This is a genomic window from Stenotrophomonas sp. Steno-Z4, assembly GCF_056393145.1.
Genome location: NZ_JBWJPC010000010.1, coordinates 1 through 86,630 on the forward strand (window position 1 = coordinate 1; position 86,630 = coordinate 86,630).

An 86,630-nucleotide genomic window follows, 5' to 3' on the forward strand; every position below is an offset into this window, starting at 1 on the left:
CTTGCGAAACATCCATGTTTCGCAAAGCCCCCGTACCCCCGCACCCGCCGACCCTCAGACAGGTGGCTGGTGCGCAACGGAGATCAACGGCAACGGCAACGGCAACGCCGATTGTTTTCATGCGTCATCGAACGTGGTGGCGTTCCGTGCGGTCGTTTGGGAACCGACCCTACCCCGCCCCCGCGAAATCAGCGCGACCGCGTAGAGCCACGCCATGCGTGGCTGCTTCTCCCATCCGCCGGCGACCACCTGTCTGGGGCGGCCGGCGGGCAGCCCCCGTAGGGACTGTCAAAAACATGGATGTTTTTGCCAAGCCCCCATGGGTGAAGGCGCACTGCTTGCGAGGCACTGCCTCGCGTGCGACTGAACGCACAGCCGCTGGCGGCTGGGCCGGGGCCCGGAGGGCGGTTTACGGCGTGTCCCGTAGGGGGCTGCCCGACGGCCGCCCCGCTCTCAGAGATGGAAACGCTGCTGTTGGCTGTTTGCTGTTGGCTGTTAGCGCTTAACCACCGCCACCACCACCACCGGCATGAATGCCGCCAGCCGTCAGCGCCGCCGGATCCAGCAACCGCCGCAGTTCGGCTTCGGACAAACCACTGTCTTCCTTGGCCACGTCCAAGACCGGGCGCTGCTCCTTGTAGGCACGCTTGGCGATGGCGGCTGCTTTTTCGTACCCGATGATCGGGTTCAGCGCCGTCACCAGGATCGGGTTGCGGCCCAGCGCCTCGCGTACGCGGTCTTCGCGCACTTTCAGCCCGGCGATGGCCGTGTCGGCCAGCAGCCGCGAGATGTTGGAGAGCAGGCCGATGCCATCCAGCAGGTTCGCCGCGATCAGCGGCAGCGTCACGTTCAACTGGAAGTTGCCCGTCTGCCCCGCCACCGTGATCGCCGTGTGGTGCCCGATCACCTGCGCGCACACCATCACCGTCGCCTCCGGAATCACCGGATTGACCTTGCCCGGCATGATCGAGCTGCCCGGCTGCAGCGCCGGCAGCTCGATCTCGCCCAGGCCCGCCAGCGGACCGGCATTCATCCAGCGCAGGTCGTTGGCGATCTTGATCAGCGCCACCGCCAGCGCATTGAGCTGGCCCGACAGCTCCACCGCATCGTCCTGCGCCGCCAGGCCCTCGAACTTGTTTTCCGCGCTGTCAAAGCGCACCCCGGTCTGTTGCTTCAGGCGCTTGGCCACCCGCTCGCCGAAGCGCGGGTCCGCATTGATGCCCGTGCCGATCGCCGTGCCACCCAGCGGCAGCCGGCGCAGCCGCTTCAGGCTGTCTTCCAGGCGCTCCTGCGCCGACGACAGCTGCGCCGACCAGGCACCGAATTCCTGTTCAAACGTCAGCGGCATCGCATCCATCAGGTGCGTGCGACCGGTCTTGACCACCTTGCGCAGCGCGCGGCCCCGCTTGTCGATGGTCTTGCGCAGGTGCACCAGCGCCGGCAGCAGCTGCTCCTGTACGCCCAGCAGCGCCGATACCCGCAACGCCGTCGGGATCACATCGTTCGAGCTCTGGCCCTGGTTGACGTGGTCGTTCGGATGCACCGTGGTCTTGCCCGCCTTGCCCGCGCGGTTGGCCAGCGTGGCAATGACCTCGTTGGCATTCATGTTCGACGAGGTGCCCGACCCGGTCTGGTAGATGTCGATCGGGAAGTGCGCATCGTGGCGGCCCTCGGCCACTTCGTCGGCCGCGCTTTCAATGGCCTTGCCGATGTTCTTCGGCAGGTGGCCCAGCTCGGCGTTGACCGCCGCTGCGGCGCCCTTCACCAGGCCCAGCGCGCGGATGAAACCGCGCGGCATGCGTTGGCCCGAGACCGGGAAGTTGTCCACCGCGCGCTGCGTCTGCGCGCCCCACAGCGCATCTGCAGGCACCTGCAGTTCGCCCATGCTGTCGTGCTCGGTCCTGAAACCCTTGCTCATTGCATCACTCCGCGATTCTTTCAGTTGGGAAAGGGAACGGCGGCTGGCAACGGGCCTTCATTCCCTGGCTGGCGGCTGCGGTCACGATACTCCCAAGCGGGAATGAATCCCAACCGCAGTCCGCATCGGCTAGACTCGGAATTCGTGTTCATTCAGACAGTATCCCGCTTCCCATGGGCGACGACCCCCACTGTAGTGCGTGCCACGACCAACGGTCGTGGCCTACCTGTTTCTTCCCCGCCGTCACCTGCTGCGCGCTGCGCCGGGGTCGGCCATGATCGTCGGCAACCTGCTGCTCCTGTTGCTCGCCCTGTTCCTCGTAGTGCTCAACGGCTTCTTCGTGGCCGCCGAGTTCGCCCTGGTCAAACTGCGCCACACCCAGGCCGTCGGCCTGGCTGCCAGGCACGGCTGGCGCGGCCGCCTGCTGCTCAACGTGCATTCGCACCTGGATGCCTACCTCTCGGCCTGCCAGCTCGGCATCACCCTGTCCTCGCTGGGCCTGGGCTGGGTCGGTGAGCCCGCGTTCGCGCACCTGCTGCAGCCGCTGTTCGATGCGCTCGGCATGGGGCCGGAAGGCGCACGCCTGACCGCCTTCATCATCGCCTTCAGCCTGATCTCGTTCCTGCACATCGTGCTGGGCGAACTGGCGCCGAAGTCCATGGCCATCCGCCGTCCCGAAGCCATGTCGCTGTGGACCGCCGCGCCGCTGTACCTGTTCTACTGGGCCATGTTCCCGGCCATCTGGCTGCTCAACCACAGCGCCAACGCGCTGCTGCGGCTGGCCGGCTGGGGCGATGTCGAGCACACCTCGCACCGCTACTCCCGCGAAGAGCTCAAGCTCATCGTCGCCCGCCAGCAGCCCGGCGCCGGCGCACCGGACCAGGACCTGACCCTGATGAGCCACGCGCTGGAGCTGCCCGAACTGGTGGCCGGCGACCTGATGCGCCCGCGCGAACACATGCGCGTGTTCCGCCAGGGCATGGACCTGGCCGGGGTGATGGCCGAATTCGCCGAAAGCCGCTACAGCCGCTACCCGTGGTTCGACAGCGATGGCGAGGAAGTGCTGGGCATCCTGCACATGAAGGACCTGCTGGTGGAGATCGCCCGCGGCCAGCCCACCGACGACCTGCGCGCCCTGCTGCGCCCGGCCAACCTGATCGCGTTGGAAACCCCGGTCACCGCCGTGCTTGAGCGCTTCCGCACCGGCACCACGCACATGGCCCTGTGCGTGGAGGAACACGGACGCATCCTGGGCTACTTCACCTTGGAAGACCTGCTGGAAGTGGTGGTCGGCGATATCGAGGACGAGCACCCGCACGTGGTCAAGGATGCCCCCACCCGCGGCGCCGACGGCACCCTGCTGGTGGCCGGCTCCACCTCCATCTTCCGCCTGGAACGCCTGCTGGGCCGCGACCTGGCCGCGCCCGAACACCTCAATTCGGTCGGCGGGCTGATCGCGCACCAGCTGCAGCGCCTGCCCCAAGAAGGCGAGGAAGTGCGCATCGACGGCCAGCTGTTCACCGTCAAGCGCATGGCCGGCCACAGGATCCAGGCCGTCACCGTACGGCTGGCGCCCGAAGAGGCCGACGAGGACCCCGGGGCAGCGTAGAATGACGGCCCCCGCCGTCATTGCCTGCGCCCGCCATGTCCGAATTCGCCCTGCTCGCCCTGTCCCCGCTTGATGGCCGCTATGCCGGCAAGGTCGACGCCCTGCGCCCGATCTTCTCCGAATACGGCCTGATCAAGGCCCGCGTGAAGGTCGAAGTGGAGTGGCTGCTGGCCCTGGCCAACGAACCGGGCATCGCCGAGCTGGCACCGTTCCCGGCCGCCGCCGCCGCGCGCCTGCGCGCCCTGGCCGACGGGTTCGCCCCGGCCCACGCCGCACGGGTGAAGGAAATCGAGCGCACCACCAACCACGACGTCAAGGCCGTGGAGTACTTCATCAAGGAACAGCTCAAGGATGACGCCGAGCTGGCCCCGGCCCTGGAGTTCGTGCATTTCGCCTGCACCAGCGAAGACATCAACAACCTCAGCTACGGCCTGATGCTGGAAGAAGCCCGCCGCACCGTGCTGCTGCCGTCGCTGGACGACATCGCCGCCCGCCTGCGCGCCCTGGCCCATGCCCAGGCCGAACAGCCGATGCTGTCGCGCACCCACGGCCAGACCGCCTCGCCCACCACCCTGGGCAAGGAAGTGGCCAACGTGGTCGCCCGCCTGGAGCGCCAGCGCCGCCAGATCGCCGCGGTCGAGCTGACCGGCAAGATCAATGGCGCGGTGGGCAACTACAACGCCCACGCCATCGCCTACCCGGACGTGGACTGGCCGGCCTTCGCCAAGCGCTTCGTCGAAAGCCTGGGCCTGGTGTTCAACCCCTACACCACCCAGATCGAGCCGCACGACAACATCGCGGAGATCGGCGACGCCGCCCGCCGCGCCAACATCATCCTGATCGACCTGGCCCGCGACATCTGGGGGTACATCTCGCTGGGCTACTTCAAGCAGAAGCTCAAGGAAGGCGAAGTCGGCTCGTCGACCATGCCGCACAAGGTCAACCCGATCGACTTCGAAAACGCCGAAGGCAACTTCGGCATCGCCAACGCCCTGTTCGAGCATTTCAGCGCCAAGCTGCCGATCAGCCGCTGGCAGCGCGACCTCACCGATTCCACCGTGCTGCGCGCGGTGGGCACCGCCTTCGGCCACAGCCAGGTCGCCCTGGACTCGCTGGCCAAGGGCCTGGGCAAGTTGACCGTGAACCCCGAACGCCTCAACGCCGACCTGGATGCCGCGTGGGAAGTGCTGGCCGAAGCCGTGCAGACGGTGATGCGCCGCCATGGCCTGCCCAACCCCTACGAACAGCTCAAGGCCCTGACCCGTGGCCAGGGCATCACCGCCGAATCAATGAAGGCGTTCGTGGAATCGCTGGACCTGCCGGAAGACGCCAAGCAGGGCCTGCGCGAGCTGACCCCGGGTGGGTATATCGGCCTGGCCGCCGATCTGGCCAAGGCGATCTGATCGCGTTGATCAGGTAGTGACCCCGGACGGGGCGCCGGAATTTCCGGTGCCCCGTTTTCATTTGGCGCCGCGTGGGCCGACCAACGGTCGGCGCTACCGGGACACGCGCGACAGTGCGGCGCAGGTGCAGATCCTGTTCAACCAGCGGACAATGGCGGGACGAGCGCGCGCTTCGTCTGCTGCGCCAATCGCATTCCGTCTACACGCTTCAAGGATTCCCCCATGGCCGTCCGCAAGACCAAAACCCCCGTCATCGAAGTCCAGGCCCGCCCCGGCCTGCCGCTGGGCATGCCCGCCGCGACGTTCCTGCGCGACTACTGGCAGAAGCGCCCGCTGCTGATCCGCGGCGCCTTCCCCGATTTTGAAACCCCGCTCCAGCCCGAAGACCTGGCGGGCCTGGCCTGCGAGGAGACCGCCCTCGCCCGCCTGATCAGCCACGACCGCGCCACCGACGGCTGGTCCGTGCGCACCGGCCCGTTCCAGGAAGAAGAATTCCCCGGCATGCCCGACCACGACTGGACCCTGCTGGTCCAGGACGTGGACAAATGGGACCCGGATGTCCGCGCCCTGATCAGCCACTTCGACTTCCTGCCGCGCTGGCGCATGGACGATGTGATGATCAGCTTCGCCGCCACCGGCGGCTCGGTCGGCGCCCACGTCGACCAGTACGACGTGTTCCTGCTGCAGGCCCATGGCCACCGCCGCTGGCAGATCGACGCCAGCGAATCCACCAAGGGCAAGCGCCCCCCGCTGGAGTTCCGCACCGACGTCGAACTCAAGCTGCTGCGCCGCTTCAAGCCCACCCACGACTGGGTGCTCGAGCCCGGCGACATGCTGTACCTGCCGCCCAACGTCCCCCACAACGGCGTGGCCGAAGACCCCTGCCTGACCTTCTCCTTCGGCATGCGCGCGCCCGCCTCCGCCGAGCTCATCAGCGACTACCTGGACACCCTGATCATGGATGCCGACGAGGCCATCCGTTACCAGGACCCGGACCTGAAGGTGCCCGAAGACCCCAACGAAATCGACGCCGTGGCCATGGGCCGCGTGGTCCAGGCCCTCAACGCCATCCGCATGAACGACCCCGACCGCCTCGGCGACTGGTTCGGCCGCTTCATCACCACCTACCGCGCCGCCGGTGACGTGGTCGCCTCCGGCGAACCGCTGCCGCGCGAAGACATCGAGGCCGCCTTGGCCGCAGGCATCGAGCTCGGCCGCCACCCGTGGGCCCGCCTGGCCTGGCGCCGGGCCAAGCGGGGTGCCAGCCTGTACTGCAGCGGCCTTGAATTCGCCCTGCCGGTGAAGGATGCCCAAGCCCTGGCCGCCGCCGAACAGATCGGTGGTGCCCTGTACCAGAAGCTCTCGGCCAAGGGCCGCGACGCCCTGCACGCGCTGGTGGCCGGTGGCTACTACCAGCTGCTCGACGGCGACGCGTTCGACGACGAAGACGAGTACGAAGAGGACGCGGTGGGCGAATACGAAATCATCGACGCCACCGAAACCGTCGAGGTCCTCGAGGATGAAGACGTCGAAGCCAACGTGCACGAAGTGACCATCCACGACGATGGCGTCGAAGTGATCGTCGATTTCGACGACACCGACGACAGCGACGACGACCAGGCCGTCGGCACCCCCGACGGCGGCGCCGGCTCCTGACATGAGCGGGCCCGGCAGCGCCGACCCGCACCTGCGCCGCCTGCCGGGCGGCGCGGTCGCCATCGACAACGCCGACGAGGCGGTGGCCATCACCACCGCCGTGGTCGAGCGCGCCCGCCGCCAGCTGTGGCTGCACAGCCGCGTGCTCGACCCCGGCCTGCTCGATGCACCGCCGGTGCTGGAGGCCCTGCGCCGCTTCGCCACCGCCCGCCACGACAAGCAGGTCCGGCTGATCGTCCACGACGCGGCCGCCATCGCCCAGGCCGGCTCACCCCTGCTGGGCCTGGTCCAGCGCCTGCCCACCGTGTTCCGGGTGCGCCAGGTGACCGACCCGATCGACCGCGCCCTCGCCTCCGCCTGCCTGCTCAACGATGCCGGCGACTACTACTTTCGTCTGAGTGGGCTCCGTTACGACGGTGAAGCCGGGCTCGCCATGCCCGCACGTTCGCGGCCGTTGCAGGACGGTTTGCAGCGCGTATGGGAACGTTCGCGCGATTGCAGCGAGCTGCGCGCGCTCGGCTTCTAGTCCCGTTCCGGGTCCTGAACCTGTCTGGGAATGACACCACGGCCCCGCCACAGGCCGTTCCGGTGCCCCTTCCTGTCTCGATGGGGGTACAATTTGGACCGTTAGATACCGCCCGTGCAGGGCTATTCATTTTCCCTGCCGGATCATCGAAGCCTTACCCCACAAGCGAATCCGACCCTCCATCGTGGACAATCTACTGAAGCAGTTTGCGCAGTCTTCGCAGCTCGCCGGCGGCAACGCCTCCTATATCGAGGATCTGTACGAGCAGTACCTCGTTTCTCCGGACAGTGTCGATCCCAAATGGAAGACCTACTTCGACGGCTTCAAGGGCCGCGAAGCCGGTGACATTCCGCATTCGGCCGTCATCGCCCATATCGCCGATGCCGCCAAAAACGCCGTCAAGGGCGGCGGCAACTCCGGTGCCAGCGACGAGCGCGAGCGCAATGTCGGTCGCCTGATCACGGCGTACCGGTCGCGCGGCCACCTGGACGCCCGCCTGGACCCGCTGGGCCTGGCCCAGGCCGTCAACTCGCCGGACCTTGGCCTGCCGTTCCACAGCCTGTCCGAGGGTGACCTCAACGCCGAGTTCAGCACCGGCGGCGTCGGTGGCCAACCGCGCATGAAGCTGCGCGACCTGCTGGAGCGCCTGAAGAAGACCTACACCGGCTCGATCGGTGCGGAATTCATGCACATCTCCGAGGTCGAGCAGCGCCAGTGGATCTACCAGCGCCTGGAACTGGCCGGTGGCAACTACAGCCTGGACGCTGACACCCAGCGCCGCACGCTGGAGCGCCTGACCGCTGCCGAAGGCCTGGAACGCTACCTGCACACCAAATACGTCGGCCAGAAGCGCTTCTCGCTGGAAGGCGGCGATTCGCTGATCCCGATGATGGACACCATCATCCGTGACGCCGGCAAGGATGGCGTCAAGGACGTGGTGATCGGCATGGCCCACCGCGGCCGCCTCAACGTGCTGGTCAACACCCTGGGCAAGAACCCGCGCAAGCTGTTCGACGAGTTCGAAGGCAAGTTCGAGCACGACGAGCACGCCTCGGCCGGCGACGTGAAGTACCACATGGGCTTCTCGGCCGACGTGGCCACCGACGGTGGCCCGGTCCACCTGGCGCTGGCGTTCAACCCGTCGCACCTGGAAATCGCCGACCCGGTCGTGGCCGGTTCCGTGCGTTCGCGCCAGGAGCGCCGCAAGGACACCGCCCGCAAGCAGGTCATGCCGATCCTGATCCACGGCGACGCGGCCTTCTCCGGCCAGGGCGTGGTGATGGAACTGTTCCAGATGTCGCAGGCCCGCGGCTTTGCCGTCGGTGGCACCGTGCACATCGTGGTGAACAACCAGGTTGGCTTCACCACGTCGAACCCGGAAGACACCCGCTCGACCCGTTACGCCACCGACGTGGCCAAGATGATCGCCGCCCCGGTGCTGCACGTGAACGGTGACGATCCGGAAGCGGTGGTGTTCGCCGCCAGGCTGGCCTTCGAGTTCCGCCAGAAGTTCGCCAAGGACGTGGTCATCGACCTGATGTGCTACCGCCGTTGGGGCCACAACGAGGCCGACGAACCGGCGATCACCCAGCCGCTGATGTACCAGGTGATCCGCAAGCACCAGACCACCCGCGAGCTCTACGCCGCGCAGCTGGAACAGGCGGGCGTGATCGCCGCCGGTGCCGGCAAGGCGATGGTCGATGCCTACCGCGAGAAGCTGGACGCCGGCGAAGTCACCACCGAACTGGCCAAGGTCGAAAAGACCCCGCCGAGCAGCGCGCTGTTCGTGGATTGGCCCAAGCTGCTGGAAGGCAAGCTGTCCGACCCGGTCTCCACCAAGGTGGACCCGGCGAAGCTGAAGCAACTGGCCGACCTGATCAACACCGTGCCGGCCGAAGTGGAACTGCACTCGCGCGTGGCCAAGGTGTACGACGACCGCCGCAAGATGGCCACCGGCGAGATCCCGGGCGACTGGGGCTTTGCCGAGAACCTGGCCTACGCCACCCTGCTCGACGAAGGCCATGCATTGCGCCTGGTCGGCCAGGACGTGGGCCGCGGTACGTTCACCCACCGCCACGCGATCCTGCACGACCAGAAGACCGACAACTACTACCTGCCGCTGCGGCAGCTGGTGGATTCGCCGGAGAAGGCCAGCATCATCGATTCGCTGCTAAGCGAAGAAGCGGTGATGGCCTACGAGTACGGGTTCTCGACCACCGATCCCAACACCCTGTGCATCTGGGAAGGCCAGTTCGGCGATTTCGCCAACGGCGCCCAGGTGGTGATCGACCAGTTCATCGCTGCCGGCGAAGCCAAGTGGGGCCGTATCACCGGCCTGACCCTGCTGCTGCCGCACGGTTATGAAGGGCAAGGCCCGGAACACAGCTCGGCGCGCCTGGAGCGCTTCCTGCAGCTGTGCGCGCTGGAAAACATGCTGGTGGTGGTGCCGTCGACGCCGGCGCAGGCGTTCCACATGCTGCGCCGCCAGATGCACCTGACCACCCGCAAGCCGCTGGTGGTGATGTCGCCCAAGTCGCTGCTGCGCCACAAGCTGGCCGTGTCGACCCTGGACGAGCTGGCCAACGGCGAGTTCCAGCACCTGATCGGCGATGCCAGCGCAGAAGCCAAGAAGGTCAAGCGCGTGGTGCTGTGTTCGGGCAAGGTCTACTACGACCTGCTGGAAGACCAGACCAAGCGTGGCCAGGACGACGTTGCCATCATCCGCGTGGAACAGCTGTACCCGTTCCCGCGCGCGCTGCTGGCGGCCGAACTGAAGAAGTACGGCAAGGCCACCGACGTGGTGTGGACGCAGGAAGAACCGCAGAACCAGGGCGCGTGGTACCAGATCCGCCACCACCTGCAGTTCTGCCTGGCCGATGGCCAGAGCCTGCACTACGCCGGTCGCGCCCGTTCGGCCTCCCCGGCTGCCGGTCACATGGCCGACCACATCATCGAACAGCAGAAGCTGGTCGCCGATGCCTTGGTCAACCCGTTCAACGACGCGGTCGCTGAATAACTTTCCCCTCATTCCAGAAAAGACAAACCAGGAAGCCCCCGCATGGCCACCGAAGTCAAAGCCCCGGTACTGCCCGAATCCGTCGCCGACGGCACCATCGCCACCTGGCACAAGAAGGTCGGCGACGCCGTCAAGCGTGACGAAAACCTGCTCGACCTGGAAACCGACAAGGTCGTGCTGGAAGTGCCGTCGCCGGTTGATGGCGTGCTGAAGGAAATCAAGTTCGAGGTGGGTGCCACCGTGACCTCCAGCCAGGTCGTGGCGGTCATCGAGGAAGGTGCCGCGGCGGCTGCCCCGGCTCCGGCTGCTGCTGAAGCCAAGCCGGCCGCTGCTGCGCCGGCCGCTGCCGCTGCTCCGGCCGCTGCTGCCGCGCCGGCCCCGGCGTCGAAGTCCGCTGCCGATGCCCTGCCCCCGGGCGCGCGCTTCAGCGCGATCACCGAAGGCGTCAACCCGGCCGATGTGGACGGCACCGGCCGTCGCGGTGCGGTGACCAAGGAAGACATCGTCAACTTCGCCCGCAACGGCGGCGCCGGCAAGGCCGGTGGCGCACGTCCGGAAGAACGCGTGCCGATGACCCGCATCCGCAAGCGCATCGCCGAACGCCTGATGGAGTCCAAGAACTCCACCGCCATGCTGACCACCTTCAACGAAGTCGACCTGTCCAAGGTGTCGGCCGCGCGCAAGGACCTGCAGGACGAATTCGTCAAGGCGCACGGCATCAAGCTGGGCTTCATGAGCTTCTTCGTGAAGGCCGCCGCCAACGCGCTGCAGCGCTTCCCGCTGGTCAACGCCTCGATCGACGGCGACGACATCATCTACCACGGCTACTCGGACATCTCCATCGCGGTCTCGACCGAGAAGGGCCTGGTCACGCCGGTGCTGCGCAACGTCGAGCGCATGTCGTTCGCCGACATCGAAAAGACCATTGCCGACTATGCCAAGAAGGCCCGTGACGGCAAGCTCAGCCTGGAAGAACTGCAGGGCGGCACCTTCACCGTGACCAACGGCGGCACCTTCGGTTCGCTGCTGTCCACCCCGATCATCAACCCGCCGCAGAGCGCCATCCTGGGCATGCACGCCATCAAGGAGCGTCCGATCGCCCAGAACGGCCAGGTCGTGATCGCGCCGATGATGTACCTGGCGATGTCGTACGACCACCGCATCATCGACGGCAAGGATTCGGTGCAGTTCCTGGTGGACATCAAGAACCAGCTGGAAAACCCGGGCCGCATGCTGTTCGGCCTGTAAGACCTCCCGCCCCTCCGCGCCTGCGCGGAGGGGTTCTGGTAAAGCATCAAGGAATTTTCAATGGCTGAACAATTCGACGTTGTCGTGATCGGTGCCGGTCCGGCCGGCTACCACGCCGCCATCCGCGCCGCGCAGCTGGGTCTGAAGACCGCCTGCATCGACGCTGCACTGGGCAAGGATGGCAAGCCGGCGCTGGGCGGTACCTGCCTGCGCGTGGGCTGCATCCCGTCCAAGGCGCTGCTGGACTCCTCGCGCCAGTTCTGGAACATGGGCCACATCTTTGGCGACCATGGCATCAGCTTCAAGGATGCCAAGATGGACGTCGAAGCGATGGTTGGCCGCAAGGACAAGATCGTCAAGCAGTTCACCGGCGGCATCGCCATGCTGTTCAAGGCCAACAAGGTCACCGCCTACTACGGTTTCGGTGAGCTGCAGCCGGGCAATGTGGTCAAGGTCACCCAGCACGACGGCGAAGTTATCGAGCTCAAGGGCACCAACGTGATCATCGCCGCCGGTTCGGATTCGATCGAACTGCCGTTCGCCAAGTTCGACGGCGAGACCATCGTCGACAACGTCGGCGGCCTGGATTTCACCGAAGTGCCGGCGCGCCTTGCCGTGATCGGCGCCGGTGTGATCGGCCTGGAACTGGGCAGCGTGTGGAAGCGCCTCGGCGCCGAAGTGACCATCCTGGAAGCGCTGCCGACCTTCCTGGCCGCGGCCGATGCCGAAGTGGGCAAGGTGGCCGCCAAGGAATTCAAGAAGCAGGGCCTGGACATCCGCCTGGGTGCCAAGGTTTCCAAGGCGGAAGTGACCGGCAAGGGCAAGAAGAAGGAAGTCGCCCTGACCTACACCGACGCCGAAGGCGAAAAGAGCCTGGTGGTGGACAAGCTGCTGGTGGCCGTCGGCCGCCGCGCCGCGACCAAGGGCCTGCTGGCCGAAGGTACCGGCGTGAAGGTCAACGAGCGTGGCCAGATCGAAGTGGACGACCATTGCCACACCGGCGTTGATGGCGTGTGGGCGGTCGGCGACTGCGTGCGCGGCCCGATGCTCGCGCACAAGGGCTTCGAGGAAGGCATCGCAGTGGCCGAGCTGATCGCGGGCCTGCCGGGCCACGTCAACATGGACACCATTCCGTGGGTCATCTACACCGAGCCGGAACTGGCCTGGGTAGGCAAGACCGAAGAGCAGCTGAAGGCCGAAGGCATTCCGTACAAGGCCGGCAGCTTTCCGTTCGCCGCCAACGGCCGTGCCGTGGCCATGATCGAGCCGGCTGGCTTCGTCAAGGTCCTGGCCCACGCCGAGACCGACCGCATCCTGGGCATGCACCTGGTCGGCGCGAACGTGTCCGAGCTGGTCCACGAAGGCGTGCTGACCATGGAGTTCAGTGGTTCGGCCGACGACCTGGCCCGCATCTGCCACGCCCACCCGTCCCTGTCGGAAGTCGTCCACGACGCCGCCATGGCCGTGAGCAAGCGCGCGATCCACAAGGCCAACTGACCGGCCCCGTGGTGATGCAACGAAAAACCCCGCCTCGGCGGGGTTTTTTGTGGGCGTACGCCGTCCACTCGACGCATTGCCTAAGGTAGAGCCGACTGTCAGTCGGCTGCCGTAGGCGCGATCCCGGAACATCGCGCTGCGCGCGATAGCCGACTGACAGTCGGCTCTACCGTGCTATGGCCGACTGACAGTCGGCTCTACCGTGCTATGGCCGACTGACAGTCGGCTCTACCGTGCTATGGCCGACTGACAGTCGGCTCTACCGTGCTGTCGCCATGCGGCCGCCACCCAGCAGGCGTGCGGGCAGCATGAGCAGTGCACCCAGGAATGCGAACAGCGCCGAGAAAGTGACGCCGACCAGCCGGAACGGCAGGCTCAGCAACCATACGAACGGCCAGGCCAGCAGGGCCAGGATCGCCAGCGGCCAGCACAGCACGAACAGCAGGCACCATACGCCGAGCGCGAACAGGGTCTTCATGACGGGTCTCCAGGGCGGCACCTTGCCGCGGCAGGACCACGTTGCCGCCCTGCCCGCCCGGGTTCAATCGGTTTGCGACGAAACCCCGGATCCGCCGACGAAACGCGTACCGACCAACGGTCGGTACCTACCGGGTCCGTCCGGCACACCCGGTCGGGCATGGGTCCGTCCGGCACCACCCCGGTAGCGCACGACCGTTGGTCGTGCGCCCGTCATCATTCGAACGACCCCACCGAATCGTGCGAGAGGTTGTCGAAGCGGGTGTATTCACCGAAGAACTTGAGCTTGCACGAGCCGGTCGGGCCGCCTCGGTGCTTGCCGATGATGATCTCGGCCAACCCCTTGTCCGGGGAATTCTCCTTGTTGTAGTAATCGTCGCGGTAGATGAACACGATCATGTCCGCGTCCTGCTCGATTGCGCCGGATTCGCGAAGGTCGGCCATCACCGGGCGTTTGTCGGTTCGGGTTTCCAGCGAGCGGTTGAGCTGCGACAGCGCGATCACCGGCACGTTCAGTTCCTTGGCCAGGCCCTTGAGCGAACGCGAGATTTCCGAGATTTCGGTGGCGCGGTTTTCGCTGTTGCCCGGCACGCTCATCAACTGCAGGTAGTCGATCACGATCAACCCCAGGTCATGCTCGCGCTTGAGGCGGCGGCACTTGGAGCGCAGGATCTCCGGCGACACGCCCGGCGTGTCGTCGATGAAGATCTTGGTTTCCTTCAGCATGCGGATGGCGCCGGTGACCCGGCTCCAGTCCTCGTCTTCCAGCTGGCCGGTACGCAGGCGCTGGGCGTTGATGCGGCCGTTGGATGAGATCAGGCGCATAGCCAGCTGCGACGCCGACATTTCCATCGAGAACACCGCCACGCCCTTCTTGGACTTGATGGCGGCGTACTCGGCGATGTTCAGCGCGAAGGTGGTCTTGCCCATGGCCGGTCGCGCGGCCAGGATGATCAGGTCGGTCGGCTGCAGGCCGGCGGTCATCGCGTCGAAGTCGGCGTAGCCGGTGGGCAGGCCGGTGATGTTGCCGCCGTTCTCGAAGCGGTTGCGCAGCTCTTCGAAGGCGTCCTTCAGCGCGCCGGGCATCGCCACGAAATCGGTGCGGCCACGCGCGCCCTGCTCGGCGATGGCGAACACGGATTTTTCCGCCGCCGACAGCAGTTCGCTGCTCTCGCGGCCTTCCGGCTGGAAACCATCGTTGACGATGTCGGTGCCGACCTGGATCAGCTGCCGCAGCACCGCCTTGTCGCGCACGATCTCGGCATAGGCCGAGATGTTGGCCGCCGACGGCGTGGTGCTGGCCAGTTCAATCAGGTAGGCGCCATCGCCGACCAGTTCCATCTTGCCCTGCGATTCGAACCACTCGCCCAGGGTCACCGCATCGAACGGGCGGTCGCGCTCGGACAGCTCGCGGATCGCCCGGTAGATGGTCTGGTGGTCGCGCCGGTAGAAGTCGGTTTCGGTCAGCTGGTCGTTGATCCGGTCGTAGCTTTCCGGGGCCAGCATCAAGCCGCCCAGCACCGCCTGTTCGGCCTCGATCGAATGCGGAGGCACGCGCAGCGCGTCGATGCGCATCTCGTCGCGATCAAAGCGGTCACCGCGGTCTTTGCGGTCGGAACGGAAGCCGGAGCGGGCGGACATGAGGGGGTGTTCTTCCTGCAGAGTGGAGCGAGGGACATGGTAGGCACGGAGCGGCCGCCACAGCCATGCACAACCCTGTGGATAAGCGGTGGATAGCCGTGCGTACCGGGCGCAGACGGCACGACCAATGGTCGTGCCCTACCGGTTGCAGGTCGGCGTGACCGGCCGGATGCCAACCCTGTCGGGTAGCGCACGACCGTGGGTCGTGCGCCTTGCCGCGCATTATCGCAGAACCACCGGGTTCAATGCTGACCGCCGTGGGTGGCGATCCAGGCCAGGAACTTGTCCACGAAGCCCTGCAGGAAGTCGCGGGTGCCCTCGTTGCTGATGGTTCCCTGCCCGTCGATCAGCCCTTCCTTGAAATGAATGAACGCCTCGGGCTGGCCCAGCACCGGCATGTCCAGGTAGGCCAGGATGTTGCGCAGGTGCTGCTGGGCCAGCGCGGTGCCGATGGCGCCGATGGAGGCGCCGATGACAGCCGCCGGCTTGCCGGCGAAGGCGCTGTGGCCGTACGGCCGCGAGCCGATGTCGATGGCGTTCTTGAGCACGCCCGGCACCGAGCGGTTGTATTCGGGGGTAACGAACAGCACCGCATCGGCCTTCTTGATCTGCTCCTTCAGGCGCAGGCCTTCGGCCGGGTAATCCTTGTCGAAGTCCTGGTTGTAGAGCGGCAGGTCGCCGATCTGCACGTACTCGAAACTGGCCTTGCCGGCGGCCAGCTTCTCCAGCGCATGGGCCAGGGCCTGGTTGTGCGAGCCGGTGCGCAGGCTGCCGACCAGCACGGCGATGGTGGGGGTTGCCATGAAGGAGCTCCGTTCGGGGGGGAACGACCAGCGTAGGCATGACAGGTGTTGCGCACGGTGAAGGCGTCCGTGGGACACGCATGGCGTGTCGCTACGCTGCCATCCCCGGGCGTAGGGACACGCCATGCGTGTCCGGCGCGGTGCCGGTCACGCTCGCGGAACCGCCGCCCTCGCCTCTTTCCAATGCGCCTGCCAGGCCTGGAACATCAGCACGTTCCACAGATGGGTATGCCACTTGCGCTCGCCCTGCTGGAACTGCTTCCACAAGGGAACAATGGCATCCACATGGAACACGCCTTCGGCCGCCAACCGCGCCGGATCCAGCAGTTCATCGGCCCAGCCGCGCAGGTCGCCCTTCAGCCATGCGCTGACCGGCGCACCAAAACCGCGCTTGGGCCGGTGCACCATGTCCTGCGGCACGTAACGGCCCAGCACCCGCTTCAGCATGTACTTGCTCACCCCATCGCGCTGCTTCATCGACAGCGGCAGCGACCAGGCGAACTCGGCCACGCGCCAGTCCAGCAGCGGCGCCCGCGCCTCCAGGCTGACCGCCATGCTGGTGCGGTCCACCTTGCACAGCAGGTCGTCGGGCAGATACGTACTGAAATCGGCCAGCATCATCGCGTCGGCCGGCGAGCCGGCGCCGTGCAGCGGGTCGGCCAGGTCATAGAAGCTGCCCGCGCCGCGCGCGCCGATCACCGCGGACACCGGGTCACGCCAGCGCGAAATGCGGTTGCGGTACACATCGCCGATGCCGCGCGCACCGGTTTCGGCCAGCAGCGCAGCCAGGCCGCCGGTGCGCGAGGCTTCGCCCTGGGTCTGCGAATGGGCGGCCATCCAGCGTCGCAGCGGCGCCGGCAGCCGGCCCAGCAGCGTCCAGTTGCGCAGCGCGCGCTGGTAGCGGCTGTAGCCGAAGAACAGCTCATCGCCGCCGTCGCCGGACAGCGCCACGGTCACCGCGCTGCGCGCCAGCCGTGCCACCAGCGCGGTCGGCACCTGCGAGGCATCGGCGAACGGCTCGTCGAACATCGCCGGCAGCGTCGGCACCACCGCCAGCGCATCGGCGCCGCTGACATACAGCTCGGTGTGGTCGGTGCCCAGGTGGGTGGCCAGGGCCTTGGCCAGCGGCGCCTCATCGTGGTCCGAGCCCTGGAACCCGATGCTGAAACTGTGGATCGGCGTGGACGACTGCGACTGCATCAGTGCCGCCACCACCGACGAATCGGTACCGCCAGAGAGGAACACGCCCACTGGCACGTCGGCCACCATGCGCAGCCCGACCGCATCGCGCAGCAGGGCATCGAGCTGGTTCTCGGCATCCTCGTCGCTGCCCACGAACGGCGAGGCCAGCGCCTGCTGCATGCGCTCCCGCGCATTCCAGAACGGCAGCTGCTGCTGGTCGGGGCGGTGCGCGGCCGCACCGGCGGCCACCGCGGCGGCATCCAGGCGCAGCACCCGGCCCGGCATCAGCTTGAAGCAGCGTTCGTGAATGCAGTGCGGGGCGGGAATGTAGTCCAACCGCATCAGCAGGGTCAGCGCGTCGCGGTCGATATCGTTGTCGAACGCGGGGTGCTGCCACAGCGCCTTCAGTTCCGAGCCGAACACCAACGTGTCGCCGGCCCAGCCGTAGTACAGCGGCTTCTTGCCGACCCGGTCGCGGGCCAGCCACAGGCACTGCTCGGCGCGGTCCCACAGGGCGATGGCGAACATGCCGTTGGCACGCTGCAGGGTCTCGTCCAGACCCCAGGCCACGAACGCGGCCAGCAGCACTTCGGTGTCGGAATGCCCACGGAAGGCGTGGCCGCGCTCCTCCAGCTCCAGCCGCAGCGCGGCGAAGTTGTAGACCTCGCCGTTGTAGGCCAGCACATAGCGGCCATCGTCGGACGCCATCGGCTGGTGGCCCAGCGGCGACAGGTCCAGGATGCTCAGCCGGCGGTGCGCCAGCGCGATGCCACTGGCCGCGTCGGCCCACACCCCGCTGTCATCGGGACCACGGTGCACCAGCGCATCGCCCATGCGGCGCGCCTGCTGTTCCAACGCGGCCTGCTCCCGTACCGGGGCGGCCAGCAACATTCCTGCCAGTCCACACATGCGTCAATGGTCCTGCGCCAACACCCGCGCGGCGCTTGTTACCGCATTGTCGCTTGGAAGCACGCACATTGCTGCCCCCGCGAGCGGTGTGTAGGTATCGGCCCCGCACACCCGCTGCAGCGGCAGGTGGCCGAAGCCGGCCTCGACCAGCGCGGTGATCACGCCCTCGCCCACCCCCGCGCTGTGCCGGCCCTCGTCCACCACCAGCACCCGCTGGGCATCGGCAGCCTGCCCGGCAATGAAGCCGGCGTTGAGCGGCACCAGCCAGCGCAGGTCGACCACCCGCACCTGCCAGCCCAGTTCGGCTTCAATGGTGCGCGCCGCACGCAGGCTCATCGGCACCCCGTTGCCGTAGGTGAAAATCACCAGGTCGTTGGCCTCGGCTGCGTATACCCGCCCCTCGCCCAGCACCAGCGCCTGGTCCGGCGCGGGGTATGGGAACAGCCACTGGCCATCACCGGGTGCGTGCAGATCCTTGGTCATGTACAGCGCGATGGGCTCCAGGAACACCGCCACCCGCCCATCGACCTGGGCCAGCGCCGCCAGCGTGCGCAGCATCATTGCCGCGTCATCACCGCGCGAGGCGCAGCCCACCACCAGCCCGGGGATGTCGCGCAGCGCGGCGATCGAGTTGTCGTTGTGGAAGTGGCCGCCGAAGCCCTTCTGGTAGCCCAGCCCGGCAATGCGCACCAGCATCGGGTTGCGGTACTGGTCGTTGGAAAAGAACTGCAGCGAACAGGCCTCGCCGCGCAGCTGGTCGGCGGCGTTGTGCAGGTAGGCCAGGTACTGGATTTCCGGGATCGGCAGCATGCCAAGGTTGGCCAGGCCCTGGGCCATGCCCAGGATCATGGTTTCATCCAGCAGCGTGTTGAACACCCGGCGCGGGCCAAAGGCTTTCAGCAGCCCCTTGCTGACCGTGTACACCCCGCCCTTCTGTGCGACGTCCTCGCCGAACAGCAGTGACGAGGGGTACTTGCACAGCAGGTCGTGCAGGGCCTGGTTGATCTGGATCGCCAGGTGCCGCGGTGGCTGCCGTTCCGGCAACTGCGCCGCGCCGCCGAACACCGCCTCGCGCGCCTCCGCCGCCGGCACCCGGCGGGCTTCGGCGTGCACGGCAGCGGGGGTGTAAGGCGCCAGCGGCGCCATGATCTCGGCCAGCTCGCCCAGTTTGGGCCGCTGGTCGGCCGCGTCGGCGGCAGCGAAGCAGCGCGCGCGCATCGCCTCGTAACGCGCCAGCACCTGGGCGGGCGTCATCCAACCGGACTCCAACGCGATCTGCGCCGAGCGCAGCAGGGGATCGGCCGCCTCTGCCGCGCACAGCTCCGGCAGCGGCCGCCATTCGATCTCGAAATCCGTCCCCGCGTGGCCCATCAACCGCGTGGTGCGCAGGTGCAGGAACGTCGGGCGCCGGGTGCGGCGGCAATGCTCCAGCGCGCGTTTCACCTGCGCGTGGCCGCTGGCCAGGTCCAGGCCATCGGCGAAGAAGTAGTCCAGGCCGGGCCGGTGACTGAAGCTGTCGGCAATCCACCCGTCCGGCGTTTTCACCGAAATGCCGATGCCGTTGTCCTCGCACACGAACAGCACCGGTGCCGGCAGGCGCTGGTAAGCGGCCCAGGCGGCGGTGTTGAACGCGGTCTGCGCGGTGGCGTGGTTGGCCGAGGCATCGCCGAACGAGCAGATCACCACGCTGTCGTCCGGAATCGGCAGGCCATGGCCGATGCGGCGCGCGGTTTCAATGGCCAGCGCAGTGCCCAACGCCTTGGGCAGGTGCGAGGCGATGGTGGAGGTCTGCGGCAGCACCCACAGCGGTTTGCTGCCCCAGACCTTGTGGCGCCCGCCGCTGGCCGGATCGTCGCGGCTGGCAGCGAAGGACAGCGCCGCGTCCATCACCGGGTCCATGCCCGGCAGCTGGCGGAAGCGCTCGGCCATGAACGCGCCAGAGCGGTAATGCAGGAACGCCGGATCGGTGTGCCGGGCCAGCCGCGCCACCAGCGCATTGCCCTCGTGGCCGGACGAACCGATCGTGTAAAAGACCTTGTTCTGCACGCGCAGCACGCGCGCCATCAGGTCCAGGTGGCGGCTGACCAGCTGCGACTCGAACAGCGCATCGAAGCCCTGCGCATCCAGCGTGCTGCCCGGCAGGATCGGCGCATCGCTGGCGGGGCGTGGGGCGGCGGCGCCATCCCAGTGCTGCACGAATTCGATGAAGTTGGCGTCGCATATCTCGGCCCGGTTCAGGCCTTTCATGCGCGCGGGAATCGGATCGGGAACCACGGCAACCATGCACACCCTCCAGCTGGGCCGAACGGACGACCCCGCCGAGCATCGCCCAAAAAGGGGACGGAGGTGGTTAAGTGGACTTAACCTCCTCCGTCCCCGTTCGACGCCACTGGTGGCGCGACTGCCCCCAGATCTCGATCGGCTTGCCGTCGTGCGGCGGCGGCAGCTCGCCCATGCGCAGCAGCGTGCTGCCCAGCTTGCGCGCGACGGACTTGGAGTTCTCATTGGCCGCATCGATGGTGTGGATCACCTCGTCCCAGCCGAGCGTGTCGAACGCCCAGTCGATGGCGGCAATCGCCGCTTCCGGTGCGTAGCCCTTGCCCCAGCTGGCGTGGCGGATGCTCCAGCCGACTTCGGTCCCGGGCCAGTCCAGCGGTTGCCACGGCCCCATGCGCCCCACCCAGTCGCCGCTGCTTTTCTCGATCACCGAAAACATCGAGAAGCCATACAGGTGCCAACTGCCCGCCAGGCAGCTGAAACTGCGCCAGGCCTGGGACGGCGCCTGCACGCCGCCCAGATGCTGCATCACCTGCGGATCGGCGCAGAACTGCAGGAAGGCGTCGAAGTCCTCCGCGCGCGGCGGGCGCAGGATCAGCCGGTCGGTTTCCAGGCGCAGGTCGAAAATGCTCATGCGGTGCCCCGTTGGTAAGCCGGGTGCCATCTTCGCAGAACGAAAGAGGCCGGCAAGATGCCGGCCTCTTCGTATGTACTGCACAGCGCCCCGATTACTGGCGGGCGGTATCCAGCGCGGCGGTCTGGGTGACCAGCTGGCCGTCGACGACCGGCAGGCGGTCGCTGCTGGGCTTGTTGGCCATCTTGACGGTCTTTTCAACGCCGTCGTAGCGGTAGGTCACGTTGTAGCCGGTGACGTTGCTGGTAGTGCCCATGGCGATGCGGTTGCCCGGCTTGCTGGCCATGCGCATGGTGCCGGTGGTGCCGTCTTCATTGCGGTAGGTCACGTTGTAGCCGGTGACCTTGGTCGATTCGGAGGTGGCCGTCTCGGTGTGGCACTGGCGCTCGGTGCGGTTGACCACGCGGCCACCGACGTGGCGCTTGTCCACCTGGTTGCCGATCACGCCGCCAGCAACGGCGCCGGCGGCGGTGGCAGCCTTGCGGCCATTGCCGCCGCCCACCTGGTTGCCCAGCAGGCCGCCGATGACGGCACCGGCCACGGTGCCGCCGACATTGCCGTCGCGTTCGGGCAGGCGTTCCTGCACCACCACGTCGTTGCAGACCTCGTGCGGGGTCTGGGTGGTGGAGGTCTCACGCACCGGCTCGGTGCCGATCACGGTGGCGTAGGCCTTTTCTTTCTGGGTCAGCGGATCGACCTTGACCACGTCGGCGTATTCCAGCCGGCCGGCCTTGTCCACGGCGAGTTCGTCGGTGCGCGCACCATCGTCGGCCAGCGGCGTGGTGTCCAGGTTCGGGCGGGTCTGCGCGGCGGTAACCGGGTCGGTGGAGCTACCGCTTTTCATGAAGGCGGCGGTGGCGATGCCCCCGACCAGCAGGGCGCCTGCAGCGACCAGGACAGTAGTAGTTGTGCTTTTCATATCCGACTCCCTGCGGGCGATCCGCAACGTTCTTGATGCGGATTCCAGCATGCGAACCCTGAACGGTATCTCCACATGACGCTTACGACCCGCCTCCCCATTCAGGTTCTGTCGTCGCAGGGCTCGTGATAGCGTTTACACCACTTGTCGAGGAGAGTGCGATGCCCGGTCCCCTGCTGCTACCCGTCATGAAATGGGCGCGCGGACTGCGTTACCCCACGCTGTTCAAGATCACCGCCGCGCTGTTCGCCGTAACGCTGTTCATTCCAGACCCGATTCCGTTCGTGGATGAAATCCTGTTCGGGCTGGGCACGCTGCTGTTGGCCAACTGGAAGCGCCGCAGCGATACCCTGCCGCCGCGCCTGGACCGGCGCGACGCGTGAGCCTGATCGACAGCCACTGCCACCTGGACGCGGACGAATTCGACCACGACCGCGCCCAGGTGATTGCGCGCGCGCAGGCGGCAGGTGTTCGAACACAGGTGGTGCCGGCGGTGACCGCCGCCAGCTGGCCCAAGCTGCGTGAGACCTGCCAGCTGGCCGACGGGCTGTATCCGGCATATGGGCTGCACCCCATGTTCCTGGACCAGCATCGCCCGGAGCACCTGGACCAGCTGCGCGAGTGGATCGCCCGCGAGCAGCCGTGTGCGGTGGGCGAATGCGGACTGGATTTCTTCGTGGAAGGCCTGGATGCCGACCGGCAGCAGTTTTACTTCGACGGGCAGTTGCGGATCGCGCGCGAGTTCGACCTGCCGGTGATCGTGCATGCCCGGCGCGCGGTGGATGCGGTGATCGCGGCAATCAAACAGGTCGGCGGATTACGTGGCGTGATCCACAGCTTCCCGGGCAGCCCGGAACAGGCCGCGCAGCTGCACAAACTCGGTTTCCTGGTCGGCTTGGGCGGTCCGCTGACCTATGACCGTGCCCAGCGCCTGCAGCGACTGGTGGCGCAGCTGCCGCTGGAGCAGCTGCTGCTGGAAACCGATGCGCCGGACCAGCCGGACGCCGGCATCCGCGGCGAGCGCAATGAGCCGGCACGATTGACGGTGATTGCGGAAACCGTCGCGAAGTTGCGCGGCGAGCCGGTCGAGGCGATTGCAGAGCAGACCATGGCAAACGCACGCAGGCTGTTCGGCCTAACGTAGCGACACGCCACGAGTGTCCCACGCACTGCGTCATCGTCCGGATGGACACGCATGGCGTGTCCCTACGGCCTTTTCTTCAGCAGCATCTCCAACGCCTTGCCCACCGCCGCGAACGCGAACGCACCGGTGATATGCGTGGCCGCGCCCAGCCCGGCGCCGCAGTCCAGCTTCAACGCGGCATCGGCACCCAGTTGCGGGCGCACGCCGCACACGCTGCCATCGGCCTGCGGGTACTTCACGTTCTCCAGCGAGTACACCGCCGGTACGCCGAAGTAGCGCGAGGCGTTCTTCGGGAAGTTGAAATCGCTGCGCAGCTTCTTGCGGATCAGGGCCAGCATGGCGTCGTGCTCGGTGCGCGAGACGTCACGGATGCGCACCAGGGTCGGGTCGGTACGACCACCGGCCGCGCCCACGGTGAGGATGGGCAGCTTGCGGCGGCGGCACCAGGCAATGGTTTCCACCTTGACCCGGAAGCTGTCGCAGGCGTCGATGACCAGGTCGAAGTCGCGGTCGAGCAGCTCGACCATGTTCGACACGGTCAGGAACGAGGCAACCGCATCAACGCTGATGTCCGGGTTGATCGCCACGCAGCGCTCGGCCATCGCCTCGGCCTTGTTGCGCCCGTACTGCCCGGCCAGCGCCGGCAGCTGGCGGTTGGTGTTGGACACGCAGATGTCGTCGGCGTCGATCAGGGTCAGGTGCCCCACCGCCGTGCGCGCCAGCGCTTCCACCACCCACGAGCCCACCCCGCCCATGCCGACCACCGCCACCCGGCGCTGCGACAGCTGGTCCACGGTGCCCACCCCATACAACCGGTCGATGCCGGCAAAGCGTTCGCGCAATACGTCGTTCATGCCGCCCATTTTAGACGGCCCGGCGCCCGCCACGTACGGTCGTGATGCGGCCAGCGGTAGGATGCAGCGAGCCACCCACAAGGAAGCCACCCGCATGAATGCCCCCGTCCCCACCCGCCGCCCGTCCGCCGCTTACCGCTATCTGTTTGTCGCAGGCCTGGGGCTGGTGATCGGCCTGGTCGCCACGGTGATGGTGTCCCGCGCGATCCAGGCCCGCCAGGACCCGTTCCCCGGCAGCCTGATGCACGTGATGGAGCGCCAGGTGGCGCTGTTGCGCGATGCGCAGGCGCAGAACCGCTGCAGCCTGGCCGACAGCGTGCCGCGCCTGCAGACGCTGCGCTCGCTGTCCAACGACCTGGACCTTGCGTTCCCCGACCTGAAGGACAGTGCGCAGTTCCAGCAGCACGCCAGCGGTCTGCGCGCCACGCTCAACACCGCGCTGGCGGCGCCGCCGACCGACTGCGTGGCCATGTGCCAGCTGGTCGAAAAGATCCAGACCGACTGCAAGGCCTGCCACCAGGATTTCCGCTGATTCATCTGGCAGCCACGAAGCGGTGGCCGGATTGGCACCCTGTTCACGCGGGACAGGACAGGATCTGCGCCATGCGCCCCAGACGCATTCACGACCACCCCTTCTGGCCAGGAGAACCACCATGAAGATCCAACTCATTGCTGCCGCCGCCGTCGCTACCGTCGCGCTGGCCGGCTGTGCCACCACCTCGCCTGGCTACGGCGGCGGCTACAACAACAACGGCTACAACAACGGCTATAACAACAGCGGCAACTACAACACCAACCGCTGCGCCGATTGCGGCATCGTGACCCGCATCAACCAGGTGGCCTCCGGCCGCACCGCCCCCAGCGCCACTGGCGCGATCCTGGGTGGCCTGGTCGGCGCCGTGGCCGGCCATGAGATCTCCGACCACACCGGCGGCAGCAAGGGCAACCAGAACATCGCCGCCGCTGCGGGCGCGGTGGGCGGTGCGCTTGCCGGCAACCAGATCCAGAAGAACGTGACCAGCGATACCTTCGACATCACCGTGCGCATGGACGACGGCCGCACCGTGGTGGTGAACCAGCGTGACCTCGGCGGGATCCGCGAGAACACCTACGTACGCGTGGTCAACGGTCGCGTGGTGCTGCGCTGACCCACTGCACCGCTGCAGCGTGAAAGCAAAGGGCCCGCTTGCGCGGGCCCTTTCCATGTTCCGATCAGACCGGAGCAGTGCGCGCTTAGAGCGGGCGCACCTTGTCGGCCTGCAGGCCCTTCTGGCCCTGGGTCACTTCAAACTCGACCGCTTGGCCTTCCTTGAGGCTCTTGAAGCCTTGGGATTCGATTGCACGGAAGTGTACGAACACGTCCTCACCGCTTTCACGGCTGATGAAACCGAAGCCCTTCGCGTCATTGAACCACTTGACGGTGCCCTTCTCTGCCATCTTCCTTACTCCCTGACTGACTTGTAGTTGGTTACGCCTTGTGGGCGGCTGACAAGCAAGGGGGAAGCGAGGTGCATCGATGGAGCGGATCGGAAGATCTACCATCATCAGGCCACGATCCACGGTGACCTTGCCAAGCTCAGCGTCTGCAACTTAACCCGGGCAAAATGAAAAAGCAACTGGCTTATTTCACGTATGTCAACCCCAAATAGACAACCATACTGGACAGCATGGACCCTTCATTCATCTTTTACCTGATCGCCGTGGTGCTGGTCCTTGTCGGTATCGCCGGCATCATCCTGCCCGCCCTGCCCGGGATCCCGCTGGTCTTCGCCGGTCTGCTGGTGGCGGCCTGGGGCGACGGCTTCGTGCATGTGGGCTGGGTACCGCTGACAGTGCTAGGCCTGCTGACGCTGACCTCCTTCGCCGTGGACGTGTTGGCCACGGTAGTGGGCGCCAAGCGGGTCGGGGCCAGCCGCAAGGCGCTGTGGGGTACGTTCATCGGCAGCATCGTCGGCTTGTTCTTCATGCCGATCGGCCTGTTCGCCGGACCACTGGCCGGCGCACTGCTCGGCGAGTACTGGCATACGCGCGAACTGGGCCGGTCCACCAAGGTGGGGTTGGCCACCTGGCTGGGCATCCTGCTGGGGTTCGCACTCAAGCTGGCGCTGGTGATCGCGATGCTGGGCATCTTCGCGTTCGCCTGGTTCTTCTGAGCCCGGCCAGCTTCACGTTGCGCGCACGGGGGACACCGGCATAAACGCGCTGATCCCGTCAGTGCGTCGCGTTGCGCTGGCGGGAACGTCGGGCAGCCGCCACACTGTCCGCGCTCCCCTCCATTCATCGGCCCGCCTCCATGACCCACCGCCCTCGTTCGGCCCTGTTCTCTGCCTTGGCGCTGGCCAGCGCCAGCCTGCCGCTGGCCGCCCAGGAAGCCGCGCCGACGCCGGCATCGCCTGAAGCCTGCGCGCTGGTAGGCACCGACGTGGCCCGCCTGGCCTGCTACGACAAGCTGTTCCGGCCCACGGTGGAAACCACCCAGGCGGCCGATGCCGCTGCCACCGCCGCCAAGCAGGAGCGTCGCGAAGAGCGCCAGGCGGCGCGTACGCCCGATGCCCCGCCCACCGAACGGGTCAAGCAGCGGCTGGGCGAGGTGTTCAAGAACGATGGCCATGATTCCGCGCTGGCCAATGCCGGCAAGGGTTCGCTGCTGGACAGCCGCTGGGAACTGGCGCAGGACTCCAAGCTGGGGGCGTTCCAGCTGCGCGCCTACAAGCCGGTGTACCTGCTGCCCGCGTTCTGGACCAGCGACAAGAACCAGATGCCGCACTCGCCCAACCCGGACAACACGGTGACCACGCCACAGCAGCTGGACAGCAACGAGCTGAAGTTCCAGCTGAGCTTCAAGACCAAGGTCTGGGAGAACGTGTTCGGCGACAACGGCGACATCTGGGCAGGGTATACCCAGAGCTCGCGCTGGCAGGCCTACAACGCCGACAACTCGCGCCCGTTCCGCGAAACCAATTACGAGCCGGAGATCATGATGGTCTTCCGCAACGGCTATTCCATCGGCGGCTGGCGCGGGCGCATGAGCGGGCTCAGCCTCACCCACATGTCCAACGGCCGCGCCGACCCGCTGTCGCGCAGCTGGAACCGGGTGATCGCCAACATCGGCCTGGACCGCGAAAACTGGGCGCTGGTGCTGCGCCCGTGGTACCGCCTGCCCGAAGACCGCGAAGACGACAACAACCCGGACATCGAGGATTACATGGGCCGCGGCGACGCGACCCTGACCTGGAACCGCAACGGCCACGAAGTTTCGCTGATGGCGCGGCATTCACTGCGCGGTGGCGACCGTTCGCACGGGGCGGTGCAGCTGGATTACGGCTTCCCGATCAGCAACCTGCTGCGCGGGCATGTGCAGATCTTCGATGGGTACGGCGAAAGCATGATCGATTACAACCACAAGGCGACCTACATCGGCCTGGGTGTGTCGTTGCTGGAGTGGTACTGACGCTGCGCCGCAGCCACGCCGGGCGCGGCGCGGCGCTACGCGGTATCACCGCCAGTCGGTGATGCCTTCGCGGCGGTAGGCTTCGGCGAACGCCGGGCGCGCTTTGATGCGCTCTGCGTAGGCCTTCAATTCCGGCCAGGTATCGCTGGGGCGCGGCATGTTGCGTGACCAGCGCATCAGCATCACCAGCATGAAATCGACCACGCTGATGCGTTCGCCCAGCACGTACGGTCCCGCCTGCTGCAGGTGCTCGGCGAACCGTGCCCACCCCGCTTCCAGCTGCTGGCGCGCGCCCTCGCGTACCGCGTCCACGTTGTCCGCACCGGCCACTTCATCGGCATAGAACCACGCGCGATACGCCGGCTGCAGGGTGTTGGCGCACCAGAACATCCACCGGTAGGCCTGCGCACGCTCGGGCGACCCCGGCGCCGGCAGCAGCCCCGCCTGCGGGTGCAGGTCGGCCAGGTGCAGGGCGATCGCCGCCGCTTCGGTCAGGACCTGGCTGCCCATCACCAGCGTGGGCACGCGACCGGCCGGGTTGAGGGCCAGGTAATCGGCCGATTTCTGCTCGCGGGTATCGAAATCGAGCAGCACCAGTTTGTGCTCGATGCCCAGTTCGATCAGCAGCCAATGCACCACCAGCGAGGCGGTGCTGGAGGATCCGTACAACGTGGTGGCCATGCGCGGGACCTGCGGTTGGGAAGGCCCTGATTATGCGCGCGCCGGTAGAACCAACAACGGCGCCCAGAAGCGCCGTTGTTCAAGAAGCATCAGGCCACGACCACCGGGATCCTGCCGATCTTCGCCTGCCATTCGCGCGGGCCGGTGATGTGCACCGATTCACCCGTGGAATCCACCGCCACGGTCACCGGCATGTCCTGCACGGTGAATTCGTAGATCGCTTCCATGCCCAGGTCGGCAAAGCCGACCACCTTGGCCGCCTTGATCGCCTTGGACACCAGGTAGGCAGAACCGCCCACCGCCATCAGGTACGCCGACTTGTTGTCACGGATCGCCTCGATCGCGGCCGGGCCGCGCTCGGCCTTGCCGACCATGCCCAGCAGGCCGGTCTGTTCCAGCACCTGGCGGGTGAACTTGTCCATGCGGGTGGCGGTGGTCGGGCCGGCCGGGCCCACCACTTCCTCGCGCACCGGATCGACCGGACCCACGTAATAGATGAAGCGGCCCTTGAGGTCGACCGGCAGCGGCTCGCCCTTGTTGAGCATGTCCACCATGCGCTTGTGCGCGGCATCGCGGCCGGTGAGCAGCTTGCCGTTGAGCAGCAGGGTCTGGCCCGGCTTCCAGCTGGCCACGTCTTCCGGGGTGATGGTATCCAGGTCGACGCGGGTGCCCTTGGAGGCGTCGTAGGTGATCTGCGGCCAGTCTTCCAGCGACGGCGGGTCCAGCATCACCGGGCCGCTGCCGTCCAGGGTGAAGTGGGCGTGGCGGGTGGCGGCGCAGTTGGGGATCATCGCCACCGGCAGGTTGGCCGCGTGGGTCGGGAAGTCCTTGACCTTGATGTCCAGCACCGTGGTCAGGCCGCCCAGGCCCTGTGCGCCGATGCCCAGTGCGTTGACCTTGTCATACAGCTCCAGGCGCAGTTCTTCGGCGCGGTTGGAGGCGCCACGGGCCTTGAGTTCGTTGATGTCGATCGGCTCCATCAGCGATTCCTTGGCCAGCAGCATCGCCTTTTCAGCAGTGCCACCGATGCCGATGCCGAGCATGCCTGGCGGGCACCAGCCGGCGCCCATGGTCGGCACGGTCTTGAGCACCCAGTCCACGATGGAGTCGGACGGGTTGAGCATGGCGAACTTGCTCTTGGCTTCCGAACCGCCGCCCTTGGCCGCCACGATCACGTCCACGGTGTCGCCCGGCACGATCTTCATGTTGACCACGCCCGGGGTGTTGTCCTTCGTATTGACGCGCTTGCCGGCCGGATCGGCCAGCACCGAGGCGCGCAGCTTGTTGTCCGGGTGGTTGTACGCGCGGCGCACGCCTTCATTGGCCATGTCTTCCAGGCTCATGGTGGCGTCGTCCCAGCGCACGTTCATGCCCACTTCCAGGAACACGGTGACGATGCCGGTGTCCTGGCAGATCGGCCGATGGCCTTCGGCGCACATGCGGGAATTGATCAGGATCTGGGCCATCGCTTCCTTCGCGGCCGGCGACTCTTCGCGCTCGTAGGCGGCGGTGAGGCTCTTGATGTAGTCGACCGGGTGGTAGTACGAGATGTACTGCAGCGCGTCGGCGATGGACTGGATGAGGTCTTCCTGCTTGATCGATGTCACGTAATGCTCGCTTGCTCGGGGCTGGCGGGGGTAAGCCCACCATTTTAGCGCCCCGGCCCGGCGGTGGTGGGAATCACTCCCGACAACTGCGCCGGGCCCTGTCACAGCAGGCAATCCGGGCCCGTCATAGGATGACGCCCCCCTTTGGTAAACAACCGGGCTTCACGGCGATCGCAGGCACAATGGGGCCATGCCCGCCTCCCCCGCCGCCGGCGCTTCCGGCCCGAAGAATCCCAGCCTGCGCGAACGCTTCCAGGCGATGCGCAACCTGCCCCCGTTCCTGCGCCAGGTCTGGCAGACCAGCCCGGCACTGGCCAGCGCCAGCCTGGGGCTGCGCGTCATCCGCGCGTTGCTGCCGGTGGCGATGCTGTACGTGGGCAAGCTCATCATCGATGCGGCGCTGCTGCTGAGCCGGCACGAGGCCGGCTTCCCGCCGTTCGATGAAGCGCTGTACAGCGGCCTGCTCAATCCCCTGCTGGGCCTGCTGGCGCTGGAATTCGGCCTGGCCATCGCCTCGGACCTGCTCGGCCGCATCGTCAGCTACGCCGACACCCTGCTCTCGGAGCTGTTCACCAACGTCACCAGCGTGCGCCTGATGGAACACGCGGCGGAGTTGGACCTGGAGGACTTCGAGGACCCGGACCTGCAGGACAAGCTGGACCGCGCCCGGCGCCAGACCATGGGCCGGATGAACCTGATGAGCCAGTTGTTCGGCCAGGTCCAGGACGCCATCACCGTGGCCAGCCTGGCGGTGGGCCTGCTGGTCTACGCGCCGTGGTTGATCCTGCTGTTGGGCGTGGCACTGGTGCCGGCGTTCATCGGCGAATCGCACTTCAACGCGGCCGGCTACAGCCTCAACTTCCAGTGGACCCCCGAGCGCCGCCAGCTGGACTACCTGCGCCAGATCGGTGCCAGCGTGGAAACCGCCAAGGAGGTGAAGATCTTCAACCTCCACCGGTTCCTGATCGACCGCTACCGGTTCCTGGCCGACAAGTTCTTCCGCGCCAACCGCGCGCTGGCGCGCAAACGCGCGTTCTGGGGCACCCTGCTGGCCGCCCTGGGCACGCTCGGCTACTACACCGCCTATGCCTACATCGCCTGGCGCACGGTGCGCGGCGACTTCTCCATCGGCGACCTGACCTTCCTGGCCGGCAGCTTCCTGCGCCTGCGCCAGCTGCTGGAAGGCCTGCTGATCGGCTTTTCGCAGGTGGCCAGCCAGGCGCTGTACCTGGACGATCTGTTTTCGTTCTTCCAGATCCAGCCGGAAATCCATTCGCGCCCCGACGCGGTGCCGGTGCCGCAGCCGATCACCCAGGGCTTCGTGTTCGAGAACGTGGGCTTCCAGTATCCCGACGCGGAAAGCTGGGCGGTGCGCCATCTGGATTTCGAGCTGCGCGCGGGCGAAGTGCTGGCCCTGGTCGGCGAGAACGGCGCCGGCAAGACCACGCTGGTGAAGCTGCTGGCACGGCTGTACGACCCGGACGAAGGCCGCATCCTGCTCGACGGCCGCGACCTGCGCGACTACGACCTGGACGACCTGCGCGCCAACATGGGGGTGATCTTCCAGGACTTCGTACGCTACAACCTCAGTGCCGGCGAGAACATCGGGGTGGGCCTGGTCGAAGCGATGACCGACGATGCGCGCATCCGCGACGCCGCGCGCCGTGGCATGGCCGAAGATGTGATTGCCGGGCTGCCGCAGGGCTACGAGCAGCTGATCGGGCGCCGCTTCAAGCAGGGCGTGGACCTGTCCGGCGGCCAGTGGCAGAAGATCGCCATCGCCCGCGCCTACATGCGCGATGCGCAGGTGATGATCCTGGACGAACCCACTGCCGCGCTGGATGCGCGCGCCGAATTCGAGGTGTTCCAGCGCTTCAAGGAGCTGTCCGACAACCGCACCGCCGTCCTGATCTCGCACCGGTTCTCCTCGGTGCGCATGGCCGACCGGATCCTGGTGCTGGCCGGTGGGCGGATCGAGGCCAGTGGCACCCACGCCCAGCTGATGGCGCAGGGAGGCCGCTACGCCGAGCTGTTCGAACTGCAGGCGGCGGGATATCGCTGAACGGGGTTCAATGAGAATTTATCTCATTTGAGATAAACTGGGCGGGACAACACAGATCAGACCCCCTCCCCATGTCTTCCGCTTTCGGCGCCGAAACGGTGCTTGAGGTCCGTCACTGGACCGACGCCTACTTCAGCTTCACCACGACCCGCGACAGCGGTTTCCGCTTCGAGAACGGCCAGTTCGTGATGATCGGCCTGGAAACCGAAGCACGGCCGCTGCTGCGCGCGTATTCCATCGCCAGCGCGAACTGGGAAGAGAACCTGGAATTCTTCAGCATCAAGGTCCAGGACGGCCCGCTGACCTCTCGCCTGCAGCACATCAAACCGGGCGACAAGGTGCTGGTCGGCAAGAAGCCCACCGGCACCCTGCTGATCAGCGACCTGCACCCGGGCAAGCACCTGTACCTGCTGGGCACCGGCACCGGCCTGGCGCCGTGGCTGTCGGTGATCAAGGACCCGGAAACCTACGAGCGCTTCGACAAGGTGATCCTGACCCACGGCGTGCGCTACGAAAAGGACCTGGCCTACCGCGAGCTGTTCGAGAAGGAACTGCGCGAGCATGAGTTCCTGGGCGATATGATCGGCGACAAGCTGCTGTACTACCCGGCGGTGACCCGCGAACCGTTCCCGAACCAGGGTCGGCTGACCTCGCTGATGGAAAGCGGCGAGATGCAGCGCACCCTGGGCCTGCCCGAACTGAGCCCGGAAAACGACCGCGCCATGATCTGCGGCAGCCCGCAGATGCTGGCCGACCTGCGCAGCGTGCTGGACGCCCGTGGCTTCCAGACTTCGCCGCGGATCGGTACGCCCGGTCACTACGTCTTCGAGCGCGCGTTCGTCGAAAAGTAACCGCTGCGGCATGCGCCGGACGCATCGCGTGGGACACGCATGGCGTGTCGCTACGCCTGTTCGCCGGTCACGAATCCGTAGGGACACGCCATGCGTGTCCAGCAGTCACCCCAGCGCAGCCTGGATATCGCCGCGCAGATTTTCCGGTTTGTCCGTGGGGGCATAGCGTTCGAGCACCTTGCCATCACGGCTGACCAGGAACTTGCTGAAGTTCCATTTGATCGCGCCGATGCCCAGCAACCCGGACTTCTCGGCCTTGAGCCATTTCCACAGCGGGTGCGCGCCATCCCCGTTGACCTCGATCTTCTCCGAGAGCGGGAAGTCCACCCCATAGGTCAGCGAGCAGAAACTGCGGATCTCGTCCGCGTTGCCGGGTTCCTGACGGCCGAACTGATCGCACGGGAAGCCGATCACCACCAGGCCCTGGTCGCGATACTCCCGCCATACCTCCTCCAGGCCCTCGTACTGGGGCGTGAAGCCGCACTTGCTGGCCACGTTCACCAGCAGCAGCGCCTTGCCACGGTACTGGCCAAGGTCCTGCTGCTGGCCGTCCAGGTCCACGAACGAGAAATCGAAGGCGGTGGTCATGGTCATGCTCCAGGGAGGGGTGTGGCCATTGTATCGATGCGACCACCGCACATGCCTTTCGACACAAGCCCCCACCCCTCACCCCGGGTTAACCTCGGGCACTTGTCTGACCGGAGATTACCCCTTGACCACCCGCCTTGCCCTTGCCGTCGCCGTGACCCTCGGCCTTGCCCTGCCCGCCTATTCCGCCGTTGCCGCCGCGCCTGCGGCCAACGCTGCCCAGCAGGCCAACCCGTTCTTCGCCGACAGCACCCTGCCGCTGCACTACCCGCAGTTCGACAAGATCAAGGACAGCGACTTCGCCCCCGCCTTCGATGCCGGCATGGCCCAGCAGCTGAAGGAAGTGGAAGCCATCGCCAACAACAAGGCCAAGCCGACCTTCGACAACACCCTGATCGCCCTGGAAAAGAGCGGTGACACCCTCGACCGTGCGACCACCGTGTTCTTCAGCCTGGTCGGCGCCGATACCAACGATGCGCGCAAGAAGCTGCAGGCCGACTACTCGGCAAAGTTCGCCGCGCATAGCGATGCGATCGCGCTGAACGGCAAGCTGTTCGCCCGCATCCAGGCCCTGTATGACACCCGCACCCAGCTCGGCCTGGACGCCGAAGGCGTGCGCCTGGTCGAGAAGTACTACGAGAGCTACGTGCGCGCCGGCGCCAAGCTCAATGACGCCGACAAGACCAAGCTCAAGGAAATGAACGCCGAGCTGGCCAACCTGGGCACCAAGTTCAGCCAGAACGTGCAGAACGAAGTGAACGCCTCGGCCGTGATCGTTGACGACGTCAAGCAGCTGGACGGCCTGTCGGCCGAACAGATCGCTGCCGCCTCCGAAGCGGCCAAAGCCCGCAAGCTGGACGGCAAGTACGTCATCGCCCTGCTCAACACCACCGGCCAGCCGCCGCTGACCAACCTGGCCAACCGCGACCTGCGCAAGAAGATCTACGATGCCTCGGTCACCCGTGGCAGCCGCGGTGGCGAGTTCGACAACACCGGGCTGGTCGCGCGCATCATGCAGCTGCGCGCCGACAAGGCCAAGCTGATGGGCTTCGAGAACTTCGCCGCCTACAACCTGACCAACCAGACCGCCAAGACCCCCGAAGCGGTCAACGCCATGCTCGGCCAGCTCGCCCCGGCTGCGGTCGCCAATGCCAAGCGCGAAGCGGCCGACCTGCAGGCGATGATCGACAAGGAACAGAAGGCCGCCGGCAAGAAGAGCTTCCAGCTCGAGGCATGGGACTGGGCCTACTACAGCGAGAAGGTGCGCCAGGCCAAGTACAACTTCGACGAATCCCAGCTCAAGCCGTACTTCGAGCTGAAGAACGTGCTGGAAAACGGCGTGTTCTTCGCCGCCAACCAGGAATACGGCCTGACCTTCAAGCAGCGCACCGACCTGCCGGTCTACCACGACGACGTGACCGTCTACGACGTGTTCGACGCCGATGGCAGCCAGCTGGCGATCTTCATCTTCGACCCGTACGCACGCGCGTCCAAGCGTGGCGGTGCGTGGATGAACTCCTATGTGTCGCAGTCCAAGCTGACCGGCTTCAAGCCGGTGGTGGCCAACCACCTCAACATTCCCAAGCCGCCGGCCGGCCAGCCGACCCTGCTGACCTGGGATGAAGTGACCACCACCTTCCACGAATTCGGCCACGCCCTGCACGGCATGTTCTCGAACGTGAAGTACCCCTACTTCTCGGGCACCTCGGTGCCGCGTGACTTCGTCGAGTTCCCCTCGCAGGTCAACGAGATGTGGTCGGACAACCCGCTCATCCTGAAGAACTACGCCAAGCACTACCAGAACGGCACCGCGATGCCGCAGGCGCTGCTGGACAAGGTGATCGCCGCGGCCAAGTTCAACCAGGGCTTTGCCACCACCGAGTACCTGGGTGCCGCCATGCTGGACCAGCGCTGGCACCAGATCGGCCCGGACCAGGTGCCGGCCGCCAAGGACGTGATGGCCTTCGAGCGCGCGGCGCTGGAGAAGGACGGCATCTACTACGCGCCGGTGCCGCCGCGCTACAAGACCCCGTACTTCAGCCACATCATGGGCGGCTACTCGGCCGGCTATTACGCCTACATCTGGTCGGAAGTGCTGGACGCCAACACCCAGAAGTGGTTCCGCGACAACGGCGGCCTGAGCCGCAAGAACGGCGACCATTTCCGCGCCACCCTGCTCTCCAAGGGCGGCAGCGTGGACGCGATGCAGCTGTTCCGCGATTTCGCCGGCCACGAACCGCAGATCGAGCCGCTGCTGGAAAAGCGTGGGCTGGTTCCGGAAAAGAAGTAACGCGCCTGCAAGTCAGAACCGCCCGGCACATGCCGGGCGGTTTTTTTTCTGCGTCAGGTTCATCGCGGACACGCATGGCGTGCCCCTACGTAGCGACATGCCATGCATGTCCTTGGCCATGCCACACCGTTCGCGTGTGATCACCTCGGTGCGACATACCCGCCCGGAACGCCGTTCGGCGACAGCACCAGCTGCCACAACTGGGCGTGCCGGCAGCGGAAGCTGGCCATCGAGCCGGCCAGGTAGAACCGCCACATGCGCTTGAAGCGTTCGTCGTAGCGTTGCGGGTCCAGCCGTGACCAAGCCGCCTCCACGTTGCTGCGCCAGGCCTGCAGCGTGCGGTCGTAGTCGGCGCCGAAACTGTGCCAGTCCTCCAGCACGAACAGGCCTTCATAGGCGGCAGTGATCTGCGCCGCCGACGGCAGCATCGAGTTGGGGAAGATGTAGCGCGCGATCCACGGATCGGTGCGGTGGCGCGAGAGATTGCTGCCGATGCTGTGCAGCAGGAACAACCCGTCCGCTGCCAGGCAACGCCGCGCCATCTCGAAATAGCTTCGGTAGTTCTTGTCGCCCACGTGCTCGAACATGCCTACCGACAGGATCGCGTCAAAGGTCTCGTCGACATCGTGGTAGTCCTGCAGACGGATCTCGATCGGCAGCCCGGCGCACAGCTCACGTGCGTACTCGGCCTGCTCCTGCGAGATGGTGATGCCCACGCCGGAGACGCCGTAGCGTTCGGCGGCGAACTTCAGGGCCTCGCCCCAGCCGCAGCCGATGTCGAGCACGCGTTGGCCCGGGCGCAGCCGGAGCTTTCGGCAGATCAGGTCGAGTTTGGCTTCCTGCGCGGTGTCCAGATCGTCCGCGCCCGCCCAGTACCCACAGCTGTAAACCAGCCGCTTGCCCAGCATCGCGCCGTAAAGATCGTTGCCCAGATCGTAATGGCGACGGCCCACCTCGAGGTTGCCGCCGCCGGACTGCAGGTTGAACAGCCGCGCCTTGAGCGCGTCACCCAGTTCGCGCCAGCCGTGCACGCGTTCGTCCAGGTGCGCCTGCATCAGGTGCAGCAGGAACCCGTCCAGCGATTCCGCGTCCCATTGCCCGTCCATGTAGCTTTCGCCCAAGCCGAGCGACCCGTGCGCGATCACGCGCGCGTAGAAGTGCGGGTCGTGCACCTGGATGTCGTGCGGACGCTCACCGTCAACGGTGACGTCCGCCTCGTGCAGCAACTCGATGACCCGTCGTTGCAGCCCCACGTCCACGCTCCGCCCCCTTTTAGCCCTTGGCGAAAAGCCCGGCGTAGGCCGGGGCTACGTGCGGTGCCAGCACGGCGGCGGGCACGTCCACGGTCTGGGTGCCATCCGAGTACGGGCCCACCTGGTACGGCGGGAACACGAACCGCACCGCGGTGATCAGCCCATTGGGGTCGGTCATCGGCTGGAACTGGCTGAAATTCTCGGCGCTGGCCCCGGTGCCGTCGGCAATCATGCGGCTGGCGCTGCGCAGCGATTCCTGCAGCTGGCCCGGGTCCATGTCCTCGCTGCTCAGCCGGGTCGCCACGCGCTCCTTGAGCTGGTCGGCGATGTAGTCGCTGACCACGCCCCAGCCCTTGGTATCGGCAATCAGCTTGTCGGCGGTGAGCATGGTCTGCGTTTCCGGCAGCCACACAAAACGCGCCACCAGCGGTTCGCCATGGGCACCGCCGGTATAACGGCTGCCGTCGGCGCTGATCACCACCAGCTGCGGGGTCTCCAGCACCTTTTCGAAACTCAGCGACAGCTCGTAGGGCATGGTCGGCTTGTCGTTGCCCAGGCCGTCCACGGCCTGCTGCAGTTCAGCGCGCGCCGCCGTGGCGTAGTCCGACAGCGCCTTGGCCAGCCCGGGGAAGCGGTTCACGTCCTGCGGGTAGCTGATGCCCACCACCGCCTGCGGGGTGTTTTCAATGACGTCACGCAGCTCCAGCGGCGCCTCGACGGCGGCCTGCGGCGCGGTGGCATCCGGCTGTGCGGTGGTGGTGTCGGTTGCCGGTGCGACAGCGGTATCCGCCTCGCGCTTGCAGCCGGCCAGCAGCACCAGCCCCACGGCCAACGCCAGCGCGCCGGTACGCAGCGCGCGGCGGTTTCCTGCGATGTTCATTGCAATCCCCTTGTTGAAACCCAGCATGATGATCCTTCGTCCGTGAAAAAAACTGTGCCTGCTACGCCAGCAGGTCGTCGTACTCGGTGTGCCGTTGGAAGAACTGCTCGGCGTAGGCACACGCCGGCACCACCTTGTACTTGTTGTCGCGCGCGTAGCGCAGGGCGACCTTGGTCAGCTCCCCGGCGATGCCGCGGCCGGCAATGGCCTCGGGCACCTCGGTATGGGTGATGACCATCCGCTTCCGCTTGATCTGGTAATCCAGCAGCGCCAGGTACCCCTGGATCCGGGCCTGGAACCGGTGGCGGGCCAGATCGTGCTCCACCTCGTACGCCAATCCGGGCGGGGTGACCGAAGCCATGGGCGGTGTCTCCTGCGGCGACTGTCGCGATAGTGCGCAGCGTAGCGCCATGATCGCGTGAAGCCTGAACAGGGGCAACAGGCGACGCATTTGGTCACATAAGGTCCTAAAGTCCGCCCGATTCAAGCCGATATCGGTTTCGGACAGGCCGCAAAAGCTGGCACGCGTTTTGCGACACCTGTCTGCCCCATCCGTGTCCCAAGGAGTGTCACATGGACCATGCACCCGACTTCACCCAGCCCGGCGACGCCGACAGCTCGCTGCTGGAAGGCCTGTTCCAGCTGGCCCTGAATGGTCAGACCCAGGGGTCGGAATTCGACCTGATCGACCACGAGGTCTACGCCCGCCTGCTCAGCACCTACGGTACCGACCAGCGTTTCGCTGCTTGATGGAGCGTCACGACCAACGGTCGTGACCTACCGGGGCAGCACCGGGGTAGGTCACGACCGTTGGTCGTGACCGCTTCCCGCTTCAGCCGCCCAGGCTGAAGCGCGGGTTGCTCAACTCGCGCAGGAAGTGGTCGAAGATCGCCGGGCGCATCGCCAGCATGAAAATCACGCCGAACGCGGCACCGGCCAGGTGCGCGCTGTGGTTGATGCGGTCACCGCCCTTGCGGTCCATCCAGATGCTGTAGCCGACGTAGAACGCGGCATAGATGATCGCCGGCGCCGGGATGAAGAACACGAAGATGATGCTCCACGGGCTGATCAGGATGAAGGCGAACAGCACCGCCGACACCGCGCCCGACGCGCCCAGGCTCATGTAGTTCGGGTTCTTCTGGTTCTTCAGGTAGCTGGGCAGGATCGACACCACCAGCGCACCCAGGTAGAACGCCGGGTACGTGAGGTAACTGCCGGTGAGGTTGACCATCACCGACTCGATCTGGCCGCCGAAGAAGAACAGCGTGATCATGTTGAACGCCAGGTGCGCCAGGTCCGCGTGGATGAACCCGTAGGTCACCAGGCGGTCGTACTGGCGCTTGCGGTCCACCGCCGGCGGCCACAGGATCAGGCGGTCGGCCAGCGCGCGGTTCTTGAACGCCATCCAGGAGACAAGAACGGTGATGGCGATCAGCAGCAGGTTGACGGGGGTCATGGCGGTACTCAGGCAGCGCGGTAGTTGTCGACCATACGATAGCGCTTGGCATACCAACCGAAGGCCAACGCCGCCACGAAGGCGAAGCCAGCGAAGAAGAACATCAGGAACGCGGCCTCGCTGAGCCCGGTACTGGCGATCTGGTGGGTCACCGTGTCGTTGCGCACCGCCGCGTTGGACAGCAGCACCCACAGGTTGCCGATGGTGGTGGTGAGGTTCCAGAAGCTCATCACCACGCCCTTCATCGCCTGCGGCGCCTGGCTGTAGGCGAACTCCAGGCCGGTTGCCGAGACCAGCACCTCACCGAAGGTGAGCAGCGCATACGGCAGCATCTGCCAGAAGATGGACATGACGTTGCCGCCATCCATCATCACCTGGATGCCGCCGACCACGATCCAGGCCAGGCCGCTGAAGGCAATGCCGGCGGTCATCCGGCGCAGCGCGGTCGGCTCGAAGCCGAACCGGCGCAGGGCCGGGTACAGCACCAGGTTGTTGAACGGAATCAGGATCATCACCAGCAGCGGGTTCAGCGCCTGCATCTGCGAGGCGGTGAACCAGGACGGCATGGCCATCTGCTGGCCCTGCAGCACCCAGGTGGACGCTTTCTGGTCGAACAGCGAGAAGAACGGCGTGGTCAGCGCGAATATCACCAGCACGCGCAGTACCGAACGCACGCCCTCCACGGCCTCGGCCGGGTGCACCGCGCGGGCGCGGTCGAGCTGGATCCAGGTGCCGCCGCCCACGCCGGCCAGCAGCAGCACCAGCGCGATGCACAGGCAGATCACGATGCCCAGGCTGCCGACCAGACCCATCGAGGCCACCGCCAGTACCGCGCCCAGGATGGCCAGGGTAAGACCCGGACGGCCCTTGCCGGGCACCTGCGCGGTCAGCGCGGTACGCACCACGTTGCCGAACGAATGCGGGTCCTTGGGCGGCAGCGGCACCAGCACGTAGCGCTTGCGGCCCAGCCAGAACACGAAGGTGGCCACGAACATCAGGATGCCGGGGATGCCGAACGCCCACTGCGGGCCCAGGTTCTTCAGCGCCAGCGGGATCAGCAGCGAGGCGAACAGCGAGCCGAAATTGATGATCCAGTAGAACGCGTCGAAGACGATCTTGGCCAGGTGCTTGTTGCTCTGGTCGAACTGGTCGCCCATGAACGAGGCCACCAGCGGCTTGATGCCGCCGGCACCCAGCGCGATCAGGCCCAGGCCCAGGAAGAAGCCTTCGCGGCTGTTCTCGAACAGCGCCAGGCACGCGTGGCCGGCGCAGTAGATCAGGCTGAACCAGAGGATGGTGTGGTACTTGCCGAAGAACTTGTCGGCCAGCCAGCCGCCCAGCAGCGGGAAGAAGTACACGCCGATCATGAAGCTGTGCATGATGTCCTTGGCCTCGCCGGCCCGGCCATCGGCCGTGATCTCCTGCAGCAGCAGCGAGGTGATCAGGAACTGCACCAGGATGTTGCGCATCCCATAAAAGCTGAACCGCTCGCAGGCCTCATTGCCGATGATGTACGGAATCTGGCGCGGCATGCTTCCCTTGCCAGCGCTGGCGGCTGCGGTCGTGCTCATTCTATGGGGCTGTCCTGCGGGTTCAAAGGGCGCAAGGTTACCGGAAGGGCCACGGCGGCGCACGTTGCGGCCGAACGTGACAACGCCGCCGCGCAATGGCAGGCATCTGAAAACCGTTGACGGAAGTCACGGCACGTCGACGGACCAAGCGTAAACTTATCGTTATGCGCCTCCTCCCCACGGTTGTCGCAGGACGCTGGCACGGCTGGTTCCTGCTCCTGTTGTTGACCACTCCCGCGCTCCCGGCCGCCGCCCGGCAGAGCGAGGCGCCGCCACGCCTGCTCAGGATCGCCACGCTGGAACTGCCGGCGGCCGACGAGGCCCAATGGGAGCAGCGCCGCGACCAGCTGCTGCAGGTGCTGGAAGGCCTGCAGCCGGACGTGATCGCCGTGCAGCGGGTGTTGCAGACCAAGGGCGGCAACCCCGCCTGCTGGCTGGCCACCCGGCTGCGCTACAGCTGCGACTTCGTCACCGCCGACCCGCCCAGCCAGCCGCTGCGCCACGGCAGTGCCATGCTCAGCCGGCTGCCGGTGGCCGAAGACGGGGTCACCCTGCTCCATCCGCCCGGCCGGTTCAGTGCGGCGGGCATGCTGCGGGTGAACCTGCAGGACGAGCAGATCAACATCTATGTCGCACGGCTGCGCCCGGACCCGGACGAAGCGCTGGTGCGAAAGCACCAGACCAGCGACCTGATGACCTGGATCGGTGCCACCTCGGACGGCCTGCCATCGTTGATTGCAGGCGACTTCTCGGCTGACACCGATGAACTGGTGCGCAGCTCGCCCGGCTTCCAGCCGGCGCGCAAGAATCCCGGCGAGCGCGTCGACCCGCCGTCGGCAGCCGGGATCGCGGGCGGCCATGGGCTGGATGTGCTGTTCCAGGTGAGCCACTTCGCCGGGCAAGGCCTGCAACCGCTGAAACTGCCCGCACTGGAAGGCACCGATATCGGCGCCCTGCGCCTGGGCATCATTGCCACCCTGAGGCTGCAGGGCGACGCCCAGGCCCGGTAAACGAAAAGGCCAGGCATTTCTGCCTGGCCTTTCCGGTATCCAGTTCAACGCTGGAATCAGGCGATGGCTTCCTGGTAACGACGCTCGACTTCCTTCCAGTCGACCACGTTGAAGAACGCGCCGATGTATTCCGGGCGACGGTTCTGGTACTTCAGGTAGTACGCGTGTTCCCACACGTCCAGGCCGAGGATCGGCGTGTTGCCTTCCATCAACGGGCTGTCCTGGTTGCCGGTGCTTTCCACTACCAGCTTCTTGTCCGGGGTCACGCTCAGCCACGCCCAGCCGCTGCCGAAACGGGTCAGCGCCGCCTTGGTGAAGGCTTCCTTGAACTTCTCGAAACCGCCCAGCTGGGCGTCGATGGCCTGGCCGACGTCGCCAGTCGGGTTACCGCCAGCGTTGGGCGCCATCACGGTCCAGAACAGGGTGTGGTTGGCGTGCCCGCCACCGTTGTTGCGCACCGGGCCCTGCAGGTTTTCCGGCAGCGACTTGAGCTTCTTGACCAGCTCCTCAACCGGCAGGTCGGCGTATTCGGTGCCTTCCAGTGCCGCGTTGACGTTGTTGATGTAGGTCTGGTGGTGCTTGGTGTGGTGGATTTCCATCGTGGCCGCATCAATGTGCGGCTCAAGCGCGTCGTAGGCGTAGGACAGCTTGGGGAGGGTGTAGGCCATGTGGTTCTCCTGGTAGCTCACTCGCCCGGCGAAGACCGGGCGTTGCGAAGTCGATGATGGGGATGGCCGCCAAGCTTACCAACCCCCACGTAAAGGAAACTTCGTTTGGCTACGCTACATTAACCCCGTCCCCCGCACACTCGATGTTCACATGCGCAAACCTCTACTGCTGCTCGTTGCCATTGTCCTGCTGGTGGGCGGTCTGTTCGCCATCAAGGAAGCCCAGCGCGCGCCCGCGCCCCAATTCGCGCCATCGCTGACCCAGCCAGGTGCCGATGCTGCGCCGATCGACAACGCCCCGGCCAATCCCGGCGCCGCCGCGCAGCGCACTCACGACCCACTGCCTGCCTTCCTGCCTGCAGAAGCGCGCCAGACCATCCTCCTGATCCAGCGCGGCGGTCCCTACCCGCACCGCCAGGACGGCGGCGTTTTCAGCAACCGCGAACAGCGCCTGCCGGATCGCCCGCGCGGTTATTACCGCGAGTACACGGTGGACACGCCGGGTGCCGGCAACCGCGGCGCACGCCGCATCGTGACCGGCGGCACTCCGCCGACCGGTTGGTTCTACACCGACGACCATTACGAAACCTTCCGCAGTTTCGAGGTCCCACCTGCCGGGAGCTGGCAATGAACCACGATGGATTCGAACTGGGTCTGGACGACATCAACAATGCGGGCGTGTATTCGGTCACCAACGCCGACATCGGCCCGCTGTCGGCCGCGATGCGCGATGCCGGCCTGCGCGTGGCCACGATCGACCTGGGCGGCTGCCGCGACAAGCGCACCCTGATCGCACGCGTTGCCGCGCAGCTGGATTTCCCACAGACGTTTGGTGGCAACTGGGACGCGCTGCTGGATTGCCTGCGCGACCTCGGGTGGATGAAGGCCAACGGCTACGCGTTGTTCTTCAGTGATGCGGACGAGTTGCGGGAAAACGCGGAGAAGGACTTCGACACGTTCCTGGATGTACTGGAGGACGCCAGCAAGACGTGGCTCGAACAGGACGTGCCGTTCTGGGCATTCGTCGCGCTGGAAGACGCAGGAAGCGAGGATTCGGAGGCGTAATCCCGCGTAGCGACACGCCATGCGTGTCCCACGGACGGCATGATCCCACGTGGCCCTTGCGGTCAACGGCTGCCGTTGTCGTCCTGTAGTTCCTTCTTGAACGGGATGTCCGGCGGCGGACGGGCCACCGCCGGCTGGTCCTGCATGTTGGGGTCGGACAGGCCGCAGCCGCCGCCGAACTGCAGGATCGAGACCACGCACGATATCTTCGAGCTGGTGCCCGGAATCGGAATCTCCACGGCCTTGATGCCCTTGCGCACCCATTCGGCCAGCAGCGATTCGTTCGGCGCCCAGTACTTGTCGAACGAGGTCGGCGTGTAGTCGTACGGCGGGCGCTTGAGCCACGTCCCGGACTGGGCAATCCGTTCGCGGCTCCAGCCATCGTTCTCGCCACCGGGGGCGCCGCGCTCGCTATCGCCGCTTCCCGCCTGCCCCGGCACGCGCACGCTGCCGTCGGCGTTGAACAGACCCTCGCCGGTACGCCCGGCGCCCTGGTTGGCCTGCGCGCCACTGCGCTCGCCGGCCCGGTTGCGGTCGGCAGCGCCCCAGTCATCGCCCCGTGCAGGCGTGGCCCAGTTGCCCGGCGTGGGCGACGGACGCGCGGCCGGCGCACGGGCCGGCGCGGCACTGGAGGCGGTGCTGCGGCTTGGGCTGGCCTGGCTGGCCGTACTCGCCCCTGGCGTGGGCGAAGGTGCGGACGCTGCCGGCGATGGGGTCGCTGCGGCCGGGGCCGGGCGCGGCGCGGCATTCGGCACCGCACGCTCACGCACCGCCACTTCCGGACTGCGCCCGGGCACGGTGATCTCGCGCTGCGGCACCGGCGCGACCGTGACCGACACTGACGGCGCCGGGGTCACTTCACGTTCGCGCACCTGCAGATCACGCTGCGGCACAGTGACCTCAACCCGCGGGCCCGGCACGGGCACCGGTGCGGTGGGCGCGGTGACCACGGTGACCTCGCGTTCGCGCACCGCCACGTCGCGCGGGCGCACCTGCGTTTCCACCGGGCGCACGGACGGGGTGATCGAAGGCGGCGTCGGTGCCTCCGCCACCTCCACGGTGCGTTCGCGCACCTGCGGCTCGGGCGCGTCGCGCGGAATCACCCGCACTTCGGTGCGCGGCACGCTGGTGGGCGGCACCACGAAATCGGTGGTGGCTTCGGCCACGTCGGTGGCCTGGATCGGCTGTTCGACAGCGGTGGGCGCAGGGGCTGGCGGTGTCGGCGCGGGTTCGGTACTGGCGGCCGGCGCCGGCGCCGATGCCGGCGGCTGCGGCGCGGCGGCTGCGGTCGAGCTCGCCGGTCGGGGCTGCGAGGCGGCGGCCGCAGCCTGGGCGCTAGCAGCAGCGGCGGCTGCCGCGCTGCCTGCAGCCGCCGGCTCGCCGCCACCACTTTCCTGGGGTGTTCCGCTGCCCAGGAATTCCACCTGGATGCGGCCGCCATCACCGCCCTGCTCCGGCTGCACCGGCGGGCGGATCAGCGCCACCCACAACAGCAGCAGCGCGAACATGACGTGCAGCAGCACGCTGATGACCGCCGAGGTCCAGCGCATCCAGCGCTGGTCGCGCGGGGCCGGGTCCCAGGTCTGCCAGAGCAGCCGTCGCAGCGACTGCACGAAGCCCAGCGCCGGCAGTCGGCCGGGCGAGCCCGGCAACGGCCGCTGGATCAGTTCGGCAATGACTTCGGTCGAGCGGAACGGACGCGGCAGCGGCGTCAGCGCGCGCAGCCACAGGCCCCACCCGTAGGGCAGGCCCGTGGTTTTTTCAACGATGCGTTTGTCCGGCTGGCGGGAAAGCAGCCAGTCGAGGATGTCGTCAGCCCGGCGCAGTGTCACGCAGGCCGGTCAGGCAGCCGTGCCGCGCGGAATATACGGCGCGTGACCGCTGTCGTGGTCGGTCGCGTCACGTACGGCGGTGATGCCGGGCACGCGGCCCATCAGGGTTTTCTCGATGCCCTGCTTGAGGGTGACGTCGGCCATGCCGCAGCCCTGGCAGCCACCGCCGAAGCGCAGCAGCACCACGCCATCGGCAGACACTTCCTGCACCGCGACCTTGCCGCCGTGCGAGGCCAGCTGCGGGTTGACTTCGTTTTCCACCACCCAGCGCACGCGTTCGACCAGCGAGGCCGAATCGGCCGGGGCTTCGCCCTTGATCTTCGGGGCCTTGATGGTGAGCTGCTGGCCGCCGGTGGCATTGGTGACGATGTCGATGTCGGCGCCGTCCATCCAGCCCACGCTGTCGGACGCCACGTACAGGGTGAAGCCGTCGCAGTCCACCGCCCACTCGTCGCCGAGCAGGTCGGCCGGTTCGGCGAACTCCAGCCGGGCATCGGCACGCGGGGTGCCGGCATCGACGGCGCTGAGGCGCACGCCCATGCCGGGCACGGCTTCGCGCTCGATGAGCTTGCGGAAATAGGTCTGGGCAGTGTCGGAGATCTGGATCATGCGGCTATTCTAGCGGCTTACATGTTATGCGCTCATTCGGTTTATACACTGTCCGGCGCATTGTTCAGGCATACACGAGGTGGAGGATTTCATGGCCGACCTGATTCCGCTGGCGCAGGCCCGTTGCGTACCGCGCAAGGGCAGCGACCACAAGCTGGGCGAAGCCCGCATAGCCGAGCTGCTGCCGCAGGTTCCCGGCTGGGAGCTGGCCGAACAGGGCCAGGCCCTGACCCGGACCTTCCGCTTCGCCGACTACTACAAGACCATGGCGTTCGTGAACGCCCTGGCCTGGGTGGCCCATGCCGAGGACCACCACCCGGACCTGGGGGTGCATTACGACCGCGCCGTGGTGCGCTTTTCCACCCACGACGTGGGCGGGTTGAGCGAGAACGACTTCATCTGTGCAGCCAAGGCTTCGGGCCTGACGGAGTGATTTTGATGAACATCCAGATACGCGTGGCGGTGACCGCAGCGGTGCTGATCCTTGCCGGGTGTGGCGGGTCGTCGGAGCCGGCCGCACCTGTGGCGGCGCCTACCGAGGTGGCTGCGGTGAAGACGCCGCCGCCGGTGTACCCGATCGAGCTGGCCTGCCAGGCCATTGGCGGCACCACCACGCTGAAGGTGGTGGTGGGGACCGACGGCAAGCCAGGCCAGGTGCAGCTGGTGAGCGGCAGCGGCAACGCGCAGCTTGATGAGCAGGCGCAGAAGGCGGTGGAAGGCTGGCAGTTCAAGGCGGCCACCCGCGCCGGCCAGGCGGTGCCCACCACCATCCAGGTGCCGGTGAGCTTCAACCCGCCGCAGCCCAAACCCGATGAGTGCTTCGCGGTGGAAGAACGCCTACGTCGCGGCGGCTGATCAAAGGACGCTGTGGCGCATGCCGGAAATCTCGAGTGAAAACGTATGGGTCGCCCTGCTGGTGACCCTGGCTGCCGGGCTGGCCACCGGCCTGGGCAGCCTGATGGTGTTGTTCTCGCGCCGCCCCAATCCCCGCCTGCTGGCCTTCGGCCTGGCCTTCGCCGGCGGCGCGATGGTGTTCGTGTCGCTGACCGAGATCCTGACCAAGGCGATCGATTCGTTCACCCTGGCGTATGACGCGCGCGTGGGCTATGCCTACGCCACGGCGGCGTTCCTGTGCGGGGTACTGCTGATCGTGCTGATCGATCACCTGATTCCGAACCCGCACGAAAGCCTGGACAAGCAGGACCCGATGTTCCGGGAGAACAACAAGGCCTACATCAAGCGGGTGGGCCTGCTGACCGCGGTGGCGATCACCGCGCACAACTTCCCGGAAGGCCTGGCCACGTTCTTCGCGACGCTGGAAAGCCCGTCGGTGGGGATGCCGCTGGCGTTCGCCATTGCCATCCACAACATCCCCGAGGGCATCGCGATCGCGGTGCCGGTGTATTTCGCCACCCAGAACAAGTTCTATGCGTTCGGCGCCAGCCTGCTGTCGGGCCTGGCCGAGCCGATCGGGGCGGCGATCGGGTACGTGCTGTTGTCCGGGGTGCTCAACCACGCCACGTTCGGCTGGGTATTCGGGCTGATTTCCGGGGTGATGGTGTTCCTGGCGCTGGATGAGCTGCTGCCCGCGGCCAAGCGATACGCCAAGGGCCATGAAACGGTGTACGGGCTGGTCGCCGGCATGGCCAGCCTGGCCATCAGCCTGGTGTTGTTCAAATGGTGATGTGCGTGCGGGCGTGGCGCAGATTGCGTGGGCCGGCCAACGGCCGGCGCTACCGGATACGGGTTGATTTGATTCCAATCCCGATGGGTCTGCGACGGTTACGGGGCCTCTGGTTGGTTGATCCCGATCTGTGGACGTTACGTAGCGGTTCGTAGCCCCGGCCGTTGGCCGGACACCGCGCGCAGCGCGGCCCAAGTCTCAGGAGGTGGCCGAATGCGGCCTCCCGATACTCCGTCCGGCGTTTAGACGATCCGAAGCGGTAGCGCCGGCCGTTGGCCGGCTGCTCTTCGTTCCGGGATCATGAACGCCTGACGGGCGGCTTCGGAACCTCTAAACGCCGGGTGGTGGCGGCAATCGTCGGGTCACCGTCTCCGGACGCTTGGGCCGCGCTGCGCGCGGTGTCCGGCCAACGGCCGGGGCTACGAATTCATATGGGCCCATTGGGATTGGGATCAATCAACCAACGGTCGACGACTTTTTTCCGGGCCCATCCGGGCCCGGATCAATCAACCGACAGCTTCACCCCAACCGGTTCAATGCCTCGGTCAGCTCCTCGGCCAATGGCGCATTGAGCAGGTAGGGGGTCTTGCCGGCGTCCAGCGAGAACTCCAGCGAGGCGGCGTGCAGGAACAGGCGTTTCAGGCCGATCTGGTCACGAAGCCGCTTGTTGACGTCCGGATCGCCGTATTTGTCGTCACCGGCCACCGGGTGCCCGAGGTGCTGGGCATGCACGCGGATCTGGTGGGTACGGCCGGTTTCGATCCGGACTTCGCAGAACGAATGGCCGCCCTTGCGCTCCAGCACGCTGAAGTGGCTGATGGACTCCTTGCCGATCGCATTGACCTGGACGTGGCGCTCGCCGCCCTGGCGCAGGCCTACGTGCAGCGGGGCGTCCACGGTCATGGTGCCGTCGGGCATGCGCCCCACCAGCAGGGTCAGGTAGCGCTTGCGGATGCCGGCGCCGTGGTCTTCCCGCAGCAGTGCCTGCAGCTCGCTCAGCGCCGAGCGCTTCTTGGCCACGATCAGCAGGCCCGAGGTGTCCCGGTCCAGCCGGTGCACCAGCTCCAGGGTCTTGCCGGGGCGAAGTGCGCGCAGGGTCTCGATGGCGCCGAAACTGATCCCGCTGCCGCCGTGGCTGGCCACGCCGGAGGGCTTGTTCAGGGCCAGAAGCCGCTCGTCTTCGTAGACGATGGCGTCTTCCAGCCGCTTCATGAACGCCGCCGGCGGGCCGGCCTTGTCTCCCTCCTCGGTGAGACGGACCGGTGGCACGCGCACTTCGTCGCCCTCCACCAGCTTGCGTTCGGCCTTGGCGCGGCCGCCGTTCACCCGGACCTGGCCGCTGCGCACGAGTTTGTAGACCAGACTGCGTGGCGCACCCTTCAGCTGGCCGAGCAGGAAGTTGTCCAGGCGTTGCCCGGCGCGGTCGGCCGGAACAGTCAGGAGACGGACGCTGGTCTTGCCTTCAGCGGGTTTGGGGGACGGCACGGTATCAGTCATTGGCCTTTTATTCTGTTACACTCGGCGGGCGAGATAAGGGATTGATTTCGTTGGAAGTTGCTCTGGGCCAGAAGCCCGACTTCCCTCGATTCCGGCACAGTGCGCAGCCACCGCCCCCGGGGCGGCCATGTTAGCGGCTCACCGGCAGTCCCGGCCATCGCCGGATGCCTGACACGCGTCTGCGCTGAAAAAATGTCCCTGTGGCGCTCCAGCCTGGCTGAAAGCTGCCTCCGGCCCGCAACACCCAAACCAAAACAAAATGAAGCGCTCCCGCGGCCTGCCGTGGTGTTGTAGCGCTGGAAACCCAAGCCGCCCTCCCCGCGCATGCGCGATGGGCGTGCAAGCGTGACCAGAAGCGAAACCCCATGGCGTTCCGCGCGGTAGCAGCGCGCGAGGAACGCAATATGAAGCGAATGCTGATCAACGCCACGCAGGCTGAAGAGCTGCGGGTAGCCATCGTGGATGGCCAGACGCTGTACGACATCGACATCGAACAGCCGTCCAAGGAACAGAAGAAGTCGAACATCTACAAAGGCCGCATCACGCGCCTTGAGCCGTCGCTGGAAGCGGCCTTCGTGGAATACGGTGGCGAACGCCACGGCTTCCTGCCGCTGAAGGAAATCTCCCGCGATTACTTCCAGGCCGGGGTCGACCACAACAAGGCCGGCATCCGCGAACTGCTGCGTGAAGGCCAGGAAGTGGTGGTCCAGGTCGACAAGGAAGAGCGTGGCAACAAGGGCGCCGCCCTGACCACGTTCATCTCCCTGGCCGGCCGCTACATGGTGCTGATGCCGAACTCGCCCACCGCCGGTGGCGTGTCGCGTCGCATCGAGGGCGAAGACCGCGCCGCGCTGAAGGAAGCGCTGGACAAGCTGAACATCCCCGACGACATGGGCGTGATCATCCGCACCGCCGGCGTCGGCCGCGATGCCGAAGAGCTGCAGTGGGACCTGGACTACCTGCTGCAGGTCTGGAAGTCGATCGCCGAAGCGGCGCTGACCAAGCCGGCCCCGTTCCTGATCTACCAGGAATCGCGCCTGATCGTGCGCGCCCTGCGCGACTACCTGCGCGCCGACGTGGGCGAGATCCTGGTCGATACCCAGGAGCTGTACGACACCGCCCGCGAATTCATGCAGCAGGTGATGCCGCAGACCCTGCGCAAACTCAAGCACTACACCGACGACATTCCGCTGTTCAACCGCTTCCAGATCGAATCGCAGATCGAAGGCGCCTATGAACGCAACGTGCGCCTGCCCTCGGGCGGCTCGATCGTGGTCGACCAGACCGAAGCGCTGACCGCCATCGACGTGAACTCCTCGCGCGCCACCAAGGGCAGTGACATCGAGGACACCGCGTTCCAGACCAACCTGGAAGCGGCCGAGGAAGTGGCCCGCCAGCTGCGCCTGCGCGACCTGGGCGGCCTGGTGGTGATCGACTTCATCGACATGTCCTCCAACAAGCACCAGCGTGAGGTCGAGAACCGCCTGCAGAACGCGCTCAAGTACGACCGTGCGCGCGTGCAGCTGGGCCGCATTTCGCGCTTCGGCCTGATGGAAATGAGCCGCCAGCGCCTGCGCCCGAGCCTGGGCGAATCCAGCCAGATCGTCTGCCCGCGTTGCGACGGCCATGGCCGCATGCGCTCGGTGGAATCGCTGTCGCTGTCGATCATCCGCGTCGCCGAAGAGCATGCGATGAAGGAAAACACCGGGCAGGTGCTGGTCCAGGCCCCGGTGGAGATCGCCAACTACCTGCTCAACGAAAAGCGCAGCGCCCTGCGCGAGATCGAACAGCGCCATGACGCGCCGATCGTGATCGTGGCCGACGAGCAGCTGCACACGCCGCATTACGAAGTGACCCGCCTGCGTGAAAACGAGCTGGGCGAAGAAAGCGGCAAGCCGAGCTACCAGCGTGGCACCCCGCGCAAGCTGCCGGTGCATGCCCTGACCAAGGCGCAGCTGAACATCCCGGTTGCCCCGGCGGTCACCAACGTCAAGCACAGCTCCCCGGCGCCGGTCCGCGAGGTTGCCGAACCGGTGGCTGCTGCCCCGGCCCCGGTCGCCCCGGCGCCGGTCGCTGCACCGGCCGCCACCGGCGTGGTTGGCTGGCTCAAGCGCATCTTTGGTGGCGAACCGGCTCCGGCCGCCGCCCCGCAGACCAACGCGCGCCCGGCCCAGGACGGCAACCGCAACGGCCGTAACAAGGACCGCAACGGCAAGGACCGCAACGGCCGCCGCGATGAGCGTGGCGAACGTGGCCAGGGTCAGGGTCAGGGCCAGCAGGGCCAGGGCCGTGGCAAGGACCGTCGCGACGACCGTGGCGAACGCGCCGGCAAGGGCGAGCGCCGCGATGACCGCCGCCAGGACGTGGCCGCACAGGCGTCCGCACCGGCCGCCGGCCAGGCCCAGCAGGGCAAGCCGCGCAACGAGCAGCAGCAGCCCAAGGCCCCGCGCAATGAGCAGCAGCAGCCGAAGCTGAACCAGAACCAGAAGCAGAAGCCGCCGCGCCAGCAGAACGAGGGCGACAAGCCCGCGCGTCAGCCGCAGGCCGATGCCGCCAAGCCGGTGCAGACCGGCGTGACCGCTGCCGATGCCGCGCTGGCTGCAGCCGCGGTGACCGTGGCCGATGCCGCCACCCCGGCGACCACGGCGCCGACCGCGGCCCCGGTGTCGAACAACGCACCGGCCGATGAGAACCAGGTGACCGCCGTTGCGGTGGATGGCGAAGCCAACGAGCACGGCGAAGCGCCGGGCGCCGGCGATGATGCCAGTGGCGAGGGCGCCTCGCGCCGTCGTCGTGGCCGTCGCGGTGGCCGCCGCCGTCGTCGTGGCAATGGCGAGCAGGCTGCAGGCAGCGATGGCCTGAACGATGACGGCGGTCTGGATGACGACGCCGACGGTGACGAGCAGGACGGCGACCAGGACGGTGACACCACCGCCCAGGCCGCCCGCCCCGCCGCCCGCAGCACCGGATCGAACCCGGAGTTCGATTTCGATGACGACGGCGCTGCCCCCGCTGCTCCGGCCGCACCGGTCCAGGCCCCGCGCCCGGCCCCGGTGGCTGCCGTGGCCGCCGCCGCGCCGCTGGCCGTGGTCAGCAGCCCGGTGGTGACCGCCGGTCACAGCGAGGCCGTCCCGGCCCCGAAGGCCGAGCCGGTGGCAGAGCGCACCCCGTCCTACACCGACCGCGTGCCGTTCGTGGAATCGCCGATGCCGGCCTCGGCACCGGTCGCCAAGGCGCCGGAGGCTGAGAAGCCGGTGGTGGCGGAAGCACCGAAGGCGGTTGAAGCCCCGGTCGCCCCGGTCGTGACCGAAGCGCCGAAGGCTGTTGAAGCCCCGGCTGTGACCGAAGTGCCGAAAGCGGTAGAAGCGCCGGTCGCAGCTGAAGCGCCGAAGGCTGTCGACGCTCCAGTCGTGACCGAAGCGCCGAAAGCAGTCGAAGCCCCGGTCGTGACCGAAGCGCCGAAGCCGATTGAAACGCCCGTCGTGACGCCGGCCCCGGTGACCCCGGCCCCGACCGCACCCGTCGCCGTCGAGACCCCGAAGGCCGCCGAAGCCAGCACCAGCGCGCCGGTTGTAGAGCACAAGGGCCCGACCGAAACCGGTCGTCCGGTGCAGACCAGCATGCTGGATGCAGTGGACGCCGTTCCAGCCGCGCCGGCTGCCCCGGCACCGGTGGCACGCGCGGAATCGGCAGCCGTTGCACCGGCGGTGCAGAACGGCCAGCTGTTCGGCAGCGCCGCCAGCGACGCCGCACCGACCGACGCCGCCGCCCAGGCCGCGCACGCCGAAGCCCGCGAAGACATCCCGACCGATGTCGCCAAGGCCGACGATGCCGACAAGCAGGACCCGGAAAAGACCGACAAGGCCTGATCCGGTCCAGCGGCAAGGTAAAGAAAGACAGCGGCCTTCGGGCCGCTGTCTTTTTTTGGATCCAGATCACGTAGCGCCACGCCCTGCGTGGCTGCCTGCCTCACGGCGCGAACTGCAGGCGGGTCCACACCCCGTAATGGTCCGACGCCCAGCGCCCTTCGGCGTAGGGCTGGTCGAACAGCAGCCGCGCTTCGCGGGCCAGCAGTTTGTCCTGCTGGAAAAAGATGTGGTCGATGCGCGAGGGCGCATCGTAGTAATGCCGGTTCAACGTGCTGATCTGCGCCAGCTCGTTGTTCACGTGCACGCTGCCGTAGCTGTCGCCATAACGCTGGCGCAGCGCACTCAGATCACTCGCATCCACCAGCGCATTGAAATCCCCCGCGATCACCACCGGCGCATCGCCCGACGTGGTCGCGATGAACGTCAACAGGTCGGCCACCTGCTCGGCACGGATGCGGCTGCCACGCTCATCCGAACGTTCGTTGAGATGGGTGGCATAGACATTCACTGGCTGCCCATCCACATCGATACGCAGGTGCGCCACGGTGCGGTAGTCGGTCAGCGGCGCCAGCAACCGTTCACCGCGCGCCAGCACCGGGCGCCGGGTCAGCAGCGCATTGCCGTAGCGCTTCAATCGCCCCGGCGGATCGGTGGACACGAACTGATAGTCATAGCCGAGCCTGCGCGCCAGCCAGGCGGCCTGGTTGCGCACATGCGGCTTCTGGATCACCTCCTGCAGCGCGATCGCATCGGGCTGCAGCGCCTGCAGCTCACGCAGGATCACCTGGCGCCGCTGCGGCCAGTCTTCCCGGTCGTGGTGCAGGTTGAAGGTCACCAGGCTCATGCCCTGCTCCACCGGCCCGGCCGCGCGCGCCGGCAATGCCGCCAGCGCAACGGCCAGCAGCACGCCAAGCATGCCGGGGCGCGCGACCGCGGCGGTCACGGCGACTTGCGTTCGGCGCGCCGCACCGAGGCCGGGATCTGCACTTCCACCTTGGCCGGCACCTGGGTGATGCGCAGCTCGCCGTTGAGCCACTGCGCCGGCTCGCCGTTGATGGTGGTATCCCCCGGTTCGCCACTGAACGGCCACGGCAGGATCACCCCGCCCTGCGGCACCAGCAGCCCGGACGCGACCTGCAGCGTGAGCTGCCGGTCGCTGCGGGCCAGTGTGTAGCTCAGTTGCCCATTCGGCGTGCGCAGCCCCTTCACCCCGACCCCCGCGCCGTCCAGCCAGCGGCTGGGCACGCCGGCGGCGAGCACCAGGCTGTCGTCCACGTCGCGGTTGTAGGCGAACATGTCCAGCGCCGAGCGCACGAAGTCCGAGGCCACCCACGCATGCGGCAGGTCGCCGACGAAGAACGGCTTGCGCGGCGTGTGCGAGACCACTTCGGCCCACTGGTTCCAGGCCTGCGGCGCGCGGTCCTTGAAGAAGAACTCGGTGGCCTGCCAGGCGCGGTCGCGCCAGCCCAGGCGCACGAACGCGGCCACGTTGCGCCACTCGTACGGGGTGTAGTCCTTCCACTCGCGCTTGCCGTCGCGGCGTTCCTCGAACTGCTTCCAGTAGCGCTCGAACGTGTTGTCCAGGTACGGCTGCGGCAGGCGGCCCTGTTCGCCGCCCGGGGCCAGCGCGATGGTGGTGGAGGTCGCGTCGAAATCGCCGAGCTCGGCCGAACCGGGCAGGAAATCGATCTTGTGCAGGGCCGTGGCCGCCAGCAGCGAGGCCTGCAGGTCGTCACGGAACTGGTCGCGCGACTCGGCGATCTGCATCGCCTCCATCCTGCCCAGGGTGGAGGCGATGATCGCCGCATCCTTGTAACCGCGCAGCGCCCAGAAGTTGTCCCAGTACGAATGCATGGGCTTGGCCGAATAGCCTTCGTGGCTGATCGACACCGGCATCATCCCGAAGAAGGCCGGGTTGCGCGCGCGGTTTTCCTCGGTGCGTTCGCTCAGGCGCAGCTGTTCCATGTACTGGTAGGCGCCCTGCACGTGCGGCCACATCAGTTCCAGGAAGGTGCTGTCACCGGTGTAGCGCCAGTACTCGGCGATGTTGAAGATCAGTTCGCCGTGGCTGTCGTTTTCCGGCACCGGGTCGGCGCCGCGCGGGTCGACGCAGCACGGCACCTTGCCGTTGTCGAACTGGTACGGCGCGTACCAGTTCACGTACTCACGCACCGCATCGCTGCGGCCCATGCGCAGCAGGCCTTCGGAAATCATCGCGCCATCGCGGATCCAGCTGCGCGAGTACGAGCGCGTGCCCGGCTGCAGGCTTGGCCCGATCCGGGAGATCAGCATGTGCGCCAGTGCGGTGCGCAGCGTATCGGCCAGCGGCTTGCCCGCCGCTGGCACCTGCAGCGCCACCTGGTCCAGCTTGGTGCGCCACATCGAGGCCACCTGCTGCTGGGCCTTGTTGGCGTCGAAGTCCTTCGGAGTGGTCCACGCGCCGGTCTGCGGCAGCACGATGGCCACCTCCCTGCTCTGCCCCGGCTCCAGCCGCCAGCGGTACAGCAGCGCGCCCGAGGCCAGCCCGGTGGCATCGCGCACTTCGGTGGCGGTGGGCAGATTGCCAGTGGCCAGGTGGGTAACCTCCAGCTTGCCGTCGAACGGGCTGGCGAACGCGGCGTCCGGCGTCTGCACCGGGTACACACGCGGCTTGCCGTTGACCTCGACCTGGCCCGGTTCGAACTCCAGCGTGTCGATCCGGCTCACGCCGCCCACGGTGTTGAGGAACTGCCGCGGCGGATTCACCTGCCACGGCCGCACGGCCAGGGCCAGGGTGTAGTCGTGCGCCACCTTGTCCGGGTTGTGCAGCGTGTAGCGGCCTACCAACTGCGCCTTGTCCGGGCTGCCCTGCACGAAGCCGGTCACCTTCAAGGCGGCCTTGGGGTGGGCCCAGTCGACGCTGGCAATGGGCAGGTAATCGTCCTGAAGCGACTGCTTTGCCTCCACATCGGCCCAGCTCAGCACCTTCTTGTCGACCACCACGAACGGCTCCACGCTGAAGCTGGCCTTGGCCACTTCCAATGCACCGTCTTCGCCGATCAGCGCCTGTTCGCGGCCGCCGTCCAGCCCGAGCAGGGTCCAGTACGGCTGTTCACCGCTGAAGCCGCGCGGCACGAAGCCACGGGTCAGGTCGGCGCCGACCGATTCAACGAACTCGTTCGGCGTAGCAGCGAAATCCAGCGGCTTGATCGCGATATCGCGGATGCCGTACCGCCAGCTGCTGCCGTGCTGCAGGTCGAAGCGCAGGTAGCGCGCCTCGGTATCGGGCAGTGCCACCCAGTCGCGCTCGCCGCCACCGCCGGCGGTGATCTCGCGCAGGGTGCGCCAGTCCCGGCCATCGGCCGAGGCACGCACCACGTAGCGGGTAGCTTCCAGGCCGGGCACCCACTGGATCACCGCACCGCCGAACTCGCGCACGTTGTGCAGGTCCAGGCTGATGGTCTGGTCGGGCACGCCACCGCTGATCCACACCGTGTCCGGCTTGCCATCGGCAATACGGCTCTGCAGCGCGGTGGCGGTATCGGCGATCACCGACGGCGCCAGCGCCGAGGTATCGGCCGGCGGCAGCGCCTGCAGGGTCAGCCGGTCGAAGCAGACCGTGCCGCGCCCGCCGACCTTGCTGTAGATGGTGAACTCCACTGCTGCGCTTTTACGCAGGGTCTTGTCCGGGTCCGGGCCCCAGGCCTTCTCGATCTGGCGCTGGCGGTACTGCACCGGCGTCCAGGTCTTGGGGAAGGCATAGCCGGGGCGGTTGACCCACCACACGTTGTCGCCGCTGGCATCGATCAGCTTGAACTGCAGGTCATTGCCAGGCGAATCGCCGCGCAGCTGGAAGCCGACCTGGTAGTTGTCCGGCCAGGTGACGGGCAACTCGCGGCGGATCGCCACGTAGCCGGATACCTCGTGGAAGTCGTAGTCCACGCACAGCGCGCGGCCGCCGTTGGCGCCGGCCACGCTGCGCAGCGAGCCGCTGACCTGGTCGGACACCACCAGCTTCCAGGGCGACATGTCGTCGAAGCTGTCCAGGACCTTGGGCGCCGCCGGCACTGCCGGGGGCGCGGCAGGCGCCGCCATCGACCACACCAGACCCAGACCCAGAACCCCCGCGACGACGGCACGCTTCACCCTTTCACACTCCCCAGCAGCAGACCCTGGATGTAGTAGCGCTGCAGCACCAGGAACAGTGCCAGCACCGGAACCACCGTGACCACCGCGCCGGCCATCATCATTTCAACGTCCATGATGTGTTCGCGCGACAACGTGGCCAGGGCAACCGGCAGAGTGTAGTGCTCCTGGTCGGTCAACACGATCAGCGGCCACATGAAATCGTTCCAGGCGCCCATGAAGGTGAAGATCGACAGGGTCACCAGCACCGGCTTGAGCATCGGCAGCACGATCTGGAAGAAGATGCGCAGCTCCCCTGCCCCGTCGATACGCGCCGCTTCCAGCAGCTCATCGGGAATCGAGCGCGCGTACTGGCGCACCAGGAAGATGCCGAACACGCTGGCCAGCGCCGGCACGATCACGCCGCCGAAGCTGTTGACCAGGCCCAGCTGTTTCATCAGCAGGAACAGCGGCAGCATGGCCACCTGCGCCGGGATCACCAGCGCGGCCAGCAGCACCTGGAAGATCCGCTCGCGGCCGACGAAGCGCAGCTTGGCGAACGCATACCCGGCCATGGTGTTGAGCAGCAGCGAGCCCAGCGTGATCGCCAGCGAGACGAACAGGCTGTTGACGAAGTTGTTGGCCATGCCGGTGCGGGCGAACAGCTCGTGGTAGTTGTTGGTGGTCACCGACGAGGGCAGCAGCGGCGGCGGGAAATGCGCCGCTTCGCCGGTCGGCATGAACGACACCGACAGCATCCACAGCAGCGGCGCCAGGCTGACCGCGGCCAGCACCAGCAACCCGCCGTTCACCCACCACGCATGCCAGCGCGACTGGCCAATCTCACGACTCATACCAACTGCCTCTTGCGGCCGAAACGCAGCATCAGGCTGGTTACCGCCAGGATGATCAGGAACAGCAGGAACGCCACGGCCGACGCACGGCCCAGGTTCCACCACTTGAAGCCTTCCTCGAACATGAAGTACAGCACGCTCACGGTGCTCTGCAGTGGGTCGCCGCGGGTCATCACGTAGGGTTCGGCGAACAGCTGGAAATAGCCGGACACGGTGATCACGCCCACTACCAGCAACACCGGGCCGAGCATCGGCAGGGTGATGTGCAGGAACTGCTTCCAGCGCGAGGCGCCATCGATCCGCGCGGCCTCGTACAGGTCATGCGGGATCGCCTGCAGGCCGGCCAGGAAGATCACCATGTTGTAGCCGAAGTTCTTCCACACCGCGAACAGCATGATGGTCGGCATCGCCCAGTTCGGGTCGCCCAGCCAGTCGATCGGGCTGATCCCCAGATGGCCAAGGCCGTAGTTCACCAGCCCGTAGCTGGTATGGAACAGGTAGCGCCAGATCACCGCCACCGCCACCAGCGTGGTTACCACCGGGGCGAACAGCGCGGTGCGGAACAGCGCCTTGAAGCGCGCGGCCGGGGCGTTGAGCAGCATCGCCGCGCCGAGCGACACGCCGATGGACATCGGCACGCCGACCACCACGAAGTACGTGGTGTTCCACAGCGACTTCCAGAACATCGGGGTCTGCAGCAGGTCGATGTAGTTGCCCAGGCCCACGAAGCGCAGGTTGCCGCCATCGGCGAGCGCGTACAGGTCGAAGTCGGTGATGCTCAGCGCCAGCGCCGAGAACACCGGCAGGCCGAAGAACACCCCGATCACCAGCAGCGAGGGGCCGGCGAAGATCCAGCCGGCAAGCGAGCGCTGCTTCATGGCAGCACCTCCGGCGCGGCGTCCTGTTCGGCCTGGGTACGCTGCTCATGCATCCAGCGGCGCTTGGCCAGGACCTTGTCCACGCGGTCATCCAATCGATTCACGGCTACATCCTGATCCAGCCCACCGCGTACCACCTGTTCGGTGACGATGCGCATTTCCTGCACGATACGTTCCCACTCCAGCACCTTCGGCGTCGGCCGCACCCGCTCGAGCTGATCGCGGAACGGCTGCGCCAGCGGGTCGTTGGCCAGCGAGGGGTGTTCCCAGGTGCTGCGCCGTGGCGGCAGGTCACCGATGATGGAATGGAAGCGCTGCTGGATGTCCGGACGCGACAGGAACTCGATCAGCTTCCACGACGCTTCCTTCTGCTGCGAGCCGCGGAAGATCACCAGGCTGGTACCGCCGGCAATGCCTGCGCCGGGGCCGTCCGGGCCCGGCAGTGCGGCGGTGCCCCACTTGCCTTCCAGTTCCTTCGGCTGCAGCTTCTTGAACTCGCGGATGTTCCAGGGGCCGGACAGGTAGAACACGTTGAAGCCCTTGAAGAACTCATCCCACACGTTGGAGATCTGGGTTTCGGACATGCGCGGGGCCCAGCCCTGGGCGAACATGTTCTCGTAGAACGCCAGCGTGCGGCGGAAGCCGGGGCTGCGGAAGTTGCCACGGGTGTCGTGGTCGCGCAGCAGCGGGTCGGGCTGCTGCAGGGCGAAGGACAGCTGCTGCTCGAACTCGTTGATCGGCATCAGCACCGCGTAGCGGTCCGGACCCTGCATCTTCTTGATCGCCGCCATCATGGTGTTCCACTCGTCCCAGGTGCGCGGCGGGTGGTCGAAGCCGGCCTTGGCCAGCAGGTCCTTGCGGTAGTACAGCAGGCGCGTATCGACGTACCACGGCACCCCGACCAGCTCGCCGTTGATGACGTTGGTATCCCAGATGCCCTGGAAGTAATCGGCCGGGTCGACCACCCTGGATTGGGCCACGAACGGCGCCAATGGGGTCAGCGTGTTGAGTTCGGCGAACTCGGGAATCCAGGTGTTGCCCAGCTGGCACACGTCCGGCAGGCCATCGGCGGCGAAAGCGGTGAGCAGCTTCTCATGCGCGGCCGTCCACGGGATGTTCTGCACATCGACGTGGATGCCGGGATTGTCGGCTTCGAATTCGCGGATCAGTTCGCTGACCACTTCCGCTTCGCGGCCCATGGCCCAGAAACGCACGGTCACCCCTTCCGGTTCCTTCCGGCAGGCACTCAACAACAGGCTGCCGGCAACCAGCAGCAGAACACTCACCCACAGCTTGGGGCGCGACGACAATGGCACTGCTTACTTCCCCTGGGGCTGGTTGCGGTTCGAATTGGAATTGTTCTTCTGCTCCTGCGCGGCGGCCGCGCGGGATTCGGCGATGCCCATCGAGCGGGCCGAGGCGGCCTTCTCGTCTTTCTCCAGCGCCATCGGCTGGTCTTCGCCTTCCGGGGTGAGCCAGCCGCCGGTGAAACCGGCGCGCTCCAGGCCGCGACGGATGTGCGGGTTGTTCTTCATCGTGTCCCACACGAAATCGTTGCGGTAGTTGGCGATCATGGTCAGGATCGGGCCCTGGTCGATGCCGATGTAATCACTGGCCACCCAGCCACGGTCCGGCACGATGCGCCCGGTCTTGAGCGGAATGTCGAAATTGAAGCTGGGGTTGAACGAATCCAGGAAGCCGTAGCTGGAATACAGGTAATCGCCGTAGCGCTTGTGCATTTCCAGCGTGGCCGGGATCACTTCTTCCGGCGCGAACACCACCGAGGAGATCGCCGCCGTCGGGGCGATGGTGCCGTCGTCGAAGTTCTCGCGCAGGCCGGCGCCGCGCGAGGAATAGTGGCGGAACTGGCGCTGCTCGCCGCGGAATTCCTGCGTGGTGTTCTGCGGGCCGTCGCTGGCGGTCAAACCCCACACATTTTCGCCGTACTCCTTCCACTGCGCCGGGTTGGCGATGGCGTACTCGCGCTGCGCCAGCGCGGCCGAGCGGCTGTTGAGGAAGTAGGTGCTGCCGCGTTCGCGCATGTACGCGTCCTGGATGTCGCGGAAGTCGATCCAGACGTGGGTGTACTGGTGGCCGAACAGCGGGCCGAAGGACAGGTATTCCTGGCCCTGGAACACGCCCCAGTCGTTGTCGTAGGTGCGCGTCCACACCGTCCACGCATCCGGGCTCACCGGGTGGGTGGGCGAACCCAGCGCGAGGATGTAGACCATCATCGCCTCGTTGTAGCCCATCCAGTCGTGGTCGATGAAGCCGCTTTCGGGGAACCAGCCCATCGAGATCAGCGGGGCGCGCTGCTGCAGCCACGGCCAGTCCACGCGCTTGTACAGCGTATCGGCGATGGCGCGGATTTCTTTTTCGCGCGAATCGTCGCCGGTGTAGTACGACTGCGCGAACAGCACGCCCATCATCAGCAATGCGGTGTCCACGCTGGACAGTTCCACCCAGCTGTCATAGCGGTGGCCCTGCTGCATGTCCAGGAAGTGGTAGTAGAAACCCTTGTAGCCGCCCTTGCCGGTGCGCTGCGGGCCCATCGGCATGTCGCGGAAGAACTTCAGCGTGGTCAGCGTGCGGTCCACCGCCTGGGTACGGCTGACCCAGCCGTTTTCCACGCCGATCGGGTACGCGGTCAGCGCGTAGCCCACCGAGGCGATGCTGGCAAACGGGCGCGACGGATAGCGGTCCGGGCTGAGCCCGTTGATTTCATTGGTGGTGTCCCAGAAGAACTGGAACGTGCGGCGTTCGATATCGTCGAACAGCGGGGGCAGTTCTGGTTTCATCGGGCGCGGGGGAACGTCGGCCTCTACGAGGATGACCGGCGGCTTGGGTTTGGCTGGCGTTTCCTGCGCCTGCGGCTTGCAGCCGACCACGGCTGCCGCCAGTACTGCCAGTGCCAATACGCGGGGTACCTTCATCGTGCCAACCCTCCGGAATCTTCGAATTTCAGGCCAGCATAGCTGGCCTTGGGGTGAAATCGTTTACAGCTTGGGTTCATTAAAAGCCGGTTCTCCCCAGACCGCGAGGACACGCATGGCGTGTCTCTACGGCTGGGGGACCGGCCTGCGGCGTAGTGACACGCCATGCGTGTCAAAACGCCATGGGTGTCACCACATTCCCCTCATCAGAAGCGGAAGCCCACTTCTGCCTTCACCTGGCGCGGCGTACCGACGATATCGCCGGTCTCGTTGTAGCTGGCCAGCAGCTTGCCGTTGGACTTGGTGTAGTTGTAGTTGGAGAAGTTGTCGAAGTTGAACACGTTGATGATGTCGATACGCGCGTACAGCTCGGTGTCGCCCGGCATCTTGAACGTCTTCGTGGCCTGCAGGTCGACCGAGCGGTAGCCCCAGATCTTGCCACCGACCAGGAAGCGACCGTTGCCGTCCGGCACCGCGGCGCCGGGGGTCGGCAGATCGAAGCCGCTGGACTGTGCCACCGGGTACCAGTCGTTCACCGCGGTGGGGGTCGCCAGGGTGATCTTGCCACCGAAGGTGATGTCCCAGAAGCCGGCATACGAACCGGTCAGCACGATGCGATGGCGCGGTGCACCGTTGGAACGGATGGTCGGGTAATCGGTGATCAGGCCGCGGTCAAAGGCGTAATGCTCGTTGATGTCGCGGTTGTGGCGCGCGGTCGTCCAGGTGTAGGCGATCGAGGTGCCCCAGCCGCTTTCCTTGGTGAACGGCTTCTGTGCCGACAGCAGCACCTGGGTGGCACGGGTCTTGATGCCCTGCTGGCCGATGATCAGGCTGCCGAAGCCCGGGATGTTGCAGCTCCACGCCTGGCTCAGGCCCGGCGAGGTGCCACCGCACAGGCGCGGGTCATCGAAGAACTGGCCGGTCGGGTAACGGTTGCCCAGGGTGAAGGCGAAGCCGTCATAGGTCAGCGTGCGCGCGACGGTGGCGTCGGTCAGCCAGTCGCCGATCTGGTTGGACATGCCCAGGCTGAACTGGTCGGCGTACGGTGCCTTCAGGTTGTTGTTGAGCAGGTCCACTTCCAGGCCGGCATTGCTGGTCGAACCGACCAGGGCCTGCAGGTTCTGGATGCCGTTGAGCAGGTTCGGATCCCAGTCGTAGCACGCGGCCTGGCCGTTGAGGCAGGCGCCGGTGGCCGGGTTGCGGAAGTAGATGGTCGGCTGCGGCAGCGCCAGCTTGGTGGTTTCCAGCTGCAGGTAGTCGAACAGGTCGCGGTCGTAGGAACGGCCGGCGCCACCGTGGATCACGTGCTGCTCGTCGGCGTTGAGGTCATACGAGAAGCCCAGTCGCGGCTGCCAGGCATTCTTGAACGCCTTGCGGTTGCGGCCGTTGCTGATGTAGTCGTTGATGTTCAGCCCGCTCGCGGCGAGCGAGTCGGCATAGGTCTGGCCGGCCGGACCGCGCGGATCCTGGCTGTAGATGGCCGCCACCACTTCCGGCGGGGTCACGAAGTCCAGGTAGCTCGGGTTCTTCTCATAATCCCAGCGCAGGCCCAGGTTCAGCTGCAGGTGGTCGTTGACCTGCCAGTCGTCCTGGATGAACAGACCGATCTGCTTCACCTTGGAACGCACTTCACCGGTCACGCCGGTGACGCCGGTGACCGGCTTCACGAACTGCGCCTTGTACGGGATGTCCGACGGGAAGTCTGCATCACCCAGGGTATAGGTGAACTGCGGGTTGATCTCCTGCGCATCCGATGCGTACAGGTCGATTTCCTTGTACTTGGCGCCCATCTTGATGGTGTGGTCGCCCGCCCATTCGATGCCGTCCAGGGTCAGGTTGTCTTCGATCGACCAGCCCTTCTGGCCCTTCACCTGCGAATCCAGCGCCGAGGCGCCGCCGATCTGCACCAGGGTGCGGTCGTCGGTGCCATCCGGTGCGGTGTACACGTAACCGTTGCCGATGGTCAGCGGCACCGGGTTGTTGAACGAATCTTCGTGGGTGAGCATCAGTTCGTTGTAGAACCGCTCACCGCTGTGGTTCCAGCGCAGCGCGTAGCGACGGTCGGTGTTCTCGGTTTCCTTGCCGTGCGACGGCGCGGTCTGCCCACTGAACTGCTGCTGGGTTTCGTCGCGGTCCTGGAAGGTCAGCTCGATGCGGTCGTTGTCGGTCGGCTCCACGTCGATCTTGGCGAAGATCAGGTCCTGCTGGAACGGCTGGCTGGCCGGGCCCAGCTGGGCGGCGGCATCGGCCGGCAGCAGGCCGACACGGTTGGTCACCGAGCCTTCCGGGGCGATGGTCACCGGCAGGTCGAAGCGCTTGGCTTCGTAGGTCACGAAGAAGTGGGCCTTGTCCTGCACGATCGGGCCGCCCAGGGCGAAGCCGTATTCCTTTTCGGCCGAGACTTCCTTGGTCTTGCCTTCCTGGCGCTCGGCCGGGGTCTTGGCGCGCATGTCTTCGTCGGTGTAGCGGTAGAACGCCTCACCCTTGAATTCATTGGTACCGGACTTGGTCGCGGCGGTCACCGCCGCGCTGGAGACCTGGCCGTATTCGGCCTTGTAGTTGCCGCTGATGACCTTGTATTCGCCGATGGCCAGCTGCGGGAACGGGTTGCCGGCGCTGCCGGACTGGCCGGCCACGCCGCCGCCCTTGACGTAGCTCTTCTGGCCCACGCCGTCGATGTAGACGTTGGTGCCGTCGGCATTGGTGGCACCGCCGCGCAGCGAGGTGTTGCCCTTCGCATCACGGGTGAAGATCATGCCCGGCACCGCGTCGGCGAATTCCAGGAAGTTGCGCGACACCTGCGGGGTGGTCTGGATCTGCTGCAGGCTGACCGTCTTGCCCACTTCGGAAGTACGCACTTCCTGCAGCAGGGTCGGGGCGACCACGTTGACGGTGTCGAGGTTGGTCGCGTTGGCGGTGCTGCCATTGGCCGGAGCGCCGCTGAAGTTCAGCGTCGCGGTCGAGGCCACGGTCACGGTGACCTTCTGGGTCTGGCCGTTGGCCACCACGTCATAGGTGCCCGGGTCCAGGCCCATCAGCGAATAGGTGCCATCGGCACGGGTGGTGGCGCGGCGCACGCTGCCGCTGGCCACGTTGGTGGCGGTGACTTCGGTACCGGCCTCGGCCTGGGCGACCTGGCCACGCAGCGAAGAGGTGGCCGACTGGGCCATCAGGGAAGGTGCGGCGCCCAGCAACAGGCAGCTGACCAGTGCGCTCGACAGCAGGCGGCGGGCCGGCATGCGGGTGCGGTGATTGGAATACGTCATGTAAATCTCCGGGTGGTGGAAGCCGTCGTTGCGGCCGCCTGTCTTTTTTTTGGATTGCGTGAAATACCGATACAGCGTTCAGCGGCCCAACAAGTCACGACCAACGGTCGTGACCTACCGCGTTCCGCCTTTCGGCGGAACGCTTGAATCACGCACGATCAGGCGCGGTACAAGTGTCTGCTTGTCACCGGCCGTTTCCGTGTTGTTGCCATCCATCAACTGCAACAGACGCGTCGCCGCCTTATCGCCAAGCTCGGCGATACTCACCTGCATCGTCGTCAACGAAGGGTGAACGAAACGCGCCAGCGGGATGTCATCGAAGCCTGCCAATGCCACGTCGGCCGGCACGCGCACGCCGGCCTGCGCGAACGCGTACAGGCAACCGAGCGCCATCATGTCGTTGGCTGCGAATACCGCATCGGGCAATGCACCGGCGGCCAGCAGCTCCTGCCCGGCGCGGTGGCCGGAGGCTTCATCGAAGTCGCCGGGCAGCTCGATGCCCTCGGCGGCACCGCCGAACGCGGCCAGCGCATCGCGGAACCCCCGCAGGCGTTCGCGCGCATCGAAGTTCAGCGCGGGGCCGCCGATGAACGCGATACGGCGGTGGCCGGCCTCGAGCAGGTGCGCGGTCATCGCCATCGCACCGGCATGGTCATCGATGCTCAGCACCGGGTGATCCTGCTCGGGCAGGTACGTGTTGATCAGCACCGTGGGCAGCGCCTGGGGCAGGTTGTCGGTCAGAAAGCCGGGGCTCTCCGCATACGGGGACAGCACCAGCAGCCCGTCAACCCGGCCGCGCATGGCCCGCAGGGCCGCGCCCTGCTGCTCTTGGTCGCCGTGGTAGCTGGACACCAGCAGGTGCTGGCGGCGCGCGCGGGCCACGTTGTCGATGCCGCGCATCAGCTCGGAGAAGAATTCGCCATACAGGTCCGGCAGCACCACGCCAATGGTATTGGTGCGCCGGCTGCTCAGGCTGCGGGCCGCCGCGTGCGGGGTGTAGCGCAGGCGCGCCGCCACCTCCAGCACCAGCTTGCGCACCGGTTCGGCGACGTTTTCATGGCCATTGAGCGCACGCGAAACCGTCGCCACAGAGACGCGGGCTTCGCGGGCTACATCTTTGATTGTGATAGCTGCCTTGTTCACTTCGCCGCCCTCCACGGCTTAGAGATCTGGGCTTGGCGCGGAATGTAAGCGTTTTCAATCCCGGATGTAAACACTACGTTAGGCAAATGTCGCACGGCGGTAACCTCGGGGTGTCTTGGAGAGGTCGCCCCGGGACTCACCGGGACAAGGCAGGACAAGGGTTTCAGCCCTTTTTTGACGGCGCTTCGGCACGAATGGACAACGCGTGGATATCGGTCTCCATCAGGGTGCCCAAGGCGTTGTAGACCGCGCGATGGCGCGCAAGCGGCAGCTTGCCTTCGAAGGCCGCGCTGACCACGTGGACATTGAAGTGCCCGCGCCCATCGCGCGCGCCCTCATGCCCGGCGTGGCGATGGCTGTCGTCCTCCACCTCCAGCAGATCCGGATCGAAGGCGGCCTGCAGCGCCGCCCGGATCATCTCCACCCGGCTCATGGCAGCACCTTGCGGAACGGGCGGACCTCGGTGCGCACATACACCCCGGCCTCCACATAGGGATCGGCCGCCGCCCAGTCCTGGGCTTCGGTGAGCGAATCGAACGCGGCGATCACCACGCTGCCGCTGAAGCCGGCCGGGCCCGGGTCTTCACTGTCGATGGCCGGGCACGGGCCGGCCAGCAGCAGCCGCCCCTCGTCGCACAGGGCCTGCAGACGGGCAAGATGGGCCGGCCGGGCCGACAGGCGGGCGGCCAGCACATCGGTGCCGTCATAGCCTTCAATCACATACCACACGGGCAACTCCTGGGGTTCAGCTAAACAAACGCCGCGATTCTAGCCCGCCTCGCTGGACACTGCCGTTGTGAAGCCGTACTCTTGACCACATTGCACGTGGCTGGACGCAGCAACCCTGTGGCTACAGGGCCCCACTGCCCCACACCAGCACACGTAGACGACCTCCCGTAGTTCTGTCGCTGCATTTGAGCAGCGCGTCCTGCTGCTGTTTGAAATGTCATGGCTAGCGATCCTGCCGCCCGGGTGTTCCGGTTGCGCCAGGCGCAGCAAACTGGTCCGTTGCAATACCGACGTCAATCTTGATGACCTCTGAACTCGCGCTCGACGCGAACCCGCAAATCCGGCCGACCGCCCCTCAGCAGCAGGAAATGCCGCTGGCCGTGGTGCATGGGCAACCGGTCCTGCAGATTCCGCAGGACCTGTACATCCCGCCGGATGCGCTGGAAGTCATCCTGGATGCCTTCGAAGGTCCGTTGGACCTGCTGCTGTACCTGATCCGCCGGCAGAACCTGGATATCCTGGATATTCCGGTGGCCGAGATCACCCGCCAGTACGTCGAATACATCAACGTCATGCAGGAGCTGCGCTTCGAACTGGCGGCCGAATACCTGGTGATGGCGGCGATCCTGGCCGAAGTGAAGTCGCGGATGCTGCTGCCGCGGCCGCCCAGCGTGGAAGGCGAGGAAGCCGACCCGCGTGCGGAGCTGGTGCGCCGGCTGCAGGAGTACGAACGTTTCAAGCAGGCCGCCGAGGACATCGACGCCCTGCCCCGCCAGGACCGCGACACCAGCCTGGCCCATGCCTTCGTGCCCGACCGCGCGGCGATCAAGCTGCCGCCGCCGGTGGACCTGAAGGAAATGCTGATGGCGCTGCACGACGTGCTCAAGCGCGCCGAGCTGTTCACCGGCCACGCGATCAAGCGCGAGGCCCTGAGTGTCCGCCAGCGCATGGGCGATGTGCTGGGCCGTCTGGAAGACGGCAGGTTCTACCGGTTTGAAACGCTGTTCACCGCCGAAGAAGGCAAGCTGGGGGTGCTGGTCACCTTCCTGGCCCTGCTCGAACTGGCCAAGGAACAGCTGCTGGACATCGTCCAGGAAGCTCCGCTGGCGCCGATCTACGTCAAGTCACTGGCCGCCGGCAACACCAACGAACCGCTGCAGTTCAACAGCGAGTTCGACGACAACGACGCCGCCAACGACCCTGACTGAGCACCCGACCCACGCATGGATCAACCGCTGATCAACCGTATTGTCGAAGGGGCGCTGCTGGCCTCCAGCCAGCCGCTGACCCTGGCCCAGCTGCAGGGCCTGTTCCCCGAGGAAGAGCCGGCGCCGCCGGGCAGCATCGAACGCGCGCTGGAACTGCTGCGCGAAGGCTGCGCCGACCGCGGCGTGGAGCTGGTCGAGGTGGCCTCCGGCTTCCGCTTCCAGGTCACCAACGAAGTCCACGGCTTCATCACCCGGCTGTGGACCGAGCGCAAGACCCGCTACACCCGTGCCACCCTGGAAACGCTGGCGCTGATTGCCTACCGCCAGCCGATCACCCGCGGCGAGATCGAACAGGTCCGTGGCGTGGCGGTCAGCAGCAACATCATCCAGGCCCTGGAAGAACGCGAATGGATCCGCGTGATCGGCCACCGCGACGTGCCCGGCAAGCCCGCGCTGTTCGGCACCACCAAGGGCTTCCTGGATTACTTCGGGCTCAAGCGCCTGGATGAGCTGCCGCCGCTGTCCGAGCTGCGCGACCTGGGCGAACTGGAACCGCAGCTGCCGCTGGACAACGACGGCCAGCTGGCCGGCCGGATCGCCGCAGGCGTGGCGGATCCGGACGCCGAACCGCAACTGGAAACCATCCCGGAACCGGAATCCGAGCCGGAATCCGAATCCGAACCCGAACCCGAACAGGACCCGGCCACTGCCCGTTCCGCCGCCCGCGCCGCCCTGATGGCCGCGCGACTGGCGGAACAGGACGCCGAGTCAGACAATAGCGATACCCCATCCCATGCGTCGCCGTCGCTCCCCGACGACGACGCGGATACAACCGCCAGCGATGGCGAGCCCGATACCGTGCCGGGACCCCGCGCGGCGCACCAGAACGAAACCGAAAACAACGCCGTCGCGAAGACGACCGTGGCTGTTGACGAAGCCGATCCCGAACCAGAGGCCGACGAAACCGTCGCCGGCCGGAGCCAAGTAAATGAGTGACACCCCCCGCAAGCTGTCGTTGAACAAGCTTTCGCTCAAGCGCGAAAACGAAACCGAACAGCCCAAGCTCGAAGAGCGCCTGCACAAGGTGCTGGCCCAGGCCGGCCTCGGCTCGCGCCGCGCGCTGGAACAGCGCATCGCCGATGGTCTGGTCAAGGTCAACGGCGAAGTCGCCCAGACCGGCCAGTCGATCAAGAGCGGCGACAAGGTTGAACTGGACGGCCGTGGCTTTGTCGCCACCGCGCTGACCGAAACCTCGCGCGTGCTGGCCTACAACAAGCCCGAAGGCGAAGTGACCACCCGCGAAGATCCCGAAGGCCGCCCGACGGTGTTCGAAGCGCTGCCGGCCCTCAAGGGCGCGCGCTGGATCGCGATCGGCCGCCTGGACATCAACACCACCGGCCTGCTGCTGGCCACCACCGATGGCGAACTCGCCAACGCGATGATGCACCCCTCCTACGAGGTCGAGCGCGAATACGTCGTGCGCGTGCGTGCCCCGGAAGGCGAAGAGAAGGTGCCCGACAGCATCGTCGACCGCCTCTCCCGTGGCGTGGCGCTGGAAGACGGCCCGGCCAAGTTCGACGAGATCGAACGCATCGGCGGCACCGATTCGCACGACTGGTTCCGCGTGGTCGTCAAGGAAGGCCGCAACCGCGAAGTGCGCCGCCTGTGGGAATCGCAGGGCTGCCAGGTGAGCCGCCTCAAGCGCACCCGCTACGGCAAGGTCTCGCTGCCGCGCGAACTGCTGCGTGGCCAGTCGGTCGAACTGCCGGCCAAGCAGGTTGAAGCGCTGCGCGCCGAACTGAAGCTGGAAGAAGGCGCCCCCTCGGCGCTGACCCTGCAGCCGGTAATCGGCCAGCGCCGCGCCGCCAAGACCACCGTGCGCGTGTCGCGCGAAGGCGGTCGTGGCAATGCCTACGTCAATGGCCACAACCAGGCCGACGAAGGCCGCGAACTGCGTCGTTTCGACAACGTGCGCGAAGACCGCGGCCGTGGTCGCGGCGGCAAGGGCGGCGGCTTCAAGGGTGGCCTGACGGTCACCGGCGAAGCGGCGGCCAAGCAGTCGCAGCGCCCGTTCAAGCAGCGCCCGGACAAGGGCAACCGCGCCCTGCCCGAAGGCAACCCGGCCGCGTTCCGCAGCTGGTACGTGCCCGATGGCGTGAGCACCGGCCCGAGCAACCACCGCAACGCCGGTCCGGGCGCAGCCCGTGGCCCGGGCGCACGTGGTCCGGGTGCCGGCGCAGGCGCCGGTGGCCAGGGCCGTCCGTACGGCAAGCCGAAGGGTCCGGGCGGCGCAGGCGGCCAGGGCCGTGGCGCCTACGGCGAGCGCAGCGGCGGCGGCTTTGGTGGCGAAGGTCGCGGTGAAAACCGTGGCGGCTACGGCGGCCAGGGCCGTCCGGCCGGTGCCGGTGCCGGCGCGGGCAACCGCAGCGGCCAGGGCGCACAGCGCCACCCGTACGGTCACCCGGGCAATGCCCCGAGCTTCCCGTCCGATCATGCCAATCCGGGCGCCAGCCCGTACGGCACGCCCCGCCCCGCCGGCCGTCCCGGCGGCAACCGCGGCCCCGGTGGCCCGGGTGGCAACCGTGGTCCGGGCGGTCCCGGCGCACGTGGTCCCGGCGGCCCGGGTGGCAACCGTGGCCCGGGTGGTCCCGGTGCACGCGGCCCGGGTGGTCCCGGCGGTCGTCCCGGCGGCGCACGCCCGGGTGGCAGCCGCGGTCCCGGTGGCGGTGGCCACCGTGGCGGCGGCCCGCGCGGCGGCTGATGCATGAAAAAACCCGGTCATTGACCGGGTTTTTTTTGAGGTCGCAGTTGTGGACCTGGATGCGTCGGGCTCGCTTCGGATGGGTCAGCGGCGTTCGATGGTGAAGCGGCTGCCGGCTACGCCGAGGTCCCAGCCCTTGCCGGTGCCTGCCAGGGCGAGCGATACGTCGCCCTTGGTGACGACCTGCGCGCTGCTGGATTTGTCCGCGCCGGCGTGGGCTTCGACGGCGGCGTAGGAGCCGATCAGGTCGTCGACCGAATAGGCGCCGGAGAATCTGCCTTTGCCATCGGTGATCTTGGACTTGCCTACGGTCAGGCCGCCGCCCTTGACGCTGATCTTGACCGGAATGCGCGCACCGTTGTCGCAGGTGATCGTGCCCGTGCCCGAGGCGGTCTTGTAGATCACCGACCAACCGGCCAGGGAGTAATGCAGTTCGCAGTCGATGTTGCCGGCGGCCTGCGCGGCCGGAACCGCAGCCATGCTGGCGAAGGCGAACAGGGCCAGGGAAAGCTTCTTCATAGCGGTGCGCTCGTACGGAGTGGGAACGAAGCCGAATCTAGCAGTGCCGGCGTCGCGCCGGCATGAGGCCCTTCCGCGGCATGCAATCGCCATTCACCTACCGCCCGCCAATGGCCGCCGCAATGCCGATCGATGTGCGGGTCAGCCCAGGGTAAAGGTGTCTGCGTCCAGCATCGCCGGGAAGCGGGCGCGGTGCGCGGCGAGCGCTGCCGCGGAAATGGTGGTGGTGACCACCTGCTCGCGCTCGCGGATCTCCACCTGCGGCTGCCCGAGGAAATCGATCACCGCGCTGTCGCCGGCGTAATGCAGGTCGTTGCCGTCCACGCCCACGCGGTTGACCGCCGCGACGTAGCACAGGTTTTCAATCGCGCGCGCGCGCAGCAGGGTGCGCCAGGGATACGCACGCGCCGACGGCCAGTTGGCCACGAAGATCTGCAGGTCGAAATCCAGGTCGTCGGCACGCTCCACGTTGTAGCGGTTGCGGCAGAACACCGGAAAACGCAGGTCGTAGCAGACCTGCGGATTGATCCGCCAGCCTTTCCATTCCACGCTCAGCCGTTCATTACCGGCGGCGTAGCGCAGGTGCTCGTTGCCGTAGCGGAACAGGTGGCGCTTGTCGTAATACTGCAGCCCACCGTCCGGCGTGGCCCACAGCAGCCGGTTGTACACGCCCTCGCCCACCCGCAGCTGCACGCTGCCGGTCACCGCAGCACCCAACCCCACCGCCTGCTCGCGGATCCAGGCCACGGTGGGGCCGTCCATGCCTTCGGCACGGAAGATCGCGTCATTGGAAAAACCGCTGGTGAACGTTTCCGGCAGGATCACCAGATCGGTCTGCCCGGCCAGCGGCGCCAGCAGTGCGCCGTAGTACTCGCGGTTGCCCTCGGGGTCGTGCCAGCGCGTGTCGCCCTGGACCAGGCTGATGCGCAGATCGGGGCGGTTGGCGGCGCCCATCACAGCACCTGCAGGCGTTCGATCGCCGCGCTGAGCGTGGCGTCGTTCTTGGCAAAGCACAGGCGCACCAGGCGCTGGCCTTCCGGCGCCGTTTCGTAGAACGGCGACAGCGGAATGGCGGCCACGCCCTTTTCGATGGTCAGCCACTTCACGAACTCGTGGTCCGGCAGGTCGCTGATGGCCGAATAGTCCACCAGTTGGAAGTACCCGCCCGGCACCGGCAGCGGCTTCAGGCGCGTGGTGAGCAGCTGCTCGCGGAACGCATCGCGCTTGGCCTGGTAGAACGCGCCCAGTTCCAGGTGGTGTTCCGGCTCGTCGCGGATCATCGCGGCGAAACCGTACTGGGCCGGGCCGAAGCTGGTGAAGGTGTTGTACTGGTGCACCTTGCGGAACTCGGCGCTCATCGACGGCGGTGCCACCGCATAGCCGATCTTCCAGCCGGTGCAGTGGTAGGTCTTGCCGAAGCTGGAAATGACGAAGGCGCGCTCGCGCAGCTCGGGGTAGCGCAGCGCCGATTCGTGGCGGCGGCCGTCGTAGATGATGTGTTCGTAGACTTCGTCGGAAATCAGGTAGATGCCGGTGCCGCGCAGCACGTCGGCCAGGGCCTGCATGTCATCGGCGGTGAGCATCGCGCCGGACGGGTTGTGAGGGGTGTTGACCATCAGCAGGCGGGTGCGCGGGGTGATGGCGGCACGCACGCGGTCCCAATCCACGGCGAAGGTCTGCGGGTCCAGCGCCACGTGCACGGCGCGGGCGCCGGCCAGGTCGATGGCCGGTTCGTAGCAGTCGTACGCCGGGTCCAGCACGATCACTTCCTCGCCAGGGCGGACCACGGCGTGGATGGCGTTGAAGATCGCCTCGGTGGCGCCGCTGGTGACGGTGATTTCGGTATCGGGGTCGATCTGGGCGCCATACAGGTCCAGCGACTTCTGGGCGATCGCCTGGCGCAGCGGGGCCACGCCGGTCATCGGCGGGTACTGGTTCAGGCCGCCGTGCATGGCCTTGACCGTTTCATCGATCAGGCGCTGCGGCGCGGAGAAGTCCGGGAACCCCTGGCCCAGGTTCACGGCGCCGTGTTCGGCCGCCAGCTGGGACATCACGGTGAAAATGGTGGTGCCCACCTTGGGCAGCTTGGTCTGGGGGTTCATCGGCAACCGGGGGATCAAAGGCGGAGACCCCGAAGTGTACGAAATCTGGAGGCCGAGGCCTCGGCCATTGGGTTCGGGATCGATCCGCCGGTACACTGCGCCGATGCTGAATTCTTCGAATACCCCTCCGTTGCTGGCCGCGCATGGCCTGGCCTTCAGTCGCAACGATGAACCGGTGTTCGGGCCGCTCGACCTCCAGGTCGATGCGGGTGAGGCGCTGCTGGTGCAGGGCGACAACGGCGCCGGCAAGACCACCCTGCTGCGGGTGCTGGCCGGGCTGCTGCGCCCGGGCAGCGGGACGATCCAGATCGATGGGCGCCCGGCCGGGCACCGCGAGCGCGCCCAGTTCGTGGCGTACCTGAGCCACCTGCCCGGCCTCAAGCCGGACCTGGACACGCTGGAGAACCTGAATTTCCTGTGCGGCCTGCATGGCCGGCGCGCGCGGCAGATGCCGGGCAACGCGCTGGCCATCGTGGGCCTGGCTGGCTTTGAGAACACCTTGGTGCGGCAACTGTCGGCCGGGCAGAAGCGGCGGCTGGCGCTGGCCCGCATCTGGCTGTCGCCAGCGCCGCTGTGGCTGCTGGACGAGCCGTACGCGAACCTGGACCTGGACGGCATCAACCTGGTGAACCGGATGATTTCCGCGCACCTGCGCAGCGGCGGGGCGGCCCTGGTCACCACGCACGGTGCGTATGCGGCGCCGCCGGTGCGGACCCGGCTGGTGCATCTGGGGGGTACCGGCCAAGCCGTTGCCGGACAAAGCCCGGTACTGCCGGAGGTGCGCGCATGATCGCACCTGGCACCGAACCCGGCCTGTGGCAGACCGCACGCGCCCTGGCCGGGCGCGACCTGCGCCTGCTGTGGCGCCGCCGCGGCGATGCGCTGCAGCCGCTGCTGTTCGCGCTGCTGGTGGTGGTGCTGTTCGCGCTGGCGCTGGGCCGCGACCCGCCGTTGATGGCGCAGGTGGCCGCTGCGGTGCTGTGGCTGGCGGTGCTGCTGGCCGGACAGCTGTCGCTGGACAGCCTGTTCCGCAGCGACGCCGAGGATGGCTCGCTGGAACAGTGGCTGCTGGCGCCGGTGCCGCTGGCCTGGCTGGTGCTGGTGCGGGTGCTGGTGCACTGGGCCACCACCGCCCTGCCGATGATCGTGGTGAGCCCGCTGCTGGCCGAAATGCTGCATCTGCCACATGACCAACTGCCGATATTGCTGGCATCGTTGCTGCTCGGCACGCCACTGCTCAGCCTGATCGGTGGGGTGGTGGCAGCGCTGACAGTGAGCATCCGTCGCTCTGGTATTCTCGTGGCGTTGCTGGCGTTGCCGCTGTTCGTGCCGGTGCTGGTGTTTGGTGCAGGCAGTGTGGCGGCCGCCGCGCGAGGACAGGATCCGGTGGGCGCGTTGCTGCTGCTGGGTGCCGGGTTGGTGGTGGCGCTGGTGTTGGCGCCGTTGGCAACTGCTGCGGCCATCAGGATTTCATTGAGTTGATGTGCAAGTGGATTGCGCTGCTTCGTTCGTCATGACACGCATGGCGTGTCACTACGTGTTTGTTGCTTTCTAGCTGGATAGCCATCGCTGCATGAATAGCCTTGTCCGCTGGTTCCACCAACTCGGTTCGCCCCCCACCTTCGACCGCTTCGCGTCGCGCTGGTCGCGTGTGTTCACCATCGCCGCGCTGCCGGTGCTGCTGATCGGCATCTGGCAGGGCATCTTCGTAGTGCCGGCCGAGCAGACCCAGGGCGACGCCTTCCGCATCATCTACATCCACGTGCCCAGCGCGTGGATGAGCCTGTTCGTGTTCGCCTTGATGGCGCTGTATTCGGCCATCGCGCTGGTCTGGCGGATCAAGATCTGCGAGATCCTGGCGATGGCCTGCGCGCCGATGGGCGCAGGCTTCACCCTCATCACCCTGCTCACCGGCAGCATCTGGGGCAAAGGCACCTGGGGCACGTGGTGGGATTGGGACCCGCGCATGACCAGCGAACTGATCCTGCTGTTCCTGTACCTGGGCGTGATCGGCCTGTACCACGCCATTGAAGACCGCCGCAGTGCCGCGCGGGCCGCGGGCCTGCTGGCCATCGTCGGCGTGGGCCTGCTGCCGATCATCCGTTACTCGGTCGACTGGTGGGGTGGCCTGCACCAGCGCCAGTCGGTGAATGTGTTTGGCGACAACGCCGTGCGCCCGGAGCTGATCGCGCCGCTGTGGTGGATGGTGGTGGCGACCAAGTTGTGGTTCGTCGGCTCGCTGCTGGCCAAGGCGCGTGCCGACAACTTCAGCCGCGAAGCCGGCAAGGCCTGGGTGGCGCAACGCCTGGGCACCGAGCCTGCCGGGGAGCTGCAACGATGACGCATGTCGGGTTCATTGCCGCCGCGTACGCGGTGTTCGTGCTGGTGCTGGCGGCCGACGCGCTGGGTTCCTGGCTGCGCCTGCGCAGCGCGCGTCGCCAGGCCCTTCAGCGCCAGCAGCGCCAGGCCGCGCGCGACCAGCGCACGCCGGGCACGCCGCTGGCCACGGAGCTGAGCCGATGACGCCGGTACAGCGCCGCCGCCTGGTCTGGGTGCTGCTGCTCCTGCTTGCGTCCGGTCTTGCCACCACGCTGGTGGCGTTCGCGCTCCAGCGCAACATCGCCTATCTGTACACCCCGTCCGAGGTGCTGCGCGGCGAACAGGGCACCCAATCCAATTTCCGCCTCGGCGGCATGGTGGTCAAAGGCTCGTTCCAGCGCGCCGAAGGCTCGCTGGACGCACACTTCGTGGTGACCGATGGCGATGCCACGTTGCCGGTGACCACCTCGCGGATCCTGCCGGACATGTTCCGCGAAGATTCGGCCGTGGTCGCGCTGGGCACTCTGAAAAACGGCGTGTTCGTGGCCGATGAAGTGCTGGCCAAGCACGACGAGAACTACATTCCCAAGGAAGTAGCCGACAAGATGGGCGCGGCCCACACCAAGCACGACGTGCCGGTGCCGGCCGTGGAGACACGCTGAGTGCTGCCTGAGCTGGGGCAGGTACTGCTGGTCTGTGCGCTGCTGGCCGCCCTGCTGCAGGCGGTGCTGCCGCTGTGGGGCGCGCAGCGCGGGCGCGGTGCGTGGATGGCCGTGGCCGTGCCGGCCGCCTTCGCACAGCTGGCGCTGGTGGCCGGCGCATTCGCGCTGCTGACCGTCGCCTTCGTGCAGCAGGATTTCTCGGTGCGCTACGTGGCCGAAAACTCCAATACCCTTCTGCCGCTGGCGTATCGCTATTCGGCCGTATGGGGCGCGCACGAAGGCTCACTACTGATGTGGGTGCTGGTGCTGGCGCTGTGGGGCGGCGCGGTGGCGCTGTGGTCCAAGCGCCTGCCGGACACCGTGCGCGCCCGCGTGCTGGGCGTGATGGGCATCATCAGCCTGGGCTTCATCGCCTTCCTGTTCTTCACCTCCAATCCGTTCGCGCGGCTGCTGCCGGCACCGCTGGAAGGCCGCGACCTCAACCCGCTGCTGCAGGACCCGGGCCTGATCATCCACCCGCCGATGCTGTACATCGGGTACGTGGGATTTGCGGTGCCGTTTGCGTTTGCCATCGCCGCGCTGCTGGACGGCCACGTGGATGCGCGCTGGCTGCGCTGGACCCGCCCCTGGACCAACGTGGCCTGGGGCTTTCTTACCCTGGGTATCGCGCTCGGCAGCTGGTGGGCGTACTACGAACTGGGCTGGGGCGGCTGGTGGTTCTGGGACCCGGTGGAAAATGCCAGCTTCATGCCGTGGCTGGCCGGCGCCGCGCTGATCCATTCGCAGGCCGTGACTGAAAAGCGCGGCAGCTTCGCCAGCTGGACACTGCTGCTGGCCATCGCCGCCTTCGCACTGTCCCTGCTGGGCGCGTTCCTGGTGCGCTCGGGCGTGCTCACCAGCGTGCATTCCTTCGCCGCCGATCCCTCGCGCGGCGCCTTCATCCTGGTCTTCCTGGCCTTGGTGATCGGTGCGGCGCTGCTGCTGTATGCGCTGCGCGCCGGCGCACTGGGCAGCGATGATCCACGCCGTGGCTTCATGCCCACCTCGCGCGAAACCCTGCTGCTGGCCAACAACCTGCTGCTGGCCGGCGCCTGCGCCATGGTGCTGCTGGGCACCCTGTATCCGTTGCTGGCCGATGCGCTGGGACTGGGCAAGGTCTCGGTGGGCCCGCCCTACTTCGGCACGCTATTCATCGTGCTGATGGCGCCGCTGGTGGCGCTGCTGCCGTTCGGGCCGCTGGTGAACTGGCAGCGCGACCAGGCCTCGAAGCGGCTGGCGCTGCTGGCGCCGTGGGCAGGGTTGGCCCTGCTGCTGGGCGTGCTCGCCTGGTTCATGGCCCCGCAGGGCAAGCTCAAGGCCGCCGCCGGCGTGGCCGCAGCGGCGTGGGTTGCCTTGGGCACCGCGCGTTTCATCTGGACCCGCCTGCGTGGCAACGGCCGCTTCAACGCCGAGATGGTCGGCATGCTGCTGGCCCATACCGGCGTGGCGGTGTTCCTGGTTGGCGCGTTGCTGGTGGAAGCGCTGAACGTGCAGCGCGAAGTGGCGCTCAGCCCCGGGCACGATCTGGAGGTAAGCGGCTACACCCTGCGCTTTGAAGGTGTGGACCACCAGCAGGGCCCCAACTACGTGTCCGATCGCGGCCATGTGCGCGTGCTGCAGGGCGGGCATGAACTGGCCCTGCTGCACCCGGAAAAACGTGCCTACGCCAGCGGCGGGCAGATGATGACCGAAGCCGGCATCCATGCGCGCGTGCGCGGCGATGTGTACGTGGCGCTGGGCGAGCCGCTGGGCAACAATGCATGGGCCGTGCGCGTGCATATCAAACCCTTCGTTCGCTGGGTCTGGCTGGGCGCATTGCTGATGGCCTTGGGGGGCTTCGTCACCGCCGCCGACCGCCGCTTCCGTCGTTTCCAGGAGTAGTACCGTGTCCGATCCCCGCCCCGCCTCCCGCCCGCTGCCTCCGGTCGCCATCGTCATCGGGGTGCTGTTCTTCTTCGGGTTGCTCGGGTTGATGGTGTACGGGGTGATGAAGTCCGGCGCGCCCGACCGCGACATCCTGCCCTCGGCATTGATCGGCAAGCCCGCGCCGGCGTTCGCGCTGCCGGTCCTGCACGACCCGTCCATCACTGTGCACAGCAGCGAACTGCGCGGCGCGCCGTATGTGCTGAACGTGTGGGGCAGCTGGTGCGCGGCCTGCCGCGAGGAACACCCCATCCTGACCCGGTTTGCCGAAACCAAGCGCGTACGCGTGATTGGATACAACTGGAAGGACGAACCGGCGGACGCGCTGCGCTGGCTGGAACAGCTGGGCAACCCGTTCGTGCTGGTGCTGAGCGACATCGAAGGCCGCACCGCGATCGACTGGGGCGTGACTGCCGCGCCGGAAACCTTCCTGGTCGACGCCAGCGGCGTGGTGCGCTGGAAATACAGCGGCGCGCTTACCCAGCGCGTGATCGATACGAAGTTGTTGCCGGAACTGGAGAAACTGGAAGGTGCGAATGCCCAGCCGCGTAATGCGTTGCCGCCTGCGGAGTGATTCGGGCGCTGAGGGCCGCACGACCAACGGTCGTGCGCTACCGGCCGACGGCGCGCAATCGCGGCCGGCCGACGGCGGGCAATGGCGGCCTACCGACGGCGGGCAATGGCTGCCTACCGACGGTGGGCAATGGCTACCTACCGACGGTGGGCAATGGCTACCGACCGGTAGCGCACGACCGTTGGTCGTGCGCCCGGCAACGCCGGCACGGGGCGGGCGCCCCGCGCCTGCGCTCTTCAGCCTGTGGGTTGCTCTGGTGTTAGCGCTGCTGCTGGTGCCGACACTCGCGCCGGCACAGGCCGTATCCGACCCGACCCCGCTGCAGTACCGCAGCGCGGAGGAAGAAGCGCGCTTCCATGCGCTGGCCGCCGAACTGCGCTGCGTGCAGTGCCAGAACCAGTCGCTGGCCGATTCCAACGCGCAGATCGCCCATGACCTGCGCCGCGAAGTGCTCACGCTGATGCAGCAGGGCAACAGCGATGCGCAGATCAAGCAGTTCCTGGTGGAGCGCTACGGCGAATTCGTGCTGTACCGCCCCGCCATGGACACGCGCAACAGCCTGCTCTGGTTCGGCCCGCTGGTGCTGGTTCTCGGCGGTGCCGGGGTGCTGGTGTGGGTGGTACGCCGGCGCAGCCGCCAGGTGCAGCCCATGGGCGAAAGCGAGGAGCGCTGGTGAGCGAATGGATGCAGGTGATTGCCGGACTGTGTGCCGCCGTGGTGGCGATGGTGGTGCTGTGGCCGCTGCGCAGCAGCGGGAAGCGCGCACCGTTCGTGGCGGCGGTGATCGCCATCGGCGTGGCCGGCGTGGCGCTGTACCTGCTGGTGGGCACGCCGAAGGCCGTGGATGTCGTCGCCGACGAGGGACCGGCCACGCTGCAGCAGGGCGTGCGCGAGCTGGAGCAGGCGCTGGAACGCGAACCGCAGCGCGCTGATGGCTGGGCGTTGCTGGGCCGTTCCGAGCTGGCGCTGGGCAATACCGAAAAAGCGAACCAGGCGTTTTCCCGCGCCGTTGCGCTCGCGCCGGATGAAGCGCCACTACTGGTGGAAGCCGCACAGGCGCGTGCACAGGGCGATGCGGGCAAGCAGTTCGACGACACCGCATTGCAGTGGTTGAAGCATGCGCAACAAGTGGACCCGACAAGCGAGCGCGCGGGTTGGCTGATCGGCATTGCCCAGCGCCAGCGTGGGCAGGATGCGGAAGCGGCCGCTACGTGGGAGGCACTGCTTCCCCGCCTGGAACCGGCCGCGGCCGCAGCGCTGCGCGAGCAGATCGCCATTGCGCGGGAGAAGGCGGGCATGCCGGCGCCGGCTGACGCCCCTGCGCCATCGGTGGGGCTGGATATCGAGGTGACGCTGGGTCCGACGTCTGCGGGCAAGGCCTTGCCCGCCGGCACGCAGGTATTCGTGATCGCGCGAGTACCCGGTGGGCCGCCGATGCCGGTGGCGGTGGAGAAGCATCCGGCGACGGCCCTGCCATTGAAGATCCGCCTGGACGACGCCGACAGCCCGATGCCGACGGCGAAGCTGTCCTCGCTGAAGGACGTGGAGGTATTCGCGCGGCTTTCGGACTCGGGCACCGCCAGCCGGCAGGACGGCGATGTGGATTCGGAGGCGGTGCGGGTGACGTTGCCGCACAAGGGCACGATCCGATTGGTCCTGTAGATCCACGCCGGTACGAAGCGTCCCAGCCGTGACACGGCGCCGTTGACCTGCCCGGTTAGAATGGCCCCATGACTGAATTCATCCCGCCCGGCACCCGCTACCACGCCCTGCCCTCGCCCTTCGCGTTCAAGCGTGGGGGGCAGCTGCACGGCGCGCACGTGGCCTATGAAACCTGGGGCACGCTCAACGCCGATGCCAGCAATGCCGTGCTGATCGTCACCGGCCTGTCGCCCGACGCGCATGCCGCCGCCAACGACGGCAACCTTGCGGCCGGCTGGTGGGAAGGCATGCTTGGCCCGGGCAAGGCGATCGATACCGACCGCTGGTTCGTGGTGTGCGTGAACTCGCTTGGCAGCTGCAAGGGCTCAACGGGGCCGGCCACCATCAACCCCGCCACCGGCGAACTGTACCGGCTCAATTTCCCGGAGCTGTCCATCGAAGATGGCGCGCGCGCCGCCGTGGACGTGGTGAAGGCGCTGGGCATCACCCAGCTTGCCTGCGTGGTAGGCAATTCCATGGGCGGCATGACCGCGCTTGCGGTTCTGCTGCTGCACCCGGGCATCGCGCGCAGCCACATCAATATTTCCGGCAGCGCACAGGCGTTGCCGTTCTCCATCGCCATCCGCTCGCTGCAGCGTGAAGCGATACGCCTCGACCCGCAGTGGAACGGCGGCCAGTACACCGACCAGCACTACCCGGAATCGGGCATGCGCATGGCGCGCAAGTTGGGGGTGATCACCTACCGCTCCGCGCTCGAGTGGGATGGTCGCTTCGGCCGCGTGCGGCTGGACTCGGACCAGGCCGATGACGATCCGTTTGGCCTGGAATTCCAGGTGGAGAGCTACCTCGAAGGCCACGCGCGCCGCTTCGTGCGCTTCTTCGACCCGAACTGCTATCTCTACCTGAGCCGTTCGATGGACTGGTTCGACCTGGCCGAATACGCCGACGGCGATGTCATGGCCGGCCTGGCCAGCATCAAAGTGGACAAGGCCTTGGCCATCGGCGCCAACACCGACATCCTGTTCCCGGTGCAGCAACAGCAGCAGATCGCCGACGGCCTGCGCGCCGGCGGTGCCGATGCGCAGTTCATCGGACTGGACTCGCCGCAGGGGCATGATGCGTTTTTGGTGGATTTTGAGCGGTTCGGGCCGGCGGTGCGTACGTTCCTGGATACGCTTTGAGCCATGCGGCAACAGGGCAGGCTCAGCGAATGGAACGACGCGCGCGGCTTCGGCTTCGTGCAGCCCAATGGTGGGGGCGACCGCTGCTTCGTGCATATCCGCGCCTTTGCCGCGCGCGACCGGCGCCCTGCCCTGAATGATGTGATCACCTACGACGTGCAGCGCGATGGGCAGGGCCGGCTCAACGCGGTCAATGTACGTTTCGCGCTTCAGCGTGATGGGCTCAGGGCCGGCACCACGACCAAGGGCAACGGCGGGCCCGACAGGCTGCCCCGGCGCACCATCGCACTGCTGTTCCTGTCGGGCGTGGCCGGTGCCAGCTTTGCGGGCTACTGCGCACCGTGGATTGTGGTGGCGTATCTGGGCCTGAGCGCCCTCACCTTCCTGTTTTACTGGCACGACAAGAGCGCCGCCCAGCATGATCGGCGGCGCACGCCCGAGAGCACACTGCAGGCGATGGCACTAGTCGGAGGGTGGCCTGGAGCATTGCTGGCGCAGGCTGCCCTGCGCCACAAGAACCGCAAGGCTTCGTTCCAGACCACCTTTTGGGTCGCCGTGGTGGTCAATCTCGTGGCAATGGCGTGGATTGCCGGCGGTGGGTTGTCCATCGCCGGATGACATGGTCGGGGCCGACCAACGGTCGGCGCTACCGGGAGGGCTTGCGACCGCGGGCTGGTTACTTTCCTGCGACGGCGTCGTTCAACTTTTCGATCGCTTGGTCGGCGGTGAAGGTGTTGGGCTTCTGGATCTTGGGGAACTCATCGAAGGTCGCGTTGAACTTGGTCAGCAACGCGATGGCACCGTACACGATGTAGACGTGGTTGATGTACCAGTCCCAATAGGTGTTCGAGGTGACATCGGCGAACTCGTACGGGTCGGTGCGCAGGTTGTAGATCTTGGGAATTCGCATGGGGGTGAACGGTTCGCCCCAGACCGCCATGGTCCCTTTGCAGCGCTGCTCGATGAACGTCACCTTCCAGTTGTCGTAGCGGATGCCCAGCGTGTCGCCGTCGTCTGAGATGTAGACGAACAGTTTGCGCGGCGAATGGTCGGCCTTGCCGGTCAGGTAGGGCCACAGGCTCACGCCGTCGATGTGGTTCTTGTAGGTGCGCCCGATTGCCTTGACGCCCTTCTTGAGGTCGTCCACCACGGTTTTGTTCCCCGCCACTTCCAGGAACGTCGGCAGCCAATCGTGGTGCTGCACGATCTCGGTGGAGATGGTGCCCGGCTTGATTTTCCCGGGGAAGCGCGCCACCAGTGGAATGCGGAACGCGCCCTCCCAGTTGGTGTCCTTCTCGCTGCGGAACGGGGTCATGCCGCCGTCCGGCCACGAATTGCGGTGCGGGCCGTTGTCGGTGGAATACACCACCAAGGTGTCGTCGGCGATACCCAGTTCGTCCAGGTAATCCAACAGAGAGCCCACGTTCTTGTCGTGGTCGATCATGGTGTCGTGGTACGGCGACTGCCAGCGCCCCGCCTGGCCCAGGCTTTCGGGCTTGGTGTGGGTGATCAGGTGCATGTGGGTGAAGTTCACCCAGGCGAAGAACGGGGTGTCGTCGTCGGTGGCCTGCTTGATGAAGCCCTTTGCGCGCTCGGCAAAGTCGTCGTCGCAGGTGACCATGCGTTCGCGGTTGAGCGGGCCGGTGTCTTCGATCTTCTGCTTGCCCACTTTGCCCCAGCGCGGCTGCTCCGTGGTGTCGTCCTTGTCGGTGGCGAAGCTGTGGATCACCCCGCGCGGCTTGACCGTGGCGATGAAGTCTCCGAATTCGTCCTCCGGGAAGTAGTCGTACATCTCCGGTTCTTCTTCGGCGTTGAGGTGGTACAGGTTGCCGTAGAACTCATCGAAGCCGTGGTTGGTCGGCAGCATGTGGTTCAGGTCGCCCAGGTGGTTCTTGCCGAACTGGCCGGTGGTGTAGCCCTCGTTCTTCAGCAACGCGGCGATGGTGACGATCTTCTCGTTCATGCCAATCGGCGCGCCGGGAATGCCTACTTTCGAGAGGCCGGTGCGCAGCACGCTCTGGCCGGTGATGAACGAGGAGCGGCCGGCCGTGCAGGATTGTTCACCGTAAGAGTCGGTGAACATGATGCCTTCGCGGGCGATACGGTCGATGTTTGGCGTCTGGTAGCCCATCAACCCGTGCGAGTAGCAGCTCAGGTTGGAGATGCCGATGTCATCGCCCCAGATGACCAGGATGTTGGGCTTTTTCTTCTTGCTGGCGGTGGCCATCGGGTTCTCCGGGAGCGCTTTGGCGGGTCCTTGGATGATCCCTGCGGGGCTGGGGGGCGACCACCGTGTTTCTACTTATGTTGGCTAAGTAATTCTGTCCCTTCGGTCTATCGGCTGCGGGTGCCATGTACCGACCAACGGTCGGTACCTACCGGGGCCGTGTGCCGACCAACAGTTGGTACGTGGCGCGGATGCATGGCGTGGCGCCGCCGGTAGGTACGGACCGTTGGTCTGTACGCCTTCAACGCCACGCGCTGCCTACCTGCACGTAGACAGTGTCGTCTTCCGGGCCGAAGGCGTAGTCCAGGCCTACGTAGAGGCCTAGTTGGCGCGCGATCAGGTAGCGGCCGCCGACGCCCTTGGCCACTTGGCTGGTAGCACCGGAGAAGCTGCCGTGCTCGCCCCAGGTGCGTCCCGCCCCGACGAAGCCAATGGCCGCCCAGCGCGGGGTGAGGTTCCAGCGCAGTTCGGTTTCGACGGTGGCGGCGCGCGTGTCCTGGTAGCGGGCCGAGCCGATGCCACGCAGGTCAATGTACGGTAACCGGTAAAACGGCACGTCGCCGCCCACCCAGCGCACGTCCACGCGCCCGCCCAGCACCATTCGCTTGTCGGCCAGCGGAAGGTAGCCGAACGCATGCGCGCGGTAGCTCTGGAAGTCGTTGTCGCTGCCGATGGCGTTATCGTAGAAGTTGCCCTCCAGCATGCCCAGCCAGCCGCTGTTGGGGGTAAACGAATTGTCGCGCTGGTCGTACTGCAGCGACAGCCCAAGGCCGGAGGTTTTTCGGTTCAGCTCGTGCGGCTTGAAGTACTGCCGGTCCGAATCGACGTCGAAGCCGATGTCCAGGTCCATGTAGACCCATTGCAGGCCCAGGAACAGCGACTGGTCGCCCAGGCGCCGGGCAATCTTCTGGAACGCCATGTAGCCGTCCGAGCTGTAGCCGATGCCCACTTCCGGCAGCACATTGCCCGGCGTGTAGAAGTCCAGGTTGAAGGAGGACTTGGCAACCCCACCGGTGTAGCGCCAGCGATCGTCCTTGAAGTGCAGCATGGCGCCGGCGCCGTAGGCCGTGCTGCCGTTCTCTGTCTTCATCCCCGCTACGCCGTAGATATTGGGCGGGATCATCTGCTTGCGCCCGTCGGCCGCGGTGCGTTCCAGCGCTGCGCCCTCCGGCCGGTGGAAGAACGCCAGGGCCACGCCGCCGCCGTAGCCCACGGCCGGGTCGCTGATGATCACCGGCACCGGCAGGAATCCCTTGCGGTCGAGCAGCCAGCGCGACATGTCGAAATGGCCGTCCTGCGGGTCCTTGAACATGGCGTGGCGGGGCACGGCCGGGGCCGGCGCCGTGGTGTCCGGCACTCCCTGCTGCGCCAGTGCGGGCGCACCCACCACGCAATGAAGGAGCACTGCGGCCACCGAACCTGCTTTCCATCCACGCATATCGTGCTCCCGGACGCTTCATCCCGTTCCCGGACAACACTGACAGACCCGGCCACCCTCCAGCCACGGCCGTTATACGTAGCAGCCCTAAGTACAACTACCGAGAACAGGCGGAAACATCGCAGCCTCGGTGCAACACGGAAGATGGCTGACGCACCGCGCTCCCTAGGCGCCTTTCAGCCTCCCGGGCCAGTCCCGGACGTCGCGTTCTTGTCCGCCTCAGGGGGCGCGTGCCCATGCCCACCGGCCGAATCCTCGATCTGGATGACCCGCCCCTTCTGCCAGGCATCCGCGCCGCCATCTACCGGCGGTGCAACGATATCAGCCCGACGCTCGCGCTTGTCCTGGCTGCTCACGCCCAGCCGGTCGTCCCGTGCAGCGACCATCTGAGGGTCAGCCTGCCCATCCGCCGTGAATCCCATCATCAGCTGCGGCATGCCACGCGGCAGATCCTTGTCCAGATCGGTATGCCAGGTGTGCCAGGTTTTTCCGTAGGTATGGATGAGCTTCCCCATCAACGCATGCTCGGCCACCTCCGGAATGCCGGGCGCAACCAACTGCCCCGATTTCACTTCGTGCACGTGGCTGTGCCATAGCGCCTTTTCCTGATCGGGCAAGGCGGCAAACAGCTTGGCGCTGATGATGTACTCCACCCCCATCAGCTTGGCGTCTTTAACGTTGCCGTCGTAGATCGTGCACTGGATGACATCCTCATTGAGGATGGAGCAGTAGTGGTGCGCCTCCATCTGCACCTTCATCTGGCCATTGTAGAAATGAAAGCCATCCAGATAGGCGTTGATGGCCTCGATCGGCGGCCGATCCTGCAACACCGCGGCACCCGTTTCGAGCACCTTGGTTTTGGCGGTTTCTTCCGCGCCAGGCGCCTGGACGTTGGATTCGGTGTTGCCGCCTCCACATCCGGCCAAGGCAAGCGAGATGGCACCGCAAATGATGGATCGACGCATGGGAGGCCCTCCGGGGAAGCCCCTGCATCGTGTCCTGTCGGATGTAACGTCGGGAGCATGGCGGCGTGATACCTGGATAAAAGCGCGGAGGAGTCCCACCAGGGGCGCAACCCGCTGTTCCTTCACCTCCCCACCCCACACGCAGGACTAACGTCGATACGGATGATTTGAGGCTGTGTAGTGATGTGGAGGAGAAACGGTCTCTCGATTGTGCTGTTCCTGTTGCTTGCCTGCTTCCTTGTGGGCCAGGTGTGGACAGGCTTCCTCAGCCATAACCAGGAACTGCACGAGGCCCACCGCGCCGGCTTGGACCTGTGGGCCTACCTGCACAGCGGCCATTTCGTAAGTGCCACCTTCGAGAACTGGGAAAGCGAGTTCCTGCAGATGGGCATGTACGTGCTGATTACGGTCAGACTGCGGCAAAAGGGCTCTGCGGAATCGCGCCCGCTGAAGGGGGAGGAGGAGGAGGAACGCATCCTGCCCGGCCCGCCCCCCTGGGCAGTCCG

Annotated in this window: 78 protein-coding genes; 40 read left to right on the forward strand and 38 right to left on the reverse strand. The window is 66.7% G+C overall.

Translation table 11 applies throughout. The annotated features are described in order from the left end of the window. A partial coding sequence (locus tag AC06E7_RS18145) for a hypothetical protein (RefSeq protein WP_478065529.1) occupies window positions 1-205 on the forward strand: 205 nt, incomplete at its 5' end. A 297-nt stretch (window positions 206-502) separates the two neighbouring features. On the opposite strand, the gene AC06E7_RS18150 is transcribed toward AC06E7_RS18145, so the two are convergent. After that, the gene (locus AC06E7_RS18150) at window positions 503-1,918 is read right to left on the reverse strand and encodes a class II fumarate hydratase (protein WP_068852975.1); all 1,416 of its coding nucleotides are present in this window, start codon (window positions 1,916-1,918) and stop codon (window positions 503-505) included. Between the two features lie 274 nt (window positions 1,919-2,192). Here AC06E7_RS18150 and AC06E7_RS18155 point away from each other — a divergent pair, with 274 nt between their 5' ends. The 7 genes from AC06E7_RS18155 to lpdA all read left to right on the forward strand — a co-directional run bounded on the left by AC06E7_RS18155 (window position 2,193) and on the right by lpdA (window position 12,873). Further along, window positions 2,193-3,527 carry a hemolysin family protein gene (locus tag AC06E7_RS18155; RefSeq protein ID WP_478065570.1) on the forward strand — a complete coding sequence of 445 codons (1,335 nt, stop codon included), beginning with the start codon at window positions 2,193-2,195 and terminating at the stop codon, window positions 3,525-3,527. Window positions 3,528-3,562: 35 nt separating this feature from the next. Further along, the gene (gene purB / locus AC06E7_RS18160) at window positions 3,563-4,930 is read left to right on the forward strand and encodes an adenylosuccinate lyase (protein ID WP_068852978.1); all 1,368 of its coding nucleotides are present in this window, start codon (window positions 3,563-3,565) and stop codon (window positions 4,928-4,930) included. Window positions 4,931-5,152: 222 nt separating this feature from the next. Beyond that, window positions 5,153-6,586, forward strand: coding sequence for a ribosomal protein uL16 3-hydroxylase (locus AC06E7_RS18165; RefSeq protein ID WP_478065531.1), 1,434 nt, complete (start codon window positions 5,153-5,155; stop codon window positions 6,584-6,586). A 1-nt stretch (window position 6,587) separates the two neighbouring features. Further along, window positions 6,588-7,112 carry a DUF7931 domain-containing protein gene (locus AC06E7_RS18170; protein ID WP_245356559.1) on the forward strand — a complete coding sequence of 175 codons (525 nt, stop codon included), beginning with the start codon at window positions 6,588-6,590 and terminating at the stop codon, window positions 7,110-7,112. A gap of 184 nt (window positions 7,113-7,296) precedes the next feature. Next, complete coding sequence (locus AC06E7_RS18175) at window positions 7,297-10,128, forward strand: 2-oxoglutarate dehydrogenase E1 component (protein ID WP_478065533.1); 2,832 nt, start codon at window positions 7,297-7,299, stop codon at window positions 10,126-10,128. A gap of 42 nt (window positions 10,129-10,170) precedes the next feature. Beyond that, entirely contained in the window at window positions 10,171-11,376 is a 1,206-nt protein-coding gene (gene sucB, locus AC06E7_RS18180) for a dihydrolipoyllysine-residue succinyltransferase (protein ID WP_320457255.1), read from the forward strand. Between the two features lie 60 nt (window positions 11,377-11,436). Further along, the gene (gene lpdA, locus AC06E7_RS18185; protein WP_478065535.1) at window positions 11,437-12,873 is read left to right on the forward strand and encodes a dihydrolipoyl dehydrogenase; all 1,437 of its coding nucleotides are present in this window, start codon (window positions 11,437-11,439) and stop codon (window positions 12,871-12,873) included. A 259-nt stretch (window positions 12,874-13,132) separates the two neighbouring features. On the opposite strand, the gene AC06E7_RS18190 is transcribed toward lpdA, so the two are convergent. The 7 genes from AC06E7_RS18190 to AC06E7_RS18220 form a co-directional block, all read right to left on the reverse strand. Next, the gene (locus AC06E7_RS18190; protein WP_068854698.1) at window positions 13,133-13,351 is read right to left on the reverse strand and encodes a hypothetical protein; all 219 of its coding nucleotides are present in this window, start codon (window positions 13,349-13,351) and stop codon (window positions 13,133-13,135) included. 215 nt (window positions 13,352-13,566) lie between these two features. Further along, window positions 13,567-14,991 (reverse strand): replicative DNA helicase, encoded by a 1,425-nt coding sequence (locus AC06E7_RS18195; RefSeq protein WP_068852994.1) that lies wholly within the window; start codon window positions 14,989-14,991, stop codon window positions 13,567-13,569. A 242-nt stretch (window positions 14,992-15,233) separates the two neighbouring features. Further along, a complete protein-coding gene (locus AC06E7_RS18200) occupies window positions 15,234-15,794 on the reverse strand; it encodes an NADPH-dependent FMN reductase (protein ID WP_093532523.1) in 561 nt (186 codons plus the stop codon). 147 nt (window positions 15,795-15,941) lie between these two features. After that, window positions 15,942-17,885 (reverse strand): asparagine synthase (glutamine-hydrolyzing), encoded by a 1,944-nt coding sequence (gene asnB, locus AC06E7_RS18205; RefSeq protein WP_478065537.1) that lies wholly within the window; start codon window positions 17,883-17,885, stop codon window positions 15,942-15,944. 3 nt (window positions 17,886-17,888) lie between these two features. Then, on the reverse strand, window positions 17,889-20,168 hold the full coding sequence (locus AC06E7_RS18210) for a thiamine pyrophosphate-dependent enzyme (RefSeq protein ID WP_478065538.1): 2,280 nt from the start codon (window positions 20,166-20,168) through the stop codon (window positions 17,889-17,891). A 67-nt stretch (window positions 20,169-20,235) separates the two neighbouring features. Then, complete coding sequence (locus tag AC06E7_RS18215) at window positions 20,236-20,796, reverse strand: GNAT family N-acetyltransferase (protein WP_478065539.1); 561 nt, start codon at window positions 20,794-20,796, stop codon at window positions 20,236-20,238. 94 nt (window positions 20,797-20,890) lie between these two features. Beyond that, complete coding sequence (locus AC06E7_RS18220) at window positions 20,891-21,715, reverse strand: glycine zipper 2TM domain-containing protein (protein WP_095362765.1); 825 nt, start codon at window positions 21,713-21,715, stop codon at window positions 20,891-20,893. 161 nt (window positions 21,716-21,876) lie between these two features. Between AC06E7_RS18220 and AC06E7_RS18225 the strand changes: the two genes are divergently transcribed. Beyond that, a complete protein-coding gene (locus AC06E7_RS18225) occupies window positions 21,877-22,098 on the forward strand; it encodes a DUF6116 family protein (protein ID WP_068853007.1) in 222 nt (73 codons plus the stop codon). Then, window positions 22,095-22,859, forward strand: coding sequence for a TatD family hydrolase (locus tag AC06E7_RS18230; protein WP_478065540.1), 765 nt, complete (start codon window positions 22,095-22,097; stop codon window positions 22,857-22,859). Before AC06E7_RS18225 ends, AC06E7_RS18230 begins: the two co-directional genes overlap by 4 nt. A gap of 62 nt (window positions 22,860-22,921) precedes the next feature. Here the strand turns inward: AC06E7_RS18230 and AC06E7_RS18235 are convergent, their stop codons facing one another. Next, a complete protein-coding gene (locus AC06E7_RS18235; RefSeq protein WP_210130602.1) occupies window positions 22,922-23,713 on the reverse strand; it encodes a tRNA threonylcarbamoyladenosine dehydratase in 792 nt (263 codons plus the stop codon). A 94-nt stretch (window positions 23,714-23,807) separates the two neighbouring features. Here AC06E7_RS18235 and AC06E7_RS18240 point away from each other — a divergent pair, with 94 nt between their 5' ends. Continuing rightward, complete coding sequence (locus AC06E7_RS18240; protein ID WP_478065541.1) at window positions 23,808-24,245, forward strand: hypothetical protein; 438 nt, start codon at window positions 23,808-23,810, stop codon at window positions 24,243-24,245. Between the two features lie 121 nt (window positions 24,246-24,366). After that, window positions 24,367-24,861, forward strand: coding sequence for a glycine zipper 2TM domain-containing protein (locus tag AC06E7_RS18245; protein WP_068853017.1), 495 nt, complete (start codon window positions 24,367-24,369; stop codon window positions 24,859-24,861). Between the two features lie 85 nt (window positions 24,862-24,946). On the opposite strand, the gene AC06E7_RS18250 is transcribed toward AC06E7_RS18245, so the two are convergent. Further along, complete coding sequence (locus AC06E7_RS18250) at window positions 24,947-25,150, reverse strand: cold-shock protein (RefSeq protein WP_184126650.1); 204 nt, start codon at window positions 25,148-25,150, stop codon at window positions 24,947-24,949. A 230-nt stretch (window positions 25,151-25,380) separates the two neighbouring features. On the opposite strand from AC06E7_RS18250, the gene AC06E7_RS18255 reads away from it, so the two are divergent. Further along, window positions 25,381-25,866: a DUF456 domain-containing protein gene (locus tag AC06E7_RS18255; protein WP_354276877.1), complete on the forward strand. Its 486-nt coding sequence runs from the start codon at window positions 25,381-25,383 to the stop codon at window positions 25,864-25,866. 140 nt (window positions 25,867-26,006) lie between these two features. Next, window positions 26,007-27,164 carry a phospholipase A gene (locus AC06E7_RS18260; RefSeq protein WP_320457263.1) on the forward strand — a complete coding sequence of 386 codons (1,158 nt, stop codon included), beginning with the start codon at window positions 26,007-26,009 and terminating at the stop codon, window positions 27,162-27,164. 45 nt (window positions 27,165-27,209) lie between these two features. On the opposite strand, the gene AC06E7_RS18265 is transcribed toward AC06E7_RS18260, so the two are convergent. Further along, window positions 27,210-27,845 carry a glutathione S-transferase family protein gene (locus AC06E7_RS18265; protein WP_419403133.1) on the reverse strand — a complete coding sequence of 212 codons (636 nt, stop codon included), beginning with the start codon at window positions 27,843-27,845 and terminating at the stop codon, window positions 27,210-27,212. A gap of 89 nt (window positions 27,846-27,934) precedes the next feature. Continuing rightward, a complete protein-coding gene (locus AC06E7_RS18270; protein ID WP_068853024.1) occupies window positions 27,935-29,452 on the reverse strand; it encodes a fumarate hydratase in 1,518 nt (505 codons plus the stop codon). A 190-nt stretch (window positions 29,453-29,642) separates the two neighbouring features. Between AC06E7_RS18270 and AC06E7_RS18275 the strand changes: the two genes are divergently transcribed. Together AC06E7_RS18275 and AC06E7_RS18280 are read left to right on the forward strand one after the other, a co-directional pair. Next, entirely contained in the window at window positions 29,643-31,514 is a 1,872-nt protein-coding gene (locus tag AC06E7_RS18275; RefSeq protein ID WP_068853025.1) for an ABC transporter ATP-binding protein, read from the forward strand. Between the two features lie 71 nt (window positions 31,515-31,585). Further along, window positions 31,586-32,365 (forward strand): ferredoxin--NADP reductase, encoded by a 780-nt coding sequence (locus AC06E7_RS18280; protein ID WP_478065542.1) that lies wholly within the window; start codon window positions 31,586-31,588, stop codon window positions 32,363-32,365. Window positions 32,366-32,470: 105 nt separating this feature from the next. On the opposite strand, the gene AC06E7_RS18285 is transcribed toward AC06E7_RS18280, so the two are convergent. Next, complete coding sequence (locus AC06E7_RS18285) at window positions 32,471-32,953, reverse strand: glutathione peroxidase (protein WP_478065543.1); 483 nt, start codon at window positions 32,951-32,953, stop codon at window positions 32,471-32,473. Window positions 32,954-33,077: 124 nt separating this feature from the next. On the opposite strand from AC06E7_RS18285, the gene AC06E7_RS18290 reads away from it, so the two are divergent. After that, complete coding sequence (locus AC06E7_RS18290; RefSeq protein WP_478065544.1) at window positions 33,078-35,243, forward strand: M3 family metallopeptidase; 2,166 nt, start codon at window positions 33,078-33,080, stop codon at window positions 35,241-35,243. Between the two features lie 140 nt (window positions 35,244-35,383). On the opposite strand, the gene cfa is transcribed toward AC06E7_RS18290, so the two are convergent. The 3 genes from cfa to AC06E7_RS18305 form a co-directional block, all read right to left on the reverse strand. Further along, window positions 35,384-36,502 carry a cyclopropane fatty acyl phospholipid synthase gene (cfa, locus tag AC06E7_RS18295; protein ID WP_478065546.1) on the reverse strand — a complete coding sequence of 373 codons (1,119 nt, stop codon included), beginning with the start codon at window positions 36,500-36,502 and terminating at the stop codon, window positions 35,384-35,386. Between the two features lie 13 nt (window positions 36,503-36,515). Next, window positions 36,516-37,376 carry a DUF3298 and DUF4163 domain-containing protein gene (locus AC06E7_RS18300; RefSeq protein WP_320457268.1) on the reverse strand — a complete coding sequence of 287 codons (861 nt, stop codon included), beginning with the start codon at window positions 37,374-37,376 and terminating at the stop codon, window positions 36,516-36,518. Window positions 37,377-37,437: 61 nt separating this feature from the next. Beyond that, complete coding sequence (locus AC06E7_RS18305) at window positions 37,438-37,737, reverse strand: GNAT family N-acetyltransferase (protein WP_336443317.1); 300 nt, start codon at window positions 37,735-37,737, stop codon at window positions 37,438-37,440. Between the two features lie 212 nt (window positions 37,738-37,949). Between AC06E7_RS18305 and AC06E7_RS18310 the strand changes: the two genes are divergently transcribed. After that, window positions 37,950-38,126, forward strand: a complete 177-nt coding sequence (locus tag AC06E7_RS18310; protein WP_184126639.1) for a hypothetical protein — start codon at window positions 37,950-37,952, stop codon at window positions 38,124-38,126. An 82-nt stretch (window positions 38,127-38,208) separates the two neighbouring features. Here the strand turns inward: AC06E7_RS18310 and AC06E7_RS18315 are convergent, their stop codons facing one another. Continuing rightward, the gene (locus AC06E7_RS18315) at window positions 38,209-38,832 is read right to left on the reverse strand and encodes a rhomboid family intramembrane serine protease (protein ID WP_095362777.1); all 624 of its coding nucleotides are present in this window, start codon (window positions 38,830-38,832) and stop codon (window positions 38,209-38,211) included. Between the two features lie 8 nt (window positions 38,833-38,840). Then, complete coding sequence (locus AC06E7_RS18320; protein ID WP_478065548.1) at window positions 38,841-40,403, reverse strand: POT-type proton-dependent oligopeptide transporter; 1,563 nt, start codon at window positions 40,401-40,403, stop codon at window positions 38,841-38,843. Between the two features lie 164 nt (window positions 40,404-40,567). Here AC06E7_RS18320 and AC06E7_RS18325 point away from each other — a divergent pair, with 164 nt between their 5' ends. Continuing rightward, entirely contained in the window at window positions 40,568-41,413 is an 846-nt protein-coding gene (locus AC06E7_RS18325; protein WP_478065550.1) for an endonuclease/exonuclease/phosphatase family protein, read from the forward strand. A gap of 56 nt (window positions 41,414-41,469) precedes the next feature. Here the strand turns inward: AC06E7_RS18325 and AC06E7_RS18330 are convergent, their stop codons facing one another. Continuing rightward, complete coding sequence (locus tag AC06E7_RS18330; protein WP_093532582.1) at window positions 41,470-42,081, reverse strand: superoxide dismutase; 612 nt, start codon at window positions 42,079-42,081, stop codon at window positions 41,470-41,472. 151 nt (window positions 42,082-42,232) lie between these two features. On the opposite strand from AC06E7_RS18330, the gene AC06E7_RS18335 reads away from it, so the two are divergent. Together AC06E7_RS18335 and AC06E7_RS18340 are read left to right on the forward strand one after the other, a co-directional pair. After that, window positions 42,233-42,712, forward strand: coding sequence for a guanyl-specific ribonuclease (locus AC06E7_RS18335; protein ID WP_478065551.1), 480 nt, complete (start codon window positions 42,233-42,235; stop codon window positions 42,710-42,712). Further along, a complete protein-coding gene (locus AC06E7_RS18340) occupies window positions 42,709-43,146 on the forward strand; it encodes a barstar family protein (protein ID WP_478065553.1) in 438 nt (145 codons plus the stop codon). The genes AC06E7_RS18335 and AC06E7_RS18340 overlap by 4 nt, the downstream gene beginning before the upstream one ends. 62 nt (window positions 43,147-43,208) lie before the next feature. Here AC06E7_RS18340 and AC06E7_RS18345 read toward each other — a convergent pair whose 3' ends face one another. Continuing rightward, window positions 43,209-44,978, reverse strand: coding sequence for a hypothetical protein (locus AC06E7_RS18345; protein WP_478065554.1), 1,770 nt, complete (start codon window positions 44,976-44,978; stop codon window positions 43,209-43,211). Between the two features lie 9 nt (window positions 44,979-44,987). After that, window positions 44,988-45,587 carry an NfuA family Fe-S biogenesis protein gene (locus AC06E7_RS18350; protein ID WP_068853063.1) on the reverse strand — a complete coding sequence of 200 codons (600 nt, stop codon included), beginning with the start codon at window positions 45,585-45,587 and terminating at the stop codon, window positions 44,988-44,990. 91 nt (window positions 45,588-45,678) lie between these two features. On the opposite strand from AC06E7_RS18350, the gene AC06E7_RS18355 reads away from it, so the two are divergent. The 3 genes from AC06E7_RS18355 to zupT are packed head-to-tail and all read left to right on the forward strand — an operon-like array spanning window position 45,679 to window position 47,271. Then, window positions 45,679-46,020, forward strand: coding sequence for a 4a-hydroxytetrahydrobiopterin dehydratase (locus AC06E7_RS18355; protein ID WP_068854702.1), 342 nt, complete (start codon window positions 45,679-45,681; stop codon window positions 46,018-46,020). Window positions 46,021-46,025: 5 nt separating this feature from the next. Further along, a complete protein-coding gene (locus AC06E7_RS18360) occupies window positions 46,026-46,442 on the forward strand; it encodes an energy transducer TonB (RefSeq protein WP_478065556.1) in 417 nt (138 codons plus the stop codon). Between the two features lie 19 nt (window positions 46,443-46,461). Continuing rightward, window positions 46,462-47,271: a zinc transporter ZupT gene (gene zupT / locus AC06E7_RS18365; RefSeq protein ID WP_068853069.1), complete on the forward strand. Its 810-nt coding sequence runs from the start codon at window positions 46,462-46,464 to the stop codon at window positions 47,269-47,271. 519 nt (window positions 47,272-47,790) lie between these two features. Here zupT and AC06E7_RS18370 read toward each other — a convergent pair. Then, window positions 47,791-48,768: an RluA family pseudouridine synthase gene (locus AC06E7_RS18370; protein ID WP_184126631.1), complete on the reverse strand. Its 978-nt coding sequence runs from the start codon at window positions 48,766-48,768 to the stop codon at window positions 47,791-47,793. Window positions 48,769-49,172: 404 nt separating this feature from the next. Here AC06E7_RS18370 and rne point away from each other — a divergent pair, with 404 nt between their 5' ends. Then, the gene (gene rne, locus AC06E7_RS18375; RefSeq protein WP_478065557.1) at window positions 49,173-52,637 is read left to right on the forward strand and encodes a ribonuclease E; all 3,465 of its coding nucleotides are present in this window, start codon (window positions 49,173-49,175) and stop codon (window positions 52,635-52,637) included. Between the two features lie 100 nt (window positions 52,638-52,737). Here rne and AC06E7_RS18380 read toward each other — a convergent pair whose 3' ends face one another. From AC06E7_RS18380 to AC06E7_RS18425, 10 genes are all read right to left on the reverse strand, one after another. Beyond that, a complete protein-coding gene (locus AC06E7_RS18380) occupies window positions 52,738-53,553 on the reverse strand; it encodes an endonuclease/exonuclease/phosphatase family protein (RefSeq protein ID WP_478065571.1) in 816 nt (271 codons plus the stop codon). Window positions 53,554-53,576: 23 nt separating this feature from the next. Further along, the gene (locus AC06E7_RS18385; protein WP_478065558.1) at window positions 53,577-56,711 is read right to left on the reverse strand and encodes a discoidin domain-containing protein; all 3,135 of its coding nucleotides are present in this window, start codon (window positions 56,709-56,711) and stop codon (window positions 53,577-53,579) included. 47 nt (window positions 56,712-56,758) lie between these two features. Further along, on the reverse strand, window positions 56,759-57,595 hold the full coding sequence (locus AC06E7_RS18390; RefSeq protein ID WP_068853078.1) for a carbohydrate ABC transporter permease: 837 nt from the start codon (window positions 57,593-57,595) through the stop codon (window positions 56,759-56,761). Continuing rightward, window positions 57,592-58,473: a carbohydrate ABC transporter permease gene (locus AC06E7_RS18395; RefSeq protein ID WP_068853081.1), complete on the reverse strand. Its 882-nt coding sequence runs from the start codon at window positions 58,471-58,473 to the stop codon at window positions 57,592-57,594. Before AC06E7_RS18395 ends, AC06E7_RS18390 begins: the two co-directional genes overlap by 4 nt. Continuing rightward, window positions 58,470-59,765: a sugar ABC transporter substrate-binding protein gene (locus tag AC06E7_RS18400; RefSeq protein WP_478065572.1), complete on the reverse strand. Its 1,296-nt coding sequence runs from the start codon at window positions 59,763-59,765 to the stop codon at window positions 58,470-58,472. The genes AC06E7_RS18395 and AC06E7_RS18400 overlap by 4 nt, the downstream gene beginning before the upstream one ends. A gap of 27 nt (window positions 59,766-59,792) precedes the next feature. Beyond that, window positions 59,793-61,406: a glucoamylase family protein gene (locus AC06E7_RS18405; protein WP_184126627.1), complete on the reverse strand. Its 1,614-nt coding sequence runs from the start codon at window positions 61,404-61,406 to the stop codon at window positions 59,793-59,795. A gap of 206 nt (window positions 61,407-61,612) precedes the next feature. Beyond that, a complete protein-coding gene (locus AC06E7_RS18410) occupies window positions 61,613-64,672 on the reverse strand; it encodes a TonB-dependent receptor (protein WP_068853090.1) in 3,060 nt (1,019 codons plus the stop codon). 114 nt (window positions 64,673-64,786) lie between these two features. Beyond that, complete coding sequence (locus AC06E7_RS18415) at window positions 64,787-65,830, reverse strand: LacI family DNA-binding transcriptional regulator (protein ID WP_478065559.1); 1,044 nt, start codon at window positions 65,828-65,830, stop codon at window positions 64,787-64,789. Window positions 65,831-65,978: 148 nt separating this feature from the next. Then, window positions 65,979-66,248: a BolA family protein gene (locus AC06E7_RS18420; RefSeq protein WP_478065560.1), complete on the reverse strand. Its 270-nt coding sequence runs from the start codon at window positions 66,246-66,248 to the stop codon at window positions 65,979-65,981. Next, complete coding sequence (locus AC06E7_RS18425; protein ID WP_068854705.1) at window positions 66,245-66,544, reverse strand: YciI family protein; 300 nt, start codon at window positions 66,542-66,544, stop codon at window positions 66,245-66,247. The genes AC06E7_RS18420 and AC06E7_RS18425 overlap by 4 nt, the downstream gene beginning before the upstream one ends. Before the next feature lie 302 nt (window positions 66,545-66,846). On the opposite strand from AC06E7_RS18425, the gene AC06E7_RS18430 reads away from it, so the two are divergent. From AC06E7_RS18430 to AC06E7_RS18440, 3 genes are read left to right on the forward strand one after another with little or no spacing between them, the layout of a single operon-like run. Then, entirely contained in the window at window positions 66,847-67,752 is a 906-nt protein-coding gene (locus tag AC06E7_RS18430) for a segregation and condensation protein A (RefSeq protein ID WP_068853099.1), read from the forward strand. A gap of 15 nt (window positions 67,753-67,767) precedes the next feature. Beyond that, window positions 67,768-68,748 carry an SMC-Scp complex subunit ScpB gene (gene scpB / locus AC06E7_RS18435; protein ID WP_478065561.1) on the forward strand — a complete coding sequence of 327 codons (981 nt, stop codon included), beginning with the start codon at window positions 67,768-67,770 and terminating at the stop codon, window positions 68,746-68,748. Further along, a complete protein-coding gene (locus AC06E7_RS18440; RefSeq protein WP_210130639.1) occupies window positions 68,741-70,513 on the forward strand; it encodes a pseudouridine synthase in 1,773 nt (590 codons plus the stop codon). Before scpB ends, AC06E7_RS18440 begins: the two co-directional genes overlap by 8 nt. 84 nt (window positions 70,514-70,597) lie before the next feature. Here the strand turns inward: AC06E7_RS18440 and AC06E7_RS18445 are convergent, their stop codons facing one another. The 3 genes from AC06E7_RS18445 to AC06E7_RS18455 all read right to left on the reverse strand — a co-directional run bounded on the left by AC06E7_RS18445 (window position 70,598) and on the right by AC06E7_RS18455 (window position 73,134). After that, entirely contained in the window at window positions 70,598-71,032 is a 435-nt protein-coding gene (locus AC06E7_RS18445; RefSeq protein ID WP_068853112.1) for a hypothetical protein, read from the reverse strand. 141 nt (window positions 71,033-71,173) lie between these two features. After that, window positions 71,174-71,986 (reverse strand): amidohydrolase, encoded by an 813-nt coding sequence (locus AC06E7_RS18450; RefSeq protein WP_478065562.1) that lies wholly within the window; start codon window positions 71,984-71,986, stop codon window positions 71,174-71,176. Further along, window positions 71,986-73,134, reverse strand: a complete 1,149-nt coding sequence (locus tag AC06E7_RS18455; protein ID WP_478065563.1) for a pyridoxal phosphate-dependent aminotransferase — start codon at window positions 73,132-73,134, stop codon at window positions 71,986-71,988. The genes AC06E7_RS18450 and AC06E7_RS18455 overlap by 1 nt, the downstream gene beginning before the upstream one ends. A gap of 103 nt (window positions 73,135-73,237) precedes the next feature. Here AC06E7_RS18455 and ccmA point away from each other — a divergent pair, with 103 nt between their 5' ends. The 11 genes from ccmA to AC06E7_RS18510 all read left to right on the forward strand — a co-directional run bounded on the left by ccmA (window position 73,238) and on the right by AC06E7_RS18510 (window position 82,112). Then, entirely contained in the window at window positions 73,238-73,924 is a 687-nt protein-coding gene (gene ccmA, locus AC06E7_RS18460) for a heme ABC exporter ATP-binding protein CcmA (protein WP_449325201.1), read from the forward strand. Further along, on the forward strand, window positions 73,921-74,616 hold the full coding sequence (ccmB, locus tag AC06E7_RS18465) for a heme exporter protein CcmB (protein WP_184126620.1): 696 nt from the start codon (window positions 73,921-73,923) through the stop codon (window positions 74,614-74,616). Before ccmA ends, ccmB begins: the two co-directional genes overlap by 4 nt. Window positions 74,617-74,707: 91 nt before the next feature. After that, window positions 74,708-75,475: a heme ABC transporter permease CcmC gene (gene ccmC / locus AC06E7_RS18470; RefSeq protein WP_478065564.1), complete on the forward strand. Its 768-nt coding sequence runs from the start codon at window positions 74,708-74,710 to the stop codon at window positions 75,473-75,475. Beyond that, a complete protein-coding gene (gene ccmD, locus AC06E7_RS18475; protein WP_093532489.1) occupies window positions 75,472-75,657 on the forward strand; it encodes a heme exporter protein CcmD in 186 nt (61 codons plus the stop codon). The genes ccmC and ccmD overlap by 4 nt, the downstream gene beginning before the upstream one ends. Continuing rightward, window positions 75,654-76,115: a cytochrome c maturation protein CcmE gene (gene ccmE / locus AC06E7_RS18480; RefSeq protein ID WP_354276896.1), complete on the forward strand. Its 462-nt coding sequence runs from the start codon at window positions 75,654-75,656 to the stop codon at window positions 76,113-76,115. The genes ccmD and ccmE overlap by 4 nt, the downstream gene beginning before the upstream one ends. Continuing rightward, entirely contained in the window at window positions 76,116-78,035 is a 1,920-nt protein-coding gene (locus AC06E7_RS18485; RefSeq protein ID WP_478065565.1) for a heme lyase CcmF/NrfE family subunit, read from the forward strand. Between the two features lie 34 nt (window positions 78,036-78,069). Continuing rightward, on the forward strand, window positions 78,070-78,651 hold the full coding sequence (locus AC06E7_RS18490) for a DsbE family thiol:disulfide interchange protein (RefSeq protein ID WP_281066577.1): 582 nt from the start codon (window positions 78,070-78,072) through the stop codon (window positions 78,649-78,651). Between the two features lie 241 nt (window positions 78,652-78,892). Continuing rightward, the gene (locus AC06E7_RS18495) at window positions 78,893-79,327 is read left to right on the forward strand and encodes a cytochrome c-type biogenesis protein (RefSeq protein ID WP_478065573.1); all 435 of its coding nucleotides are present in this window, start codon (window positions 78,893-78,895) and stop codon (window positions 79,325-79,327) included. Continuing rightward, window positions 79,321-80,313, forward strand: a complete 993-nt coding sequence (locus AC06E7_RS18500) for a tetratricopeptide repeat protein (RefSeq protein WP_478065574.1) — start codon at window positions 79,321-79,323, stop codon at window positions 80,311-80,313. Before AC06E7_RS18495 ends, AC06E7_RS18500 begins: the two co-directional genes overlap by 7 nt. A 68-nt stretch (window positions 80,314-80,381) precedes the next feature. After that, complete coding sequence (metX, locus tag AC06E7_RS18505; protein ID WP_320457282.1) at window positions 80,382-81,494, forward strand: homoserine O-acetyltransferase MetX; 1,113 nt, start codon at window positions 80,382-80,384, stop codon at window positions 81,492-81,494. 3 nt (window positions 81,495-81,497) lie between these two features. Next, window positions 81,498-82,112, forward strand: a complete 615-nt coding sequence (locus AC06E7_RS18510; RefSeq protein ID WP_478065566.1) for a DUF1294 domain-containing protein — start codon at window positions 81,498-81,500, stop codon at window positions 82,110-82,112. 58 nt (window positions 82,113-82,170) lie between these two features. Here AC06E7_RS18510 and AC06E7_RS18515 read toward each other — a convergent pair whose 3' ends face one another. The 3 genes from AC06E7_RS18515 to AC06E7_RS18525 form a co-directional block, all read right to left on the reverse strand. After that, window positions 82,171-83,721, reverse strand: a complete 1,551-nt coding sequence (locus AC06E7_RS18515; protein ID WP_478065567.1) for an arylsulfatase — start codon at window positions 83,719-83,721, stop codon at window positions 82,171-82,173. A 241-nt stretch (window positions 83,722-83,962) separates the two neighbouring features. Further along, on the reverse strand, window positions 83,963-85,135 hold the full coding sequence (locus AC06E7_RS18520) for a BamA/TamA family outer membrane protein (RefSeq protein ID WP_478065568.1): 1,173 nt from the start codon (window positions 85,133-85,135) through the stop codon (window positions 83,963-83,965). Window positions 85,136-85,335: 200 nt separating this feature from the next. Then, entirely contained in the window at window positions 85,336-86,124 is a 789-nt protein-coding gene (locus tag AC06E7_RS18525; RefSeq protein ID WP_095362799.1) for an OBAP family protein, read from the reverse strand. A gap of 183 nt (window positions 86,125-86,307) precedes the next feature. On the opposite strand from AC06E7_RS18525, the gene AC06E7_RS18530 reads away from it, so the two are divergent. Beyond that, window positions 86,308-86,630, forward strand: a 323-nt coding sequence (locus AC06E7_RS18530; protein WP_478065569.1) for a DUF6766 family protein, incomplete at its 3' end; no start/stop codon positions are given.

Bases quoted from the DNA above. Each gene is read 5' to 3' on its own strand.
- sucB (WP_320457255.1), top strand. From the start codon at position 10,171: ATGGCCACCGAAGTCAAAGCCCCGGTACTGCCCGAATCCGTCGCCGAC.
- AC06E7_RS18330 (WP_093532582.1), bottom strand. From the start codon at position 42,081: ATGGCCTACACCCTCCCCAAGCTGTCCTACGCCTACGACGCGCTTGAG.
- AC06E7_RS18340 (WP_478065553.1), top strand. From the start codon at position 42,709: ATGAACCACGATGGATTCGAACTGGGTCTGGACGACATCAACAATGCG.
- AC06E7_RS18210 (WP_478065538.1), bottom strand. From the start codon at position 20,168: ATGGTTGCCGTGGTTCCCGATCCGATTCCCGCGCGCATGAAAGGCCTG.
- AC06E7_RS18215 (WP_478065539.1), bottom strand. From the start codon at position 20,796: ATGAGCATTTTCGACCTGCGCCTGGAAACCGACCGGCTGATCCTGCGC.
- AC06E7_RS18405 (WP_184126627.1), bottom strand. From the start codon at position 61,406: ATGAAGGTACCCCGCGTATTGGCACTGGCAGTACTGGCGGCAGCCGTG.
- AC06E7_RS18450 (WP_478065562.1), bottom strand. From the start codon at position 71,986: ATGGGCGCCGCCAACCGCCCCGATCTGCGCATCAGCCTGGTCCAGGGC.
- ccmC (WP_478065564.1), top strand. From the start codon at position 74,708: ATGAATAGCCTTGTCCGCTGGTTCCACCAACTCGGTTCGCCCCCCACC.
- AC06E7_RS18255 (WP_354276877.1), top strand. From the start codon at position 25,381: ATGGACCCTTCATTCATCTTTTACCTGATCGCCGTGGTGCTGGTCCTT.
- AC06E7_RS18440 (WP_210130639.1), top strand. From the start codon at position 68,741: ATGAGTGACACCCCCCGCAAGCTGTCGTTGAACAAGCTTTCGCTCAAG.
- ccmA (WP_449325201.1), top strand. From the start codon at position 73,238: ATGCTGAATTCTTCGAATACCCCTCCGTTGCTGGCCGCGCATGGCCTG.
- AC06E7_RS18370 (WP_184126631.1), bottom strand. From the start codon at position 48,768: ATGACTGATACCGTGCCGTCCCCCAAACCCGCTGAAGGCAAGACCAGC.
- AC06E7_RS18200 (WP_093532523.1), bottom strand. From the start codon at position 15,794: ATGGCAACCCCCACCATCGCCGTGCTGGTCGGCAGCCTGCGCACCGGC.
- AC06E7_RS18350 (WP_068853063.1), bottom strand. From the start codon at position 45,587: ATGATCCAGATCTCCGACACTGCCCAGACCTATTTCCGCAAGCTCATC.
- metX (WP_320457282.1), top strand. From the start codon at position 80,382: ATGACTGAATTCATCCCGCCCGGCACCCGCTACCACGCCCTGCCCTCG.
- AC06E7_RS18310 (WP_184126639.1), top strand. From the start codon at position 37,950: ATGGACCATGCACCCGACTTCACCCAGCCCGGCGACGCCGACAGCTCG.
- lpdA (WP_478065535.1), top strand. From the start codon at position 11,437: ATGGCTGAACAATTCGACGTTGTCGTGATCGGTGCCGGTCCGGCCGGC.
- AC06E7_RS18150 (WP_068852975.1), bottom strand. From the start codon at position 1,918: ATGAGCAAGGGTTTCAGGACCGAGCACGACAGCATGGGCGAACTGCAG.
- AC06E7_RS18260 (WP_320457263.1), top strand. From the start codon at position 26,007: ATGACCCACCGCCCTCGTTCGGCCCTGTTCTCTGCCTTGGCGCTGGCC.
- zupT (WP_068853069.1), top strand. From the start codon at position 46,462: ATGCCGGAAATCTCGAGTGAAAACGTATGGGTCGCCCTGCTGGTGACC.
- AC06E7_RS18265 (WP_419403133.1), bottom strand. From the start codon at position 27,845: ATGGCCACCACGTTGTACGGATCCTCCAGCACCGCCTCGCTGGTGGTG.
- AC06E7_RS18525 (WP_095362799.1), bottom strand. From the start codon at position 86,124: ATGCGTCGATCCATCATTTGCGGTGCCATCTCGCTTGCCTTGGCCGGA.
- AC06E7_RS18385 (WP_478065558.1), bottom strand. From the start codon at position 56,711: ATGGCGGCGCCTGCCGCGCCCCCGGCAGTGCCGGCGGCGCCCAAGGTC.
- asnB (WP_478065537.1), bottom strand. From the start codon at position 17,885: ATGTGTGGACTGGCAGGAATGTTGCTGGCCGCCCCGGTACGGGAGCAG.
- purB (WP_068852978.1), top strand. From the start codon at position 3,563: ATGTCCGAATTCGCCCTGCTCGCCCTGTCCCCGCTTGATGGCCGCTAT.
- AC06E7_RS18390 (WP_068853078.1), bottom strand. From the start codon at position 57,595: ATGAGTCGTGAGATTGGCCAGTCGCGCTGGCATGCGTGGTGGGTGAAC.
- AC06E7_RS18315 (WP_095362777.1), bottom strand. From the start codon at position 38,832: ATGACCCCCGTCAACCTGCTGCTGATCGCCATCACCGTTCTTGTCTCC.
- AC06E7_RS18300 (WP_320457268.1), bottom strand. From the start codon at position 37,376: ATGAACATCGCAGGAAACCGCCGCGCGCTGCGTACCGGCGCGCTGGCG.
- rne (WP_478065557.1), top strand. From the start codon at position 49,173: ATGAAGCGAATGCTGATCAACGCCACGCAGGCTGAAGAGCTGCGGGTA.
- AC06E7_RS18420 (WP_478065560.1), bottom strand. From the start codon at position 66,248: ATGAGCCGGGTGGAGATGATCCGGGCGGCGCTGCAGGCCGCCTTCGAT.
- AC06E7_RS18250 (WP_184126650.1), bottom strand. From the start codon at position 25,150: ATGGCAGAGAAGGGCACCGTCAAGTGGTTCAATGACGCGAAGGGCTTC.
- AC06E7_RS18355 (WP_068854702.1), top strand. From the start codon at position 45,679: ATGGCCGACCTGATTCCGCTGGCGCAGGCCCGTTGCGTACCGCGCAAG.
- AC06E7_RS18190 (WP_068854698.1), bottom strand. From the start codon at position 13,351: ATGAAGACCCTGTTCGCGCTCGGCGTATGGTGCCTGCTGTTCGTGCTG.
- AC06E7_RS18285 (WP_478065543.1), bottom strand. From the start codon at position 32,953: ATGACCACCGCCTTCGATTTCTCGTTCGTGGACCTGGACGGCCAGCAG.
- AC06E7_RS18195 (WP_068852994.1), bottom strand. From the start codon at position 14,991: ATGTCCGCCCGCTCCGGCTTCCGTTCCGACCGCAAAGACCGCGGTGAC.
- AC06E7_RS18235 (WP_210130602.1), bottom strand. From the start codon at position 23,713: ATGAACGACGTATTGCGCGAACGCTTTGCCGGCATCGACCGGTTGTAT.
- AC06E7_RS18245 (WP_068853017.1), top strand. From the start codon at position 24,367: ATGAAGATCCAACTCATTGCTGCCGCCGCCGTCGCTACCGTCGCGCTG.
- AC06E7_RS18225 (WP_068853007.1), top strand. From the start codon at position 21,877: ATGCCCGGTCCCCTGCTGCTACCCGTCATGAAATGGGCGCGCGGACTG.
- scpB (WP_478065561.1), top strand. From the start codon at position 67,768: ATGGATCAACCGCTGATCAACCGTATTGTCGAAGGGGCGCTGCTGGCC.
- ccmB (WP_184126620.1), top strand. From the start codon at position 73,921: ATGATCGCACCTGGCACCGAACCCGGCCTGTGGCAGACCGCACGCGCC.
- AC06E7_RS18165 (WP_478065531.1), top strand. From the start codon at position 5,153: ATGGCCGTCCGCAAGACCAAAACCCCCGTCATCGAAGTCCAGGCCCGC.
- AC06E7_RS18325 (WP_478065550.1), top strand. From the start codon at position 40,568: ATGCGCCTCCTCCCCACGGTTGTCGCAGGACGCTGGCACGGCTGGTTC.
- AC06E7_RS18275 (WP_068853025.1), top strand. From the start codon at position 29,643: ATGCCCGCCTCCCCCGCCGCCGGCGCTTCCGGCCCGAAGAATCCCAGC.
- AC06E7_RS18220 (WP_095362765.1), bottom strand. From the start codon at position 21,715: ATGAAAAGCACAACTACTACTGTCCTGGTCGCTGCAGGCGCCCTGCTG.
- AC06E7_RS18515 (WP_478065567.1), bottom strand. From the start codon at position 83,721: ATGGCCACCGCCAGCAAGAAGAAAAAGCCCAACATCCTGGTCATCTGG.
- AC06E7_RS18280 (WP_478065542.1), top strand. From the start codon at position 31,586: ATGTCTTCCGCTTTCGGCGCCGAAACGGTGCTTGAGGTCCGTCACTGG.
- AC06E7_RS18510 (WP_478065566.1), top strand. From the start codon at position 81,498: ATGCGGCAACAGGGCAGGCTCAGCGAATGGAACGACGCGCGCGGCTTC.
- AC06E7_RS18430 (WP_068853099.1), top strand. From the start codon at position 66,847: ATGACCTCTGAACTCGCGCTCGACGCGAACCCGCAAATCCGGCCGACC.
- AC06E7_RS18395 (WP_068853081.1), bottom strand. From the start codon at position 58,473: ATGAAGCAGCGCTCGCTTGCCGGCTGGATCTTCGCCGGCCCCTCGCTG.
- AC06E7_RS18335 (WP_478065551.1), top strand. From the start codon at position 42,233: ATGCGCAAACCTCTACTGCTGCTCGTTGCCATTGTCCTGCTGGTGGGC.
- AC06E7_RS18155 (WP_478065570.1), top strand. From the start codon at position 2,193: ATGATCGTCGGCAACCTGCTGCTCCTGTTGCTCGCCCTGTTCCTCGTA.
- AC06E7_RS18240 (WP_478065541.1), top strand. From the start codon at position 23,808: ATGAATGCCCCCGTCCCCACCCGCCGCCCGTCCGCCGCTTACCGCTAT.
- ccmD (WP_093532489.1), top strand. From the start codon at position 75,472: ATGACGCATGTCGGGTTCATTGCCGCCGCGTACGCGGTGTTCGTGCTG.
- AC06E7_RS18455 (WP_478065563.1), bottom strand. From the start codon at position 73,134: ATGAACCCCCAGACCAAGCTGCCCAAGGTGGGCACCACCATTTTCACC.
- AC06E7_RS18360 (WP_478065556.1), top strand. From the start codon at position 46,026: ATGAACATCCAGATACGCGTGGCGGTGACCGCAGCGGTGCTGATCCTT.
- AC06E7_RS18445 (WP_068853112.1), bottom strand. From the start codon at position 71,032: ATGAAGAAGCTTTCCCTGGCCCTGTTCGCCTTCGCCAGCATGGCTGCG.
- AC06E7_RS18305 (WP_336443317.1), bottom strand. From the start codon at position 37,737: ATGGCTTCGGTCACCCCGCCCGGATTGGCGTACGAGGTGGAGCACGAT.
- AC06E7_RS18320 (WP_478065548.1), bottom strand. From the start codon at position 40,403: ATGAGCACGACCGCAGCCGCCAGCGCTGGCAAGGGAAGCATGCCGCGC.
- AC06E7_RS18380 (WP_478065571.1), bottom strand. From the start codon at position 53,553: ATGCTTGGCGTGCTGCTGGCCGTTGCGCTGGCGGCATTGCCGGCGCGC.
- AC06E7_RS18410 (WP_068853090.1), bottom strand. From the start codon at position 64,672: ATGACGTATTCCAATCACCGCACCCGCATGCCGGCCCGCCGCCTGCTG.
- AC06E7_RS18170 (WP_245356559.1), top strand. From the start codon at position 6,588: ATGAGCGGGCCCGGCAGCGCCGACCCGCACCTGCGCCGCCTGCCGGGC.
- ccmE (WP_354276896.1), top strand. From the start codon at position 75,654: ATGACGCCGGTACAGCGCCGCCGCCTGGTCTGGGTGCTGCTGCTCCTG.